Source organism: Pseudomonas sp. 3296 (assembly GCF_031456615.1).
In the GTDB taxonomy this organism is placed as follows: domain Bacteria; phylum Pseudomonadota; class Gammaproteobacteria; order Pseudomonadales; family Pseudomonadaceae; genus Aquipseudomonas; species Aquipseudomonas mucoides.
In genome coordinates this window covers 57,672-173,014 of sequence record NZ_JAVDUY010000004.1, presented here as the reverse complement: position 1 = coordinate 173,014, position 115,343 = coordinate 57,672, and the positions used below count along the sequence as shown (strand labels likewise).

At 57.9% G+C, this 115,343-nt stretch carries 95 protein-coding genes and 1 pseudogene (2 of these 96 cut by a window edge); 44 read left to right on the top strand and 52 right to left on the bottom strand.

Annotation, left to right across the window (positions count from 1 at the left end; translation table 11 throughout):
- The 9 genes from J2X66_RS12120 to J2X66_RS12080 form a co-directional block, all read right to left on the bottom strand.
- On the bottom strand, positions 1 to 26 hold the start of the coding sequence (locus J2X66_RS12120; protein WP_310264480.1) for a hypothetical protein. Its footprint begins 1,288 nt before the window's first position; 26 of the gene's 1,314 nt are visible here — the first part of the coding sequence; the start codon lies at positions 24 to 26; the stop codon falls past the left edge of the window.
- A 45-nt stretch (positions 27 to 71) separates the two neighbouring features.
- Complete coding sequence (locus tag J2X66_RS12115; protein WP_310264478.1) at positions 72 to 815, bottom strand: hypothetical protein; 744 nt, start codon at positions 813 to 815, stop codon at positions 72 to 74.
- Between the two features lie 44 nt (positions 816 to 859).
- Positions 860 to 1,540: a C39 family peptidase gene (locus J2X66_RS12110; protein WP_310264475.1), complete on the bottom strand. Its 681-nt coding sequence runs from the start codon at positions 1,538 to 1,540 to the stop codon at positions 860 to 862.
- Positions 1,541 to 1,603: 63 nt separating this feature from the next.
- Complete coding sequence (locus tag J2X66_RS12105) at positions 1,604 to 2,626, bottom strand: heme utilization protein (RefSeq protein ID WP_310264472.1); 1,023 nt, start codon at positions 2,624 to 2,626, stop codon at positions 1,604 to 1,606.
- Between the two features lie 63 nt (positions 2,627 to 2,689).
- Positions 2,690 to 3,268, bottom strand: a complete 579-nt coding sequence (locus J2X66_RS12100; RefSeq protein ID WP_310264470.1) for an adhesin — start codon at positions 3,266 to 3,268, stop codon at positions 2,690 to 2,692.
- 1 nt (position 3,269) lies between these two features.
- The gene (locus tag J2X66_RS12095) at positions 3,270 to 3,725 is read right to left on the bottom strand and encodes a hypothetical protein (RefSeq protein ID WP_310264468.1); all 456 of its coding nucleotides are present in this window, start codon (positions 3,723 to 3,725) and stop codon (positions 3,270 to 3,272) included.
- Between the two features lie 356 nt (positions 3,726 to 4,081).
- Complete coding sequence (locus J2X66_RS12090) at positions 4,082 to 4,606, bottom strand: AAA family ATPase (RefSeq protein WP_310265257.1); 525 nt, start codon at positions 4,604 to 4,606, stop codon at positions 4,082 to 4,084.
- The gene (gene pnuC, locus J2X66_RS12085) at positions 4,603 to 5,166 is read right to left on the bottom strand and encodes a nicotinamide riboside transporter PnuC (RefSeq protein WP_310264465.1); all 564 of its coding nucleotides are present in this window, start codon (positions 5,164 to 5,166) and stop codon (positions 4,603 to 4,605) included. The genes J2X66_RS12090 and pnuC overlap by 4 nt, the downstream gene beginning before the upstream one ends.
- 247 nt (positions 5,167 to 5,413) lie before the next feature.
- On the bottom strand, positions 5,414 to 7,048 hold the full coding sequence (locus tag J2X66_RS12080; RefSeq protein WP_310264463.1) for a methyl-accepting chemotaxis protein: 1,635 nt from the start codon (positions 7,046 to 7,048) through the stop codon (positions 5,414 to 5,416).
- Between the two features lie 293 nt (positions 7,049 to 7,341).
- Between J2X66_RS12080 and J2X66_RS12075 the strand changes: the two genes are divergently transcribed.
- Together J2X66_RS12075 and J2X66_RS12070 are read left to right on the top strand one after the other, a co-directional pair.
- Entirely contained in the window at positions 7,342 to 8,172 is an 831-nt protein-coding gene (locus J2X66_RS12075) for an undecaprenyl-diphosphate phosphatase (RefSeq protein WP_310264460.1), read from the top strand.
- A complete protein-coding gene (locus J2X66_RS12070) occupies positions 8,169 to 8,600 on the top strand; it encodes a DUF1294 domain-containing protein (RefSeq protein WP_310264457.1) in 432 nt (143 codons plus the stop codon). Before J2X66_RS12075 ends, J2X66_RS12070 begins: the two co-directional genes overlap by 4 nt.
- Here the strand turns inward: J2X66_RS12070 and J2X66_RS12065 are convergent.
- Both J2X66_RS12065 and J2X66_RS12060 read right to left on the bottom strand, forming a co-directional pair.
- Positions 8,597 to 8,956, bottom strand: coding sequence for an MmcQ/YjbR family DNA-binding protein (locus tag J2X66_RS12065; protein ID WP_310264455.1), 360 nt, complete (start codon positions 8,954 to 8,956; stop codon positions 8,597 to 8,599). The two genes, J2X66_RS12070 and J2X66_RS12065, sit on opposite strands and share 4 nt — an antisense overlap.
- Positions 8,953 to 9,861: a LysR substrate-binding domain-containing protein gene (locus tag J2X66_RS12060; protein WP_310264452.1), complete on the bottom strand. Its 909-nt coding sequence runs from the start codon at positions 9,859 to 9,861 to the stop codon at positions 8,953 to 8,955. Before J2X66_RS12060 ends, J2X66_RS12065 begins: the two co-directional genes overlap by 4 nt.
- Before the next feature lie 129 nt (positions 9,862 to 9,990).
- Between J2X66_RS12060 and J2X66_RS12055 the strand changes: the two genes are divergently transcribed.
- Together J2X66_RS12055 and J2X66_RS12050 are read left to right on the top strand one after the other, a co-directional pair.
- On the top strand, positions 9,991 to 10,602 hold the full coding sequence (locus J2X66_RS12055) for an FMN-dependent NADH-azoreductase (protein ID WP_007949372.1): 612 nt from the start codon (positions 9,991 to 9,993) through the stop codon (positions 10,600 to 10,602).
- A gap of 259 nt (positions 10,603 to 10,861) precedes the next feature.
- Positions 10,862 to 11,899 (top strand): dienelactone hydrolase, encoded by a 1,038-nt coding sequence (locus J2X66_RS12050; protein ID WP_310264444.1) that lies wholly within the window; start codon positions 10,862 to 10,864, stop codon positions 11,897 to 11,899.
- A gap of 56 nt (positions 11,900 to 11,955) precedes the next feature.
- Here the strand turns inward: J2X66_RS12050 and J2X66_RS12045 are convergent, their stop codons facing one another.
- Both J2X66_RS12045 and J2X66_RS12040 read right to left on the bottom strand, forming a co-directional pair.
- Positions 11,956 to 13,143, bottom strand: coding sequence for an MFS transporter (locus J2X66_RS12045; protein WP_310264441.1), 1,188 nt, complete (start codon positions 13,141 to 13,143; stop codon positions 11,956 to 11,958).
- 202 nt (positions 13,144 to 13,345) lie between these two features.
- Positions 13,346 to 14,935, bottom strand: coding sequence for an ABC-F family ATPase (locus J2X66_RS12040; RefSeq protein ID WP_310264438.1), 1,590 nt, complete (start codon positions 14,933 to 14,935; stop codon positions 13,346 to 13,348).
- A 494-nt stretch (positions 14,936 to 15,429) separates the two neighbouring features.
- Between J2X66_RS12040 and lpxO the strand changes: the two genes are divergently transcribed.
- Entirely contained in the window at positions 15,430 to 16,329 is a 900-nt protein-coding gene (gene lpxO, locus J2X66_RS12035) for a lipid A hydroxylase LpxO (RefSeq protein WP_310264436.1), read from the top strand.
- Positions 16,330 to 16,395: 66 nt separating this feature from the next.
- Here lpxO and J2X66_RS12030 read toward each other — a convergent pair whose 3' ends face one another.
- Positions 16,396 to 17,244 (bottom strand): Ku protein, encoded by an 849-nt coding sequence (locus J2X66_RS12030; protein WP_140668720.1) that lies wholly within the window; start codon positions 17,242 to 17,244, stop codon positions 16,396 to 16,398.
- Positions 17,245 to 17,433: 189 nt separating this feature from the next.
- Here J2X66_RS12030 and J2X66_RS12025 point away from each other — a divergent pair, with 189 nt between their 5' ends.
- Together J2X66_RS12025 and J2X66_RS12020 are read left to right on the top strand one after the other, a co-directional pair.
- Positions 17,434 to 17,784, top strand: a complete 351-nt coding sequence (locus J2X66_RS12025) for a hypothetical protein (RefSeq protein WP_310264435.1) — start codon at positions 17,434 to 17,436, stop codon at positions 17,782 to 17,784.
- Between the two features lie 25 nt (positions 17,785 to 17,809).
- Entirely contained in the window at positions 17,810 to 18,961 is a 1,152-nt protein-coding gene (locus J2X66_RS12020) for a PQQ-dependent sugar dehydrogenase (RefSeq protein WP_310264433.1), read from the top strand.
- Positions 18,962 to 19,004: 43 nt separating this feature from the next.
- On the opposite strand, the gene rimI is transcribed toward J2X66_RS12020, so the two are convergent.
- Positions 19,005 to 20,105, bottom strand: a complete 1,101-nt coding sequence (rimI, locus tag J2X66_RS12015) for a ribosomal protein S18-alanine N-acetyltransferase (RefSeq protein ID WP_310264431.1) — start codon at positions 20,103 to 20,105, stop codon at positions 19,005 to 19,007.
- A 92-nt stretch (positions 20,106 to 20,197) separates the two neighbouring features.
- On the opposite strand from rimI, the gene J2X66_RS12010 reads away from it, so the two are divergent.
- From J2X66_RS12010 to ilvA, 3 genes are all read left to right on the top strand, one after another.
- On the top strand, positions 20,198 to 21,772 hold the full coding sequence (locus J2X66_RS12010) for a RimK family protein (protein WP_310264429.1): 1,575 nt from the start codon (positions 20,198 to 20,200) through the stop codon (positions 21,770 to 21,772).
- Positions 21,773 to 21,779: 7 nt separating this feature from the next.
- Positions 21,780 to 22,703 carry a magnesium transporter CorA family protein gene (locus tag J2X66_RS12005; protein ID WP_310264426.1) on the top strand — a complete coding sequence of 308 codons (924 nt, stop codon included), beginning with the start codon at positions 21,780 to 21,782 and terminating at the stop codon, positions 22,701 to 22,703.
- Between the two features lie 330 nt (positions 22,704 to 23,033).
- A complete protein-coding gene (gene ilvA / locus J2X66_RS12000; protein ID WP_310264424.1) occupies positions 23,034 to 24,047 on the top strand; it encodes a threonine ammonia-lyase, biosynthetic in 1,014 nt (337 codons plus the stop codon).
- A 12-nt stretch (positions 24,048 to 24,059) separates the two neighbouring features.
- Here the strand turns inward: ilvA and eco are convergent, their stop codons facing one another.
- Positions 24,060 to 24,542, bottom strand: coding sequence for a serine protease inhibitor ecotin (eco, locus tag J2X66_RS11995; protein WP_310264422.1), 483 nt, complete (start codon positions 24,540 to 24,542; stop codon positions 24,060 to 24,062).
- A gap of 284 nt (positions 24,543 to 24,826) precedes the next feature.
- On the opposite strand from eco, the gene J2X66_RS11990 reads away from it, so the two are divergent.
- Positions 24,827 to 25,090, top strand: a complete 264-nt coding sequence (locus J2X66_RS11990; RefSeq protein WP_310264420.1) for a DUF1652 domain-containing protein — start codon at positions 24,827 to 24,829, stop codon at positions 25,088 to 25,090.
- Here the strand turns inward: J2X66_RS11990 and J2X66_RS11985 are convergent.
- Positions 25,087 to 25,482: a hypothetical protein gene (locus J2X66_RS11985; protein ID WP_310264418.1), complete on the bottom strand. Its 396-nt coding sequence runs from the start codon at positions 25,480 to 25,482 to the stop codon at positions 25,087 to 25,089. The two genes, J2X66_RS11990 and J2X66_RS11985, sit on opposite strands and share 4 nt — an antisense overlap.
- A gap of 90 nt (positions 25,483 to 25,572) precedes the next feature.
- Positions 25,573 to 25,839, bottom strand: coding sequence for a DUF2790 domain-containing protein (locus J2X66_RS11980; protein ID WP_310264415.1), 267 nt, complete (start codon positions 25,837 to 25,839; stop codon positions 25,573 to 25,575).
- 510 nt (positions 25,840 to 26,349) lie between these two features.
- Between J2X66_RS11980 and J2X66_RS11975 the strand changes: the two are divergent.
- Positions 26,350 to 26,646, top strand: a pseudogene (locus J2X66_RS11975) (hypothetical protein).
- A 55-nt stretch (positions 26,647 to 26,701) separates the two neighbouring features.
- Here J2X66_RS11975 and J2X66_RS11970 read toward each other — a convergent pair.
- The 18 genes from J2X66_RS11970 to J2X66_RS11885 form a co-directional block, all read right to left on the bottom strand.
- Complete coding sequence (locus tag J2X66_RS11970; RefSeq protein ID WP_310264413.1) at positions 26,702 to 27,259, bottom strand: hypothetical protein; 558 nt, start codon at positions 27,257 to 27,259, stop codon at positions 26,702 to 26,704.
- A 77-nt stretch (positions 27,260 to 27,336) separates the two neighbouring features.
- Positions 27,337 to 28,149: a hypothetical protein gene (locus J2X66_RS11965; protein ID WP_310264411.1), complete on the bottom strand. Its 813-nt coding sequence runs from the start codon at positions 28,147 to 28,149 to the stop codon at positions 27,337 to 27,339.
- A 62-nt stretch (positions 28,150 to 28,211) separates the two neighbouring features.
- A complete protein-coding gene (locus J2X66_RS11960; RefSeq protein ID WP_310264410.1) occupies positions 28,212 to 29,207 on the bottom strand; it encodes a DUF2515 family protein in 996 nt (331 codons plus the stop codon).
- Complete coding sequence (locus tag J2X66_RS11955) at positions 29,204 to 31,414, bottom strand: type VI secretion system tip protein VgrG (protein ID WP_310264407.1); 2,211 nt, start codon at positions 31,412 to 31,414, stop codon at positions 29,204 to 29,206. Before J2X66_RS11955 ends, J2X66_RS11960 begins: the two co-directional genes overlap by 4 nt.
- 433 nt (positions 31,415 to 31,847) lie before the next feature.
- Positions 31,848 to 33,077 (bottom strand): hypothetical protein, encoded by a 1,230-nt coding sequence (locus J2X66_RS11950; protein WP_310264404.1) that lies wholly within the window; start codon positions 33,075 to 33,077, stop codon positions 31,848 to 31,850.
- 169 nt (positions 33,078 to 33,246) lie between these two features.
- A complete protein-coding gene (locus J2X66_RS11945) occupies positions 33,247 to 34,428 on the bottom strand; it encodes a hypothetical protein (RefSeq protein WP_310264402.1) in 1,182 nt (393 codons plus the stop codon).
- Between the two features lie 229 nt (positions 34,429 to 34,657).
- Positions 34,658 to 35,596 carry a carbohydrate kinase gene (locus J2X66_RS11940; protein ID WP_310264399.1) on the bottom strand — a complete coding sequence of 313 codons (939 nt, stop codon included), beginning with the start codon at positions 35,594 to 35,596 and terminating at the stop codon, positions 34,658 to 34,660.
- Positions 35,597 to 35,609: 13 nt separating this feature from the next.
- Positions 35,610 to 37,106 carry a xylulokinase gene (gene xylB, locus J2X66_RS11935; protein ID WP_310264397.1) on the bottom strand — a complete coding sequence of 499 codons (1,497 nt, stop codon included), beginning with the start codon at positions 37,104 to 37,106 and terminating at the stop codon, positions 35,610 to 35,612.
- Positions 37,107 to 37,232: 126 nt separating this feature from the next.
- Entirely contained in the window at positions 37,233 to 38,708 is a 1,476-nt protein-coding gene (locus J2X66_RS11930; protein WP_310264394.1) for a mannitol dehydrogenase family protein, read from the bottom strand.
- A gap of 15 nt (positions 38,709 to 38,723) precedes the next feature.
- Positions 38,724 to 39,827 carry a sn-glycerol-3-phosphate ABC transporter ATP-binding protein UgpC gene (locus J2X66_RS11925; RefSeq protein ID WP_310264392.1) on the bottom strand — a complete coding sequence of 368 codons (1,104 nt, stop codon included), beginning with the start codon at positions 39,825 to 39,827 and terminating at the stop codon, positions 38,724 to 38,726.
- Between the two features lie 33 nt (positions 39,828 to 39,860).
- Positions 39,861 to 40,691 carry a carbohydrate ABC transporter permease gene (locus J2X66_RS11920; RefSeq protein WP_123431547.1) on the bottom strand — a complete coding sequence of 277 codons (831 nt, stop codon included), beginning with the start codon at positions 40,689 to 40,691 and terminating at the stop codon, positions 39,861 to 39,863.
- Positions 40,692 to 40,701: 10 nt separating this feature from the next.
- Entirely contained in the window at positions 40,702 to 41,628 is a 927-nt protein-coding gene (locus tag J2X66_RS11915; protein WP_405046769.1) for a carbohydrate ABC transporter permease, read from the bottom strand.
- A 154-nt stretch (positions 41,629 to 41,782) separates the two neighbouring features.
- Entirely contained in the window at positions 41,783 to 43,093 is a 1,311-nt protein-coding gene (locus J2X66_RS11910; RefSeq protein ID WP_310264389.1) for a sugar ABC transporter substrate-binding protein, read from the bottom strand.
- Between the two features lie 246 nt (positions 43,094 to 43,339).
- Entirely contained in the window at positions 43,340 to 44,245 is a 906-nt protein-coding gene (locus J2X66_RS11905) for an AraC family transcriptional regulator (protein ID WP_310264387.1), read from the bottom strand.
- Between the two features lie 79 nt (positions 44,246 to 44,324).
- Positions 44,325 to 45,206, bottom strand: a complete 882-nt coding sequence (locus tag J2X66_RS11900) for a phospholipase (RefSeq protein ID WP_310264384.1) — start codon at positions 45,204 to 45,206, stop codon at positions 44,325 to 44,327.
- A gap of 126 nt (positions 45,207 to 45,332) precedes the next feature.
- Positions 45,333 to 46,199 (bottom strand): phospholipase, encoded by an 867-nt coding sequence (locus tag J2X66_RS11895; protein WP_310264382.1) that lies wholly within the window; start codon positions 46,197 to 46,199, stop codon positions 45,333 to 45,335.
- A gap of 144 nt (positions 46,200 to 46,343) precedes the next feature.
- Positions 46,344 to 47,639 carry a glycosyltransferase gene (locus J2X66_RS11890; protein WP_310264378.1) on the bottom strand — a complete coding sequence of 432 codons (1,296 nt, stop codon included), beginning with the start codon at positions 47,637 to 47,639 and terminating at the stop codon, positions 46,344 to 46,346.
- Between the two features lie 62 nt (positions 47,640 to 47,701).
- The gene (locus J2X66_RS11885; protein ID WP_310264377.1) at positions 47,702 to 48,061 is read right to left on the bottom strand and encodes a response regulator; all 360 of its coding nucleotides are present in this window, start codon (positions 48,059 to 48,061) and stop codon (positions 47,702 to 47,704) included.
- Between the two features lie 260 nt (positions 48,062 to 48,321).
- Between J2X66_RS11885 and J2X66_RS11880 the strand changes: the two genes are divergently transcribed.
- From J2X66_RS11880 to J2X66_RS11860, 5 genes are all read left to right on the top strand, one after another.
- Positions 48,322 to 51,813, top strand: a complete 3,492-nt coding sequence (locus J2X66_RS11880; RefSeq protein ID WP_310264375.1) for a response regulator — start codon at positions 48,322 to 48,324, stop codon at positions 51,811 to 51,813.
- Positions 51,813 to 52,646 carry a protein-glutamate O-methyltransferase CheR gene (locus tag J2X66_RS11875; RefSeq protein ID WP_310264372.1) on the top strand — a complete coding sequence of 278 codons (834 nt, stop codon included), beginning with the start codon at positions 51,813 to 51,815 and terminating at the stop codon, positions 52,644 to 52,646. The genes J2X66_RS11880 and J2X66_RS11875 overlap by 1 nt, the downstream gene beginning before the upstream one ends.
- On the top strand, positions 52,643 to 53,236 hold the full coding sequence (locus tag J2X66_RS11870) for a chemotaxis protein CheB (RefSeq protein ID WP_310264370.1): 594 nt from the start codon (positions 52,643 to 52,645) through the stop codon (positions 53,234 to 53,236). The genes J2X66_RS11875 and J2X66_RS11870 overlap by 4 nt, the downstream gene beginning before the upstream one ends.
- Entirely contained in the window at positions 53,230 to 54,411 is a 1,182-nt protein-coding gene (locus J2X66_RS11865) for a hybrid sensor histidine kinase/response regulator (RefSeq protein ID WP_310264369.1), read from the top strand. The genes J2X66_RS11870 and J2X66_RS11865 overlap by 7 nt, the downstream gene beginning before the upstream one ends.
- Positions 54,412 to 54,488: 77 nt before the next feature.
- Complete coding sequence (locus J2X66_RS11860) at positions 54,489 to 54,866, top strand: response regulator (protein ID WP_310264366.1); 378 nt, start codon at positions 54,489 to 54,491, stop codon at positions 54,864 to 54,866.
- 28 nt (positions 54,867 to 54,894) lie between these two features.
- On the opposite strand, the gene J2X66_RS11855 is transcribed toward J2X66_RS11860, so the two are convergent.
- The 3 genes from J2X66_RS11855 to J2X66_RS11845 all read right to left on the bottom strand — a co-directional run bounded on the left by J2X66_RS11855 (position 54,895) and on the right by J2X66_RS11845 (position 59,277).
- Positions 54,895 to 56,550 carry an ATP-binding protein gene (locus J2X66_RS11855; protein ID WP_405046777.1) on the bottom strand — a complete coding sequence of 552 codons (1,656 nt, stop codon included), beginning with the start codon at positions 56,548 to 56,550 and terminating at the stop codon, positions 54,895 to 54,897.
- Between the two features lie 14 nt (positions 56,551 to 56,564).
- On the bottom strand, positions 56,565 to 58,067 hold the full coding sequence (locus J2X66_RS11850) for an ATPase domain-containing protein (RefSeq protein WP_310264363.1): 1,503 nt from the start codon (positions 58,065 to 58,067) through the stop codon (positions 56,565 to 56,567).
- 154 nt (positions 58,068 to 58,221) lie between these two features.
- Entirely contained in the window at positions 58,222 to 59,277 is a 1,056-nt protein-coding gene (locus J2X66_RS11845) for a tetratricopeptide repeat protein (protein ID WP_310264360.1), read from the bottom strand.
- A gap of 184 nt (positions 59,278 to 59,461) precedes the next feature.
- Between J2X66_RS11845 and J2X66_RS11840 the strand changes: the two genes are divergently transcribed.
- The 3 genes from J2X66_RS11840 to J2X66_RS11830 are packed head-to-tail and all read left to right on the top strand — an operon-like array spanning position 59,462 to position 62,757.
- A complete protein-coding gene (locus J2X66_RS11840; protein ID WP_310264358.1) occupies positions 59,462 to 61,597 on the top strand; it encodes an FUSC family protein in 2,136 nt (711 codons plus the stop codon).
- On the top strand, positions 61,587 to 61,787 hold the full coding sequence (locus J2X66_RS11835; RefSeq protein WP_007949274.1) for a DUF1656 domain-containing protein: 201 nt from the start codon (positions 61,587 to 61,589) through the stop codon (positions 61,785 to 61,787). The genes J2X66_RS11840 and J2X66_RS11835 overlap by 11 nt, the downstream gene beginning before the upstream one ends.
- Before the next feature lie 4 nt (positions 61,788 to 61,791).
- Positions 61,792 to 62,757: an HlyD family secretion protein gene (locus tag J2X66_RS11830; RefSeq protein ID WP_310264355.1), complete on the top strand. Its 966-nt coding sequence runs from the start codon at positions 61,792 to 61,794 to the stop codon at positions 62,755 to 62,757.
- A 109-nt stretch (positions 62,758 to 62,866) separates the two neighbouring features.
- On the opposite strand, the gene J2X66_RS11825 is transcribed toward J2X66_RS11830, so the two are convergent.
- The 4 genes from J2X66_RS11825 to J2X66_RS11810 form a co-directional block, all read right to left on the bottom strand.
- Positions 62,867 to 64,288 carry a TolC family protein gene (locus J2X66_RS11825; RefSeq protein ID WP_310264354.1) on the bottom strand — a complete coding sequence of 474 codons (1,422 nt, stop codon included), beginning with the start codon at positions 64,286 to 64,288 and terminating at the stop codon, positions 62,867 to 62,869.
- Positions 64,285 to 67,479 carry an efflux RND transporter permease subunit gene (locus tag J2X66_RS11820; RefSeq protein WP_310264352.1) on the bottom strand — a complete coding sequence of 1,065 codons (3,195 nt, stop codon included), beginning with the start codon at positions 67,477 to 67,479 and terminating at the stop codon, positions 64,285 to 64,287. The genes J2X66_RS11825 and J2X66_RS11820 overlap by 4 nt, the downstream gene beginning before the upstream one ends.
- Positions 67,480 to 67,494: 15 nt before the next feature.
- Complete coding sequence (mexE, locus tag J2X66_RS11815; protein WP_059182991.1) at positions 67,495 to 68,748, bottom strand: multidrug efflux RND transporter periplasmic adaptor subunit MexE; 1,254 nt, start codon at positions 68,746 to 68,748, stop codon at positions 67,495 to 67,497.
- Positions 68,749 to 69,055: 307 nt separating this feature from the next.
- Entirely contained in the window at positions 69,056 to 69,973 is a 918-nt protein-coding gene (locus J2X66_RS11810) for a LysR family transcriptional regulator (protein ID WP_059182990.1), read from the bottom strand.
- A gap of 268 nt (positions 69,974 to 70,241) precedes the next feature.
- Here J2X66_RS11810 and J2X66_RS11805 point away from each other — a divergent pair, with 268 nt between their 5' ends.
- The 4 genes from J2X66_RS11805 to pgm all read left to right on the top strand — a co-directional run bounded on the left by J2X66_RS11805 (position 70,242) and on the right by pgm (position 76,497).
- Complete coding sequence (locus J2X66_RS11805) at positions 70,242 to 71,264, top strand: zinc-dependent alcohol dehydrogenase family protein (RefSeq protein WP_310264348.1); 1,023 nt, start codon at positions 70,242 to 70,244, stop codon at positions 71,262 to 71,264.
- 559 nt (positions 71,265 to 71,823) lie between these two features.
- Positions 71,824 to 73,272, top strand: a complete 1,449-nt coding sequence (locus tag J2X66_RS11800; RefSeq protein WP_310264346.1) for a hypothetical protein — start codon at positions 71,824 to 71,826, stop codon at positions 73,270 to 73,272.
- A 67-nt stretch (positions 73,273 to 73,339) separates the two neighbouring features.
- A complete protein-coding gene (locus tag J2X66_RS11795; protein WP_310264343.1) occupies positions 73,340 to 74,740 on the top strand; it encodes a PLP-dependent aminotransferase family protein in 1,401 nt (466 codons plus the stop codon).
- Positions 74,741 to 74,850: 110 nt separating this feature from the next.
- Positions 74,851 to 76,497 carry a phosphoglucomutase (alpha-D-glucose-1,6-bisphosphate-dependent) gene (gene pgm, locus J2X66_RS11790; protein ID WP_310264341.1) on the top strand — a complete coding sequence of 549 codons (1,647 nt, stop codon included), beginning with the start codon at positions 74,851 to 74,853 and terminating at the stop codon, positions 76,495 to 76,497.
- Positions 76,498 to 76,560: 63 nt separating this feature from the next.
- On the opposite strand, the gene J2X66_RS11785 is transcribed toward pgm, so the two are convergent.
- The gene (locus J2X66_RS11785; protein WP_027923221.1) at positions 76,561 to 77,256 is read right to left on the bottom strand and encodes a pirin family protein; all 696 of its coding nucleotides are present in this window, start codon (positions 77,254 to 77,256) and stop codon (positions 76,561 to 76,563) included.
- A 237-nt stretch (positions 77,257 to 77,493) separates the two neighbouring features.
- Here J2X66_RS11785 and J2X66_RS11780 point away from each other — a divergent pair, with 237 nt between their 5' ends.
- Positions 77,494 to 79,965 (top strand): UvrD-helicase domain-containing protein, encoded by a 2,472-nt coding sequence (locus J2X66_RS11780; RefSeq protein WP_310264339.1) that lies wholly within the window; start codon positions 77,494 to 77,496, stop codon positions 79,963 to 79,965.
- A gap of 62 nt (positions 79,966 to 80,027) precedes the next feature.
- Here the strand turns inward: J2X66_RS11780 and J2X66_RS11775 are convergent, their stop codons facing one another.
- Entirely contained in the window at positions 80,028 to 80,303 is a 276-nt protein-coding gene (locus J2X66_RS11775) for a DUF1652 domain-containing protein (RefSeq protein ID WP_027923219.1), read from the bottom strand.
- Between the two features lie 275 nt (positions 80,304 to 80,578).
- Between J2X66_RS11775 and J2X66_RS11770 the strand changes: the two genes are divergently transcribed.
- The 11 genes from J2X66_RS11770 to J2X66_RS11720 all read left to right on the top strand — a co-directional run bounded on the left by J2X66_RS11770 (position 80,579) and on the right by J2X66_RS11720 (position 96,813).
- Positions 80,579 to 81,394 (top strand): nuclear transport factor 2 family protein, encoded by an 816-nt coding sequence (locus tag J2X66_RS11770; RefSeq protein ID WP_310264335.1) that lies wholly within the window; start codon positions 80,579 to 80,581, stop codon positions 81,392 to 81,394.
- A 50-nt stretch (positions 81,395 to 81,444) separates the two neighbouring features.
- Positions 81,445 to 82,851, top strand: a complete 1,407-nt coding sequence (locus tag J2X66_RS11765) for an FAD-dependent oxidoreductase (protein WP_310264332.1) — start codon at positions 81,445 to 81,447, stop codon at positions 82,849 to 82,851.
- Between the two features lie 30 nt (positions 82,852 to 82,881).
- Positions 82,882 to 83,223 (top strand): cupin domain-containing protein, encoded by a 342-nt coding sequence (locus J2X66_RS11760; protein ID WP_310264329.1) that lies wholly within the window; start codon positions 82,882 to 82,884, stop codon positions 83,221 to 83,223.
- Positions 83,224 to 83,270: 47 nt separating this feature from the next.
- Positions 83,271 to 84,356 carry a polyamine ABC transporter substrate-binding protein gene (locus J2X66_RS11755; RefSeq protein ID WP_310264327.1) on the top strand — a complete coding sequence of 362 codons (1,086 nt, stop codon included), beginning with the start codon at positions 83,271 to 83,273 and terminating at the stop codon, positions 84,354 to 84,356.
- A gap of 666 nt (positions 84,357 to 85,022) precedes the next feature.
- On the top strand, positions 85,023 to 86,480 hold the full coding sequence (locus J2X66_RS11750; protein WP_310264325.1) for a serralysin family metalloprotease: 1,458 nt from the start codon (positions 85,023 to 85,025) through the stop codon (positions 86,478 to 86,480).
- Positions 86,481 to 86,578: 98 nt separating this feature from the next.
- Positions 86,579 to 87,010 (top strand): AprI/Inh family metalloprotease inhibitor, encoded by a 432-nt coding sequence (locus J2X66_RS11745; RefSeq protein WP_310264323.1) that lies wholly within the window; start codon positions 86,579 to 86,581, stop codon positions 87,008 to 87,010.
- 202 nt (positions 87,011 to 87,212) lie between these two features.
- Complete coding sequence (locus J2X66_RS11740) at positions 87,213 to 88,988, top strand: type I secretion system permease/ATPase (protein WP_310264322.1); 1,776 nt, start codon at positions 87,213 to 87,215, stop codon at positions 88,986 to 88,988.
- Positions 88,985 to 90,334, top strand: a complete 1,350-nt coding sequence (locus J2X66_RS11735; RefSeq protein WP_310264320.1) for an HlyD family type I secretion periplasmic adaptor subunit — start codon at positions 88,985 to 88,987, stop codon at positions 90,332 to 90,334. The genes J2X66_RS11740 and J2X66_RS11735 overlap by 4 nt, the downstream gene beginning before the upstream one ends.
- Before the next feature lie 2 nt (positions 90,335 to 90,336).
- Positions 90,337 to 91,701, top strand: coding sequence for a TolC family outer membrane protein (locus tag J2X66_RS11730; protein WP_310264318.1), 1,365 nt, complete (start codon positions 90,337 to 90,339; stop codon positions 91,699 to 91,701).
- 119 nt (positions 91,702 to 91,820) lie between these two features.
- Entirely contained in the window at positions 91,821 to 94,868 is a 3,048-nt protein-coding gene (locus tag J2X66_RS11725; protein WP_310264316.1) for an autotransporter domain-containing protein, read from the top strand.
- A gap of 91 nt (positions 94,869 to 94,959) precedes the next feature.
- Positions 94,960 to 96,813, top strand: a complete 1,854-nt coding sequence (locus tag J2X66_RS11720; protein ID WP_310264314.1) for a polyurethanase — start codon at positions 94,960 to 94,962, stop codon at positions 96,811 to 96,813.
- 115 nt (positions 96,814 to 96,928) lie between these two features.
- Here J2X66_RS11720 and J2X66_RS11715 read toward each other — a convergent pair whose 3' ends face one another.
- Entirely contained in the window at positions 96,929 to 97,153 is a 225-nt protein-coding gene (locus J2X66_RS11715; protein WP_310264312.1) for a YgdI/YgdR family lipoprotein, read from the bottom strand.
- Between the two features lie 171 nt (positions 97,154 to 97,324).
- Here J2X66_RS11715 and J2X66_RS11710 point away from each other — a divergent pair, with 171 nt between their 5' ends.
- From J2X66_RS11710 to J2X66_RS11700, 3 genes are all read left to right on the top strand, one after another.
- Positions 97,325 to 98,992: a VRR-NUC domain-containing protein gene (locus tag J2X66_RS11710; RefSeq protein WP_310264310.1), complete on the top strand. Its 1,668-nt coding sequence runs from the start codon at positions 97,325 to 97,327 to the stop codon at positions 98,990 to 98,992.
- A complete protein-coding gene (locus J2X66_RS11705) occupies positions 98,989 to 101,268 on the top strand; it encodes an ATP-dependent DNA helicase (RefSeq protein ID WP_310264308.1) in 2,280 nt (759 codons plus the stop codon). The genes J2X66_RS11710 and J2X66_RS11705 overlap by 4 nt, the downstream gene beginning before the upstream one ends.
- 128 nt (positions 101,269 to 101,396) lie before the next feature.
- Entirely contained in the window at positions 101,397 to 102,296 is a 900-nt protein-coding gene (locus J2X66_RS11700) for a zeta toxin family protein (RefSeq protein ID WP_310264306.1), read from the top strand.
- Here J2X66_RS11700 and J2X66_RS11695 read toward each other — a convergent pair.
- On the bottom strand, positions 102,277 to 103,029 hold the full coding sequence (locus J2X66_RS11695) for a DJ-1/PfpI family protein (RefSeq protein ID WP_310265248.1): 753 nt from the start codon (positions 103,027 to 103,029) through the stop codon (positions 102,277 to 102,279). The genes J2X66_RS11700 and J2X66_RS11695 overlap by 20 nt on opposite strands.
- A gap of 147 nt (positions 103,030 to 103,176) precedes the next feature.
- Here J2X66_RS11695 and J2X66_RS11690 point away from each other — a divergent pair, with 147 nt between their 5' ends.
- Positions 103,177 to 105,099, top strand: coding sequence for a PAS domain S-box protein (locus J2X66_RS11690; protein WP_310264304.1), 1,923 nt, complete (start codon positions 103,177 to 103,179; stop codon positions 105,097 to 105,099).
- 69 nt (positions 105,100 to 105,168) lie between these two features.
- On the opposite strand, the gene J2X66_RS11685 is transcribed toward J2X66_RS11690, so the two are convergent.
- From J2X66_RS11685 to J2X66_RS11665, 5 genes are all read right to left on the bottom strand, one after another.
- Positions 105,169 to 105,645, bottom strand: coding sequence for a hemerythrin domain-containing protein (locus J2X66_RS11685; RefSeq protein WP_310264302.1), 477 nt, complete (start codon positions 105,643 to 105,645; stop codon positions 105,169 to 105,171).
- 272 nt (positions 105,646 to 105,917) lie between these two features.
- A complete protein-coding gene (locus J2X66_RS11680) occupies positions 105,918 to 106,214 on the bottom strand; it encodes a hypothetical protein (RefSeq protein ID WP_310264300.1) in 297 nt (98 codons plus the stop codon).
- A 184-nt stretch (positions 106,215 to 106,398) separates the two neighbouring features.
- Positions 106,399 to 107,742, bottom strand: a complete 1,344-nt coding sequence (locus J2X66_RS11675) for a sodium:proton antiporter (RefSeq protein WP_310264298.1) — start codon at positions 107,740 to 107,742, stop codon at positions 106,399 to 106,401.
- A 179-nt stretch (positions 107,743 to 107,921) separates the two neighbouring features.
- Positions 107,922 to 108,779, bottom strand: a complete 858-nt coding sequence (locus J2X66_RS11670; protein ID WP_310264295.1) for an SDR family oxidoreductase — start codon at positions 108,777 to 108,779, stop codon at positions 107,922 to 107,924.
- A 130-nt stretch (positions 108,780 to 108,909) separates the two neighbouring features.
- A complete protein-coding gene (locus J2X66_RS11665) occupies positions 108,910 to 110,064 on the bottom strand; it encodes a PatB family C-S lyase (protein WP_310264292.1) in 1,155 nt (384 codons plus the stop codon).
- A 310-nt stretch (positions 110,065 to 110,374) separates the two neighbouring features.
- Between J2X66_RS11665 and fdnG the strand changes: the two genes are divergently transcribed.
- The 4 genes in view from fdnG to fdhE are tightly spaced (at most 4 nt apart) and all read left to right on the top strand, a layout consistent with a single transcriptional unit that may run on beyond the window.
- On the top strand, positions 110,375 to 113,440 hold the full coding sequence (gene fdnG, locus J2X66_RS11660) for a formate dehydrogenase-N subunit alpha (RefSeq protein ID WP_310264289.1): 3,066 nt from the start codon (positions 110,375 to 110,377) through the stop codon (positions 113,438 to 113,440).
- Positions 113,441 to 114,376 (top strand): formate dehydrogenase subunit beta, encoded by a 936-nt coding sequence (gene fdxH / locus J2X66_RS11655; protein ID WP_310264286.1) that lies wholly within the window; start codon positions 113,441 to 113,443, stop codon positions 114,374 to 114,376.
- Positions 114,373 to 115,026 (top strand): formate dehydrogenase subunit gamma, encoded by a 654-nt coding sequence (locus tag J2X66_RS11650; RefSeq protein WP_310264283.1) that lies wholly within the window; start codon positions 114,373 to 114,375, stop codon positions 115,024 to 115,026. Before fdxH ends, J2X66_RS11650 begins: the two co-directional genes overlap by 4 nt.
- Positions 115,027 to 115,030: 4 nt before the next feature.
- Positions 115,031 to 115,343: the 5' portion of a formate dehydrogenase accessory protein FdhE gene (gene fdhE / locus J2X66_RS11645; RefSeq protein ID WP_310264280.1), read on the top strand. 614 nt of this gene lie beyond the right edge of the window; the window shows 313 of its 927 coding nt (coding positions 1-313); it begins with the start codon at positions 115,031 to 115,033; the stop codon falls past the right edge of the window.

The following is a 115,343-nucleotide window of genomic DNA, read 5'->3' as shown; positions in this document are numbered from 1 at the left end:
GCACGCAGTGATACTGATCGATACATGAATTAGCCGTCCCTTAAAGCCCAATGATCGAGAGTCAGCGTAGTTCAATATCCTAAGGTGCGCAGGGCGTTAAGTTGGGTCAGGTTGCAGTCCAATGCGCCAGCACTCGGGCCATTATTATTGAGCACCACGTTGAGTTGTGTGAGGTTATTGACCATGTTGCTGTTGCCCAGCAATCGGGTGTTCTGCAGCAATCCGCCCTGAGCGACTTGTTGCAGTGCAGTGCCTTGGTTGCCGCTGGCCTGAATAGCCATTTGTATGCCACCCCCGGTGGCTGACACGGCGACACTGCCGGCGGCGTTGCTGCCGGTGATGGTTTGTCCGGCCATCAGGGCTTGTCCTTGACCCGGCACAAGCGCCGGAGCCTGGTTGGCTTCCTTCACGTCGATCGAGACGTTGTTGTAGGCGGTATTGCCGTCACCGGCGGCTCGAACGCTTTGGGTAACGCCTTGGCTGGTCGCCAGGCCTGCTCCACCAATCACACTGCCGGCGCCTTGGTCAGGCGTAGTGCCATTGCCGTCGATCTTGATGGTTGATACGTAGAATTCGGGTTTGATCGTTGCTGCCTGGATTTGCATGGACGTCGCGGCCCCGATGACGTCACCACTGGCATTGCGCCAGGTACTGCTCATGACCACGCCGAAGCTGATAATCCGGCCCGGCATCACATAGCGGCCGCGCAACTGCGCGAGTTCCTGATCCTTGATTTCGATGGGTTTGAATCCATTGGCATAGCCTGATGCGCTCGCTGCCAGACAGGCAACGGCCAGCCAGTATGAACTTTTCATCTGCTGCTCCCGGAGCATCCTGCCCCAATATCATCTTTTGGCGATTAAAAGAAGTCGCTCTGTATGAAACCAAAATCCATCAATTCAGCATCTTTGACAGGGTTGAAGGTATCCAGCTTGTTCTTGGCCGTCAGGGGTACCGGTGGACTGCGCAATGCATTGGTTTTGTCGTAACCGGGACCTACGATAGCGAAGACAATGCCGTTCCAGCCTTTGACAAAGTCGTCGTGGGAGTAGCGTTTGTGCCCAAGCACCGGGTCACCGATGTAAACCCATTGCTTGTCCGCACGCTGCAACACCACGAAGTGCTTGTAGCCGCGAATTTCCATCAGTACCACCACCGGAATCGTTACAGCATCCAGCTTTTCAGGTGGGATCTTGTAGCCCCTGGCGCGCATGCCGATGCTTTCTATGTAGCGCTTCATGTCCAGCATGGAGAAACCTTGAGTACGAACAAGGTTCTGGTCAGCGTTGACCAGCATGCCTTTGATGATGTGCTCTTCATCGACGTCGAGCCAATAAGCCTGGCGTAACACCGTCGCCAGTGCGGCTGCACCGCAACTGAAGTCGGTTTTCTGTTCGACGATGTCGGCAAACTTGCGCTCACGCAAACTCTGCACCTGCTTATAGACCAGCACGCCGCCAGGCAGGGCGGCAACCGGCATCTGTGCGGCCTGAGTCAGGCCAGACAGGCAGAGAAGGGCGAAAAGGGCAGTCTTACGCATGATCGATACGCCATATCGGACTGTGGAAAAGCCCCGTTGCCGGGGCTTTCATTTCGATCGCGATTACAGGCAGGCTTTGCAACCTGCAGCGATGGACAGCGAGTTGCTTTGTTGGTTGCCGTTACCGGCTGATACGTTGGCTCCGCCATTACCGGAGAAGTTGTTCATCGAGTTTTGCATAATGGCAGTGTTGGTTACAGGGTTTTTCCAGCCATCTGGAGTCATCACTTGTTGAGTGGTTACGCCAGCCAGACCGAAGACGCCAACTGCAACGAAGTCGGAATTGACTTTGCCATCATCATGGCCGCCGCCATGACCACCACCTCTGTTGTCGTTGCCATAGCCACCGTGGCCATGATCATCGTCAGCAGGGGTAGACACCGCTTTGCCCGCTGCTACAAACGCGCCACCAGCAGTGAAAGTGCCTCTGAGGGTGTCGGTTTTATAGGTCTGAGTGCCGTTGTTGGCCACTTGCAGGCCGGTGGAGGTTTGGTTAGCCTCTGCGGCTGCTACGGCTACACGACCACCCGATACAGCAATCGCCAGGTTGTTTTTCTGTTGGTTGAAGTTGCCCGAGGTCACGTTCATCCCGATATTGCCGGAACCATTGTTGCCTGCGTTGGTGAGCGTGGAGGTATTGGTGTTGGAGTAGTTGGCAACGGCGTTGTCGGTGTTGTTTTGAGTGGCACTGGAAGCCGCCACTGCGGAACCGAAAATGAAGCTTTCGTCAGCAGTAGCCAATGCTGCGGCGTTGTCTTGTTGGTTGCCGTCGCCGGCTGCCACGTTAGCGCCCATGTTGCCGTTGGAACCATTGAGTGAGTTGTCGATTGCAGCACCATTTTTGGTGCCTTGGTTCAGCACAGTGTTGCCACTGCTGTCTTGTTCGTCGATCACTGTCGCGCCGGCACCGGCGGTGATTGAGAGCATTTCTTCGAAAGTAGGGTGTTTAGGCTGATGGTTGTTATGCCCATTGCCGTGACCATTGCCATGACCGTGATCATCATCACGACCGCCTGCTTGTGCTGCGATTGCCATCACTGCTGCGAGAGCGAAAACCAGTGGTTTTAAGGCCATTGTAGGTTTCATGGTGTTTCTCCGTGCTTATTAGTTGGTTAAGTGTTGGTACTTTCTAATCGCACTGCGTTTGGGTCAGTCAGCGACCCGGATGCTCAGGGTGTTAGCCATTCGGTTCCCCACCCCGGCACTCTGGTTCACCTGGATAATCCCTCGGCTGCCGGTGAAGGCCTGGTCGCTGGTAACGACCTGGCGACTGCCGGTTTGGGACCCAGTTGCTCCTGAGTTTGGTAGCAACGCCACGTTCTGTTGAGAAAGGGCGCTATCGTCGACGCTCTGCGGTCCAGCACTGATGCTGATCCGCGCAGCGTTGGCCATCTGGTTGTTGGCCCCGGCGCTCTGGTTGACGCCCAGTACACCGTTGCCATTACTGAAAGAGGTGCCGCCGATGGTGGTCGTCGCGTTCATTGACGGATTGGCGGGCGTGTCGATTGACTGGTGGATCTTGGTGCTTGCTCCGGAATTGGTGCCGATAGCGATGGCTCGAACGTTGGCTTGCTGTTGCTGATCGCCGGCCGCCTGGTTGACATTGAAGTTGCCTTTGTATTGGACGCCGGCATCCTGGATGTTGGCGTTGTTCACGGTGGCGACACCGGAATCGGCCATGGCGCTGGTACTGGCAAGCAGGGCGAGAAAGATCAGGCTGCGAGTCATGTCATTGACCTCCGGCCATTCTGGTCAGTGGGGCCAGGCCGGAACTCATGGCCCGATTGATGGTTCCGGAAATCGCGGCACCGCTACCACCACCGTGACCGGCGCTCATCCCAGGCATGCCGTTGGGGTTGGTCACGACGTTGAGGCCTGGCATGCTGCCACCGTTGGTGTTCGGGTTGATGTTGCCGGTGATGGTCGAGCCGCTGGCAATGTTGGCGAAATCACCATCAGTCAACTCGGTGTTGCTCATGGTCGAGGTGATGCGCGCCGATGGGTTGGCATTAACAGTGGTCGGGTAGGGGTCTTTGCCACCAGTGCGGCCGATAGCGATGGGCTGTACATCGCGTTTCAACACAATTACGCCGTTGCCATCAGCCTGGGCATTGAAGCTGAGCACCGAGGTGGTGGCACATCCGATCAGCAGTAGGCAGGTCATGCCTTTATTGAAAGTCCCCACGGCAGCAATTCCTTCTTTTGTGGGCTGGCCCTAGTCAGCGTTGGGAAGGAGAGAGCGAAAGCTGTGCCGCTTTTGAATTATTGTTTCAAATCAAAAGGTTAGGATTTTTTGATAGGTGCGCTATACCTCAGCTGTTTCATCACTGAGACAGGCGCTTCAGGGTTGCGCTGAACAATCGCGACGCAAAGCTCTAGATCAAGGGTTTGCGAGGATGTGTTTCAAGCGCTTAACAAGAGTCATGACAAGATGGTGAAGGGCGCTGAAACGGCCTGTTTGCGGGTAGATGAGTGTTTCAAGAATGGACACTCTTGCCCCAAAACAGGGGAAAATGCTGGGGAAATCGACCCAAACCCGGCTCAGGAAACCAGCAGGCGGGTGACCGCGTCAAAGGCCTGCCCCCGGCGGTTTTCCCAGTTTCCCCGCAGGACCTGAAACGGTTGGCGGTGCTGTTCGAGCCACCTGTGAGTTGCCTTGAAAAATTCCAGGCGCTCACTCAGTTCGGGCTGACAGCGCTGGCCGTCATCGGTCCAGTCGACGTGCTCCGGCGATAGCAGCAGGTGAAAATCGTAATGGCGAGCCAATAATGCCGGCTCAAGCCATTCAGGGCAGTCGCCAAACAAGGTCTGGCTCCAGAGGATATTGCTCAGCAAGTGAGTGTCCAGAATCAACAGCCGGGGCTGCCGGGAGCGGGCTTCATCTTCCCATTGCAACTGGCCGCGGGCGATGTCGGAAATATCCCCCAGGCAGGTGTCGCGTGGGTTCTGCTCAATGAACCAGCGCACGTATTCATCAACCCGCACACCGCCGAAATGCCCTTGCAACTCGGCCGCCAGCCAGCTCTTGCCACTGGATTCGGGCCCCGTCAGCACCAGCACCTTCATGCGCGCAATGCCGGGTCGGCGCGCCATTCACGCCAGCCTTGCACGGCCAGCAGCAGGAACAGTGCATAGAGGGCAGAGGTGAGGTACATGCCTTTATAGATGAACAGTCCGACGAAAATCACATCGACGGCGATCCACAGCGGCCAACATTGCACGCGCTTTTGCGCCATCCACATTTGCGCGACCAGGCTGAACCCCGTGAGTGCGGCATCGAGCCATGGCTGGGCGGCATCGGTCCAGTGCGCCATGGCGGCGCCCAACAGCAGGCTGCCGAGCGCGCCGACCGCGAGGCCCGAAGCGACTGATTTCGAGTCAAGCCGGCTGATCTGCCGACCGGTATTCGCTTCGCCTGCACGGGTCCATTGCCACCAGCCATAGAGTTGCAGTGCGGCGTAGATCACTTGCAGGAGCATGTCCGAATACAGCTTCACCTCAAAAAAGATCCAGCTATACAGCAGCACCATGACCAGACCGATCGGCCAGCACCAGGGGTTCTGTTTGACCGTCAACCAGACGGCGATCACACCGAGGGCGGCGGCAAACAGTTCAAGCCCGGACATGGAGGTTCCTTGGGGAAAGCGAAGTGGGGGGAGGATTGTACCTAGGCAGTAGGGAAGGTCCATAGCGACACAGGACCAAAATCTGAAACGCAACTGTGGCGAGGGAGCTTGCTCCCGCTGGGCTGCGTAGCAGCCCCGAATAAGGCAACCGGGTTTCTACAGGAGAAATTCAGTCAGCTGATTTTGCGACTGCTAGGCAGCCGAGCGGGAGCAAGCTCCCTCGCCACAGGGTTTATCGTGTGTGCTGTTACACACGAAATTGCTTGAGCAAACCGTTCAACTGCTCGCTCAGGTCTTTCAACCGGACACTGGCCACACTCGATTGCTCCGCCGCCAGCGCAGTGCTGTGGGACAACCCTGCAGCCTGGGTGACGTTCTGATTGATGTCTTCCACCACATGGGCCTGCTGCAATGTCGCGCTGGCGATAGACGCGTTCAGCCCGTTGAGGTTGCGTAACGCCTGGCCAATCGCATTCAGGCTCGCACCGGCCAGGCCGGCCTGTTCGATGGTCAGTTGTGAGGCGCGGCTGCTGTCGCCGATGACCTTGACCGCTGCTTCCGAATGGCTTTGCAGGCGTTCGATCATCGACTGGATTTCCGCGGTGGACTTCTGTGTACGCTGGGCCAGCAGGCGCACTTCATCGGCCACCACCGCGAACCCTCGACCCTGCTCACCGGCCCGGGCCGCTTCGATGGCCGCGTTGAGGGCGAGCAGGTTGGTTTGCTCGGCGATGGAGCGGATCACCTCCAGGACGCTGCCGATCTGCGTGCTTTCCGTTGCCAATGTGCGAATCACCTCGACAGCCTGATCGATGGTGCCGGACAGTTTGTCGATCTGTTGCAAGCTGCCGTCAATGTTGACCTGTCCCTGTTGCGCCTGGGATTCGGCATCGCGCATTTCGCTGGCCGCATGCTCGGCGTTCTTGGCCACATCCTGCACGCCATAGGTCACTTCATTAATCGCCGTGGCCACCAGTTCCATCTGCTGGGACTGCTGCTGGCTGCGTTGCTGAGCCTGAGCGGCGTCATTGCCCAATTCTCTGGACGACTGACCCAAGGCACTGGCCGACACCTGTAGTTCGGTGATCACCAGGCGCAGTTTGCTCGTAAACGCGTTGAAGTGTCGCGCCAGTTGCGCCACCTCGTCCTGACCGTGGGTCTCGAGGCTGCGGGTCAGGTCACTTTCACCACTGGCGATGTTGGCCATGGCGTTCACGGTGTCCTGCAACGGACGCACAATGCTGCGCGCAATCAGGATCACCAACAGCGCCATCACCAGCGCGATGACCACGCCGAGGAAAGTGGCTTTCCATACCTGGCCGTTAAATTCGGCCTGCATGTCGTCGATGTACACGCCCGAGCCAATCACCCAGCCCCAAGGCTCGAAGAGTTTGACGTAAGAGGTTTTCTCCACCGGGGTGCTGGCACCCGGTTTCGGCCAGCGGTAGTTGACCATGCCGGCGCCCCTGGCCTTGGCCACGGCGACCATTTCGTTGAATACTGCAAAACCGTCCGGGTCGCGGATGGCCGAGAGGTTCTGGCCGTCCAGCTTGGGGTTGGCCGGGTGCATGATCATCACCGGCGTCAGATCGTTGATCCAGAAATAGTCATTCTGGTCATAGCGCAGGCCGCGAATCGCGGTCAGTGCCTGCTTCTGCGCGGCCTCGCGGGTCAGGGTGCCGGCCGTTTCGAGGTCATGGTAGTAATTCAAAATGCCGCTGGCAGTCTGCACCACGTGCTGGGTTTTCAGCGCCTTGGCCTGATAAAGGTCGTCGTGAATCTGCTTGAGCATCAACATGCCCAACGTCATCAGCATCACCACCGAAACGATCAAGATGAGCCACAAGCGTCGGCTGATCGACACACTGCGCAAGCTGTTCATAACGCGGTTACTCCAGTTTTCTTTTTATTGTCATAAACCATTGCTCGCATCCAACCACGCTTTGCCGCTCGGGCCTATGCGACCCAAGTCCTATTCCGCAGCAGCGTTTTAAAGGCTTGTCTGATAGGATTTCGGCCCCGCGCGCAAAAACCTGAATCACGCTCGATTTTTCACGGAATTTTTACGGTTTCGTCTGGATCCTATGCGCGCGGAACTTCAACTACGCTCAGCGCAATGAACGTTTAAACAAAACTAATGGGGCATGCCTGGGGGCATTGTTTCTTGGGGGATTGATGGATCTTTGGACCGCCTTTCAGGCATTGATACTTGGCGTAGTAGAAGGGCTGACAGAGTTTCTGCCCATTTCCAGTACCGGGCACCAGATCATCGTCGCCGACTTGCTCAACTTTGGTGGCGAACGGGCTATCGCGTTCAACATCATTATCCAGTTGGGTGCAATCCTGGCGGTGGTGTGGGAGTTTCGTCGCAAGATTCTCGATGTGGTCACCGGTTTGCCAACGCAACCGAGCGCGCGTCGCTTCACCGCCAACCTGCTGATCGCCTTCATGCCGGCAGTGGTACTGGGGGTGATTTTCTCCGACCTGATTCACCATTACCTGTTCAACCCGATTACCGTCGCGACGGCGTTGGTGGTGGGCGGTGTGATTATGTTGTGGGCCGAAAAACGCCAACATCAGGTGCATGCCGAAACGGTCGACGAGATTACCTGGCAAGATGCGCTGAAAGTCGGTTTCGCCCAATGCCTGGCCATGATTCCAGGGACATCGCGTTCCGGGTCGACCATCATTGGCGGGTTGCTGTTCGGCCTGTCGCGCAAGACCGCTACCGAATTCTCGTTCTTCCTGGCGATGCCGACCATGGTCGCGGCGGCGGTGTATTCGGGTTTCAAATACCGCCACCTGTTCGTGCCGGCTGATTTTCCGGTGTTCGCGATCGGTTTCGTGACCGCCTTCATCTTTGCGATGATCGCGGTCCGTGGCCTGCTCAAGTTCATCGCCAGCCACAGCTACGCAGCATTCGCCTGGTACCGCATTGCGTTCGGTCTGGTCATTCTGGCCACTTGGCAGTTCGGCTGGGTCGACTGGTCCGCGGCCAAGCCATGAGTGACGCCGGCAGGCGCCACAACCCCGGACGCGGGTCCGGGGGAGAGCGCATCCAGAATCTGCGGCTCAAACTGCTGGTTTTTGCAGTGCTGTGCGCGTTGCCGCTGTTTGGGGCGGTGTCGCTCTGGCTGCGTGGGGTGTCGCTGATTCCGCTGGCGGCATACGGGATCGTCAGTGTGCTGGCGTTTTTCCTGTACTGGAGCGACAAACGCAAGGCCCGCACCGACGCCTGGCGCACGCCGGAAAACGTCTTGCACGCGGTCGAACTGGCCGGTGGCTGGCCCGGCGCCTTGCTGGCCCAGCAGGTGTTTCGGCACAAGACCCGCAAAGTCTCCTATCAACTGCTGTTCTGGCTGATTGTGTTGCTGCACCAGGTGTTCTGGATCGACCAGATGTTTCTCGGCGCGAACCTGTTGGCTTTGTTTTAAAGCAGCAGTCCCACCTGGGTGCGCTTGGGTAGTTTACTCACCACCAATTGGTGGGACCGTTGCAATAAGCCTTGCAGCTCTTTGGCGCCCAGCGGGTAGGGCGTTTGCATGATGATCCACTGGGCTCTCGCCAGATAGGGAGCCGGGTGGATGCCCGGTCGGTCGCAATGCCCCAGGAACAGGTCCTTGTCGACTTTGAAGGCCAGGGAATCGCCGCGCAGGTTCTGCAACGCGAACATCTTGTTCCCGGCAATCGAAAACACCCGTACACCCCCCCATTTATAATCCTCCCGCGCACCCGGCAGCGCGAGACAGAACTGCGCGACATCCTCTTCGCTCATACGTCCAGCCTTCATATCAAACGGTCCCCACAGGCGTTGAATGTTTCGATCAAATGGTCGAGCCAGGCACGAACCGCCGGCATCACCCCGCGCCGGTGAGGGTAGACCGCTTGCAGCCAGCCGCCAGGCAACGACCAGTCGGGCAACAGTTGCACCAGCGAGCCGTCTTCCAGCTCCGGCTCGCAATACATCATGGGCAGCAAGGTAAAACCCTGGCCGGCGAGGGTGCAGGCCTTGCGCACGATAAAGTCATCAATGCCCAGCCGCGCCTCCATGCTGAGATCGACACTTTTGCCCTGTTGATCCAGCAGGCGGATATGCACCATGCGGTCGGCTTCAAGGGCGCCGAGCACGGGCAGGGTTTTCAGGTCTTCGGGGTGATTGATTTCACGTCCGTGCAAAAACGCCGGGGTGGCGACCATGGCCATTTGTGCCTGGCGCAGGCGTCGGGTCACCAGCAGCGGATCCTCGTCGCCCAGTTCACGCACGCGCAAGGCGACATCGACGCCTTCAGTCACCAGGTCGACCCGGCGATTGAGCAGCATCACTTCCAGTTGCACCTGCGGATACTTCTCAAGAAATCGGGCGATGACCGTCGGCAACATTTCATGCGCGAGGCCGACGGGGCAGGACACTCGCAAGCGCCCACGTGGTTCGCTGGACATGCTGGCCACCGCTTCATCGGCCATTTCCGCTTCCAGCAGCATCGCCTGACAGTGCCGCAGGTAACGCTCGCCCACGGCGGTCAGCTTGAGTTGCCGGGTAGTGCGTTGCAGCAAGCGCGCGCCGAGGCGTTCTTCCAGTTCGGCGATTCGCCGCGACAGGCGCGACTTTGGAATCCCGAGCAAACGCCCGGCAGCCGCGAAACCGCCGGCTTCCACCACCTTGGCGAAATAGTAGAGATCATTGAGGTCTTGCATGACGGCAGTCCGATTGTTCTATCAGTGGGACGAACTATCGCATTGTTGCGGTCTAATCAGCCATTGGTTTCGTCTGTAGGATTCACTCCATCAGATCGCCCCGTGGCGGTCCTCACCTGGAGATCCCACATGAAACTGTTGCATATCGATTCGAGCATTCTTGGTGACAACTCGGCTTCCCGCCTGCTGAGCAGCGAAGTCGTCAAAGCCTGGCAAACCGCTGAACCCAACGCCGTGGTGACCTACCGCGATCTGGCCGCCGATGCCATCAGCCATTTCTCCGCCACGACCCTGGTTGCCGCTGGCACTACCGCCGAACTGCGCAACGCTGCCCAGCAGCACGAAGCCGAGCTGAGTGCCACCACCCTGGCCGAATTCCTCGCCGCCGATGCCGTGGTGATTGCCGCACCGATGTACAACTTCACCATCCCGACCCAACTCAAGGCCTGGATCGATCGTATCGCCGTTGCCGGTCAGACCTTCCGTTACACCGAAGCCGGCCCTGAAGGCCTGTGCGGCGGCAAGAAAGTCGTGATCGTCTCGACTTCCGGTGGCCTGCATGCCGGTCAAGCCACGGGTGTGGCTCACGAAGAGTACTTGAAAGTACTGTTCGGCTTCATCGGCATCACCGACATTGAATTCGTCCGTGCCCATGGCCTGGCTTACGGTGATGAAGTGCGCACCAAAGCCATGAGCGACGCTCAAGCGCAAATCAGCGAGCAATTGTTCGCCGCCGCGTAAGGCTTGCGTAAAAACGCAAAACAGCTCAGGCAACACCCAAAAAAACTCTGTATTCTGGTCACGCAAGTGCCAGATACGGAGTTTTTTGTTTCTGGCTGTTTCTGGCTGTTTCAGGTTGTGGCCCAGGTTATGCAACAGGGGGTTAACGCTCCCGTTCTGCAACGACCTTGGTGGCTGCGATTGCTGGTACAAGGCCGCTGCCTCGATCATCCGAGGAGAACGGGCTTTCCGGTCAAGTAACAAATGGTGGGGCATCCTTATGGTGCGTCTTTGTGCAACGTTACTGTTTTGCCTGCTCAGCAGCCTGAATTCAGTGCACGCCGCGCCTGCGCCGCATCCTCACTGGAGCGTCGGCTTCCATGAGATGAGTTTTCTCGACCCTCTCGATTTGCAACCGATGCACGCCATCGCGTTCTATCCCTCCAGCGAGCGCGAACACACCAGTAAAATCGAGGGCTACACGGTCGAAGCCGGTGAAGATATCCCGGTGGCTATCGGCCGTTTCCCGATGCTGATGCTGTCCCATGGCAACACCGGAACTCCGCTGGCCCTGCATGACCTCGCCACCTCGCTGGCGCGTAAAGGTTTTGTAGTGGTGGCGGTGATCCATCCCGGCGATAACTCCAAAGACCACAGCCGTCTGGGTACGTTGAGCAATCTTTACGGACGCCCGATCCAGATTTCCGAAGCCATTACCGCCACCCTGGGCGATCGCATGCTTGCGCCGTTCGTCAATGCCAATCAGGTCGGGGTAATCGGCTATTCGGCGGGCGGTGAGACGGCGTTGATCCTGTCGGGTGCCACGCCTGATCTGGATCGTCTTCGTCGTTATTGCGAGGAACGCCCGGACGACCGCGATGCTTGCAACACCAAGGGTGAATTGATTGTGGATCGTGACGACCTGCAACCGGTGGCCGACCCGCGTGTGCGTGCCTTGCTGTTGATGGCACCGTTGAGCTTGAAGTTCGGCCGTCACACCCTGTCAGAGGTGCATGTGCCGGTGCTGCTTTATAGTGGCGACGGCGACAAACTGGTCGCATTCGACAAGAACGCCGCTGCGCTCGCGCGTAAGTTGCCAATTGCCCCTGATTTCAAATTGTTGGCGGGAGCCGGGCATTTCGTGTTCATGGCGCCGTGCAACGAAGAGCAGATCGCCGCCATGCCGGCGCTGTGTACCGACGCCGACGGTGTCGACCGCGAAGGCATCCATCGCGACATGATTTCCGAGGCTGGGCGATTCTTCTCTCGCACCCTGGGCATCGCCACCCGCGCAGGCCTGCAAACCGCGGATCAGTGAACACCGCAACCCTTGTAGGAACTGGCGTAGCCTGCTGCTAAAGGATTGCGTGTGGGCTAGGCCATTGCGCGACGTTTGAGTAGCAGGGTCAACGCCAATCCGGTCACCGACAATAGCGCCGCGCTAAAGAAAATCCACGTGTACCCCAGGTTCAACGCCACCGCGCCCATCAGCGGCCCGGCGATGGCCAGTGCCAGATCAAAAAACACCGCATAAGCACTCAAACCCGCGCCGCGACTGGAATTGGGCACCTGTTTGATCGCTTCAACCCCAAGCGCCGGATAGACCAGCGACAAGCCAAAACCGGTCAGGCCCGCGCCGATCAGTGCATAACCCGTCGAAGGCGCCAGCCACAGCAGCACCAGGCCCACGGTTTCAATGCTCATGCAGGCAATGGCCGAGGTGAATCCGCCAAATCGGCTGATGCTGGAGATGAACAACAGTCGCGCCAAAATGAAGCAGACACCGAACACAGTGAGGCAATACGCGGCACCGACCCAACCACGGCTGACGTAGTACAGGGTAATAAAGGTGGTCAACGTGCCATACCCGATGGACGCCAGGCTCAGGCTCGCCCCAAACGGTGCGATGCGCCCAAACACCGCCCAAAAGGGCAGCCGCTCGCCACGAATCACCGGCACTGAGGGTTTGTTGCGGATCAGCAGCAGCGCGGTAAGCGCCAACAGCGACAGCGCGATACCCAGACTGGCGAAACCATACTCGGCGACCATCACTACCCCCAATGGCGCGCCGATGGCGATGGCACCGTAAGAGGCGATGCCGTTCCAGGAGATGGAACGGGCGGTGTGCTCTGCGCCGACCTGGCCCATGCACCAACTGATGGTGCCGACGCCGATCAGTCCCTGGGCGATCCCGAGCAGCAAGCGACCGGCGATCAGGATCAATAGACTCAGCAACGGCATGCTCTGCAGCAACGTCGACATCAGCGTCAACACGCCGCTCAGCACAATCCCCGACAACCCGTAGACAATCGCCCGCTTGGTGCCAATGCTGTCCGACATGCGACCGGCCATCGGCCGGCTGAGCAGGGTGGCCAGGTATTGCGAACCAATGGTCAGCCCCGCGATGATTGCACTGAAGCCCAGTTGCTCATGAACATAGCCTGGCAACACCGCAATCGGCAGGCCGATGCAGAGGAAGGCAATAAAGGTATAAAAAACGATGGAGACGATCTGCAGGGTGATCGCCAGGGAGCTTTGTGGGGGCTGTTGCTGCGCAGACATGTCGGCTCGTTCGCTCGCGGCGGTAGGAGAACTGCATCATGGCGTGGGCTGGGAGTAAAAGGAAGCAGGCTAACTATATTCTCCACGCCGATCATTCCCACGCTCTGCGTGGCGATCACCAGTTGGTCATGAAATGCAAAAAGCCCCGTCACCAGGACAGGGCTTTTACTTGCAGCTTGCAGCTTGAAACCAACCGCTGCTCTTAAAACACAACACCCTGACTGCGCAGGTAATCATCATAAGTACCGCTGAAGTCGATCACGCCATTAGGGCTCAACTCGATGATGCGGGTCGCCAACGATGAGACGAACTCACGGTCGTGGCTGACGAAGATCAGCGTGCCCGGGTAGTTTTCCAGTGCCAGGTTCAGCGCCTCGATGGATTCCATGTCCAAGTGGTTGGTCGGTTCGTCCATGATCAGCACGTTCGGCTTTTGCAGGATCAGCTTGCCGAACAGCATGCGACCTTGCTCACCACCGGAGATGACCTTGACCGACTTGAGGATCTCGTCGTTGGAGAACAGCATGCGACCGAGGGTGCCGCGAACGATTTGCTCGCCGCCCTGAGTCCACTGGCCCATCCAGTCGAACAGGTTGCAATCGTCTTCGAAGTCGTGGGCATGGTCCTGAGCGTAGTAGCCCAGTTCCGCAGCGTCGGTCCACTTCACCGTACCGGCATCCGGGGTCAGTTCGTTGACCAAGGTGCGCAGCAGGGTGGTTTTACCGATCCCGTTCGGGCCGATGATCGCCACGCGCTCGCCAGCTTCAACCTGGAAGCTGAAGTCCTTGAACAGGGTCTTGCCGTCGAAGCCTTTGGCCATGCGCTCGACGATGACCGCCTGACGGTGCAGCTTCTTGGTTTGTTCGAAACGGATGAACGGGCTCACACGGCTCGAAGGCTTGACCTCGGCCAATTGGATCTTGTCGATCGCCTTGGCACGGGAGGTCGCTTGCTTGGCTTTCGAGGCGTTGGCCGAGAAGCGACTGACGAACGATTGCAGCTCGGAAATCTGCGCCTTCTTCTTGGCGTTGTCCGACAGCAGTTGCTCGCGGGACTGGGTCGCCACGGTCATGTACTCGTCGTAGTTGCCCGGGAACAGACGCAGTTCGCCGTAATCCAGGTCAGCCATGTGGGTGCACACGCTGTTCAGGAAGTGACGGTCGTGAGAGATGATGATCATCAGGCTGGAGCGCTGGGTCAGAATGTTTTCCAGCCAGCGGATGGTGTTGATGTCCAGGTGGTTGGTCGGTTCGTCGAGCAACAGCACTTCAGGATCGGAGAACAGCGCCTGCGCCAGCAATACGCGCAGTTTCCAGCCTGGGGAAACCTCGCTCATCGGGCCAAAGTGCTGCTCGATGCCGATACCCAGGCCCAGCAACAATTCACCGGCACGGGATTCGGCGGTGTAGCCGTCCATTTCGGCGAATTCGGTTTCCAGCTCGGCCACGGCCATGCCGTCTTCTTCGGTCATTTCCGGCAGCGAGTAGATGCGATCGCGCTCGGCCTTGACCTTCCACAGCTCTTCGTGACCCATGATCACAGTATCGATCACGGTGAATTCTTCGTAGGCGAACTGGTCCTGGCGCAATTTACCCAGACGCACGTTCGGCTCGAGCATGACCTGGCCGCCGGATGGCTCGAGGTCGCCACCCAGGATTTTCATGAAAGTCGACTTGCCGCAACCGTTGGCGCCGATCAGGCCGTAGCGGTTGCCCGCGCCGAACTTGACCGAAACGTTTTCGAATAGCGGCTTGGCGCCGAACTGCATCGTGATGTTAGCTGTAGAGATCAAAGGTTTTTCCTGCGAAGCATTCAGAGTAGCTAGGGTTGCGGCAGTACCGATTCAGTACCCGTTTCCGGTATTCAAACCACGGGAAATGCATCCCGGTCAGAAGCGGAAGGTCCATCTGGCAATAAGTGGACAGCAGCATATGGAGCGCTTGGCCCGAGTCGAAGTGCGCTGAGACGGGGTTCATTCCCGTCATCAACCAAGGGGGGCGCGTAATGTTTGGCGGCGATTGTACTGGTCTGGCTCTCTAAACGATAGGGCGTTGAGACCGCTTGGGCGCATTGACAGTACCAGCGGACAGATTTTCACAATTGCAAGCTAACTATTTGTTACAGAGAGTGGCTAAAATGCGATTTTTCACCCGATGCCGACAGTCGGCGCAGGCTCAAGGACGCGCTACCGGGTTCGCTGTTTGGTTTTCAGACGCTGCACAAGACCCTTGGCCAATGGGTTGGCCGGGAAGGCAGTTTGTTCACTTCAGACGTGTGACGATTTCTGTGAAACTGATCATCGCTCTTGTTTACATAGTTTCCATTGCGTACGTCCACCTGCGCGGTCGCGTGCGCCACAAACTGGGGCGTCAGTTGAGTGATCACTCTTCGTTTCTGGCACCGCTCAATTGCTTCCTTTATCTGTTCTCGAAAATCCCGCGCAAGCCCTATCTCAATCCCGCGGATTTCCCTGACCTGAGCCCGTTGCAGGCGCAATGGCAAGAAATTCGTGCTGAAGGCCAAAACCTGCTGAAGGCGGGGGAGATCAAGCGCTCCGATCAATACAACGACGTTGGCTTCAACTCGTTCTTCAAGACCGGGTGGAAGCGGTTCTACCTGAAGTGGTACGGCGACAGCCATCCTTCGGCAATGAAACTCTGCCCGCGTACCACGGAGCTGGTCCAGGGCATCGGCTCGATCAAGGCCGCGATGTTCGCTGAACTGCCGCCGGGTTCGAAACTGGTCCGTCACCGTGACCCTTATGCCGGTTCTTACCGTTATCACCTGGGGCTGGAGACGCCGAACGATGCCGGCTGCTACCTCAATGTCGACGGGGAGAAGTACCACTGGCGCGACGGCGAAGCGGTGATGTTCGACGAAACATTCATTCATTACGCCGAAAACACCACGCAGCAGAACCGGATCATTCTGTTCTGTGATGTGGAACGTCCGATGAAGTACCGCTGGGCGGCGGCGTTTAACGGGTGGTTCAGCCGTAACGTGATGTCGGCGGCCGGGGCGCCGAATGACGAGGGTGACAGGACGGGAGGGATTAACCGTTTGTTCACCAAGGTCTACAAGATTCGCTTGCGGGGTAAAGCGCTGAAAAAGCGTAATCGCACGCTTTACTATGCTCAGAAGTGGGCGATCTTTGGCGGGTTGCTGGCGGTGTTCGTACTGATCTGAATGATGTGTAGTGGCGGGTTAAGCCTGCTCGCGATAGGGCCATAACAAACACCACAACATTCGACATTATCCACGCGACGTCTTCGTGGCTTTTTTCTGCGCCGCAGGCTTGGCCTTCCCGGCACCTTTACTTCCCAAGCTCCGTTTAAGCAACTCAGTCAAATCAATCACATCCGCCGTTTTGCGTTCCTCTTCACCCGTCGCCGTCTCGACATCCTCAATCTTGCCTTCATTGGCCTTTTTCTCGACCAGCGCCATGATCTTGTCTTCAAAACTGTCGCGGTAGTCTTCAGGTTTCCAGTCCGCGCTCATGTCCTGCACCAAACGTTTGGCCATATCCAGTTCACCCTTGGCCAGTTCGGGCTTGGTCACTTCGCTGCCCAGTTCAAGGGTATCGAGGCTGCGCACTTCCGCAGGCCAACGCAACATCACCAACACCATCGCCGACTCCAGCGGCATCAACGCCGCCAGGTGTTGGCGCGTGTGTAAAACCACATGCGCGAGCGCGACTTTGTTGGTTTTGCTTAACGTTTCGCGCAATAACGCGTACACCTTGCCGCCGCGTTTATCCGGGGCGAGGTAGTAGGGCGTATCGATGTTTTGCAAGGGGATCTGTTCACTGTCGACAAAGGAAAAGATGTCGATGGTTTGCGTGGACAGCGGGTGCGCCGACTTGATTTCCTCTTCACTGAGGACCACGTACCGGCCCTTTTCATACTGCACACCTTTGACAATGTGCTCCTTGGTGACTTCCTTGCCGGTGACCTTGTTCACGCGTTTGTACCCGACTGGTTCCATGCTGCGGCTGTCCAGCCAGTCGAAATCCACCCCTTGGGAAGACGTCGCCGAGACCAGCGCCACAGGGATATGCACCAGCCCGAAACTGATTGCGCCTTTCCAGATTGCCCGTGCCATGGTCGTCTTCTCACAAGTGATGATCAGGTGACCCGTGGCCTGAGGTAAAAGTTTCAGCCGCTTGAGGAGCCCGGCCGGGCGGCGTGGTTGTCTCGTGTTACATCTTGTGAAGGAGGTTTTAGTTAACAAAACCGAACCCCGGGCGTAGCGTGCTATCGAAGACCCTATCCACGTCGAGAGGCTCATCCCATGAACAGATATGTTCTCGGCTGCTGCACCGTGCTGGCGCTGAGTGGTTTGCTGACCAGCATGGCCCAGGCTTCGCCACCCTCAACATTACTGCTGGCCCAAAGCCCGACCGGGGTTTCAAGCAACCCTTACAACAGCCCGATTCGCCGCGCCAACCCGAACAGCATGCAAGGCTCTCAATCCAGCGCCCCGGCCATTCGCGGGCCCAACACCATGCCGGTTCCACGCCCACCGACGCTGGACAATGGCGGCATCGGCAACCGCTATCCGCAAAGCCAGCCGGCCCCCGCCAGCCCACCGAAATTCATTCCCAATCCACCTCAGCGAGATACAGGCACTAGCAACCGTTGAGCCGGAACGACAAAAGGAAGCGTGCATGTTGCGTAAAACCCTCCTGGCCACCCTGTGTGCCAGCGCATTGATCACCGCTGCTGCGCCCGTTTTCGCGGCATCGACTCAGGAACTGGACAGCGAACAGGGCACCCTCGAAGTCACCACGATCACCAAGGGACTTGAACATCCCTGGTCGGTCGCCTTCCTGCCTGATCACAAGGGCATGCTGGTCACCGAACGGCCCGGCAACCTGCGCGTTGTCAGCGTCGATGGCAAACTCTCCGGCCCGATCGATGGGGTGCCCAAGGTCTGGGCCAAGGGGCAGGGCGGCTTGCTGGATGTGGTGCTGTCCCCCGACTTCCGGCAGGACCGCACGGTTTATCTGTCGTATGCCGAAGGGGGCGGCGCGGGTGACAAGGCCGGCACGGCGGTCGGTCGCGGGCAATTGTCCGAAGACCTGAAAACCCTCAAGGACTTCAAAGTGATCTTCCGCCAGGAGCCGAAGCTCTCTGTCGGCAACCATTTCGGCTCGCGCCTGGTGTTCGATCGTGACGGGTATCTGTTCATCACTCTCGGCGAAAACAATGACCGGCCAACCGCTCAGGACCTGGACAAGCTGCAAGGCAAAGTCGTACGGATCTACCCGGACGGTAAGGTGCCAGACGACAACCCCTTTGTCGGTCAGGCCGGCGTACGCCCGGAAATCTGGTCCTATGGCCAACGAAACCCGCAAGGCGCGGCGCTCAATCCGTGGACCGGGGTTCTCTGGGAGAACGAACACGGGCCACAAGGCGGTGATGAACTGAACATCATCGAACGCGGCAAGAATTACGGCTGGCCACTGGCAACCCACGGCATCAACTATTCCGGTGATCCGATCCCGGAAGCCAAGGGCAAGACCGCCGAAGGCACCGTGGCGCCGCACCATGTCTGGGAAAAGTCCCCGGGACTGAGCGGGATGGCGTTCTACGACGGGGATCGCTTCAAGGCCTGGCAGCACAATGTGTTTATCGGGGCGCTGGTGAGCAAGGAGTTGATTCGCTTGCAGTTCGATGGCGATAAAGTGGTTCACGAAGAGCGCTTGCTCGGGGCACTCAAGGCGCGGATTCGCGATGTGCGGCAAGGCCCGGACGGGTACTTGTATGTATTGACCGATGAAGACGACGGCGCGCTGTACAAGGTTGGGCTGAAATAACCCCGCCACCCCTGATCGTTCCCACGCAGGAGCGTGGGAACGATCACTCTGACGGGGCATAGAGAATTACCGCCGCCCGCAACTTGCCCCGGCCAAAACTGCTCATCTTCTCGAACTCCCCATGGCTCACCGGCAGATGCTGGCAGTCCATGGGCTGTCGATGCTGGCTGTGGTCGACATCCGGATCATGCAGATAGACAAACTCCTCATCGCAATCAGTGACGATGATCCAGTGTGGGGATTTGGAGCGGGTCAGCCGATAGCTGCTGATCAACACCAGCGGCTGGCCACCGTCATTCAACAAGCGTGGCAAGTCCAGCGGTTTGCCAATGACCTGCTCGACATCAGTGGCCTGCAACTGGGCAGTGAACGCTTCGTGCACCAGGCGCATGACGTCTTTTTTATGCTCGTTACGCACCCCATCGAGAAACAATGGCCCCGTCATGCTCAGTTGCAAACGCACGCCAAATCCACGATTCCAGGCGGCCAACGCCAGGCCTTGCGGGCTGCAACCGCCGTGACCTGACGTCATGAACACCGTCGTCGCCTCGCGCCAGATCTGCAGCTCTTCGCGGCGCTCCAGTCTCCGGTCTTTTTGCAGCGCGCCCATGGCCATCATCAAACAGGCCGGGCCGCAGGTGAAATCGGTGGTCTGCGGGTAATACGGCACTTTGATGTTTCTTGAATCTCGGTGCTGGAGAATGCGTTTCTCCAGACGCAACGCATCGGCGTGGTCCTGGTAATAGTCATGAATCAGCGCGAAACGTCGGTAACCGTTGCGCTCGTAAAGGGCAATCGCCGCCGGATTGTCCATGCGCACCTCCAACCGAACGTAGGCACAGTCGTGTTCCAGCGCACAGGATTCGATGCGTTGCAGCAGCTGCTTGCCCAATCCGCTGCCACGCACTTCGCCGGCAATCGCAATCGAATAGAGACGGGCCAGCGACGTGCCCCGATGAAACAACACCACCGCGTAGCCGACCAACTGCTCATCACGCTCAGCCACCAGCAACTGCCCATGGGCCCGAGTGATCATCCATTGAAAGCTGCGACTGGTGAGCCGGTCCGTGGTGAAACATTGTTGTTCAAGTGCCAATAACGCAGGTAAGTCTTCAACTACCGCCAAGCGAAAGACAATATTCATATGACCGCCGTAAAAGTTGCGTAACGAAACGGGACTTTCGAAAAAGTTCGTGCTTAATAGGAAAGGTCTTGTTCTCCAACGGATCAATCACTATGTCAGCGGTACAAGGTCATTGGCGCGAAGTATCCGAGCAAACTTCGCCGGCGGCAACTTTTTTAAATACAGCAGTCAGCACTTCAAGCCAGTTGATTATCATCGTCGAACGCAAGGAAGACTGGGCCTCCTACTTTCCCAGTGAAGACATCGTCACCGCCCAGGAATACCTCGAAAAGACCCACGACAACGGGCAAGGCAAACGGGTCCAGGTGATTAACTTGTGCCGCAGCTACAAATACCTGGGGCACGGCTACTACTGCTCGCTGCTGGCGGAAGCGCGGGGGCACAAGGTCATTCCGTCGGTGCGGACCATCAGCGAACTGACCAAAAAATCCTTGTATGGGCTGTCGCTGGATGATTTGGAAAAACCGCTGGAAAAAGCCCTTACGCATCATCTTTACAGCGACACCGAAGGCTTTACCCTGACCCTGTATTTTGGCAAGACCAATATCGAACCCTTGCAGGACTTGGCGCGGCAGTTATTCGAAGTATTTCCATGTCCAATCTTGTTGGTTGAGTTTCGTCGAACTAACGGTTGGCACATTGAAGGCATCAAGTCCGGCGCACTGCATAAGTTGCGAGAAGATCAGGAAGATCAATTCGCCCACTCACTGGACAGTTTCAGTCGCAAGATCTGGCGAATGCCACGCTCGCGACGTCTGGCCCGTTATGACCTGGCCATCCTCCACGATCCGTTGGAAGCATTGCCACCGTCCAACCCCAAGGCACTTGAAAACTTCGTACGCGTCGGCAAGACCTTGGGCATCGATGTGGAACTGATCGAGCGCAAGGACTACGCGCGCATTGCCGAGTACGACGGCCTGCTGATCCGCGAGACCACCAGCGTCGATAACCACACCTACCGCTTTGCCAAGAAGGCCGAGAGCGAGGGGCTGGTCGTGATGGACGATCCAGCGTCGATCCTTCGCTGCACCAACAAGGTCTACCTGACCGACCTGCTCAAGAGCCATCAGCTCGGCATGCCGGCCACCGAAATTCTCTACAAGGAGCGACCGGAAGACTTCGAACGGGTCGGCGAGCGCCTGGGCTTTCCATTGGTACTGAAAATCCCCGACGGTTGTTTCTCTCGGGGCGTGATCAAGGTTGAAAGCCAACAGGCCTTGATGGAAGCGACCGCCGAACTGTTCGAACACTCGGTGCTGTTGCTGGCCCAGGAATTCTTCTACACCGAATACGACTGGCGCATCGGCGTACTGAATCGCAAACCGATCTTTGCCTGCCAATACTTCATGTCCAAGGGCCACTGGCAAATCTACAACCACAAGGCCAAGGGACAGGACATCAACGGCGAATGCCGCACGCTGGCGGTCCACGAAGCACCGCGTGCCGTGGTGGAACTGGCGGTAAAAACCGCCAATCTGATCGGCGACGGCCTCTACGGTGTGGACCTCAAGCAGTCCGGAGAAAAGGTGGTGGTGATCGAAGTCAACGACAACCCGAACATGGACGCCGGCATCGAAGATGCGTACTTGCAGGACGATTTGTATTCGCTGGTACTGGAAGAGTTCGTCCGTCGCCTGGAACTGAAACGTCGCGGCCAGGCCTGGTGAAGGGCCGATGATCAGAAGCTTTCAACTGGCTGGTGGCGCGCTGCAATCGGTGGAACGTCTGGATGCCGAGGTCATGCTGTTCAGCAACCCCGATGCCGCCGAGCGAGATTTGTTGCACAGCCACTTCAAGCTCGATGAGCACGCGCTGGCCTCGGCGCTCGACCCTGATGAGGTGTCGCGCATCGAGTTCCACCCCGACAACCTGTTTCTGATCTGGAAGCGCCCGGAGAATTACTCCGGCGCCGGCAGCCTGGCCTTTGAAGTGTCGTCCTGTGGGTTGTTGTTTTCTGCGCAGCGCTTGCTGGTGATCGCCACCGACGATGCGCCGCTGCACGGGCTCGGCACCCGGCAGCGGTTGAACACGCCGCTGGATGTCTTGCTTGACCTGCTGTTCAACAACATCCATCACTATTTGGGTCACCTGAAGGTGATCAAGCTGGTTGCCCGGGAGTTGCAGCAGAAATTCAACGCCTCGATGCAGAACCAGCACCTGATCCAGATGTTCAACCTCAGCGAGAGCCTCATCTATTACATCAACGCGATTCACAGCAACGGCGCGGTCCTGACGCGGCTGCGCAATCACGCGGCCAAGGAACACTTCAGCGCCGAAGCCGTCAGCCTGATCGACGACCTGATCATCGAAAACAACCAGTGCTACAAACAGGCGGAAATTTACTCCACGGTGTTTTCCGGGCTGATCGACGCCCGGGGCAACCTGATGAACAACAGCATGAACAACCTGCTGCGCAAACTGACGCTGATCAACGTGGTGTTCCTGCCGTTGAACTTGATCGCCAGCATTGGCGGCATGTCCGAGTTCAGCATGATGACCGCGGGCACGCCGTGGTGGGTGTCGTATCCGTTGTTTCTGACCGCGATGATGCTGGGGGCGGGGGTGATGGTGTTGGGGCTCAGGCGGTTGGCTAAATGAATAGGTTGGCAGATCAACCGCTATCGCGAGCAGGTTCGCTCCTGCACTGGATCTTCATCTGGCACAGATTGTGTGTATGACAAGAATCATCTGTAGGAGTGAGCCTGCTCGCGATAGCTATCTTCAAACTGATGACAGTTGACCATTGACTTGCCACCCCCCCAAGGCTAATTTCCAGCCATGACTTCCACCGTATTGCGCTGCCAGCCAAGCATTATTACCGCCATTCCTTATCTGGCGGGCTAGCTCACGACTGCAGCACCCAACCCGCCCTAGAGGCGGGTTTTTACTTTCTGTCTCCAGGGCCCCGAACACAGCCAGGAGACGACCATGACCAGCACGCTCGCCCAGCAGACCTTGCTTGAGCATTACGTAAAAAAGATCCTCGCCGCGCCGGTGTATGAACTCGCGGTGCGCACGCCGTTGCAAGCGGCTCCGGCGCTCTCCGAGGCGTTGGGTAATCAGGTGCTGCTCAAGCGCGAGGACCTGCAACCGACCTTTTCCTTCAAGATTCGCGGTGCCTACAACAAGTTGGTGCAGCTTAGTGATGAGCAAAAGGCACGCGGCGTGATCACCGCGTCAGCAGGCAATCATGCCCAAGGCGTGGCGCTGGCGGCGAAAACCTTGGGGATTGTCGCGACCATCGTCATGCCACTGACCACGCCGGAACTGAAAGTGCTCGGGGTTCGAAGTCGCGGGGCGGAGGCGGTGCTGTACGGCGAGAGTTTTCCGTTCGCCCTCGACTATGCGCTGAACCTGGCCGAACAAACCGGTCGCACCTTTGTATCTCCCTTCGACGACCCGGACGTGATTGCCGGGCAGGGCACCGTGGCGATGGAGATCCTGCGTCAGCATCAAGGCCCGATCGACGCGATCTTTGTGCCGGTAGGCGGTGGAGGTTTGATTGCCGGTATCGCCGCATACGTCAAATACCTGCGACCTGAAGTGCGCATCATCGGCGTCGAGTCGGAACATTCGGCGTGTTTGGCGGCAGCGCTGCAGGCGCACGAACGGGTTGTGCTGCCGAGCGTTGGCACTTTCGCCGATGGCGTGGCGGTGGCGCAGATCGGCGCTTATGGCTTCGAAGTGTGCCGGTTTTGCGTCGATGACGTGTTGACGGTCAGCAACGACGAACTGTGCGCCGCGATCAAGAACATCTACGACGATACCCGCTCGATCACCGAACCATCGGGCGCGTTGGCTGTGGCCGGAATCAAAAAGTACGTCGCGCAAACCGGTGCCCGTGACCAGACACTGGTGGCCATCGACTCGGGGGCCAACATCAACTTCGACAGTTTGCGCCACGTGGCCGAGCGCGCCGCCATCAGCGGCGTCCCAGCGTGAGGCAGGAAGGGGTTACTCCTGAACGGCTTTCTCGACCTTGCTCGACGCCGACCAGATCCGGTAGCGCACTTCGATGTCTTTTGGCACGTACAGCACGATCGGCAGCTTGCTGTTGTAACGCAGCAAGAAGCCGTCGCCGACCACCGGTACGAAGTCTTTTTTACTCTTGCCATCCGGGCAGGCCATCAGCGTGCTCATCGGGCCGATGACTTTATCCAGTCGGTAGAACGGGTAGCCCCAACCCTCGAGGTTTTTCTCCTCAAGCATCCCACCCAGACGCTGGCGATTGCAGTCCACGGTCAGGGTTTTACCGGCGAGGATTTCGACTTGAAAGTCGTCTTCTTTCGTTTGCGGGGCAAGATGAATGACCTGGCGGGTAAAACCGCTTTCAGGCTTGGGGAAGGGGGCGACGGTTTCGAGCGTTGCAGCATTGGCGATGGTCGACAGCCCTGCAACCATTAGTCCGACAGTCGTAGTAAAGGTCAAAGAACCCATGATGCCTCCTTGCGTGTATTCAATTCGTGGCGCCATTCTTACTGTGCTCAGGCCCCAATGCAAACCCGGCGCTGTCAGACCGTAATTTGCAACGCCTTTCACGTCTCTTCATGCAAATTGCACGGTGGTTTCATTAAGTCTTGCGGCTAAATCATTGATTTGCCGATGAACTGCACGGCGAAATTCAAGGCATGTTTTATGCTTCAGTTGTTCTTAATCTGGCCGGGACTCCACACGAGCCAGCGTCGATTGTTGATTGGCTGTCTCACAAAGGAGGGGTCGCCATGTTTCTTTCTGCCTTGGAACTTCGCAACATCATCGAAAACAGCTTTTTGCCCAAGCGTTGCCAATGCACGCTGTCCCCGGAATTATTGATGACGATAAAAGTGTACGCGGACGATCAGACCGATCGGCTGGACCTGCACGTGACCGGGATTGATGCCTCGTCGTTGAATGGTTGTCGGGAAATCAACGAATTGATCGCCGGGCTGCGTACAAAGCAGCATCCCGTGATCACTTCGCAGCCTCGGGTAAGCAGGGCGCTTTAACGCACCGTTCCGAGTTCCATCGACAGGCGCCGGGTCTGAAGAAAACCCAGGCCTAGCGCCATCTCCACCAATACCGCCAGCAAAATGCCCGGCCCGGTATGGCCGTTGAGCCATTCGCCGAAACCCAGTGCCGCCAGACCGAAACAGCCGACCATAAAACCACTGCTTAATGCGCTGCGGATCACCGAGGGTGGTTCGTTGCGAACCCAATAAAAGATCAACCCCAACGCCGCGAACACCACCGCGATGCGCCGTGAAACAACGCCTGTCGCCGAGGAGTATTCAATACCCCAAATCGCCAGCAACCAATCCGGCATCAAACCCCACACGATAGCCAGTACCAGACACAGGGCGGCGGTGAACATCGATAACGTACGAAACGACAACTGCATAGCGAATCCTTGCGGCAGTGAGGGAGGCGCTCAAGCATAACGCCAGAACCCTCACAGTAAAACTGCCAGGTTTCGAATCAGACCTTTCCGTCAGTTTTGCAAACTACACGCGTCGGAAAGTTTCCTATAGCTGATTTCTTCAGGCTTGCCGGACGTATCGATGTACTTCATGTCGGCGGTAATCACCTTGCATTCATTGGTCGCCGGCTCTGTCAGGGCCACGACTTTGCCGACATTGAGTGCCATGCCGTAGTGATAGGGCGTGGCGTTGGACGTGGACGTGTCATTGGCCTGGGCAAGCCCGGCAAACGCGGTGCAGGAGAGGGCGGAGGCAAGGAGCAGCATGCGAGTGTTCATGTGACGATCTCCAGTGCGGACGGAAAATCAGTTCGACGATCAGCGTCAAACCTGCCGCACTGGGCATCAGAGGAGTCTGAGGGCGTGCGGTCCAGTGAAGTTTTGGACCGCGGGGTTAAGCAATGGTTAACCCACCTGAACGCCGCCTGTCGCGAGGGGCGGTGTCTGACGGATGTTTCGTTAGGAAAGTGGTTACGGAGTCTTCGGTTGGGTCCTACAGCGCCAGACGCCTTATCGACTTTCGCCTGTGTGGGGGAGCGATTACTGTTTGGGCTCGCTGCAAAATCAGCGGACAGGTTTGGTCACCTGTAAGAACAGTGCACATATGTGTGCCATGATTCGCCTTACGGACATCTATGTCTTCGTGGCGCATTGTCGTGGCGGCTGTGTGCAGGACGCCTTCGGGCGAGCTGAGTTACTGTTCTCGGTTGACCAAGCCTGTATACAGTCCGCCTCCCATCGTTTGGTCACGGTGGTGGCGGTTACTTCAAAACAGATGAGTAACTTACTATGACAACGCTAAACCCGTTTCCCGATCGCTACCGTTCAATCAACAGCAGCGTTACCGACTCAAGTCCCTTGGTGATCGACACAGAAGCCAATCCCCAAGACATTCTCGAAGCCGCCTTACAGCGGGTCCGGGCCGCCAGCTAGCTACTTGAAACCCTACATTGCCAATGCTTCAAGCACGGCGATGTTCAGGATATTCCGCACATTACTCATGCGGTTTACCTTCTGACTCAGGATGGCTGCGACCTATTGCAGGTTGCCCAACAGCGGATGATGGGGTGGAAGGCGCCGGTCTAAAGCCTGATCTATATAGAAAAATCCAGCGCTCGTTGGCGCTGGATTTTTTATGGCATCAAGGATTGGAAGTGTCGAGCTCTATCAACTTCTCACCGTCTGCAATCGAGGTCACTGGAAACTCGTCCAGTTCCAGAAAGGTTTCGTTCTTTCCGTAGCTCAAATACTTGTGTGAGCTTTCATGACCAGTGTTCTCAAAAATCACTTGAGCACCCTGGGCAGAAATTCTTACCCACCGAGGACGATTTCTTTCGGCGAAATCGATTCGTCCGATCTGCCCATCCCCAGAGTCGAAGTAAAACAAAGCACCTTGCAGAAAGTTAGAGGTGAACTCGCCGGAAACCAGCAACACGTTCACATTATGATGATCGGAAGCACATTGCCATTGCACTCTACCTCCACGCGACGCATCTGTATCCTCATACAGAAATCTGATGTCTTGGGTAATGCGAACCTCATAGATATAGGTGCCGACTATTGGCGATCCACGCAGCAGCGAAATCGTGTTTTCCGGGCCTGCCAATTCGCAATCGATCACACTGCTTGATCGTGAATCAGAAGCACATACCTGAATGCAAACGGTTAAAACTCCGAAACCAAACAAAAAAATTTTCATCTGACTCTGTCGCATTGTCCGTATTGGACGATGAGGGTGAGCAAACGAGTAAAATCCTGTTTGCTAGTCATCAAGGCTCAATTGTTAAGCGCTTGAATCAGCGGGTCCTGATAAGATTCATCGATTTCGATCCCGACAGCGCGGGCTTTTTTCTCGATAGTCGACCTTGTTTCATGAAGATTGCTTAATTTTTCCGGCAACAGTTCTTCCCATCGATTCCTTTCATTTTCAGGGATGCTGGACTTCCAGTATTCTCTTTCTGACTGGAATTCCAAACTGATCAGGTATGTACCCGTTTTAGTTGGAGTATCTTTGGAATCATGTCGCCACGCCTTTAGATGCAAATAGACTCCATCATTGTAAAAGAACCAGTTATAGAAAGAGCCGATTTTTAACCAGCGATCAATGTCAATCTTATAGTTAGGGTCCAGCCACGGATGACTTGATACATAATGGCCAAGTACGTGATCGGGGGAATCTATTTTTTCTGCCTGTGAGCCCGGAATTCGCGGGTCTTCAACAAAGTAATAATGCTTCCAACCCGACGATTTTATATTTTCGATGAGTTCATAGATGAAGATTTTGTTTTGTTCGTGGGAGCTGTTGTCGGGAAGGCCTCGAAGCGTAATGTTGAGGTTCTCTACCTTGTCGCTGACTCTCTCGTCTGTGACAATGGTTATATTGGTTAGTTGTGAGAGGCTCAGTGAATTAGAGCCGTTTTTGACCAGGACGTCCGGAAGATTTTTATCGTTTGCTGATTTATCTATTTTGTACCAGCACAGGCCGAGGTCTTTCATGCATTGTTGAGAGAATTCATTATTGCTGAGGTCGACAATACCTTTTGTCGGAGAGTGAATAGCTATTTCAATAGGCGCTGTTTTGTTGGTCATATTTGATCCGCTGTCATTGCAGGCAGAAAGAAAAACACAGGTCGCGATAAACCAATAAACTCTCATTGGGCGTTGGCCCAAGTGGAGATTGTGCGTATTTCCCGCTCCATGTACGATTCTTGTGCGCCCATCAGATAGTGATATTGTTGAGCAATGGAACTAATAAATTTCATTCGGTCATTTTCATCATATAAATCACCCTCTGACATTTGAACCCTATGCTCAGGCTCTTTGACGTCGCAGGCAGTACTGAATGCAGCCACTCTCACGGGTACAAAAGGAGCCCATTCGAAACCTGCTTGCATTTTAAGCGTCGCCCGAAATGGTACATCTTTGTAAATTAGAGGCTGAAGAATTTTTCTTTGCTCGTGATCAGCTATCGCCATTAATGAATCAAATTGTTTGCGTCTTCTTGCTTCTCCAATTGGGAGTGTTTCCGATTCTTTAATGGCCTTGAATCCTGATTTTATTTCGTCGGTAACATGTAGATTACCAAGTATGCTCAGTGCATCATCTGCCCAAGGTAAACTGTCTATGTTGGTCTTAATCTGACCTTCGCAACTACGCGCATTGCGCTCCGGCGCGCACTCATCAAATTGGTCCTTGTATTTGCTGTAAAACCAATGCCAGACAAAAATATCCTGAAATAACCAAAAATTGCCTTTGCCTAGTGCATTTTTACCAATGCGCAACGGTGGTTGAACGATGGGAGGAGTCAGTGCCAGATACGGATCATTCGGAATAAAATCCAACCCGCATTTGACCTGCTTGCTGGCAAAAGCCGCGAGCCCCATCCAATAGAAGCGACCCTTGAGTTCCGGTTTTCCATCTTCACTTTGTTCAAGATAGAAACTGGCATAAGCAGCGGCAATTCTTGCGGCGCGAGCGCCAAAGTCGGAGATTAGTTCATATTTGCTAGAGGCGGAGGAGCGTTTTTTGCTCAAGCGTCGTATGGCTTCTTCCTGGCCCATGGCCCACAACTTGTCGCAGCCGAGAACAACCTCGTGGACGGAGCATTCTTTGGCATTTGTTTTAAAGGTTGTGATTGGCGCACTCATTTCTTTCTGCTCGCTTCATAGTCGTCCGCACCGGAAGGCACGACCAGTTCATCCCATACAAGGTGGGCTTTCACCGGTTCTTCGGCATCTGTCTGGACCCGCGGGTGGAGGCCGGCGGCATCGCTCCTCGATATTTGGGGAGCGGTTTCCGATGGCACGATCAGTGCTGCTTTGACTGATTTAATCGGCTGTCCACGACGCGTGACAAACTTGAGTTGTTCATCGTATCGCTCGCTGATTTTCTTAGAGTTCAGCAAGCTTCCTGCCCGTGCTTGATCTGCAATGACAGGAACAAGCGGTGCAAGTATGCCAATGCCAGTACCCACCCCAGGCGAACCTCCGGTATTCACCTTCACCTCAGCCCCACTAATCGTCACACCCCCCGCATCAACCTTGACGAAACTCCCGCCAGCCTTGGCCGTCAGTTCCATCCCACCTTCAACCACCACCTTCTGCCCAGCGTGGTAATGAATCTCCTGACCTGCCTCGACAAACTGCGCCGTCCCCACTTTCACATGCTGGGTCACCGCCACGGTCAGGTGATCATCCGCCCGCGCTTCAGTCTTGCGGTCCAGATGGGTGATGCGGTGTTCTTCAACCTTGAACTCGCTGAAGACATTGGCCTCGACCGTGTCGTGCCGCTCGTTGCCGATGCGGATTTTCTGGTCGTGTTCGATGTTTTCATCCCAGTCGCGCTGGGCATGCAGGTAGATTTGTTCGGCGCCTTTCTTGTCTTCGATGCGGAACTCGTTGTAACCCTTGCCGCCCGGGGAACTGAGGGTCTTGAAGGTGCTGCGGGTCTTGTTCGCCGGCAGGTCGTAGGGGACGACGTTTTCCTTGTGGAACAGGCAGCCGGTGACCAGCGGTTGGTCGGGGTCGCCTTCGAGGAAGGTGACGAGGACTTCCATGCCGACGCGCGGGATGGCGATGCCGCCGTAGGCACTGCCGGCCCAGCCGGTGGCGACGCGCAGCCAGCAACTGGTGTTGTCGTTGGCCTGGCCGTCGCGGTCCCAGTGGAATTGCACTTTGACGCGGCCGTATTCGTCGCAGTGGATTTCTTCGCCGGGCGGGCCGGTGACGATGGCGGTCTGGCTGCCCAGGACTGTCGGTTTCGGGTGTTCGAGGGCAGGGCGGAAGTGCGCGTCCCACGGGGTGGCAAGGAAGGTGTTGCGGTAGCCCTGATGGAAATCGTCTTTATTGTGGGTGACGTCGCTGGTGACGTTTTTGCCGAGCACTTGCGGCTGCTTGCCTTCGTGCACGACTTCGAGCAACAGCCAGAGGTCGTTCCACTCGGCGCGCGGGTGCTCGCTCAGGGTCATGAAGTGGCCGCTCACCAGGGTGGGCTCGTCGCCTTTGCCTTCGGCGAGCTGGTAATCGCTGCGATGGCGTTCCAGCGCACGGGTTGCCAGTTGTTTGCCGCGTTCGCGGGTCACGAAGCGGCCGGGGTAGTCGTAGTCTTCGAGGTCCGGGGCGAAGGTGCTCTTGGCGGCGCCTTCGGGCAGGATGCTCGGTTTCTCGAAGTCGTAATCGCGGCGGCTGACGCGGGAAGTCCGGGTTTCCAGGCGCAGGTTGAAGCGCTTGATCACCGGTTTCGTGGCGGCCATGCCGGAGTCTTGTTGGTAGGCCACGGGTGCGAGTTTGCGGAACACCGTCTGGTCATCGCCGAACACCAGTTTGTGGCCGCTTGCGCTGTGCTGGAAGTGGAAGTGAATGCCTTCCTCTTCACACAGGCGCTGGATGAAGTGCAGGTCGGACTCGTCGTACTGCACGCAGTAATCGCGCTCGGGGTAGATCGCGCCGAGCTGGAAACTGTAGGCGTCGGCCAGGATGCCGCGTGCTTCCAGGACCTGGGCAATGATCTTCGGCACACTTAAATGCTGGAAAATCTGCTGGTCATGGTTGTGGCGCAGGTAAGCGAGTTGCGGAACCAGGCTGATGCTGTAGCGCGTCAGGCTTTTGCCGGAGTCGCCTTGCTCGATGCGATAGACCAGACCGTGGATGATGCCCTTGCCGGTGGCGCCGAAGGTCAGGCAGCCAGGCTTGTGCAGCAGCTCTTCGAGTTTCAGGTCGGGACGGGCGCTGACCAGTTCGATGTCGAAACAGAACGGTTGGTTGAGGGTTTCGCGACCGACGAAGCTGAGCACTTGCAGGTCAACGGAAACGCCTTCCAGCGTCAGGGAAATATGGGGTGCGTTCGCGTCCAGCATGCCTTTAATTCCGTCCTTTGAATAAGCTGGTGCGGATGGTGCAGCATTAAACCGCCTCGTTCAAGGCGCAAATGGCGTAGACACCTAGGCCGAATGCCATGGGGGAAACCCTTAGTTACATGCTTTCGACCAATAAATACGGAAAATTTCATTGTCGGCGTGAATGCAGGTGGTTTCCAGCATAAGTTCGTTTGGCTAGAAACCGCAGGCCATTTCAGAACCCAATAAACCTGCACCTCTCAATTCTTCGGCTAACCAGGAGTTCAGTCTTGGGTTTTAGCGCATCCAGGCAGAGACGGAGACGTTAACGAGTAAAGCGCATCCGGGAACTCAGCAAGTGGCGCAGAATGGACGATTGAACCTTAACGTGCGCAGGGTATTGCAAATACAGGACGAACGAAAAGCGTTCGTCCTGGCTAAGACTCAGTTCCAGCTAATGAGGTATGGAAAAACCAATAGCATATCTTTTGCCATCTGCACCTATCGCGGAGCCTACACCGAAGGTGCCTTCTGGGTTGATCCCTTGCAAATGACTGGCATTGCCTCCCTTATAGAATCCAATCCCCACCGTTTTCAGCGAATCCGACAAGTAAGCACCCTGGTTGACTTTTTCGGCACTGCGGGTATTGATCAATACGGTGGTGTTTTTATCCGCGATACCTGCAGTGCTTACGATAGACGTACTGGGCAAAGGCTCGATTTCAATGACCTTTCCTTGGTGGATGTCCCACAAGGCATCATGTTCATGCCCAGCGTTATCTATATAGACAATCAGCTTTATACCTTCAGCATTAATGTACGCCGACACGCTTTTATCGTCGGGTTCCTTCTTCATTACGCTAGGTTCTCCGTCGGGAGTCGGCCAGTAGGTTGCTCGGGATATCCCACCTGAAAAGTTACATGTTCCCAGTACTCGTCCATACTCGCTGGCGTTGCCTAGCGTGCAACGAGTACTGTTCTCTGGCATTTTTAATGCTGTTATTACATACGTCGAATTCCCTGGCTTTTTTGTAGCGATTTTTGCTTTAAGGTTACCAGTTGTGTCGGGGCAGTTGAGAGTGATCCAGTTATAGTTTGTAGGCGACTCCATGATTGAAGTGGGGACGCAGCCGTCCCATGAGCCGGTTATCGGCACTGCCACATCACTATTAACGCGCCAGTAAACTGCCATCGATTCCCCTTTAAGATTAGGCTCCTTGAAGCTTTGACCTACCGTGACGGTCTGGCCAACACTTTTGACTGTGGCGCTTTTGTCAGGCGATGTACCAACCATTGCAGGCTTCAACACGATGGGCGGGATGCTTGGTTGGTCTCCATCCCAAGCCACCGGTACCTTGGTACCATCAGTGGAGCTGCATGTTCCATATACCTGATTCCGCTCTGTAATCCGCAGTGCTTCGCAAGGCATGCCTGGCACCATCGGAAGCAAGGTGTACGTAGTATTACCAGACTTGTACCTGAACCAGGCCACTTTTTTGGTGCTGTCTTTTTCATCAGTGCATTGCCCGACTGCGTTATGCCGGTCGTTGGCTGCAATCGCAACGCAGTTTCCGAAGTTGTGAAGTCCGATATCCACAAGAATGGGAGGGCTCTCTTGACTTATAGCGAAAGGTATAAACAAAATTGAAAGCATGAAGAGCAAAAGTGCATATAGGATTTTCATGTTGGCTCCTGCCTGGGTTTAGCGTATTTGTTCGCGAGTAGAGCGTTGTATTTTTTTTGTGTCGCTGTTGGTGTTAGTGTGAGTTGCAATGTCCCCGTCTTGTGAGAAGTGGAAGTGCCGTACTCATGCTCGGAATATTTTATCGGTGGAGGCTTTTCTCTAAACTTTCTCAGTACTTTATTTCTGCCATGAATTCTCCATTGGGAGAAATAGCCGTCACTCCACCGAACTCACCACCTCCCACCATAGTGAACTCTGGCGGCTCCGAACCCACGACATCGCCAACCACTTTTTGTCCGTCGTTTTCTTTTCGCAGCAGCAGGACGTTATTGTCGCTAATGCGTTTGATCCGGCCATAGGTCTGACCTTTTGGTGCAGTGACAATATTGATGGCGATGTCTTGTGGGTGCCAATACCCGGGGTTTGGTGTGCCGCCCAGATCTCGGTAATCGAGTGCAATGTTTCCAATGTTATTAACGGCAACGCCAACAACGCTAGACGTGAAATTATGCAAGTCGAGTACATGGGGCTCCGGGTTCGACCAATCCCAGTAAGTCGCCATGGTCTTTTTGTTCGCCGAGACACACCCACCTACATACCTGCCTGCATTGCTGACGGCTCTAATTTGGCATGACGTGTAAGTCGGAGGGGCGTTTACCTTGACGGCGATGAAACCAGAAAGATCTCTGTAGGCAATTCTCGCGATGCCTTGTCCGGCATCGTCACTGCAGTTGAGCGCGACACGAGGCACGTCGGGCGCCATCTGATCGTTGATCGCAACGGCCTGGCAGTTATCTCTGGGGGTTGACACTGTCATCGGGTTTTTAGCGTCAATGGAGGTCCACATTGATGCTGTGGCGCGGCCATTTTTGTCGAGGCTTTGTCCCACGACAAACCCGCTGTTGTTGTATGCAACCGCTTGTGAACTGACATCGTCCGGGTTTTTCTGGTCTTGGAGGATGCTGCGAAGCGGCTCCAGTTTAGTGGCAACGGTATAGGGAGGTTTCCAGATCGTCCCGAACTCCAGGCCGTTTTTTTCTTTGCAGTTGCCTGAAATGGTTCCGTCGATACCAATTCCCAGAACTTTGCAGTCTTGTCCTTGTTCAAGGCTCGGGAGGATGACCGAACCAATGTCATCCGAGCGCCAAACGATCACCGCGCCATTAGAGGCGGTGCAGTTTCCAACAGCGCGTTGATAGTTGTTGATATCGATCACTTCACACGATGAAACGTCTTTGGCCATATGTATTTGCAGAGTTTTGGCCGCGATGGCGTCAGTGCCGTATGCCAAAACGAATGTAGCGAGGATCAGGTTCAGCGAAGTTAGATTTTCAGTTGTATTCTGTTTCATTTTTTCTGCTCCATCTTGTCGGCATACCCGCTTGAACCCGATCGTTGTTCGAGTCCGTTGCAGCAACATCACAAGAGGAGTGAATATCAAAAAATGAAGCTCGACTACTGTCAGATCTAACAGTAGACGGAAGCTGTTAGTGCGCATTGACTGGGCGGTTGAAGTCGTCGTTTTGCTATTCGTGAAATATTCGCCCCCGACAGTTTCAGTTCACCGCGGGGACGATTCATCAGATGAGTTGGTGCCGATACGGCAAATCCGGCCCGGTCTTGCTGCACGTCAGCGCCGCCGCCTGCACCGCGAACTTCAGCATCCCGTCGATTTGCCCGCGCTCAAGGGATTGCACACCTTCAACCGAATCCAGCTGCTGCTCGGTCAACCAGGTAATCAATGCCGCCTGGAACGTATCACCCGCGCCCACGGTATCAGCGATTTTCACTGCGCTCGCCGGCACCGACCACGAACCATGCGCACGGCTGAACACCGTTGCACCCTCGCCACCGCGGGTCAGGAATACCAACTGACAGCGATGCTGCAGCCAACCCTCAATCACCCGCTGCGGATCTTGCTCGGGGTACAACAGGCTCAAGTCTTCATCGCTGACTTTGATCAAGTCGGCTAACTCAACCAGCGTCGCCATCCGCGAGCGCCACAGGTCGATGTTCGGCTCAGGATTGAGTCGCACATTCGGATCAAGGCTGATCAGGCGTTTGCCGCTTTCACGCTGCACCAACGCCAGCAAGGTGTCGGCAATCGGTTGCACCACCAGTGAAAACGAGCCGATGTGCAAACCGCGCACTTGCGGGCCCAGTTCAGGCAAATGCTCAGTTTTGAGCTGCCGGTCTGCGCAACCTTCACCACGAAAGCTGTAGTGGGGCGAGCCATTGGCGCCGACGGCGACCATGGCCAGCGTGGTCGGTGCGGCGAAATCCACCAGGTAATCCGGGCGCACACCTTCATCTTGCAGCACTTGCTGCAAACGTCGACCGAGGTAGTCGGTGGACAACCCGGCAAACAGCGCCGCCTCGACACCCAACCGACGCAAACCAACCGCCACATTGAACGGCGAACCGCCGGCAATTGCCTTGAAGTTCACTTTTGAAGCCAGGCCACTGGCGTCTTCTTCACTGAAGAAATCGAACAGCGCTTCGCCACACACCAGATACATAGTTGTTCGCTCTTTAAAGGGTTGCGACATGTTGTTGATAGCGTTCATAGGCCTGCTGACAGGCCGCCACATTGTCAGCAATCGGCAAGGTTTCACTGGCCGGATCGAGCTTCACGCAACGCTCGCACAGGTCCGCCAGACTGTCCTCGTGGCCGTTTGCCCAGGACTTGCACCACGCCGCCTGAATCGCTGCGCCCAGGGCTGCCGCTTCGCTCTGCTCGGTACAGATCACCGGGGTGTTCATGATGTCGGCGACGATCTGCCGCCACACCGGGCTTTTCGAGCCGCCGCCGATCAGGCAAATGCTGCGGCTTTGTAAGCCATTCTGGCGCAGCAGGTCCAGTCCGTAACGCAAACCGAAGGTCGTGCCTTCGACAACTGCGCGGCACAGGTTGGCCTGGGTCAGGTTGGTCATGGTCAAGCCCAGCAGGCTGCCGGTGGCATGGGGCAGGGCGGGGACGCGTTCGCCATTGAGGAACGGCAGCATGCACACGCCGTCGGCACCGATGGGCGCCTGCTCGACCAATTCGTTGAAGCGTTCGATATCAAGGTCGAACAGCTCGCGGATGACCCCCGTGGCGTTGGTCAGGTTCATGGTGCAGATCAGCGGCAGCCAGCCGCCGCTGGACGAGCAGAACGTGGCGACCGATGCATCCGGGCTGACTTTCGGCTGGTCGGCATAGGCGTACACCGTCCCCGAAGAGCCGAGGCTCATGGTGATCGCGCCGGGTTTGATATTGCCGGTGCCGATCGCGCCCATCATGTTGTCGCCGCCCCCGCTGGACACCAGCGCTTGCGGGTTGATGCCGAGATGTTCGGCGATGCTCGGCAGGATCGTGCCGACCGCTTGATGCGCGTCGATCAACTCCGGCAACGCGGCTTGCAGGCGTCCGGTCGGGTCGATGTCACGCAGCAACTGCAAATCCCACTGGCGGGTCCGCACGTTGAAATACCCGGTGCCTGAGGCGTCGCCGTACTCGCTGCAACTGCGGCCGGTGAGCCAGTGGTTCAGGTAGTCGTGGGGCAGGAGGATGCGGGCGATCCGGGCGAAAATGTCCGGGTGCTGTTCTTTGGTCCACAGCAATTTGGAAACGGTGTACCCCGGCGCAATGACCACGCCGAGGCGCTCCAGTGAGCCTTTTTCGCCGCCGAGGTGAACCAGCAACCGGTCGTTTTCCGGGGTGGACTCGGTGTCGCACCAGAGCTTGGCCGGACGCAGCACTTGGCCCTGGTCGTCGAGCAGCACCAGGCCGTGCTGCTGACCGGAGACGCCGATGCCGAGGATGTCCTGGCCGTCGACGTGCGCCGCGAGTAACGCGCGGCGGGTCGCCAGGGCGAACGCTTCCAGCCACTGACGGGTGTCTTGCTCGCGACGACCGTTGGCGCCGCTGATCAAGCTATGCACGGCGGCGCCCTGGCCCAGGACCTGGCCACTGTGGGCGTCGAGGATCACGGCTTTGGTGCCTTGGGTGCCGCAGTCGATGCCGAGGAAGAGGTGTTGATTTGTCATGTGTACCCCGTACAGATCGTTCCCACGCTCTGCGTGGGAATACCGCAATGGACGCTCTGCATCCGCTTCTGAATGGGACGCCGAGCGTCCCGGGGTGCATTCCCACGCAGAGCGTGGGAACGATCATCACGCGGCGAGGATTTTTTCCAACGTCCGCGTCACACCCACCTCCCGCAAGCTGTCACAGCACCATTCAAACGCCGCTACAAACTCCGGCGAACGGGGAATCGCCGTACCAAAGATCTCCTCAACCTCCAGCAACCGCTGGGTGATCAACGCATCATCGGCCACCAAGGCCTGGCAGAACGTCGCCCGCGGATCGGGTATCGAATAAGTATCCCCATTCTCATCCACGCCTTTCAAATATAACGCCCAGGCCGCCACCACCAACGCGGCACGCTTGGTCTCCTGGCCATCGGCAATCAGGCGATTAATCGTCGGAACGGTGAACTTGGGAAACTTTGACGAGCCGTCCGAACACACACGCTCCAACTGATCGGCAATCGCCTGATTGGAGAAACGCGCCACCAGCGTGTTCTTGTACTCCGTCAGATCAATCCCCGGCACGGGCGACAGTTGCGGTGTGACGTCCAGATCCATGTAGGCACGCATGTACTGCACAAACAGCGGGTCGTTCATGGTCTCGTGTACGAAGCGATAACCCTTCAGGAACCCCAGATACGTCAGGGCCAGATGACTGCCGTTGAGCAGTTTGATCTTCATCTCTTCATACGGCGTGACGTCGTCGGTGAATTGCACGCCGACCTTTTCCCAGGCCGGACGGCCGTTGACGAACTTGTCTTCCAGCACCCACTGCACAAACGGTTCGCAGACCACCGGCCAGGCATCGTCGACGGCATGTTTGTCGTGAAGTTGCAGCTTGTGTTCAGTGCTGGTCATTGGCGTGATGCGGTCGACCATCGCGTTGGGAAAGCTCACGCTGGTGGCGATCCAGTCACGCAGATCGGCATCGCGCAACGCGGCGAAGGCCAACAAGGCTTTGCGGGTGACGGCGCCGTTGTGCGGCAGGTTATCGCAGGACATCAAGGTGAAGGCCGGCGTGCCGGCGGCGCGACGTTTGGCCAGCGCAGCGCAGAGGAAGCCGAACACGGTTTTCGGTGCGTTCGGGTTGGCCAGGTCGTGCTGGATTTGCGGCAGGTGCGCCATGAACTCGCCGTTGCTGTCGTCGATGCAATAACCGCCTTCGGTGATGGTCAGCGAGACGATGCGGATCTCTGGGCTGGCGAGTTTGTCGATCAACACCTGCGCGCCGTCTTCGGCCAACAGCATGTCGCGAATCGCGCCGATGACCCGGATCTCGGTGTCGTCGGTGTCGCCCAGTTCGAACAGGGTGAAGAGGTAATCCTGCTCTTGGAGATCGTCCCGGGCGCGGCGGTCTTCGGCGCGCAGGCCGACCCCGCAAATCGCCCAGTCCAGGCCTTCTCCGGTATTCATCAAGGCGTCGGTGTAATACGCCTGATGGGCACGGTGAAAACCTCCGACGCCGATGTGGGCGATGCCTTGGCGCGTATCGCTCAGGGCGTAGGCGGGCAGGGCCACTTCGGGGGCGAGGCGGTTGAGGTTCTGTTGGTTGAGTTTCATCACGGGCTCTCTAAATCAGGCCGCTGCACGCAGCGGGCGGGTCAGCGCCACGCCGTCGGCATCGAATAAATGGCAGTGTTCGGCGTCCAGGTGCAGGCTCAGCGACTCGCCGTAACGGCTGGCGAGGTCGCCACGAACGCGCATGGTCAACGCTTCGCCGGAAGCGGTCACGACGTGGCAGAAGGTGTCGCTGCCCAGGCGTTCGCTGACGTCGGCGGTGACCTGCAAGGTGCAGTCGCCGGTTTGTGCGAGGTTTAGATGCTCGGGACGAATGCCCAGGGTCACCGCGCCGCCGACGTTCAGTTGGGCACCGCTCAGCGGCAGGGTAATGCGGGTGCCGGCATCCAGCAGGACTTCACAGCTTTGGCTCTCGACTCGGGTGACTTTGCCCTTGAGGAAACCCATTTTCGGCGTGCCGAGGAACCCGGCGACAAACAGGTTGGCTGGCTGGTGGTACAAGTCCAGCGGCGAGCCGACTTGCTCGATTTTGCCGCCGTTGAGGACGACGACTTTGTCGGCCATGGTCATCGCTTCGACCTGATCGTGGGTCACGTAAATCATCGTCGCTTGCAGGTCTTTGTGCAGGCGCAACAGTTCCAGGCGCATCTGCACGCGCAGCGCGGCGTCGAGGTTGGACAGCGGTTCGTCGAACAGGAAGATTTTCGGGTTGCGCACGATGGCGCGGCCGATTGCGACGCGTTGACGCTGGCCGCCGGAGAGTTGCTTGGGCTTGCGCTCAAGCATTGGTCCCAGCTCCAGGATGCGCGCCGCTTCGCCGACTTTCTTCTCGACTTCAGCCTTTGGTACGCCGGCCAGATCCAGGGCGAACGACATGTTCTTTTTCACGGTCATGTGCGGGTACAGGGCGTAGGTCTGGAACACCATCGCCAGGTCGCGCTTGGCCGGGCTGACTTCGGTGATGTCGCGGCCGTCGAGCTCGATGGTGCCGCCGCTGACTTCTTCCAGGCCGGCGATCAGGCGCAGCAGGGTCGATTTGCCGCAACCCGACGGGCCGACGAACACCACGAATTCCTTGTCGTTCACTTCCAGGTCGATGCCTTTGATGATGGAAAAGCCTTCGAAGCCTTTTTGCAGATTCTTGATTTTCAGGTTGGCCATGGTGGCGCTCCTTTTGTGCTTATTCTTTGAGGGCTATTTCACGGCACCGAACGACAGGCCGCGGACCAATTGTTTCTGGCTGATCCAGCCGAAGATCAGGATCGGCGCGCAAGCCAGGGTCGACACCGCCGACAACTTGGCCCAGAACAAGCCTTCAGGGCTTGAGTAAGAGGCAATCAACGCGGTCAGCGGCGCGGCTTTGGATGAGGTCAGGTTCAAGGACCAGAACGCCTCGTTCCAGCACAGGATCAGCGACAGCAAAACGGTTGAAGCCAGGCCGCCCTTGGCGATCGGCAGCAGCACCCGGACCATTTCCTGCCACAGCGTGGCGCCGTCGAGGCGCGCGGCTTCGAGGATGTCTTTGGGGATGTCTTTGAAGTAGGTGTAAATCATCCAGACCACAATCGGCAGGTTGATCAGCGTGTAAATCACGATCAGCGCGATGCGCGTGTCGAGCAGGCCGAAGGTCTTGGCCAGCAGGTAAATCGGCATCAATACGCCCACCGGCGGCAGCATCTTGGTGGAGAGCATCCACAGCAGCGTGCCTTTGGTGCGTTGGGTTTCGTAGAACGCCATGGAGTAGGCCGCCGGCACGGCGATCAGCAGGCACAACGCCGTGGCGCTGAAGGAGATCACCACCGAGTTCCAGGCGAAGCTGAAGTAATCGCTGCGCTCGTTGATGTGCAGGTAGTTCTCCAGGGTCGGCGTGAAGATGAACTGCGGTGGCGTGGCGAAGGCGTCGATTTCGGTTTTGAAGCTGGTCAGCACCATCCAGAAGATCGGGAAGAAAATCAGGATGGCGATGGCCCAGGCCAGCGTGCCGAGCAACAGGCTTTGCAGGCGACGGGATTGTTGAAGGGTCATGGCGCAGGCCTCAGGCTTTGTCTGTCAGGTTTTTGCCGATCATGCGCACCAGCACGATGGCCGCGATGTTGGCAATCACCACCGCGATCAAGCCGCCGGCGGATGCCATGCCGACGTCGAACTGCACCAGCGCCTGGTTGTAGATCAGGTAGGCGAGGTTGGTCGAGGCGTAGCCGGGGCCGCCGTTGGTGGTGGTGAAGATTTCGGCGAACACCGAGAGCAGGAAGATGGTTTCGATCATCACCACCACGGCAATCGGCCGCGCCAGGTGCGGCAAGGTCAGGTGCCAGAAGATGGCGACGGGCCCGGCGCCGTCGAGGCGTGCGGCTTCTTTCTGTTCCTGGTCGAGGGACTGCATGGCCGTCATCAGGATCAGGATCGCGAAGGGCAGCCATTGCCAGGACACAATGATAATGATCGACAGCAACGGGTAGTGCGCCAGCCAGTCCACCGGTTGCGCGCCGAACAGTTTCCAGACGTAGGCGAGAATCCCTGACACCGGATGGAAAATCAGATTCTTCCAGATCAACGCACCGACGGTGGGCATGATGAAGAACGGCGAGATCAGCATGACCCGCACGATCCCGCGGCCCATGAACTCACTGGCTTCAAGCAGTGCACTGATCAGCACGCCGAACACCACGCTGATCAGCAGCACGCTGCCCACCAGCAACAAGGTGTTGCTGGCACCGGGCAGGAAGCCCGAATCCGTCAGGAAGTAAGTGAAGTTCTCCAGCCCGACGAACTCGTTTTCACCCGGATTGAGCAGGTTGTAGCGAATGGTCGAGAAGTAGACGGTCATGCCCAGCGGCACGATCATCCACAGCAGCAACAGGGCGACCGAAGGACTGACCAGAAACCAGCCGGGGTTGGCCAACCGGCTTTTACGCACCGGTTGGGGAATGTCCATGTGAGCTTTGGCAGTTGAAATATTCATGGTGATCACAACCGAGTCATACAGACCTATAGATATCTAATGTAGGAGTGAGCCTGCTCGCGATAGCGGTGTTTCAGTCACTCATTGTTTTGAATGAGAGACCGTCATCGCGAGCAGGCTCACTCCTACAGAAGTCAGGAGCAAAAGGAGTGGGTTACTTGGGATAACCGGCGCGCTTCATCTCACGCTCGGTGGTTTGCTGCGCCGCGTTCAGCGCTTGATCGACCGTGGTTTGCCCAATCAGCGCCGCCGAGAACGACTTGCCGACCTGGGTGCCAATGCCCTGAAATTCAGGAATGGTCACCAACTGAATACCGATATACGGCACGGGCTTGAGCGTCGGCTTGCTCGGGTCCGCTGCTTTGAGCGACTCCAGCGTGACCTTGGCGAACGGCGCGGCATTCATGTAGGCCTCGCTGTAGGTCGAAGCACGAGTGCCGGGCGGCACGTTGGCGATGCCGTCTTTCTCCGCGACCAGCGCGCCGTATTCCTTGGAAGTGGCCCAGGCACTGAATGTTTTGGCGGCGTCCTTGGCCTTGGAACTGGTCGGGATCGCCAGCGCCCAGGAATAGAGCCACGCCGAGCCCTTGTCGGTGATTTCGTGCGGGGCATAGGTGAAGCCAACCTGGTCGGCCACCTTGCTTTGGGTTTTGTCGGTGACGAACGAGCCGGCAACGCTGGCATCGACCCAGATTGCGCATTTGCCGCTGTTGAACAGTGCCAGGTTTTCATTGAAACCGTTGCTGGAAGCGCCCGGTGGGCCGGACTGCTTCATGGTGTCGACGTAGAAGTTCAGGGCGTTTTTCCACTCTGGACCGGTGAATTGCGGCTGCCATTTCTCATCGAACCAACGTGCGCCATAGGCGTTGGCGATGGTGGTGATCAGTGCCATGTTTTCGCCCCAGCCGGCTTTACCGCGCAGGCAAATACCGTACTGTTCTTTATCCTTGTTGGTCAGTTTGCCGGCGAATTCACCGATCTGGGTCCAGGTCGGGCGCTCGGGCATCGTCAGCCCCGCATCCTTGAACAGGTCGGTGCGGTAATACGTGATCGAGCTTTCGGCGTAGAACGGCAGGGCGTACAGGGAACCCTTGACTGAGAGGCCCTCACGCACCGACGGGAAGACGTCGTCGAGGGCATAAGACGCCGGCAAATCCTTCATCGGCTCCAGCCAACCCTTGGCACCCCACAGTGCGGCTTCGTACATGCCGATGGTTAGCACATCGAACTGTCCGCCCTGAGTGGCGATGTCAGTGGTCAGGCGTTGGCGCAGGACGTTTTCTTCCAGTACCACCCAGTTGAGCTTGATGTCCGGGTGCTCGGCCTCGAAGGTTTTCGAGAGCTTTTGCATGCGGATCATGTCGCTGTTGTTGACGGTGGCGATGGTCAGCGTCTGCGCGCCGAGGCTGACGCTGCTGAGGGTCATGCAGGTGAGGGCAAGCAGAGCTTTTACAGAAGGTTGCATCGTGCACTCCTTTTCTGCGACCCAAGGGTTACAGAAGGACAGTTATTGTTTTTGTGTCTTCCTGCGGCAGGAAGAATGTGCGCTGATTACAGCCCTCAATTGAAGATGTGACAAATCATCCATCGCACTTGGATCGATACTATTTTGCACTGGGGTTTAAAGCGGTAGACACAGGGAAGGGCTTTTCAGCGCGGAGGCGCTATCGATTCCGTACAGGTTCCAGGCTGAAATACAGCCCCCTGTGGGTTAGCCGAGATTTTGCTCAGTGAGGCGCTGCACCGCCAGCCGCCGGTAGTGCGACGGCGTCATGCCCTTGAGTTGCTGAAAACGCCGGTTGAAGTTGGAAATATTGTTGAAACCCGACTCGAAGCACACGTCGGTCACCGGTTTGTCGCCATCGGCCAGCAACTCACAGGATTTGCTGATGCGCAGACGATTGACGAATTCGATGAAGCAGCGCCCGGTGGCTTGCTTGAAGACGCGACTGAAGTAAGTCGGCTTCATGCCCAAATGCTCGGCGACTTCCTCGAGCGACAGCTCCCGGGCGTAGTGGGCGAAGATGTAATCCACGGCTCGGTTGGTGCGATCGATATTGTGCTCATCAGCCAATTGCGGCGTCGTTGCCCCTGACAGCAATTGAAAATCGTCGGAGGCTGCCAGCAGCTCCAGCAGAATAAAAAAATGCCCGAGGCGGGTCACGCCTTGGGTGTCGGCGATCCGTTGCATCAGTGTCATGGCCTGGCGGATGGTGCGCTTGCAGCGAAACTCGATGCCGTACTGCGCGCGCTCCAGCAGTGGGGCCAAGCTCTTGAGTTCGGCGAACACCTGATGGCCGCTTTCGAACAACTCGTCAGTGAAGTTGACCAGCATGTCGCGCTTGGGCACCACTTCGTCTTCCTCGACCTGGCTGATCCAGTTGTGCGGCAGGTTGGGGCCAGTGAGGAAGAGTGTCTCCGGATAGAAGTTGCCGATGTAATCGCCAATGAACACTTTGCCGGAGCTGGCGACGATCAGGTGCAGTTCGTATTCCTTATGAAAATGCCAGCGCACCAAAGGGCAGGGGAACCCGTGCTGGCGGTAAATGATGGACAACCCGTTATGGTCATCCATCAGTTCATAGGAGGGGTCTGTCACGCGGGCTGTTCGGGTCATGTCAGGATGCTTTTCTTGTTATCGCTACCGGATCATGCCCCTTTTGGCACCTGCGATGCCAGCCTGCAACGACTATCTCTTATGCCGGCTCATGCAATCGGTGTCCGTATACCGCCTTCATGCTGGTGGCACTCCAGCAATAGCGGACAATGTCCGCTTCATCAAAGAAGTCGGTGCTGATAATGCTGCACCGTGTGACCCAATCGCGAGAGCTGTGGAACCAATCGTTGATTTGATTTTTTAAGTGTTGCGGGCCACCCAGCAGCGAATAGCAGGTCGCTGGCAACGACCAGAGGAAGGTCTCGTAAGGTGCTCCTGCGAGGGTGGTCTCGATGTGCGATTTCAGATCGATGGCATCGATGAATGAGTTGCCGTTCCACTTATGAGGAATCTGCGGCCAGAAATATTCATTGTCCAGTCCGGGTTTCGCGCGCGCCGCCAAGACGATGCGGCGCCGCGAACTGGCACGTTTGAGTTGTTCCACGGTGCTGAATGCATCCGAATAGGGAATCAAGCGCGAACCCAGGCGGCGCATCAGCAAGTCATTGAATTGCCGGTAGTCAAAAATCTTTGACCCATCTCCCAACTGATGGAAGTCGAGGACGATGAATTCGTCCGGATTTTGAGTCAGGAATGTCGCTACCGCTTCGATCAGCTCATCAAGAATGCGGTGGGACTGAAAGCCGTTGTGATGAAAATAATAGACCGGTACTTCCGGGCCGGCGGTACAGCCGAGTCGGATATCGAATGCCCGTGCGCCGTTGGCCAGTTGCCAGGCAAATGAATCGTTCTGGCACGTCGTCCAATTGCCGACCACGACCTCGTAGTTGGGGGCCTTTTTGTCCATCCCGGCGTTGTGCGTGCCGGGCCAGACAATATCGGTCAGCTTCAACCGGTCGATGTCCAGTACGTTGCTCATCCATTTTTGTTTGTCGAGTGCAGTTGCAGTGTTATAGGTCATGACGTTTCCTTGTCGGTGATTTGCCCCATCCGTGGGGGAGACTTCATGACCCAGCATAGAAGTGCCTCTCAGCATTGCCAGTCACAGAAATACTTGCACAAAAATAGCGATTTGGTGGCACGGCAACTAAACATTGCGCCAGCCGGCTTTTTTCAGGTTGACGGTCTTGCAATAAGAAACCAGTTGGGATTCTTCAATGAAGTCGACATTGATAATGTTGCACTTCTCGGCCCAATTACTGATCTTTGGGTCAAACCAGGAGTCAAGTTTTTCGTGTATATCCACCGGGCCGCCGAGCGCGCTGTAGCTGGTAGCGGAAAGTGACCAGGGTGCCCACGTTCCTGGCGGGTTTCTCAACACGTCAGCAATGTGCTTCTCTAATTCCTTAGCGTTGGTGATGCCGCTGCCGGACCATTGGTGTTCGATTTGCCGGATAAACAAATTTTCATCAAGTGCGGGATGCCATGGGGCTGCGACCAACACCCTTTGTACGGGGCTGGTTTTTTTGAGTTGATGCAGACTCAAGGATTGGTTTTTTCTGGGGATCAGGCAATGGCCGAGAAATTGCTTGATCATATTATTGAAGTAAGCGTAATCAAACGGGTCACCCTTCAAATCATGGAAGTCCAGAATGATGAACTCATCGGGATTCGCCCGAAGAAAGTGTTGCACATCGGTGACAAGAGTCCCCAAGGTACGGTTATTGCGGTAGCCATTGTGGTGAATGCGAAATTTCGCTGGATCGGGTGCACCCGCGTCGTACATCAGTCGAATGTCGAGTGCTCGAGCGCCATGGTTCAGTTGCGCGAAAAAGGATTGATGCTGGCAGGCCAGCCAATGAGCACCTGGAATAAATGGCCAGGACGCTTTCCAGTCGCTGCCAGCGTTGTGAGTGCCCGGCAGTGTTAATTCAGTGAGCGACAATGTATCAATTGCCGGATGGGCGGACATCCAGTTGTTGAGCGCGTCATTATTTTGAACAGCGTTATTCATGTGATGCATCCCTGCATTGAAAGATTAAATAAAAAGACTGTGCCGAACGGGACTGAAAGTTTGCACGTTCGGCTGGGTATTAAGAAGGGGGATGCCGGGCGGGGTCAATAATACGGCTGATGCAAAATGTTTATTGTTAAAGCGTTATAGCGGAGTTCTGTTTTTTGCTTCAATCCATTGGGCCATATACTGCGTACTTTTATGGTGGTGATGACGCAGCATGCTGCCTGTAAAGTTATCGCTTCTAAGTTGCGACAGATGTTGCTGGCAGTACAACAATTTATCGATCAATGCTGGACCATGTTCAGACGCTTGATAGCGATCGGCCAACAACGTCCGCCCCAGAGATTGGGCTTCTATCCAAAGTGTTTCATCCTTGTACAGTCGAACCGCGCTATCGGCGAACGCCTGAGCTGTCTGGGTCACTGCGCCGGGCCAGAGATGTTCGCCATGCATCGCTTCGGCGCCGATAGGCGTTGTGACTGTAGGCGTGCCACACAACATCGCGTCGACGATCTTGCCTTTGATACCAGCACCGAATCGCAGCGGTGCCAGACACACCCGTGCCGCCGACATGACTTGCAAGGCATCTTCAGCCCAGTTCATGACATGAAAGCCCTGCGCCGGGTTGTGCAAGGCCGTGGCCTTGGGTGGTGTGTAAGCGCCGTAGATATGCAACTGCGCCTTGGGCAATTGTTCGCGGATCAATGGCCAGATGGCCGTTTTCATCCAGAGCACCGCATCCCAGTTCGGCGCATGGCGAAAGTTACCGATACTCAAAAAGTGCGCCCGGTCTGCAAACGGCAACGGTGGCGCACTGGGCGAATCGACCATCAGGGGGCACCAGTGCAACAGGTTGCGCGGCAACTTGAATTGTTCGACCAGCAACTCGATTTCCACCTCGGAAATCATCAGGTTCACGTCGCAACGATACAGCGCGGCAATTTCGCGTTTGGCCAGGTCCGTATCCGCCATCAACTCGAACTCTTCGCGCAATGCCGGGGCAAACAACTCGCTGAAGTCGTTGGCGTCATCACGGTCTTTCAATCGGTCTTTGAGTCGTTGATGCCGGGCATGACGCAGACTTTGCAAATCGGAGGTCTCGAGGACACGCAGCGCGTCGGGGCAATGTTTTTCAACGCGCCAGCCGAATTGTTCTTCCATCATGAACTGATCGAACAGCACGATATCCGGCGCCAGCTCGGTGATGAACGCGTCAAAGCTGCTGTTGTTCAACTCGATGGCGACTTCACGAATACCCAGCGCCGTCAGGTCCGCCCGGTGTTCACCGGTGCCGGCCGGACTGCTGAAGGTGACGTCCCAGCCTTGCTGCAAGAACGTATCGAGGATTTGCATGACATGCCCGCTGGCCGCTGAAGAGCGGGGCTCGGGCCAAACGTAACCAATAACCAGAACTTTGGTTGCGCGGGGCTGACTCATTAACGGGAATTCCTTGGTGCGGGTAATGGAGAGGGGCCGTACTGAGAAGTCGTACTGATAGGTCAGGCAAGCATGGACTTGACCTTGTCCCGCAGCTGATCAATCGAAAACGGTTTGCCGATCACCTGCATGCCGGCAGGCACATCAATGCTTTCGGCATAACCGCTGGCGAACAGGATGGGCAACTCAGGGCGCAGCATTCGCGCCTGGATAGCCAGTTCCCGGCCGTCCATCACGGGCAAGCCGACGTCGGTCATCATCAAGTGGATGTACTGGTCTTCATCGTTGAGAAATTCCAGTGCCTGCTCGCTGCCATCGGCCTCAAGGACTTTGAACTCCAGCTCCTCCAGCACGTCAACGATCAGCATGCGCACAATGGCATCGTCTTCGACTACTAAAATGATGAAGGCGTCGGTGGACATAGTGGTTACTCACAAAGATTGAATTCAGGGGTGCCGGTCGATGGAAGTCACCGGGCTCTTGCATGAGTAAGTGGCGGATCCCGACAAGTTCCCAGCGTTGTGCAAAAAAGAACAGCTGTACAAGATGGCAAGGATAACCGCTCCCTTCGCGCTCGCGCAGCTAAATGCGGGATTTACCCTGTTACAAGGCAGAAAATTGGATCAGCGTGCTTCTTTTGGGGCAAACTCCGTGCTTTTGAACAGTTCGACAAGGCCTCCCCATGACCACTGCGTCTTCGGTTGATGAGCAACGATTCCGCAAACTCCTGAGCCGCAACGTCAGCCTGCCATTGGGCGTCGGTGTCATCAGCGCGGTATTTTTTGTTTCGCTGATCACTTATCTGTTGTCGGTAATCCAATGGGTCGAGCACACCGACCGGGTGATCAATAACGCCAATGAAGCGGCCAAGTTGACCATCGACCTGGAAACCGGCATGCGCGGTTACCTGCTGACCGGTGACGAGCACTTTCTTGACCCCTACGAAACGGCCAAGCCGAGAATAGCGGTGGCCCTTGATACCTTGCTTGAGCTCACCGCGGACAACCCGGCGCAAACCGATCGCTTGCGTCGTCTGCAAGCGTTGCAGACCGAGTGGGCGAGCTATGCGCAATCGATGATCGATTTGCAGCGCACCAGCGGTGACTATCGCGGTGCGGTCAAGGCCGGGCGCGGCAAGCGCCTGACCGATGAAATCCGCAAGCAGTTCGAAGACGTGGTCGACATGGAGCAGCAGCTGCGCGCCACGCGCAGCGACGAAGTGCGCCGTACCACGCTTTGGAGCATCGGCCTGTACCTGCTGTTCGTCGCCGGTGTCAGCGCCATGCTCGCCTTCATTGGTCGACGCGACTTGCTCAATCTCTCGCAAATCTACAGTGCCAACCTCGCTGCGCAGCAATCCAGCGCCTTGCGCCTGGAGCAACAAGCCTGGCTGCGTAACGGCCAGACCGAGCTGGCCGAACAAGTATTGGGCCAGCTGAGCCTCAATCTGTTGGGGCGCAACATTCTGCAGTTTTGCGCGCAGTACCTGGGCACCGCCGTCGCCGCCATTTATGTTCGCGAAGACCACGGTGGCCTCAAGCGTATTGCTTCCTACGGTTTCTCTCGCGAGCAGGAAGAGCGAAATCAGCAGATCTACAGCGATGAAGGCATTGTCGGCCAGGTCGCGAACCAGGCCCGCCTGATTCGTCTGGATGATGTGCCGAGCAATTACTTCAAGGTCAGTTCGGGCCTGGGCGAAGGCCTGCCGCAGAGCGTGCTCGTGGTGCCGACCAGTGACGACGACCGGGTCAACGGTGTGATCGAACTGGGCTTCCTGCGTCCGCTGTCTGATCGTGACATCGAGTTGCTGGAGTTGATTGCCGGCAACATCGGCACTTCCATCGAGGCGGCACGCTATCGCCAGCGTTTGCAGGAAGTGTTGGCTGAAACCCAGCAGCTCAACGAAGCGCTGCAAGTGCAGCAGGAAGAGCTCAAGACCGCCAACGAAGAACTCGAAGAACAGTCGCGGATTCTCAAGGAGTCCCAGGCGCACCTGGAAACCCAGCAGGTGGAACTCGAGCAGACCAACGAGCAGCTCGCCGAGCAGGCACAGATCCTCGCAGACCAGCGCGATGCCATGGATCAGAAGAACACCGAGCTCAACCTGGCCCAAGTGCAACTTGAGGACCGCGCCCTGGAGTTGCAGCGCTCCAGTAAATACAAGTCCGAGTTCCTCGCCAACATGTCGCACGAACTGCGCACGCCGCTGAACAGTTCGTTGATCCTGGCCAAATTGCTCGCCGAAAACCCTCAGGAAAACCTCAGCGCCGAACAGGTGAAATTCGCCGAGTCGATTTATTCCGCCGGTAATGACTTGCTCAACCTGATCAACGACATTCTCGATATTTCCAAAGTCGAGGCCGGCAAGCTGGAGATGCGTCCGGAGAACGTCAGCGTCGAGCGTCTGGTTGACGGCTTGCGCGGGATGTTCGAGCCGATGGCGGCTGACAAGCACCTCGCGTTTCACGTTGAACTGCAACCCGGTGCGCCGAAGATGCTTTTCACCGACCGCCAGCGTCTGGAACAGGTGATCAAAAACCTGCTGTCGAACGCGGTGAAATTCACCGAGAAGGGTTCGGTCAGCTTTACCGTGGCCTCGCAACCGAATGAGGGCGTGGCCTTCATCATCCGCGACTCGGGCATCGGTATCGCCGAAGACCAGCAGGACAGCATTTTCGAAGCGTTCCGTCAGGCGGATGGCACCACTAATCGCCGGTACGGCGGCACCGGCCTGGGCTTGTCGATTTCCCGGGACCTGGCCGCGTTGCTCGGTGGTGCGATCAGCGTCAGCAGCGAGCCGGGGCAGGGCAGTGTGTTCACGCTGGTGTTGCCTGAGCAATACGTCGAGCCGGGCGACGAGCCTGTCGAGCCGATGCAGACTTCACCCGTCGCAATCACCCCCCGCTCGGCACCGGCGGAGTTGGCTCCACTGGTTGCCCCGGTTGATATTCCTCGTTTCAACGACGACCGCGGCCAGGCGCCGTTCAAGACGCGGTGCATTCTGATCGTGGAGGATGAGCCGAACTTTGCGAACATTCTTTTCGACCTTGCGCACGAACTGGGCTATCAGTGCCTGGTTGCTCACGGGGCCGACGAAGGGTATGACCTGGCCAAAGAGTTCATTCCCGACGCCATTCTGCTGGACATGCGCCTGCCGGATCATTCCGGGCTCACCGTGTTGCAGCGCCTGAAAGAGCACGCCGAAACCCGGCACATTCCGGTTCACGTGATATCGGTTGAAGACCGGGTCGAGGCCGCCATGCACATGGGCGCCATCGGTTACGCGGTCAAGCCGACGACTCGCGAAGAACTCAAGGATGTGTTCGCCCGCCTCGAAGCCAAGCTGACCCAGAAGGTCAAGCGCGTGTTGCTGGTGGAAGACGATGATCTGCAGCGCGACAGCATTGCCCGGCTGATCGGTGACGAGGACATCGAAATCACGGCGGTAGGCCTGGCCCAGGACGCGCTGGACCTGCTGCGCACGACGATTTTCGATTGCATGATCATCGACTTGAAATTGCCGGACATGCTCGGTAACGACTTGCTCAAGCGCATGTCCACGGAAGACATCTGCTCGTTCCCGCCGGTGATTGTCTACACCGGGCGCAACCTGACCCGCGATGAAGAGACCGAACTGCGCAAGTATTCGCGCTCGATCATCATCAAAGGCGCGCGTTCGCCTGAGCGTTTGCTGGACGAGGTCACACTCTTTCTGCACAAAGTCGAATCGAAGTTGTCCCATGAACGGCAAAGGATGCTCAAGACCGCGCGCAGCCGCGACAAGGTCTTCGAGGGTCGCAAGGTGCTGCTGGTGGACGACGATGTACGCAACATCTTCGCCCTCACCAGTGCACTGGAGCAAAAGGGCGCAGTCGTGGTCATTGGTCGAAACGGTCGTGAAGCGATTGAAAGGTTGAATGAAGTCGAGGACATCGATCTGGTGTTGATGGACGTGATGATGCCGGAGATGGATGGCTTCGAAGCCACTATCGAGATCCGCAAGGACCCGCGCTGGCGCAAGCTGCCGATCATTGCGGTGACGGCCAAGGCCATGAAGGACGATCAGGAGCGCTGCCTGCAGGCGGGTTCCAATGATTACCTGGCCAAGCCCATCGACCTGGATCGCCTGTTCTCGCTGATTCGCGTGTGGTTACCGAAGATGGAACGCATTTAGTGGAAGGCATTTATTCAGTGGAGCGAAACAGCGACATCGAATTGCGCTTGTTGATCGAGGCGATTTACCTCAAGTACAGCTATGACTTTCGCGACTACTCCGGCGCTTCGATCAAGCGTCGGGTAAATCATGCGCTGGTTCAGTTCGAGTGCAATACCATCTCGGCGTTGCAGGAAAAGGTCCTGCATGACCCGACTGCGTTTATGCAGTTGTTGCAACTGCTGACGATCCCGGTCAGCGAGATGTTCCGCGACCCGTCGCACTTCCTCGCGATCCGCAAGGAAGTGGTGCCGCTGCTCAAGACCTATCCCTCGATCAAGATCTGGATTGCCGGGTGCAGTACCGGTGAAGAGGTCTATTCGATGGCGATTCTGTTGCGTGAAGAAGGTTTGCTGGAACGCACCATCATTTATGCCACCGACATCAACCCGCGCTCGCTGGACAAGGCCCGGCAAGGGATTTTCTCCATGGAGAATGTCCGCGCCTACACTGCTAATTACCAGCAGGCCGGTGGCCAGTGCTCGTTCGCCGATTACTACACGGCGGCCTATGGCTACGCCATTTTTGACAAGAGCCTGTGCGAGAATGTGACCTTCGCCGACCACAGTCTGGCGACGGACAGTGTCTTTTCAGAGACTCAATTAATTTCGTGTCGTAACGTATTGATTTATTTTAATAAAAAACTTCAGGATCGTGCGTTCGGATTGTTTCATGAGTCGCTGTGTCATCGTGGATTCCTGGTGTTGGGCAGTAAGGAAACCCCGGATTTTTCGGCCTTCGGCAACCAGTTCGAGCCGCTGGTCAAACAAGAACGGATCTACCGCAAATCATGAACGACACTGAAGCTGTTCCTTCTATTGAAGCTATCGTGATCGGCGCTTCGGCCGGTGGCGTAGAGGCGTTGCTGACTATTCTCAGCCCGTTGCGCGAAGGCTTCGCACTGCCAATCATTGTTGTGTTGCACCTGCCTGAAGAGCGCCGCAGCCTGTTGGCTGAAGTATTTGCGCGCCGGGTTTTAATGCCTGTTCGGGAAGCGACCGATAAAACCCGGATTGAAGCCGGGACGTTGTATTTCGCCACGCCCGGTTATCACCTGTCGGTGGAACATGACCGCAGTTTCTCTTTGAGCCTGGAAGAGCGCGTCCACCATTCGCGACCCGCCATCGATTACCTGTTCGAGTCCGCTGGCGACACCTACGGTTCAGCACTGGCCGCCGTGTTGTTGACCGGGGCCAACCGTGACGGCGCTCGTGGTTTATCCCACGTCAAAAGTCGCGGTGGAATGACCATCGTGCAAGACCCGAATGAGGCGCAGGTTGCAACCATGCCCCAGGCGGCGCTGGATGTTCATGAGCCGGACCATATTCTCCCTATCGGCGGCATCGGCCGTCTGCTTGTCGAGCTGGAACGAATAGCATGCTAAGTAACATCCAAGCCAAACTGCTGATCGTCGACGATCTGCCGGAGAACCTGCTGGCGCTCGAAGCGCTGATCAAGCGCGAAGACCGCATGGTCTACAAAGCCTTGTCCGCCGATGAAGCCTTGTCGCTGCTGTTACAGCACGAATTCGCCATGGCGATTCTCGATGTACAGATGCCCGGCATGAACGGCTTCGAGTTGGCCGAATTGATGCGCGGCACGGAAAAAACCAAAAACATCCCGATTGTGTTCGTCAGCGCTGCCGGCCGGGAGTTGAACTACGCGTTCAAAGGCTACGAAAGCGGTGCGGTGGATTTCCTGCACAAGCCGTTGGACATTCACGCGGTCAAGAGCAAGGTCAACGTGTTCGTCGACCTGTATCGCCAGAGCAAAGCGATGAAGCAGCAGGTTGAAGCGCTGGAGCAGAGCCGCCGCGAGCAGGAAGCGTTGCTTCAGCAATTGCAGAATACTCAACTGGAACTGGAGCAAGCAGTGCGCATGCGCGATGACTTCATGTCGATTGTCGCCCACGAAGTGCGCACGCCACTCAATGGCCTGATCCTTGAAACCCAGCTGCGCAAGATGCACCTGGCCCGGGATAATGCGTCGGCGTTCACCCTGGACAAGATGCACGCCATGGTCGACCGCGACGAACGGCAGATCAAAAGCTTGATCCGGTTGATCGAAGATATGCTGGATGTGTCGCGCATTCGCACCGGCAAGCTGTCGATCCGTCCCACAAAGTTCGATCTGGTGCAATTGGTCGGCAATCTGTTGGATAACTTCAAGCCGCAAGTCGAGGCCGCCGAGTGTTCCACGCGCTTTACTGCCGAGCAGCCAGTGGTCGGCCACTGGGATGAGTTTCGCATCGAGCAAGTCATTTCAAATCTGCTCACCAACGCCTTGCGTTATGGTGGCAAAAGCCAGATTGATGTGCGGGTGTACGTACAGGACGGTCAGGCGCGGGTCGAGGTGCAGGATCAAGGGATCGGCATCAGTGAAGAAAACCAGAAGCGTATTTTTCAACAGTTCGAGCGTGTTTCCGCCAAGACCGTGGTCGCGGGGCTGGGTCTTGGACTGTTTATTTCCGAGCAGATTATCGCCGCCCATGGCGGTTCCATCGCCGTCGAGAGCAAAATCAACGAAGGCGCTCTATTTCGCGTTTGTCTGCCGCTTTAGGAAATGAGCCAGATAAACGCAACCTCTGAGCGACCCCACGGTCGTATCAGCAGCTATTGACCGAACAAAGGCTTCCCATGAGTGAAGATGCACAAGATGTAGTACTCGTCGTCGAGGATGACCCCTCGATTCTGATGGTGCTGTCCGCGTACTTGTCGGGTGAAGGTTACCGGGTGCTGCAAGCCGAAAATGGCGAGCAGGCCTTTGAAATTCTGGCGAGCAAGCCGCACCTGGACATGATGATCACTGACTTCCGCTTGCCCGGCGGGATTTCCGGCGTGCAGATCGCTGAGCCCGCAGTGAGACTGCGACCGGAACTCAAAGTGATTTTTATCAGCGGTTATCCGCAGGAAATCCGCGAGACAGACAGCCCGATCACCAAGACCGCGCCGATCCTGGCCAAGCCGTTCGACCTGGATGAACTGCAAGAGCTCATGCAGCAACTGCTGTCCTGAGCTCTTTGCCATAGGCCCTCGGGGCGCATCAGATACTGATCATCTCCCGCACCTTGGCCGTCAGCAGGTCAAAGGTGAAGGGTTTGGTGATCATCTGCATGCCGGGGTCCAGAAAACCACCCCGCACAGCCGCGTGTTCGGCATAACCGGTGATGAACAGCACTTTCAGGTCAGGCCGATATTGCCGACCGATTTCCGCCAGTTGTCGGCCGTTCATGCCCGGCAGTCCGACATCGCTGATCAATAGATCAATCCGCTGCGCGGAATCAAGAATCGGCACCGCGCTGTCAGCGTCACCGGCTTCCACGAAGGCATAACCCAACTCACTCAACACGGCACTGACCAGCACGCGAACCGCCGGGTCGTCCTCGACGATCAGCACGGTTTCACCATCCTGAGCATAAGGCGCCTGCTGGATGTCCATCAGGTTTTCCTCGGCCAGCTCCCCGCCTCTGTAGCGCGGCAAAAACACACTCACTGATGTGCCGCGACCGACTTCGCTGTCGATCGTGACGTGACCGTTCGACTGCTTGCTGAACCCGTAAATCATCGACAACCCCAAACCGGTGCCCTGACCAATCGGCTTGGTCGTAAAGAAGGGGTCAAAGGCGCGGGTGATCGTGCTTTCGGGCATGCCACAACCGGTGTCGGAAACGCGCAGCACCACATAATCACCGGGCTGTAGATTGCCGTGGGCCGCAACGAATCCCGAATCGAGCGTTTGATTGGACGTATTGACCGCCAGCGTGCCGCCTTCGGGCATGGCATCGCGGGCGTTGAGCACGAGGTTGAGCAGGGCGCTCTCGAGTTGATTGGGATCGGCCTCGGCCACCCATAAGTCATCGCTCAACTGCATGTCCAGATGAATACTTTCATTGATGCTGCGTTGCAGCAGTTCGCCCATGGACACCACGAGGGTGTTCATTTCCACGGGTTTGGAGTCCAGTGATTGACGGCGCGAGAACGCCAGCAGGCGATGAGTCAGGCCGGCGGCTCGGTTGGCAGAGGTCACGCCAAGGTCGATCAAGCCGTCGAGGTCCTCGGTGCGTCCTCTGGCGAGACGCCGGCGCAGCAACTCAAGGCTGCCGATGATGCCGGTCAGCATATTATTGAAGTCATGGGCAATGCCGCCGGTAAGCTGGCCAACCGCTTCCATCTTTTGGGATTGTCTGAGGGCTTCTTCGTTGTGGCGCAACTGTGCAGTGCGCTCCTCGACTTGTTGCTCGAGGGTTTCCAGGGTGTTTTGCAGGCGCAGTTCACTTTGGCTCAGATCGATCAACCGGTCCCTGGCCTCATACTGTCGTCGACGACCGCGCAACGCGGTGGTGACGAGACTGATCAAGGTCACCGGATGAAAAGGGCGCTCAAGAAAGGTGACGTTGCCTAATTGCGGGCCGAGTCGTGACGCAGGGTTCTGCTCCGGGCCACCGTGGTGTGTCAGTAATACAATCGGCAGATCGGACCAGGCCGGTTGCTGATCGATCAGCAACCGCAGAGGGTCAAGATCACTCCCTATCAGGGCTTCCGAAGAAATCAGCAGCAGGCCGGCACCTTTGACCAACTCCGCGCACAGCGCCACCAGATCCCGGGTCACAATGCCTTCGAATCCCGCCTCGTTGAGCATCATCAGCGCAATCTGGCTGTCACGTCCCAGTGGCGCGAGAATGATTGCGCGCTCGGACATCGCCTCGACAATACTCACCGGACATCGTCCTGGAGCAGTGGTTGGCTGGCGCCCAGATAGGTTGGTACGCCGCGTAATACGCCCTGGAACGCGTCCAATGGTTCACCGATGGTCATGCCCCGGCTGCCGATGCGGTATTCGCGAATGGTCGATTCGTGGCTGCCGGTGCGCTTCTTGATGATCGAGATCGCCCGGCGAACCTTGCCCAGTGCTTCGAAGTAGCGCAAGAGGATCACCGTGTCAGCCAGGTATGTGATGTCGACCGGCGCTTGCATGTCACCGACCAGTCCATGTTGAGCAACGGTCATGAACGTCGCAGCGCCTCGGCGATTGAGGTACAGCAGCAACTCGTGCATGTGCAGTACCAGCGCATTTTCCTCAGGCATCGCGGCCTGATAGCCATTGATGCTATCGATCACCACGGTTTTGATCTGACGTTCATCGACACAGCGGCGCACCCGGTGGGAGAACTCGCCGGGGGACAGTTCGGCGGCGTCGACTTGCTCTATCAGCAGGTTGCCGGTGTCCTGCAGGGCCTGCAGGTCGATGCCCATGTTTTTCATGCGCTCGAACAGTAACCCCAGCTCTTCATCGAAAATGAACAGCGCGGCTTTTTCGCCACGCGCCACGGCGGCAGCGGCGAAGATCATCGAGATCAGCGATTTTCCGGTACCGGCCGGCCCAAGGATCAGCGTGCTGGAACCAGTCTCGATACCGCCGCCGAGCAGGGCGTCCATTTCTTTGATGCCGCTGGTCAACTGTTGGCGGATGTAGCCACCTCGGTGTTCGGCCGCGACCAGGCGCGGGAATACGTGCACACCGTCGCCCATGATGGTGAAGTCGTGAAAGCCGCCGCGATACTTCTGGCCGCGGTACTTCACCACGCGGATACGTCGACGTTCGGCGCCATAGTTCGGTGTGAGTTCTTCGAGGCGAATCACGCCGTGCGCGACGCTGTGTACGGTTTTATCGAGGGATTCGGTGGTCAGGTCATCCAGCAACAACACGGTAGCGTCGTAACGCACAAAGTAGTGTTTGATTGCCAGAATCTGCCGCCGATAACGCAGTGAACTCTGGGCCAACAGGCGGATTTCGGACAGGCTGTCGAGCACCACGCGCGTCGGTTTGACCCGTTCGACCACTTCGAAAATCTGCTTGGTGGCTTCACCCAGTTCAAGGTCCGAGGAGTACAGCAGACTTTGCTGATGCTCGGCGTTGAGCAGGCTTTCCGGCGGGGTCAGTTCGAAGATGTGGATGTTCTCATCCAGCTCCCAGCCGTGGGACAGGGCGCCTTGACGCAGCTCACGCTCGGTTTCTGACAAGGTGATGTACAACGAGCGTTCGCCGGCTCGGGCGCCGGCCAACAGGAAATGCAAAGCAACGGTGGTTTTGCCGGTACCGGGTTCACCCTCCAGCAAAAATACATGTCCACGAGACAAGCCCCCGGCCAGGATGTCATCCAGACCTTCGATGCCGGTGGCGGCTTTTGCACTGAACAGCTCGGTTGATGTAGACAAGAAAAACCCTCTCATGACCAGGGGAAGCGAGGCAGCAGGCTTGAGGTGCCTGTTTGGACTGCCTTTTCTCTTGACCTTTGGTCGTGACGACGGTTCAACCTTTTTGCGGAACTGACCTGTAGCAGCCTTCGGCAGCTGCTACGGAGGGGGGCTGCTACAAGCCTTGCTGCAACGCGGGGTCATCCGGGTTGAGCTGCTCCAGCTGAGCCAACAGGATCTGCACGTTCTGCAACTGCCCGCTTTCTTTCCAGTAATTGATCAGCAGCACACGCGCCTTACGGTCGGCCGGGTGGCGCTGGACGATCTCTTGCAACTGCTTCTGCGCGGCTTCCAGCTCTTGCTCAAGGTGCAAGGTAGTCGCCAGGTCATAGCGATAATCCTTGTTGTCGGGCTCCAGCTCCACAGCTTTGGAAAGGCCGAGCACCGCAAACTCACTTTGCCCGTGATTCAGCAGCCAGAGCCCCAGGGCATGTTGCAGGTAGGCCGAGTCGGGCTGCGTTTTGAGCTGTTTCGCCAGCAATTGGCGTGCGGCATCGCTTTGGCCCTGGCGGTCGAGCACATCGATCTGCATCACCAGCGCCGGCAGATTGCCGGGGTCCAATTGCAAAGTACGTTCAAGTGCCGCCTGCGCTTCTTTCAGTTCGGCGTTGTGCAGGTGCAGGCGCGCCAATTGATATTGGTTTTGCGCGCTGGGTGGCTGACTGTTAAGGGCCAGTTCCCAGGCATCGATGGCTTGCTCCAGTGGCGCGAAATATAACCCCAGGTCATCCGGCGACAGTCCCAACAGTGCATTGACGGCGGCAAATCGCACGTTTTCTACGCTGTCATCGAGCAATGGGCCGATCAACAGGCTGCGTTGCCCGGAAGACACCAGGCCGCTGATGCTCTTTATGGCGGCGATCCGTACGTTTTCATCCGGATGCTGCAAGTCCGCATCCGCCAGTTTCAAGGCCTGCGGGCTTGGGTAGTTGGGGAGTTCGGCGAGCAACCAGATGCGCCGCTTGGGCGATAAATCAGGACGCCCCAGTTGCTGATATAACACCCGTGCGGCGCCCGGCTGACCGGAACGGGCCTGGGTCAACGCTTCGCTGTAACCGCGTTTGATCGCTTCGGGCACCTCAGGCGTTGTGCTGCGCAGGAAAAACCAGGCCATAACAATGGCAAACAGCACACAGAGACTGATGAGCAAGTAGCGGCGGGACTGGGGCATGCAGGAATCCGGGAGCTGGCAAGCTTGTGCAAAGGCCGTCAGCTTCGGTCAGGTGGGGCTGTGAGTCAAACCCCGAGGTGGCTCAATGTCGAGGATTTTGCCTACAGCTTGCGTCGACATCGAAACCTGTCGAGGCCTTGAAGCACTGACTACGCTTGCTGAAGGTGAATCGAAGAGTGCTCCCATGCAACCGCTGCTTCAATACTTCAAGGTAATCCTCAACCCCGGGCCCGGTGTGCTGCTGTTTGCCTTGAGAACTATCGCAGCGGGGCTACTAACCCTGTACCTCGCGTTCCTGTTCGACCTCGATCAGCCCAAATGGTCGATCATGGCGGTGGTCATCGTCAGCCAGCCATTGGGCGGCATGGCGCTGGCCCGCAGTCTCGGGCAGGTCATCGGCACCACCTTGGGCGCTGTCGCGGCAGTCGTGATCATGGCGATCTTCCCCCAGGCGCCGTTGCCTTTCATCATTACCCTGGCACTGTGGCTGGCACTGTGCACCGCTGGTGGCACCTTATTGCGCTACACCAGTTCCCAAGCCTTTGTGCTCAGTGGTTACACGGCGGTGGTGGTGGCGCTGTTGGCCGTGCCTGATCAGGACGGCACCTTCCTTTTGGCGGTGACGCGCTTGACCGAGACGCTGCTGGCGGTGGCGTGTGTCTGCGTCGTCAGCCTGCTGACCGCACGACCCGAGACCGTGGCCCGGAGCTACTTCGCCAAAATCGATCAGGTGATCAAGTTGTTGGCGACTCACGCCGCAGCGGTCATTCGAACCGAAGAAAGCGAAGCCGATTTTCATCGCAGGCAAATGCAGCTGTTAGGCGAAATCAGCGTTTTGGAAGGATTGCGCCGGCACCTTTATTACGATGCCCCACGATTACGCCGCGCCGATGAGTTGGTGCAACTGCTGGGAAACCAACTGGTTTTACTGACGTCCCGGCTGATGGCGCTGCGCCACCAGCGTGAGCTGCTGACCGAGCGCTGGGAGGGGGATTTGCCCCTGGAAATACAGCATTTACGCGCCGAGGAACTGGCGTTTCTCGATGAGCTGGCCCAAAAGGGCCGCTCGCTGTCGGCCGATGCACGTCATCATTTTTCGGCATTGCAGCAGCGTTTCGACGATCAGGCCTACAAGGCAGAACAACTGACCGAAACAATGCCGGCCACATTGCGTTCGCTGGCGTGGGCCCTGCGCTGGGAGCAAGCGCGGTTGCTACAGCAACTGGAACAGATTCTGGAGCTCAGTGACGCCATTCAGGAGGAACGCCAGGCCAGTTGCGTCTACCGGGGACAGGCGAATCCGCTGCATCTGGATTTCACCCTGGCGGGGATGAACGCCATTCGAGCCTTTATTGCATTGCTGGTGGCCGGACTGATCTGGATCGAGACCGGCTGGGACGGCGCGCGGGGCGGCATGGTGCTGGTCGGGATTCTTTGTTCGCTGATGGCAACCTTCCCCAGACCGCTGCTGGCGGCGCAGAGCTATGCAAGGGGGCTGTTCCTGGCGCTGATTGTGTCGGCGCTTTATCAATTCATGCTGGTGCCCATGATCAGTGATTTCGAGCTAATGGCCTTGTTGTTGGCGCCGTTGCTGTATGCGGTCGCGGTAGGTCTCTCCACGCCGGCAACCACCGGGACGGGCATCGGTCTTGGGTTATCGACCTTTCTCTTGCTGGGGCCGCAAAATGTGGGGATCGGCCAGAACAGTGCGATTCAGTGGTTCGAGTTTGCCGGAGCCTATGTCAGCGCAACGGTCCTGGCATTGAGCGTCTTCGCCTTGATCTTCCCGTTCCGGCCTGTTCTGCGGATTCGCCGGCTGTTCAAGGAAAACGCGGAGCAGGTCTACGCCTTGATGAAAACGACGGCCACCGATGAACAGCAATTTGCCTTCGAAAGCCGCATGGTCGATCGACTGACCATGATGCTGGGGGTGTTGCCGGCGACCAGCGACAAGCAGTCCGGCGAGTTATTTCAGGTCAGCCTCGGGTGCATGGCTCTGGGCGTTGCGTTGAACCAGCTCAGGCAACAGGGGCAGGGCAATACCTTGTTGAGTTCGCAGCAACAGCAACGGTTGTTGGCTGCAGTCCGCGATTGCGCAAGATGGGTGGCCGGGCGGTCCGGGACAGACTCCGATCGGCTGCTGGGGGAACTGCGCCTCCTGGGCAACGAATTAGACGATCTACACCTCATGGTTCACGAGCACCTGTGGTCGGTGTTCCGAATGCGCGTGGCGCTGCTGATCGTGGAGTCGTTCGTGCGGCGATATCGCGAATACTTTCAACCGGTAGTTGCAACAGGAGTGCCGGCCCTTGCCCATTGATTTTGAACTGGGTGGCGTGTACTTGCCGCCCATCGCCCAAGCGCTGCTATTGGCGCTGCCGATTTTTCTGGCGCTGGACTGGGGGTTGCGCCGCCTCGGTGTGCTGCGTTTCGTCTGGCATGAAGCTTTGTTCGAGGGCGCGTTGTATGCCTGCGTGTGCGCGACGCTGATTCTGGTAATGGGAGCCTGATGCCTTGAAGAAATTTCTTCCCCGACTCGCCACATTGGTCGTTGTATTGCTGGCTTTCATTCTGGGCTGGTTTGCCTGGGAGCATTACACCCGGGCCCCGTGGACCCGGGATGCACGGGTTCGCGCTGACGTGGTGACGTTGTCTGCCGATGTCTCGGGGCGCATCGTCAAACTGGGTGTACAAGACAACCAGCACGTTGAAAAAGGCCAGCTGCTGCTGGAAATCGATCCGGCTCGCTACACCCTGGCCGTGGAACGTTCCAAACGCTCGGTGGAAGTGGCGAAAGCTTCACTGGGGCAGTCACAGGCGGCGATCGTTGCCAGCGAAGCACTGCTCAAACAGCGGCAGAGCGAGGAGCAACGCCGGCGTACGTTGAAGGAACGCTCGGCCGTCTCTGGTGAAGAGTGGGAAAAAGCCAGCACGGAGGTGGCTGTGGCTCAGGCCGATCTGCTGCGTAACCAGGCTATCCTGGTGTTGGCCCAGGCCAACGTGCAATTGGCCATCGCGGCATTGACCCAGTCCGAACTGGACTTGCAACGCACTCGCGTCGAATCGCCTGTCACCGGTTTTGTCACCAACCTCCTGACCCGTCAAGGCGACTACGCCACCGCTGGCGGCCCGTTATTGGCACTGGTGGACAGCGATTCGTTTTATGTCAGCGGTTACTTCGAAGAGACCAAGTTGCCGCGAATCGCAGAGGGTGACAGGGTCGACGTCGAATTGATGAGCGGCGAAACCTTTGGCGGCACCGTGCAAAGCATCGCTTTCGCCATCGCCGACCGGGAAAACCTGCCCGGTGGACGCTTGTTGGCCAACATCAACCCCAGCTACACCTGGGTCAAACTGGCGCAACGGGTGCCGGTACGGATAAAGATTGACGATGACTATGCGGGCAAAAACCTCCTGCGCGCCGGTACAACAGCGACCGTAACCGTCCGCGAAAACCGCAACCCCCAAGATCACCACTGATCCCCTGTGGGATCAAGAATCAGCAAACCAAAAAAAGCCCCGCGACCGAATGAGACGCGGGGCTAAAAAATCGGTTGGCTGCGGCCAACCAAAGGAGCTCTTTAATAACTTACTTGCTGGCGACGGTCTCCGGTTGCCAGCCACCGCCAAGGGCTTTGTAAATCGCGACAATCCCGCGATACAGTTCGGTTTCGGCCGATGCCTGAGTGTCTTCCGCCGCCAGTCGCTCGCGTTGCGCGTCCAGCAGGACGAGGAAGTCCGCCGTGCCTTCGCGGTAGCGAATTTCGGCCAGGTTGGCGGCGGCGCGGCTCGACTCACTCTGACGAATCAGAGAGATCAAACGTTGCTGACGCTTGCCGTAATCGCTGAACGCGTTTTCCGACTCTTCCAGTGCCAACAGCACTTGCTGCTCATAACTGGCCAGCGCGCCTTCGGCATCTGCATCCGCACCGCGAATACGGGCCTTCACACTGCCCAGGTCAAACGCAGCCCAGGTAATGCTTGGGCCCAGTGCCCAGGCGTTGGCTGCCGAGGAGCCGATTTGCGAGCCGCGTCCTGCCGTAAAGCCAAGGAAGCCGCTGAGGCTGACCTGTGGGAACAAATCAGCCGTGGCCACGCCGATACGGGCCGTGGCAGACGCCAGTTTGCGCTCGGCGCTGAGGATGTCCGGACGACGTTGCAGCAGTTGCCCCGGATCGCCAATCGGCAGCGCTTTGGCGATGGCCGGCAGGTTCTTGGGACTCAGGTCGACCGTCAGCTTGTCCGGCCGCTCACCCAGCAGGGTGGCGATACGGTTTTTTTGCCGAACCTGTTCGGCCTGCAATTGCGGAACGCTGGCTTCGACGGACGCCAGGCGTGCATCGGCGCGCTCCACGTCCAACTGATCACCGACGCCGGCATCACGCAGGCTGATGGTGATCTTGCGTGACTCCTGTTGGTTCTCCAGGTTCGCCAAAGCGATCTTTTCGCGCAATTGTGCACCACGCAATTGACCGTAGGAATCCACCAGTTCGGCAATCATGGTGACTTGCAGTTGGTACAGATCGGCCTCGATGGCTTGCTGTTCGGCGTTGGCCGATTCCAGGTTGCGCTGGATACGGCCAAACAGGTCGATCTCCCACGCCATGTCCAGGCCCAGGTCATAGCGTTCGCTGTTGACCCGTTTGGTGGTCTGGCCAGGGATCTGCCCTTTGCCCAGATCGCTGCTGGCCCGGCTGGTAATGGTCGGCATGGCGTCATTGCTGATGTCATCGCGAATTGCCCGGGCCGCTTTCCAGCGGGCGAAGGCCACGCGCAAATCACGGTTGCCTTGCAGGGATTGCGTCACCAACTGATTAAGGGTCGGGTCCTCGAACTGCTGCCACCAGATGCCTTCGAAGTGCGAGCGGTCGAAGTTTTTCTGGCCGGCAGCACCGTCGGTAGCCATGGTGATATGGGCCGGTTCAGTCGCAGGGGTCTTGTAGTCCGGGCCAACGGCACAGGCACTCAGGGCCAGGACCAGCAGGCTCGGAAGAAAGGCTTTCAAACTCATTGTTGCGACTCCAGTTGCGTTTGAAGATTCAGCGCCTTGGCCGCCTTGCGCTTTTCACCGCGCTCCACAAAGTTGCGAATCAATACGTAGAACACCGGCGTCAGCAACAGACCGAAGAAGGTCACCCCGAGCATCCCGGAGAACACCGCCACACCCATGGCGTGACGCATTTCGGCACCGGCACCGCTGGAGAAGACCAGAGGCACAACACCCATGATGAACGCGAAGGAGGTCATCAGGATCGGCCGCAGACGCAGGCGGCAGGCTTCCAGTACCGCGGCGAGCGGGCTGAGGCCTTCGTCCTGCTGTTTGTCCTTGGCGAACTCGACGATCAGGATCGCGTTCTTACACGCAAGCCCAACCAGTACGATCAGACCGATCTGGGTGAAGATGTTGTTGTCGCCGCCCGAAGCAATCACACCGGTAATAGCCGACAGCAAGGTCATCGGTACGATCAGGATCACCGCCAGTGGCAGGCTCCAGCTTTCGTATTGAGCCGCGAGTACCAGGAACGCCAGCAGTACGCAGAGCGGGAACACGAACAGTGCGGTGTTACCGGACAGAATCTGCTGGTAGGTCAGGTCGGTCCACTCGTAGGTCATGCCGTTCGGAAGTTCTTCCTTGAGCAGTTTCTCGATGGCTTTTTCGGCCTGGCCAGAGCTGTAGCCCGGGGCGGCGGCGCCGTTGATTTCAGCGGTGATGAAGCCGTTGTAGTGCATCACGCGGTCCGGCCCCGAGGTGTCGCTGACCTTGATGAAGGTCGCCAGCGGGATCATTTCGCCTTTGTTGTTGCGCACTTTCAGTTGACCGATCTGGTCCGGTTCAAGACGGAACTGTTGTTCGGCCTGAACGTTGACCTGGTAGGTACGACCGAAGCGGTTGAAGTCGTTGGCATACAGCGAACCCAGATAGATCTGCAGGGTGTCGAAGATGTCACTGACGGCCACGCCGTGAGTCTTGGCTTTTTCCCGGTCGATGGCGGCATCGACCTGCGGCACGTTCACGGTGTAGCTGGTGAACAGGGCGGCCAACTCCGGCACGCTGTGGCTTTTGTTGATGATGTTCATGGTTTCTTTGTACAGCTCGTCGTAGCCGAGGTTGCCCTTGTCTTCGATCTGCAGGCGGAAACCACCGATGGTGCCCAGCCCCTGTACTGGCGGCGGCGGGAAGATCGCCATGTAGGCTTCTTGAATCCCGGCGAACTGGCCGTTCAAGGCACCGGCAATGGCACCGGCGGACATGCTCGGGTCTTTACGCTCGTCGAACGGCTTCAAGGTCACGAACACGATGCCGGCGTTAGGACTGTTGGTGAAGCCGTTGATCGACAGGCCGGGGAAGGCCACTGCGCTTTCCACACCAGGCTGTTTCAGGGCCAGGTCGGACATGCGTTTGATCACGTCTTCGGTGCGGTCCAGGCTCGAAGCGTCCGGCAGTTGCGCGAAGGCCACCAGGTATTGTTTGTCCTGGCCGGGTACGAAACCGGTCGGGGTGTGGGCGAAACCGAAGAAGGTCAGCACCATCAGGCCTGCGTACAACAGCAGGGCAATACCGCTGCTGCGGATAACCCGGGCTACGGTGCCGACATAGCCATGGCTGGCGCGTTCGAAGAACCGGTTGAACGGACGGAACAGCCAGCCGCCCAACAGTTTATCAAGCACTTTGGTAAAGCGATCTTTCGGCGCATCGTGGCTCTTGAGCAGCACGGCGGCCAGGGCAGGGGACAGCGTCAGCGAGTTGAACGCCGAGATTACGGTCGAGATGGCAATGGTCAGGGCAAACTGTTTGTAGAACTGGCCGGTGAGTCCGGAAATGAACGCTGCCGGGATAAATACCGCACACAGCACCAGCGCCGTCGCGATGATCGGCCCGGTCACCTCTCGCATGGCTTTCTTGGTGGCTTCTACGGGCGTTTCTCCCAGCTCGATGTGCCTCTCCACGTTCTCCACCACCACAATGGCGTCGTCCACCACGATACCGATCGCCAGTACCAACCCGAACAGCGACAGGGCGTTCAACGAGAAGCCGAACAAGTGCATCACCGCGAACGTGCCGATCAGCGACACCGGTACGGCTACCAATGGAATGATCGAGGCGCGCCAGGTTTGCAGGAACAGAATCACCACCAACACAACGAGAATCAGTGCTTCGAAGAGGGTGTGAACAACGGCTTCGATGGAGCCGCGAACGAAGATCGTCGGGTCATAGACGATGCTGAAGTCCATCCCTTCCGGGAAGTTCTTCTTCAGCTCGGCCATCTTGTCGCGCACTTCGTTGGAGATTTCGATCGCATTGGAACCAGGGCGCTGGAAGATCGGGATCGCCACCGCCGGTTGGTTGTTCAGCAACGAGCGCAGGGCGTATTGGCTGGAGCCCAGTTCAACGCGGGCAATGTCTTTCAGGCGAGTGATTTCACCGTTATCGCCGGAGCGAATGATGATGTTCTCGAACTCTTCTTCAGAAACCAGACGACCTTGCGTGTTGACCGACAGCTGGAAAGCGGTGGCATTTGGCGCAGGAGGAGCGCCCAGTGCACCGGCGGCCACTTGACGGTTCTGCTCACGAATCGCGGTCACCACATCGGTGGCGGTCAGGTTACGCGAAGCGGTCTTGTTCGGATCGAGCCAGACGCGCAGCGAGTAATCGCCCATGCCGAACAATTGCACATCACCGACACCGCCCAGACGCGCCAGCTCATCCTTGATGTTGAGCAAGGCGTAGTTGGACAGGTAGAGCATGTCGTAGCGTTTGTCCGGCGACGTCAAGTGCACAACCATGGTCAGGTCGGGCGAAGCCTTGTCGACGGTGATACCGATGCGCGTCACTTCTTCTGGAAGTTTCGGCTCGGTCCGGGTGACCCGGTTCTGTACCTGCACCTGAGCGTTGTCCAGGTCAGTGCCCAGCGCGAAGGTGATGGTCAGGGTGATTTTGCCGTCAGCGGTGGACTGCGAGGACATGTACAACATGTTCTCGACGCCGGTGATGGCTTGCTCCAAAGGAGCGGCCACGGTTTCACCGATGACTTTAGGGTTGGCTCCCGGGAAGTTGGCGCGGACCACAACGGTCGGCGGCACCACTTCCGGGTATTCACTGATCGGCAACTGGAACAGCGAGATGGCGCCGGCGATCAGGATCAGCAGCGACAGCACCGCTGCGAAGATCGGCCGTGAAATGAAGAATTGGGAAAAATTCATCGGAGTCGTTGTCCCTTAACCGCGTGGAGTCGCAGCAGCCAGTTTCACAACCTCACCCGGCGCGACCTTGGCAGGTGCGACTTGGGGCAGGTTGCTGGCTTCCAGCGCTTGTCGTTGTTGAGCCAAGGCCGCGAGGGTTTGTTCGCTGGCCATCGGGATCACTTCAGGAGTGACCGGCGAGCCAGGGCGAACCCGTTGCAGCCCCTTGACGATGACGGTGTCATCCTTGTTCAGGCCGTTGCGCACGATGCGCAAACCTTCGATCTTGGGACCCAGTTCAACGGCGCGGTACGCCGTTTTGTTGTCGGCATCCATTACCAACACGAATTTTTTACCCAGATCGGTACCGACCGCTTCGTCGTTGATCAGCACGGCGGAGTAGGTGCCGCTGCCGACCAGTTTCAGGCGCGCATAAAGGCCTGGGGTGTAGCTGCCGTCTGCGTTGTCGAAGACTGCGCGACCGCGGATGGTGCCGGTTTTCGGGTTGACCTGGTTGTCGACGAAGTTCATCACGCCCTGGTGCGGGTTGCCGTCTTCGTTGGACAGGCCCATGTAAACCGGGGTGGTGGCGCCGCGTTTACCCTGGCGAGCGAGTTGGGTGTACTTGAGGAATACACGTTCGTCAGCGTCGAAGTAGGCGTAGACCTTATCGGTGGAAACAACGCTGGTCAGCGGCGTGGTGTCCGCAGTCACCAAGTTACCGGCGGTGATCTCCGCACGGCTGACACGACCACTGATGGGCGCGGTGACGCGGGTAAAGCTCAGGTTCAGTTTGGCCAGATCCAGTTGCGCCTGCAGGGCACCGACAGCGGCGCGCGCTTCTTGAGCGGCACTGGTACGCGAATCGGCCAGTTCGGCGGAGATCGCGTTGCTGGTGCGCAGACGCTCGCCGCGCTGGGCTTCGTTTTCACTGCGGGTGGCGTTGGCGCGGGACTGGGCAACCAGGGCTTCGAGACGGCGAACCTCGGCCTGGAATGGACGCGGGTCGATCTGGAACAGCAAGTCGCCTTTCTTGACCAGTGCGCCTTCAGTGAAGGCCACGTCATCAATCTGTCCGGAGACCCGTGGACGAATTTCTACGGTTTCCGGCGCTTCAAGGCGCCCGGTGAATTCGTCCCACTCGTTGATCGGTTGTTCCAGCACCTTGGCGACGCTGACCTTCGCCGCAGGCATGGTCGCGGCAGACTCAGGCGCCTTGCCGCAGGCGCTCATCACCAGTACGGCCAACATGGCCAACGGGAAGCGCAAATGTTTGAGTGACTGTTCCATGGATGCATCCGCCAATGTATTGAGAATGGACGGATGATGAGCGGCGAGGGTGTATCTCACGAATCGAATGAAGCGAAGGTAACTATCATTCGGAATGATATGAGGCTCGGGCGAGCTCTCTAGCATGCACCTTTGGTTAATCCGTGATCAATTGAATTGATGACAATTCAGTGTTGCAGAGAATGCAAAGGACCGACTTGGAACCGAGTCGTGGCCATCGCGGGCAAGCCATGCTCCCACAGGGAAATGCATTCCAATGTGTGGGCTTGCTCGCGAAGAGGGCAGAAGCCTCAACCCAGACTCAAGATCAGGCCAAGCTATCCGGATCCCCAAAGAACATCTGAATCCGCGACCGTAACCAACGTTCACCGGGATCATTATCCTGCGACCCACGCCAGGCCATGTGCAATTCAAAACTGCGCACCGGCAGCGGTGGGTCTTCAGCCCGGACACCGCCTGCCGCTGTCAACGCTTCGGCGGTGTAGTCGGGCACGGTCGCCACAATGTCGGTGCCACTGATGAGTGTGCTCAGCCCGTTGAACTGCGGCACCGCCAGCACGACATGCCGTTTGCGCCCAAGCTTTTCCAGTTCGTCATCTATAAAGCCGCTCAGGTCACCGGCGAACGACACCAATGCATGCGGTCTGGCGCAGAAGTCATCCAGGCTCAACGGGCCTGGCACGGTGTCGGCGCGCAATAGCTTCGGCATGCTGCGGCGTAGCACTTTGCGCTTGGCGTTGGCCGGCAGGTCGGCGGTATAGCTGACGCCGATGGAAATCTCGCCAGAGGCCAGCAGGCTCGGCATCAGGATGTAGTTGGCCCGCCGCACCACCAGCACGATCCCGGGGGATTCGGCACGCAAACGCTTGAGCAGCATCGGCAGCAGAGCGAACTCGACATCATCTGACAGCCCAATGCGGAACACCGCGGTGCTGGTGGCCGGATCAAACTCCGCAGCACGGCTGACGGCCGTGGAAATCGAGTCCAGAGCGGGCGAGAGCAAGGCGAAGATTTCTATCGCCCGGGCAGACGGTTCCATGCTGCGACCTGTGCGCACGAACAACGGATCATCGAACAGCCCGCGCAGGCGTGAAAGCGCCGCACTGATGGCCGGCTGGCCGAGAAACAGCTTTTCTGCAGCGCGGGTCACGCTGCGTTCGTGCATCAGTGTTTCGAAAACGATTAACAGGTTCAGGTCGACACGACGCAGGTCATTACGATTCATCTGGAGTCCTGGCAGAGTCATCAAGCTTGACGAGAGCGGCCATATGAGAACAATGGCCGGCATGAATCTTACGGGGAAAGGCTGCTACTCTGCACCGTGTAATTCAGTTTTTCCTGAAGGGCCGCTTCGATTTTCACGACATTTGATGATGTCGCCGGTGCTGCGGAATCAATGACAGGCATGTCGACTATTAATAGCCACTGATAGTCTTGGGTAGAAAGCCCAGATAGAGTTCATGGCATTAGAGGTTACTTTGACGAGGTTTGCGATGTCCCGCACGATCCGTTTTCACAAGTTTGGTCCAGCCGAGGTGCTCAAATGCGAAGAGCATGCGGCGGCACTTCCTGCTCCGGGCGAAGTGCAGGTGCGTGTCGAGGCGATCGGCATCAGCTGGTATGACACGCTTTGGCGCCAGAACCTGGCGTCGTCTCACGCTCGTCTGCCTTCCGGCCTCGGCCAGGAAATGTCAGGTGTCGTGACGGCGCTCGGCGAGGGTGTCGATGACCTGGCAGTCGGTGACAAAGTCGCCAGCTTCCCGTCTCAAAGCCCGAACGACTACCCCGTGTACGGCGAGCAGATTGTTCTGCCGCGCTCGGCCCTGACCCGGTATCCGGATGTGCTGAATCCGATCGAAGCGGCCGTGCATTACACGCCGTTGCTGATCGCTTACTTTGCTTATGTCGATCTGGCACGGATCAAACCCGGGCAGTTCGTGCTGGTGACTGACGCCAGCCATTGTGCCGGACCATCGTTCGTACAGCTGGGCAAAGCCTTGGGTGTACGTGTGATTGCCGCCACCAAAACGGCGGAGGAGCGCGAAAACCTGTTGGCTCTGGGTGCCGAGAAAGTCATCGTCACCGAAGAAGAAGATCTGCTGATGCGGATCAACAAAATCACCGATAACCGCGGTGTGGATGTGGTGTTCGACGGATTGGGCGGGCCGCAGATGTCGTTGCTGGGCGATGTACTCGCGCCGCGTGGCAGCCTGGTGTTGTATGGCCTTCAAGGCGGCAACCAGACGCCGTTCCCGGCCTGCGCAGCGTTCCAGAAGAACATACAGTTCTTTGTGCACTGTATCGGCAACTTCACCGGCAAGCCGGAACTGGGCATCATCCAGGACGAGGTCGCACTGCAACGTGCGTTGCGTGACATCAATCAGATGACGGCTGACCGTGTGCTGCTGCCGCTCAAGACTCGGGTCTTTCCGTTTTCCGAGTTTGTCGAGGCACACCGCTATATGGACGAATGCCCATGCCGTGAGCGGGTTGCCCTTCAGGTCGAACCTGCGTAACACGCCCCAATAAAAGTCCGTGCTTGCACGGACTTTTTCGTTCTCCCTCCGAAAACATGAGGCTCCCGTCAACTCATGACGGGTCAGTTCAGCAACTGAACTGGTTTTTGCCCTCAATCTGTATCTTCTAATCATCATATAAGCCCCGATAATTGAATGATTACTTTCATCTCAAGGAATGAGCTATGGCCAGGTATCGGGCAGATACTTTTCAATGCGCTCCGGCAATACAAACTCAACTATTAATGAGTTATCGGTCGGTTGCCGAAAAAACACAGGTGACTTCTTTCTTTATTTGTCGTGCTACTTGTCTGTGGGACGTTGTCGGATATTTCCTAGGATGTCTCCGGTTGTTGCCCGATGCCCGGCCTGTGGGGCTTGGAGGTGCGTGGTTATCAGGACGGTTAACGGTCGGCTGCAATCATTTCAAATAATGACTAAAAACTAAGTGTTAGCATTTGATATCAGGCGCAACACTCTAATCATGACAGGCAATCCATTGCGCAATGCAGGGCATTGTTTGCGTGACATCGAACCTATGAGTAACAGGTAAACAATAATGACCAATACCCATGATCAGGCAATGAACTATGTTTATCAGCAAGTACTGCAGCGATTACTGAGTTTCTTTTCCCGGGCCGAGCGCACTGCATTGCAGCTGATGATACAGCGCGTGGTGGTCGCCGCCGGTGGCATGGAACGTATTGGCGAGTTCAAGGTGCTGACGATCCAGTCTGGGAGCCGTGACAGTTGTTACACCCTGGCGTTGCTGCGTGCCGCGCAATTGAGCATCGCCGGGCGCGCACCGGCGACCTTCCAGCTGCGTGTGGCGACCTTGCGCTCGAACAGCATCGCTTCGACGGCGCTTGAAAACATCTATCGCAGCTGCAGCGCCTTGTTTCTCTACGATGATCCACGGGTTGAAGTGTTGATGGTCGATAACCGCGAGGTCCTGCCGTTTAATCACGCCGTGGCGATCTCCGAAGGCGGTCGCGAATCAAATCGCCTCAATATGTTGATGGTCGGTCACCGTCGAACCTGGCACGACCCCCTTGACCTGTGGGATGACGGGTACCTGGCAACCGGTGAGTTCTATGGGCAAATTGCCCGTTGGGACCGCGGTGTCGATGCCTTGGTCAGTAGCGATTCACCTCGCCAGCAAAAGCAGTTCATGGATGGATTGAACCGTGCTGCGGCGAAGGCGGGGTTTGCGATGTCGGCTCAGCCAGAGATCAGCTATGAGCAACTCTTCGCACGGCTCGATGCGCTGGGCAGCGACTGCTATCGCGAGTTTTACCTCGGCCACGATCAACCGGCATGGCGTCCAGCAGAGCATTTTGAGGCGTGTCGCCGCGCAACGTTCATCGACATCCACGACATGCTGGTCAGCAATCTGGACGAGCGCTGGCCGCTGCTCACAGAGTTCCTCAAGTTTCAACCTGACGAGCTGACGGCTCAGTCGGGGGATAACGAATACGTGAGCTTTTCGATTTCTGCGCATCTGCGTGGGCTACAAGCCTGTTTCGTGCAGGGTCGGACCTATGAAGCCGGCATTGTTGACTATGTTCGGCGGCAATTGGTCATGATGCGTCGCAAGCAACTTCCGGAGCATGCATACGAGCAGGTATTGCAGGCATATGGCAATCCAGATCAGCGTGAACTGGCGGCGGCCGAGGCCCAAAGATGCCTCGGTCTGAACGAAGCTCAATTGGTTTGTTTACTGTTCGCACCCTTTGTCGAGAAAGGCGCGTCGCTTGAGCATTTTCTGCGTCAATGCCATCCCGGCATGCTCGTGGCGCTCCCCGAACTGCATCGCGCGATGCAGGGCAAGCCTGCGCCCGAGCAGGTGTTGCAATGGATGGTCGATGTCAGCGGGCTGCCCGTCAGCCTGATCGGTACGCTGTATCGCATGGGGCCGGTGGCCAGCGGCGGGACTGCGGACAAGGGGCTGCAAGCCGATATGAGGGTGATTGACGCCGTGACGGGCGAACGGTCAACGGGGCGTTGAAAGTGCCTCGCTTGATAACGCCCGTCCGGTTCCATCGAGCTGCGCCCATCGTGTGCGGTCATCGCTCATGAAAGGCCCCCGAGAAACCGACTTCGCTTATCAGGCGGTGTATCGCTACCTGACTCATCTGATCAGCGAACCGGTCAGCGACACACGTGTGCGGCTTCCATCATTACGACAGCTGGCGGAGCGTCTGAGCGTGTCGATATCGACCATTCAGTACGCCTATTCGCTGCTGGAAAAGGAAGGGCGCGTCTATTCGGTGGCCAAATCCGGTTATTACGCACTTCCGGTGTCGTTCATCCGGCCACCGTGCAGCGGCAATGACCTGCTCGAGACGGTTTATGTGAATGCCAGGCGACCGGGAATGCTGGTATTGAGCGCTGATGAACCCGCATTGCTGCAGCCACTGGACAGCCCGCTATTGCTGCTGGAGAGAGAGCTGTTGCGCCAATATCCGCGCCAGCCGCAACCGACGTCTCAACCCTGTGGCGAGCGTGAGCTGCGTGCAGCGCTGGCGGCACGATATACCTCCTCTCCGACACGTTGCTGGCACGCCGACGATGTCTACATCGGTGCTGATCTGCGGGGTGTACTGGAAATATTGATCGCCGTGCTTTGCCTCAAGGACGCCACGGTTGTGGTGGAGTCTCCGTGCGACTGGTCGATTTTGCGGTTGTTGCAGGACTTCGACGTCAAGGTCATTGAGGTGTCGTTACAAGCGGATGGCTGCCTGGACCTTGATCATTTGCAAATGCTGCTGGAGACCGAACCCGTTCGACTGATGATGTTGTCATCCGGCCTGAACATGCCGCGCGGCAGCGTGGTCGATGAAAGCAACAGGCTATCAACCGTGCAGTTGCTGGCGCGGCACGGCAGTTGGGTGCTGGAGAACGACTGTTACGGCGATCTTGAGTTTGAACCCGCTGGCCCACGGTTCCGCGATTTGCTGGACCCTGACCGATTGATCGTGTTCTCCACATTCGAGAAGGTTATCGGAGCTGAAGCGCCTTACGGCTATGTGCTTTCGCGGCAACTGCGAGGTGAGCTGCAGCGACACTTTCTGCTGCGCTCGTTCCGGTTGTCGCCGATCCGTCAGAAAGCCATTGCGCGCCTGTACAACAATGGTCGCATCGATCAGCACTTGGTGGTGCTGCGCCGACTACTCAAGGAGCGCAAAGTACAGATGACCCAATTGCTGGAGGAACGACTGGCAGATGCGTTGCACTTCGTCGACCCCCAGGGCGGCGCGACGATCTGGGTGCGCTCGTTACGTCAGGTTGATGTGCGTGGCGTGTTCCACCGCCTGCTCAAACAGCAGGTAGTGGTAGCCCCAGGGGAATTATTCAGCTTGCGCGGGCTGCATGCGCAAAATTTGCGGCTGAGCCATACCTTTGGGGGTGAGCATGACCTTGGCTTAGCGTTGGGTTTGCTGGGGGATGCCTTGCGTCTGGAAGCGATCGATTGAGCGACGCGGGATAACATCCACGAGCCTCATGGATCTATAACATCGCGTTGCGGTCGAACTGCCAGTAAACTGCCTTCCATTCCTGAACCACTCAATTTCAGAGGTTTTGCATGACACTCAGTCCTTTTGCGGGCAAACCGGCACCGGCAGAATTGTTGGTCGATATCCCGCGACTGGTAACGGCCTATTACACAGGCCAGCCTGACGCAGCCATCTCAACCCAGCGCGTGGCCTTCGGCACCTCCGGACACCGGGGCAGCTCGTTCGACCTGAGTTTCAACGAGTGGCACGTCTTGGCGATCAGCCAAGCGATCTGCCTGTACCGCCAAGCCCAAGGCATTGACGGACCGCTGTTCGTCGGGATCGACACTCACGCATTGTCTACGCCAGCGGGGGCCAGCGCCCTGGAAGTGCTCGCTGCCAACGGTGTCACGGTGATGATTGCCGAAGGGGACGAATACACACCGACCCCGGCCATTTCCCACGCGATCCTTTGCTACAACCGTGGCCGTACTTCGGGTCTGGCGGACGGTATCGTCATCACGCCGTCGCACAACCCGCCGCAAAGCGGTGGCTACAAATACAACCCTACCAACGGTGGTCCGGCCGATACCCACATTACCAAGTGGATCGAAGCCAAGGCCAACGAACTGCTGGCGGCCAAACTCGCTGGCGTCAAACGCATCAGCTACGAGCAGGCGCTGAAAGCCGGCACAACCCATCGCCACGATTACCTCAACACTTATGTAGCCGATCTGATCAACGTGATCGACTTCGACGCCATCCGTGACGCCAAGCTGCGTCTGGGCGTTGATCCATTGGGCGGAGCAGGGGTGCGTTACTGGTCGGCGATTGCCGAGCATTACCGTCTGGACCTCGACGTGGTCAATACACAGGTCGATCCGACGTTCCGCTTCATGACCGTCGACTGGGATGGTCAGATCCGCATGGACCCATCGTCCACCCACGCGATGCAAGGCTTGATCGGTCTGAAAGATCGCTATGACGTCGCGTTTGGCTGCGACCCGGATCACGACCGTCACGGCATTGTTACGCCGTCCGGTGGTTTGTTGGCACCGAACAACTACCTCGCGGTATCGATTGACTACCTGTTCCAGAATCGTCCTCATTGGCGCGCCGACGCTGCCGTGGGCAAAACCGTGGTCAGCAGCGGCTTGATTGATCGCGTGGCCAAGCGTCTGGGCCGTCGTCTGTATGAAGTGCCGGTGGGCTTCAAATGGTTTGCCGACGGCTTGTTCGACGGTTCCCTGGGCTTTGGCGGTGAAGAAAGTGCTGGCGCCTCGTTCCTGCGCAAGGACGGCGGCGTCTGGAGTACCGACAAGGACGGCCTGATCCCGGCATTGCTGGCCGCAGAAATGACCGCTCGCACCGGTCGCGACCCAAGCCAGGCCTATCGCGCGTTGACCGACGAGCTCGGCGAACCGTTCTCGGTGCGCGTGGATGCCAAGGCCAACCCTGAACAGAAAGCCTTGCTGAGCAAGCTGTCGCCAGATCAGGTCACCTCGACTCAACTGGCGGGCGAAGCGATCCAGAGCATCCTCAGCCATGCACCTGGCAATGACCAGGCGATTGGCGGCCTGAAGGTCATGACCGAAAATGGCTGGTTCGCGGCTCGTCCGTCGGGCACTGAAGACATCTACAAGATCTACGCTGAAAGCTTTGTGAGCGATGACCACCTCAAGCAGTTGGTGGCAGAGGCTCAAACGCTGGTGGATGGCGCCATCGCAGCCAAGTAATCACAGGCAGAAAAAAGGGGCGACCATCACGGTCGCCCCTTTTTTTACCCGGCGTTTACTGAATCACGCGAGATCTACCAGGACAATTTCGCTGTCCTCAATCGCCGTCACTCGCAACACCTGCTCATCGGCCACCGCAACCCCGTCTCGAGCTTGCGCACGTAAGCCATTGACTTCAATCACACCCGTGGCCGGAACCAGGTAAGCGCGCCGCCCATTGTCCAGATGATACTCGGCCGATTCCCCAGCCTTCAGGTTCGCTGCCACCAGCCGCGCATCAGCACGGATGCGCAGGCTCTGATCATCGCCGGACTTGCCGCTGGCCAGCGTCACGAAGCCTTCACGATCACCTTTGGGGAATGGCTTGGCTCCCCAGGACGGAGCAAGCCCGGATTCGTTGGGGATGATCCAGATCTGGAAGATCTTGGTGGGTGTCGCTTCCAGGTTGTACTCGCTGTGAGCGATGCCGGTGCCGGCACTCATGACCTGAACGTCGCCGGCTTCGGTGCGGCCCTTGTTGCCCAGGTTGTCTTCGTGAGTAATCGCACCTTCACGGACGTAGGTAATGATTTCCATGTCACGGTGCGGGTGTTTTGGAAACCCGGTGCCGGAAGCAATCACGTCATCGTTCCAGACCCGCAAATTGCCCCAGTTCATGCGCTTGGGGTCATGGTACTCGGCGAACGAAAAGTGGTGATGAGCATCCAACCAGCCATGATGGGCACCGCCCAGGGAGTTGAAGGGTCTGAGTTCGAGCATGATCGTCTCCTGAAAGGGGGGTTGATGGCGAGCATCATCTATCAGGCACTCATCGATAAAAAGCGTAAAAAATGCTGCATCACCATCGAATTGGCTGATATGAAAGAACCTCGAAAGTTTCTCATCCAGCCTTCACTTCATCGCCTAAGCCAATGACCTGTAAGCATTTCACTAGAACTCGGCGGAAAATGCAGACACCATAGCCTGCAACAGCCTCACACCCTGGAGTCAGCCCGCGTGCCGCCACACACCCCCGATCTTCCGCCCGAACTTCGTCCCTTGGCCGAGATGCCGTTGCTCAAGCGCCTGGCCGCCCGGTTCTTCGGTCATGGCTTGACCCGACTGCGTGCGCAACACCGCGCTTCCTGGCTACACGGGCAAGCCGACGGTTTTCGCAGCGGTCACAGCGCGGGGTTTGATTACGGCTTCCAGGAAGGCAAGGACGAAGGGCTGGAGCAAGGCCGGCAAGTGCTGCTGATCCGCGATTCGCGCTCAACCGAGCATCGGCCGCCCAATGTCGATGACAATCTGTTTGACGACTGGCGCCTGCCATTAAGTGCGGAGTTGAAGAAGCGCATGAAGGCCGATGTGGTCCGGCTGCTGCCAGCCCATGCCCAGCCGAGCGTTGCGCAGTGGAAGATGATCTTCAGCGACACGCCGTCGACGTCCGTGATTGCCGGGGCGGGCGCCGGCAAGTCGACCACGCTGGTGCTGCGTATCCTGTTGCTGACCCACTATCTGGGCTTCGAACTGGATTCGATGACCGTCGTGACCTTTACCCGCGAATCGCGCAAAGACTTCATTAATAAGCTGATCGAGCTGTTTGCGCTGTGGGGCCGGCCACTGAGTCTCAAAGAGGCGCGTGATCTCGTGCGCACCTTCCATTCGCGCATTCTTCCGATGGTTCGCAGCCTGCCGGGGTTCGAGCGCCTGCAAGCCTTCGAAAACCTCAGCAACCGCACGCAAAACGCCGACGAAGACGTCGACAGCAATCCGTTCGACCTGCGAATCAATGACGCTCAGCGACAGCAGCTCAATGCCTGCTATCACCAGTTGCATACCCGTGATGAGCGCTTTCGCGAGTTGATCAAGCCATTGTCGCGCCATGCCTTACAGCTCAAGGAGCTGGAACGCGACCATCCCGACGTGCAAAAACGCGTGGCCGTGACCGAACTGGCGGCCAAGCGCGATGAAGAACTGTGCGACGCCATTGAAGACTTGTGGTTTCGCGCGGGTGCCTGGCCAATCAAGGGTATCGAACCCAAGCGGCAATCCTTCGATATCAACGGCGCGACGTTCCATTGTCATGGTTACATCCCAAGCCTCGATGCGTGGGTCGTACTGGGGTTTGATCGGCGGGAAAATCCGCAGGTCTGCCGCCCGAATGCCAAGTTGACTGTCCGTGCAGAATGGGCAGTAAAACGTACGCTGTTTCAAGCTTTCTGTCGTAAGCCATTGATATGGCTGGATAGTTATGAGTCTTCAAGGCGCGTGTTGGCCTCGCTGGCAAGTGATGCAAGCGCAGGTCCGGGCTTTGATTACAAGGTCAAAGGTGAGCTGGCTTCGGCTCCGTTACTCGACTGTTTTGTCGCGGCTGCCGGTTTTATAGAAAACCTCGGCCTGGATGTTCCGAACGCTGTTGGCCAGATGAGTTTCGCCAAGGACGACCCTGACCGATTCTTCTTCGAGGCCTTGAGTTTGTTCTGGCGAGCGCTGGAAGATCATCTGCTCGATCAGAAGCCACCGGTAATGACCTACAACCGGATGTTTGCCTTGTTCAGCGAGCACTCACCGGAAAACCTGAAGTTGTTGAGCGATGAACTGCTGCGGCCACTGTCACACCTGATGATCGACGAATTTCAGGACGTATCGCCACAAATCGTCTCCTGGATTCGCGCCAGCCTGAACGAGATCCGCAGTCGAGGCCCGGCAATGCACGTTGGGCGCGGTGCGCAACGCTCATCTCTGCTTTGTGTGGGGGATGACTGGCAGTCCATTTATGGCTGGCGCGGCAGTTCGCCGACGTACTTCATGGAGTTCAACAAAGAGTTCCGGTCGCCCAGCACCACCAAAGTCATGCTCAGCGACAACTATCGCAGCCATCAACATATCATCGACGCCGCCGAGCATATCGTTCGCGCGGCACCGGCCATCGCGGGCAAGAAAGCCAAAGCCAGCGGCGAGCCTAAAGCGCTATTGCCGGTAAACGTCCTGGACCGGGACGATCAAGGCATGGCCCAGCGCTTGATGGAGCATTACCGAAAGGGTGATTCAATCTTGATGCTTTATCGAAAAAGCAGCGATAAGATATTGATTGAACAGCATATTCAGCCTGTAGTTAATGTGGATTCGAGCTTGCCTTATGAGTCGCGCCGACTAAAACAACTGACGTATCACAGTGCCAAAGGCTTGCAGGCCGACGCGGTGTTCTTGCTCGGCGATTGCCAGCATCTGACCAGCTCACCGTACAAGAATCAGGTGTACAGGATGGCGGGACTCGGCAAGTCCGGGGACAGCGAGCCCTATGACAGCGCGCAAAGGGACGAAATCCTGCGACTGGCTTACGTCGGCATCACCCGTGCCGTCAGTCATTGCTACTGGTATGTCGAGGGGCAGGACACGGCGGCGAATATGCCCAAGGCATCAGACCGGATCGGCAGCGGCAAAGCGTTTTTCGCCGATCATCGGGTCGGCCAGAAACGGGCGTGATCCTGAGTCGTCTCCCACTAAAAAGCCCACATGACGTGGGCTTTTTGTTAAGTGTTCAGCCTTCAGGCATAGCTTCTGAGGGCCACAGGTGGAATGAATGCTTCAAGTTCATCCTCGACGGCTTCAATGATTCGCTCGACATCGGCTGCATTCATGACCGTTGCGCAAGGGATACCGGCAATGGCAATCATGGTCTCGCCACTGGCACGATCAAACAGCCGGGCGATCATGCTGCCCGGTGCGTCCATGCTCGCCTCAAATCCCATGGGATGAAAATGCCAGCGCATCAGCTGGCAGGCGTTTGGAAACGTGACTTTGCTGAAAGATCCTTTATTCATATGTTGCCCGCCTTCTTCATCGAGCGCTTCCTTTAGCTCATGTTAGGAGGGAAGAGCCTTCAATGGCTCAACCGGTGACTGCCTTTAAAAGTAGCATCGGTATGTGAAAACCATGTGATTTTTTTCGGGCCGTTGGGCAGTTAATGGGATTTTCATGATCGAGGTCATGTCCCGGCACGCATTGGCTCGGCGACGGGGCTTGCCGGCTGGTATTTTCAGCGATTGAACCCGGTGGAGAACTTCGGCAAGCTCGGCGTTTTACCGTCGAGACCTTTATGCACGCCGATGATGATGGGCCGCAACACACCCGGGCCACGGGCGAGACGGTCATGCGCTACCACTTGGGCTGGAAGCACCGCGATCTGGACGGCGTCATGGCGCTTTATCACCCAGGCATCCAGTACCACGATTTTTTCCAGAACCGCGTGATGGGGCTCGACGAACTGCGCGAGTACGTGCGCGTCAGCATGCCGCGCAATCCGGGCGAAGCGCTGGAGCACTCGGACCGGATTCGCCTGGACGGTAATACCGCGTTTATCCAGTACCGAATGACGTTGCGTGGCGGTGAGGGGCTGGTGTCCTTCCGCACCAGCGAAGCAATCACGGTCCGCGACGGGTTGATCTGGCGGGTCAACGAATACGCCACGCTGGTCCACGAACAGCCGTCCAGCACGACGACTAAAACGCTGCGTCCGGCGGTCAGTCGACTCGGGCTGTCCCCGCGCCAATTGAGTTTCATGGCCGACGACTTGCAACAGTATTTCCAGCGCCAGCAGCCGTATCTGGACCCCGAGCTCGATCTGCAACGGGTGGCGAAGGAGTGCGGCTACAGTCGCAATCAGATTTCCTACCTGTTGAATCAAGTGTTGGGCCAGAGTTTCTATCGCTACGTGAACCAGGCGCGCCTGCACCATCTGCTTGGCACGCTGGACACCGCGACGCCACCGCTGCGTATTGACGAACTCGCGTTTGCTGCGGGATTCAATTCGCTGTCGGCGTTTTACAAGTGTTTCCGTCAGCACACCGGCCTGTCGCCCAAGGCCTATGCCAAACAAATTTCCTTGCGTGCCCGCGCGCAAGACAGCCCCTGAGTTCACGCACTAGGATCGACGCCATCGAAGTTTGAGTGGCGGAGTCCTGCATGTCGGCGTGGCGCACTATCAGTTTATGGATGGATCAACTCGACGAGCCGTTAGCGGCGCGTGCGGCGCTGGAACACGATCTGGATGTCGACGTGGCCATCATCGGCGCCGGTTACACCGGGCTCTGGACCGCGTATTACCTCAAGCGCCAGGCACCGGGCCTGAACATTGCCATTGTCGAAGCGCAAACCGCCGGTTTTGGTGCCTCGGGGCGTAACGGTGGCTGGTTGATGGGCAATATCCTCGGTGAAGACCGGCTGCTGGCCGGCCTGTCTCCCGACCATCGCCGCGCTTCATTTGACCTGCTGCACAGCATCCCTGATGAAGTAGAACTTGTTGTCGAACGTGAAGGTATCGCCTGCGATTATCGCAAAGGCGGGGTGCTTTACTGCGCCGCACGCTACCCCGAGCAAGAAACCAGCCTTCGGCGTTATCTGGACGATCTCTACCGCCAAGGCCTGACCGAAAGTGACTACCGCTGGCTCAGCCCCGAACAACTGGCGCAACAGATCAGAGTTGCGAAGCCTTATGGCGGTATCTATGCACCGCACGTCGCGACCATTCACCCGGCAAAGTTGGTGCGAGGTTTGGCACGCACGGTGGAGAACATGGGGGTCAAGATCTATGAAAACAGCCCGGTCACGCAGTGGCAGTCGGGGAGTCTGCGCACGGCCAAGGCCTCGGTTCGCAGTCGCTGGATAGTCCCGGCGGTAGAAGGCTATGCGACGACGTTACCGCCGCTGGGTCGCTATCAATTGCCGGTGCAAAGCCTGATCGTTGCCACCGAGCCTCTGTCCGCCGCGACTTGGGACGATATCGGCCTGGATCGCGGCCAGGCCTTCAGCGAAAGTAGCCGTCAGGTGACGTACGGCCAGCGCACCGCCGACAACCGTTTGGTATTCGGGGCACGGGGCGGCTACCAGTTTGCCGGCAAGCTGCGCCATGACTTCGACCTGACCACTAATGAAGTGGAGCTACGGCGCTATCTGTTCGGCGAGCTCTTCCCGCAACTCAAGAATGTACGGATTACCCACGCCTGGGGCGGCAACCTGGGCATGTCGCGGCGCTTCAAGCCGCACATGCTCTGTGATCACGCCAGCGGCATCGCCTTGTCCGGCGGTTATGGCGGGGAGGGTGTCGGGGCCAGCAACCTGGGTGGTAGAACCCTCGCCGATCTGATTCTTGGACGCGATACCGAACGGGTCCACCAGCCCTGGGTCATGCCCCAGGGCGGGCTCGACACGCTCAAGGCCTGGGAGCCGGAACCCTGCCGCTGGCTCGGTTACAACGCGATCATTCGCAGCTTCGTCCACGAAGACCAGACCCTGGCCAACCCGACCACCGCACCCTGGCGCCGAAAACTGGCCAGCGGGGTTGCGGGGTTCATGGAAGGCTTCATGCACTGAACAGCGCTTTATCCATCGACAGGTACGCCCATGAGCATCACGCAATTCAAGAATACCGCCACCCTGAAGCTCGAAGAGTCCAACCCGGTTGTCGTGCCACTGGGAACACCGGTGGCCGTGGCGTCAACCACCAGCGTCGAACGCGACGATGGCGTCGAAACGGGTGTCTGGGAATGCACGCCCGGACGCTGGCGTCGGCAGATCGTCGCCCAGGAATTCTGTCACTTCATCCAGGGGCGCTGCACCTTCACCCCGGACAATGGCGAAACCCTTTTCATAGAAGCCGGCGATGCACTGATGTTGCCGGCCAACAGTCTCGGCATCTGGGATATCCAGGAAACCGTGCGCAAGACCTACGTTTTGATTTTTTGATCTTCTGATTGCCTGCCAATAACAAAAGCCCTTACAGGAATCGACTCATGATCCGAAAGACACTGACACTGGCGCCCCTTGCACTCGTCGCGACACTCGGCCACGCGGCCGAGACGGTCAAAATCTACAACTGGTCGGACTACATCGCCCCGGACACCACCAAGAACTTCCAGACAGAAACCGGCATCGCCTTTACCTATGACGTCTACGACAGCAACGAAACCCTCGACGGCAAGTTGATGACCGGTAAATCCGGATACGACGTGGTATTCCCGTCCAACCATTTCATGGCGCGACAGATTGAAGGGGGCGCGCTGAAGAAGCTCGACAAGGCTCAATTGCCGAACTGGAAGAACCTCAATCCGGTGTTGCTCACGACGTTGCAGACCAACGATCCGGGTAACGAGCATGGCTTTCCGTACCTGTGGGGCAGCACCGGCATCGGCTACAACATCGCCAAGGTAAAGGCCGTACTGGGTGACAACGCCCCCGTGGATTCCTGGGACCTGATCTTCAAACCCGAGAACATGCAAAAGCTGCAGAAGTGCGGTGTGGCCATCCTCGACAACGGCCCGGAACTGTTGCCTGCCGCCCTGAATTACCTGGGGCTGCCGCACCACAGCAAAAATCCGGAAGACTATAAAAAGGCCGAAGCGCTGCTGCTGAAAGTCCGGCCGTATATCAGCTATTTCCATTCATCCAAGTACACCAGCGACCTGGCTAACGGCGACATCTGCGTGGCGGTCGGCTTCTCCGGTGACATCCTGCAAGCCGAGAACCGCGCCAAGGAAGCCAACAATGGTATCGACATCGGCTACTCGATTCCCAAGGAAGGCGCCGCCATCTGGTTCGATATGGTTGCCATGCCCGCCGACGCACCGGACGAAAAGGCCGGCTACGCCTTCATGAACTACCTGCTGCGCCCGGACGTCATGGCCAGTGTCAGCAACTACGTGCACTACGCCAACGGCAACCAACAGGCCGACAGCCTGATCGACCCGACGATCAAAAACGACACCAAGGTTTATCCGAGCCCAGAGATGATGGGCAAACTGTTCGCGCTCGAGGCGATGCCATTGAACATTGACCGGGTGCGTACGCGGGTGTGGAACAAGATTCGGACGGGGAGTTGAGGGTTCATATTTTGTAGTGATTGGTGGCACACCGACTGATTGTCGAAACTGTAGATTCCAGGCCTCTCTCGATGGAAAAGGAGGCAATGGAATGCCAGTCAACTCGAAAGCGGGTCACCTGCGTATCGGTCGTTTTTCCGAGCACGGGCGGATCTATATTATCCGCTGTGGGATGCGTGTTGGTTGTGAGTTTTTGACGACTGCTTCGCAGCCGAACGCAGGCTGCGGCAGCTGCTACAAGGATTGCGGCGTACGAAAATCCTGTAGCAGCTGCCGAAGGCTGCGTTCGGCTGCGCAGCAGTCGTAAATAATCAAATTCAACACACATTTAACTGATATCAATCCGCTGGCACTCCTATTAATAAGTCCAACAAAAGTGAGACCTCTTAGACAACAAACAAACTTACCCCTATTTAATATTTAAATATCAAATCGTCAGACAATTTGCGCAAACGCACATACCTCAAAACAAACATTCGACACCTCAGGCATTGTTTACGGGCACTTGCTGGAACAACACAATTTGACGTCAAAAAAAATGTAGACGTTTGATTTCGAATTGTGTCAGTTTTCTTTCGCCTGCATTGGGCGAGTGATAGGACGATCTCGCCAGAGATTGTCGCTATCTGAAAAAACTGTTCCATAGCCAAACAAGGAAGTGTGTTTATGTCGAAAGTAAAAAACAACGCTATTGATCTTGCTGAACTGGCCTTTGCCCCCTCGCATGCATTGGCAGCACCGAGTTCTGCTTTCAGCCAGATCGACAGCTTCAGCCATCAGTATGACCGCGGCGGCAATCTCACGGTCAATGGCAAACCCTCCTATTCCGTTGACCAGGCAGCGACCCAATTGCTGCGCGACGGTGCTGCCTACCAGGACAAGGATGGCAGCGGCAAAATCGAACTGACCTATACGTTCCTGACCTCGGCGTCGTCGAGCACCATGAACAAGCACGGGATTACCGGTTTCAGTCAGTTCAGTGCTCAGCAAAAAGCCCAGGCGGTGCTCGCCATGCAATCCTGGGCCGATGTCGCCAACGTCACCTTCGCCGAGAAGGCCACGGGCGGCGACGGTCACATGACCTTCGGCAACTACAGCGGTGGCCAGGACGGCGCTGCGGCATTTGCTTATCTGCCGGGCACGGGCGCGGGTTACGACGGGACCTCCTGGTACCTGACCAACAGCAGCTATACGCCGAACAAGACGCCGGACCTGAACAACTATGGTCGTCAAACCCTGACCCACGAAATCGGTCACACCCTGGGCCTGGCCCACCCTGGCGACTACAACGCCGGTGAAGGCGCGCCGACTTACAACGACGCCACCTACGGGCAAGACACCCGCGGTTACAGCGTCATGAGCTACTGGAGCGAAAGCAATACCAACCAGAACTTCAGCAAGGGCGGTGTCGAAGCGTATTCGTCCGGCCCGCTGATGGACGACATTGCTGCCATTCAGAAACTCTACGGGGCCAACACGACCACTCGTACTGGCGACACTACCTACGGCTTCAACTCCAACGCCGGTCGCGACTTCCTGAGCGCATCTTCGTCGTCGGACAAGGTCGTGTTTTCGGTGTGGGACGCGGGCGGCAAGGACACTCTGGATTTCTCCGGCTTCACCCAAAACCAGAAAATCAACCTCAATGAGGCCTCGTTCTCCGACGTTGGCGGCCTGGTGGGCAATGTCTCCATTGCCAAGGGCGCCATCATCGAGAACGCAATCGGCGGTTCAGGGAACGACCTGTTGATCGGTAATGGCGTATCCAACGAGCTGAAGGGCGGTGCCGGCAACGACATCCTCTATGGTGCCGGCGGTGCGGACAAACTGTGGGGTGGTGCCGGTTCGGACACGTTTGTGTTCGCCGCCAGCAGTGACTCCAAGCCAGGTGTTGCCGATCAGATCCTCGACTTTGTCAGTGGCCTGGACAAGATCGACCTGACCGGTATTACCAAGGGCGCGGGCCTGCACTTCGTAAGTTCGTTCACGGGGGCGATCGGTGATGCCGTGCTGACTAACTCGGGTGGTAACAGCCTGCTGTCGGTGGACTTCTCAGGGCATGGTGTGGCGGACTTCCTCGTCAGCACCGTAGGCCAGGCGGCGTTCTCGGACATCGTGGCCTGATTCAAGGCTGAAAAGGAGCGCGGTGCACGTTGCGCCGCGCTCTGTCCTTGCATCGATGCGCGCACTGCGTAAGGCTACGCGCCGGAGTGACAGAACCTATGGCCCCTGACGCCTTTACCTACAGAATGACCGCGTGGCTATTGGCGACGCTGATGATGTTTCTTGGAGATGTAGCCATGGCAAGCAGCCTGAAATTAGCCGACCCCTCTGAACTCGCCGGACATTGGCGAGCCACCTTGATGACCAAAGAGGATGCGTCCGAGTCCCGCACTGTGCAGGACAAACCGTCGAACGTTTGCCTGATTGACCTTCAACCCAACCAGACCCTGGCCGAGGGCGCCGAGTGCCTTGGGGCCTGGCTGCAAGAGTCGGCCATCGGCTGGTTCACAGAACCGGACGGGATTGCGATCACCGGCAAGGAAGGCTCAAGAATTTTCTTTTTCAGCCGACAGCATGATGGGCTTTATCAAGGCAATTTGAAGTCCGGTCTGATCATTACGCTTGAGCGCGCTGCGCGTAAGAGCAATTAGTGGGCGGACCGTGCAAATTTAAATAGAGAGCCCGCTGTTGTAGTTATAAGTAGCAAAACAATACGCCAACTCTTTATCGAGCATGGAAGTGGGTTGTTAATTTGTAAGCGATTACCGACAAAAAATGTCTCGAACCGCGCACACACACAGTTAATTAAACCTCGTCAGATCAGGACGGGGAATTTCACCTCGGGAAAAATCAATGAAGATGGCGAAGGCCCCAGCCACCGCTCCGTTATTCAAGGCACTGGGCGACTATAAAAGCATCTTGATCAGCGTCGGTTGTTTTACCGCATTGATCAACGTACTGATGCTGGTCCCGTCGATTTATATGCTGCAAGTCTATGACCGTGTGTTGTCTTCGCAGAACGAAACGACCTTGGCCATGTTGTCGCTGATGGTGGTCGGCTTCTTTGCCTTCATCGGCCTGCTTGAGATCGTGCGCAGCTTCATTGTGATCCGCATCGGCAGCCAACTGGAACGACGCTTCAACCTGCGGGTGTATCAAGCCGCGTTCGAGCGCAACCTGTTCAAGGGCGAGGGCAATGCCGGGCAATCCCTGGGGGACCTGACGCACATCCGCCAATTCGTCACCGGCCCCGCGCTGTTTGCCTTCTTCGACGCGCCGTGGTTTCCGGTCTATCTGTTCGTGATCTACCTGTTCAATGTCTGGCTGGGTGTTTTCGCGACGGTGGGTGCTGTGGTCCTGATCGGCCTCGCTTTCCTCAACGAAACGATGACCAAAAAGCCTTTGGGCGAAGCCGCCGGTTTTTCCCAGAAGTCCAGCCAGTTGGCCACCAGCCACTTGCACAATGCCGAGACCATCCAGGCGATGGGCATGCTCGGCGTGTTGCGCAAACGCTGGTTTCAAGTGCACTCGCGCTTTCTCAGTTTGCAGAATCAGGCCAGTGACACCGGCGCGGTCATCAGTTCCCTGAGCAAAACCTTGCGTCTGTGCTTGCAATCCCTGGTACTGGGGCTGGGTGCGTTGCTGGTGATCAAGGGCGAGATGACTGCCGGGATGATGATCGCCGGTTCGATCCTGATGGGCCGCGTCCTGAGTCCCATCGATCAGTTGATTGCGGTCTGGAAACAGTGGAGTGGCGCGAAGCTGGCCTACCGTCGCCTGGATGCGTTGCTGCAAGCCTTTCCACCGTCTGACGAAGCCATGGCGCTGCCGGCACCGAAAGGGCAGATCACTTTCGAACAGGTCAGCGCCGGCCCTCCGGGGCAACGTGCGGCGACACTGCACATGGTCAACTTCAACCTCGGTGCCGGGGAGGTGATGGGCGTGCTCGGTGCTTCTGGCTCAGGCAAGTCGACACTGGCCCGGGTACTGGTCGGCGTCTGGCCAACCCTCGGCGGCACGGTTCGGCTCGACGGAGCGGACATTCATCGCTGGAACCGCGACGACCTCGGGCCCTACATCGGCTACTTGCCACAAGACATCGAATTGTTCAGCGGCAGCATTGCCGAAAACATCGCCCGGTTTCGCGAAACGGATCCGCAGAAAGTCGTCGAGGCTGCGCAACAGGCCGGCGTTCATGAATTGATCCTGCGCTTGCCGCAAGGCTACGACACGCTGCTCGGCGAAGACGGCAGCGGCTTGTCCGGTGGCCAGAAACAACGCGTGGCATTGGCCCGTGCGTTGTACGGCAACCCGAGCCTGGTGGTGCTGGACGAACCCAACTCCAACCTCGACACCGTGGGCGAAGCTGCGTTGGCCAGCGCTATCGCACACCTGAAAACCCGGGGCACCAGCGTGATTCTGGTGACCCATCGGTCCTCTGCCTTGGCCCAGGCCGACAAATTGCTGGTGCTCAACGAAGGGCGCTTGCAGGCCTTCGGCCCGAGCCAGGACGTGCTCAAGGCATTGTCCGGCGCTCAGGAACAACACCGTGAAAAAGCCGCGCAGGCACCGGGCGGGGTCAGCATGAGTCGACAGTATCAGCCCACGACAAGGAATTCGGGTGTATGAGCAGCGCACGCGTGAACACTGAAAGCGAAGCCCTGATGGAACACGATTACATCGCCGAACGGCCCGAGCGCGATGCGCGATTCTTCGCGCGCATGGGCTGGATACTGGCCATCGTCGGCGCTGGCAGCTTCTTCACTTGGGCCAGCCTCGCGCCGCTCGATCAAGGTATACCGGTGCAGGGCACGGTCGTGGTGTCGGGCAAACGCAAAGCCGTGCAATCGATGAGCCCCGGCGTGGTCAGCCGGATTCTGGTGCGCGAGGGTCAAGTGGTGAAGTTGGGGCAGCCGCTGTTCCAGCTCGACCAGACCCAGGTCGCGGCCGACGTCGATTCGCTGCAGGCGCAGTACCGCATGGCCTGGGCCAGCGTTGCGCGCTGGGAAAGTGAACGGGATAACCTCAAGCAAGTGAATTTTCCGGCCGAGCTGAGCAAGGATGTCGACCCGCGACTGGCGCTGGTGCTCGAAGGCCAGCGGCAATTGTTCAGCAGCCGCCGCGAGGCGTTTTTCCGCGAGCAGGGGGCGTTGCGCGCCAACATGGAAGGCGCCAGCGCGCAATTGGCAGGCATGCGTCGTGCGCGCACCGACCTGACGGCCCAGGCCAATTCACTGCAACAACAACTGAGTAACCTTCAGCCCTTGGCGGACAACGGCTACATTCCGCGCAACCGCTTGATGGAATACCAGCGTCAGCTGTCGCAAGTGCAGCAGCAACTGGCCGAGAACACCGGCGAAAGCGGTCGGGTGGAGCAGGGTATCCTCGAAGCGAAGCTCAAGTTGCAACAGCACATCGAGGAATATCAGAAAGAAGTCCGCACCCAACTGGCTGACGCGCAACTCAAGAGCGTGACCCTCAAGGAGCAACTGACCTCCGCCGGGTTCAACCTGCAACACAGCGAGATCGTCGCTACGGCTGATGGTATCGCGGTCAACCTTGGGGTGCACACCGAAGGCGCCGTGGTGCGTCAAGGCGATACCTTGCTGGAAATCGTCCCGCAGGGCACTCGGCTGGAAGTCGAAGGGCACCTGCCGATCAACCTGATCGACAAAGTCGGCACCCATTTGCCCGTGGATATCCTGTTCACCGCGTTCAACCAGAGCCGCACGCCGCGAGTGCCCGGTGAAGTCAGCCTGATCTCCGCCGACCAGATGGTCGACGAGAAAACCGGCGCGCCGTACTACGTGCTGCGCAGCAGCGTCAGCGATCAGGCGATGGAAAAGCTCAACGGCCTGGTGATCAAGCCCGGCATGCCGGCGGAAATGTTCGTGCGTACCGGTGAACGTTCACTCCTCAACTATCTGTTCAAACCGCTGCTCGACCGGGCAGGCTCCGCGTTGACCGAGGAATAAGGATGTTCGGCTGTATGAATAAGCTTTCCCTGCTCGCAGCGCCCCTGGCGTTGCTGATGTGCAACAGTGTGATGGCCATGGGGCCGTTCGACATTTACGAGCAAGCGTTGCGCAATGATCCGGTGTTCCTCGGCGCGCTCAAGGAACGCGATGCCGGCCTTGAAAACCGCCTCATTGGCCGTGGCGGTTTGCTGCCGAAGCTGGGTTACAACTACAACAAGGGACGTAACTCATCCAAGGCCACTTACCTCAATGACCGCGGGCAAAACCAGACCGATGACCGCAACTACAGCAGTTACGGCTCGACCTTGACTCTGCAACAGCCTCTGATCGATTACGAAGCCTACGCGGCGTACCGCAAAGGCGTGGCACAGTCGTTGTTTGCCGATGAAGCCTTTCGCGGCAAGAGCCAGGAGTTGTTGGTGCGGGTGCTGGAGAACTACACCAAGGCGCTGTTCGCTCAGGATCAGATCGATATTGCCCTGGCGAAGAAGAAAGCCTTCGAGCAGCAGTTCCAGCAGAACGAGCAGATGTTCCGACAAGGCGAGGGCACGCGCACCGATACACTTGAGTCCGAGTCTCGTTACGAACTGGCGACCGCCGAGGAAATCGAGGCCCGCAACGAGCAGGACGCGTCCTTGCGTGAACTGGGCGCGCTGATCGGCGTACCGACGATCGACATTGCCGACCTGGCGCCGCTGGACCAGAATTTCCAGACCTTCAGCCTGCAACCGGCCAATTACGACACCTGGCACGAAATGGCCGTGGCCAATAACCCGAACCTGGCCTCTCAGCGCCATGCAGTGGACGTCGCGCGTTACGAAGTTGAACGCAACCGCGCCGGGCATCTGCCGAAAGTCAGTGCCTACGCCTCGGTGCGCCAGAACGAATCGGAAAGCGGCAACACCTATAACCAGCGTTATGACACCAACACCATCGGCATCGAAGTCAACGTGCCGCTGTATGCCGGTGGCGGGGTGTCGGCGTCCACCCGTCAGGCCAGCCGCACCATGGAACAGGCCGAGTACGAACTGGACGGCAAGACCCGCGAAACCATGATCGAGCTGCGCCGACAGTTCAGCGCCTGCCTGTCGGGCGTGAACAAATTGCGCGCCTATCAAAAAGCCCTGGTGTCTGCCGAAGCGCTGGTGGTCTCGACCAAGCAAAGCATTCTGGGCGGTGAACGCGTCAACCTGGATGCTTTGAATGCAGAACAACAACTATTTACCACCCGCCGCGATCTGGCGCAGGCACGCTATGACTACTTGATGGCCTGGACCAAGTTGCACTACTACGCCGGAACCTTAAGCGAGCAGGACCTTGCCAAGGTAGACGAAGCGTTTGGCCAGGGCCCAAAGACTCAATGATGGACCTGTAGCAGCTGCCGAACGCAGCCTTCGGCAGCGGCTACACAGGACGTGTGAATTTGCAGGTGCCTTTCGAGGCAAAAAGGGATTTTGGCAACACAACTAAGGACGGTAGCTGGATGAATAACAAGCACAACACACTGGCCGTGCTCTACGCACTGGCCGCACTCGGTCAGGCGCACGCCGCGCCTTACGTGGAAAGCGGACGCGCTGGCGACCCCAACAGCTGGCGCAGCGCCGAATTCAACGCCGATTGGGGCGTAGGCGCGATCAACGCACAGGATGCCTACGCCGCCGGTTACAGCGGCAAAGGCGTGAAACTGGGGATCTTCGACCAACCGGTCTACGCCCAGCACCCGGAGTTCTCCGGCGCCAATAAAGTCGTCACCCTGATCACCAGCGGCATCCGTGAATACACCGATCCGTACATCCCGGTCAAAGCCGGGGATGCGTTTCGCTATGACGGCGCTCCCACGGTGGGCTACGACGGCAAGCTCGGTTCCCACGGCACCCACGTCGGCGGGATCGCTGCCGGCAGCCGCGATGGCGGGCCGATGCACGGCGTGGCGTACAACGCGCAAATCATCAGTGCCGATAACGGCGACCCGGGCCCGGAGGACGGCATTATTCGTGGCAACGACGGTGCGGTGTACAAGGCGGGGTGGGATGCCCTGATCGCCAGCGGCGCGCGGATCATCAACAACAGCTGGGGCATCGGCATTACCGATCGTTTCGACCTCGGCGGACGCAACCCGGCGTACCCGCACTTCACCGTGCAGGATGCGCAATTGCAGTTCAACGAGATCCAGCCACTGCTCGGAACCAAACCGGGCGGTGCCTACGACGGTGCGATCGCCGCCGCCCGCAGCGGCATCGTCACGATCTTCGCCGCCGGCAACGACTACAACCTGAATAACCCGGACGCCATCGCCGGTCTCGGCTACTTCGTCCCGGAGATTGCGCCGAACTGGGTGACCGTCGCGGCGCTGCAGAAGAACCCGGACCTCACCAGCCCGGACCTCTACAACATCAGTACGTTTTCGTCGCGCTGCGGCTACACCGCCAGTTTTTGCGTGTCGGCGCCCGGCAGTAAAATCTACAGCTCGATCATCGGCGGCACCAACGCAGATAACCTCACCACCGGTTACGCCAATTACAACGGCACCTCGATGGCCGCGCCGCATGTTGCAGGCTCCATGGCGGTGCTGATGGAACGCTTCCCGTACATGACCGGTGCGCAGGTCGCCAGTGTTCTGCGCACCACGGCCACTGACCTCGGGGCACCGGGTGTCGACGCGTTGTACGGCTGGGGCATGATCAATCTGCGCAAAGGCATTGATGGCCCGGGGATGTTCGTCACCGAGCAGGACATTCCTGAGGAATTCCGCATTCAGGGCGCCTACGGCTCCAGCCAGTTTGTGGCCGATTTGCCGGGCATCGGCGCGATCATCGACGCCGGCAAACCGACCGAGCGTGTGTGCACGGACGTGCACTGCGGACTCGACGTCTGGCGTAACGACATTTCTGGCCATGGCGGCCTGACCAAGCAGGGCATCGGCACCCTGGTCCTGACCGGCGCCAATACCTTTGCTGGCCCGACGCTGGTCAATCAGGGCCGGTTGGCCATCAACGGTTCGCTGGCTTCGACGGTCACCGTCAATGACAGCGGCATTCTCGGCGGTAACGGTCGCATCGGCGGGTTGACCGCCAAAAGCGGCGGCACCGTGGCGCCGGGCAATTCTATCGGGACCTTGCAAGTGGCGGGCGACGTGACCTTCGAGCGCGGCTCGACGTACGCTGTGGAGTTGTCGCCGACGAGCAGTGACTCGATCGTCGCCAGCGGCAAAGCCGTCATCGACAACGCCACAGTCAGCCTGTCCCTGGAAAACAGCCCGACACTGCTGACCACCAGCGAAGTAAAATCCCTGCTCGGCCATCAATACAACATTCTGCAAGCGGCTGGCGGGATCGAAGGGCGTTTCGGTGCGGTGGTGCCGAACTACCTGTTCCTGGGGGGCACCCTTGATTACTCGGCCAATGGCATTCAACTGGCGGTAGAACGCAACACCACCTCGTTCAGCAGCGTCGGCCAGACGCCGAACCAACGTGCGGTCGCCGCGGCTGCCGAGCAACTCGGCGCCGGCAATGCGCTGTACGAAACCTTGCTGCTGTCGCCCACCGCCAATGTGGCTCAGCAAGCCTTCCAGCAATTGTCCGGCGAGATTCATCCGGCCATCGGCACGCTGCTGATCAACGACAGCCGTTACCTGCGCGATGCCGTCGGCGAACGCCTGCGTGAGCGTGACCTGTTCAACGCCGCCGCACCGACTGATGACCGCAGCAACGCCTGGCTCAAAGTCCTCGGCGCCTGGGGCAAGAGCGATGGCGGGCACGACAACGCCAGTTCCAACAGCTCCATCGGCGGTTTGCTGGCAGGGGTTGATGGTCTGATCGCTGACAACACGCGACTGGGCTTTGTCACCGGTTACAGCGACAGCTCGTTGAGCATGGGTGATGGCACGCATTCGTCGGCCTCCGTCGACAGCTATCACTTGGGCGCGTATCTGGGCCATGAAATCGACGCCCTGCGCTTGAGCGTTGGCGGTGCTTATAGCTGGCATCGCATTGACGTCAAACGTGACCTGCAATTCGGCGACGTCAGCGGCAAACAGAAATCCAAACGCGATGCGACCACGGCGCAATTGTTCACCGAAGCGGCCTATCGCCTCGACGTGCAACCGTTGGCGCTGGAGCCGTTCGCCAACCTGGCTTACGTGCACTTGAACAGCGACAGCTTCACCGAAAAAGGCGATGCCGCCGCCCTGAAGGGCGGTGAAGACAACCGTGATGCGGTGCTTTCAACCCTGGGCCTGCGGGCGAGCAAAGCGATTGCCCTGTCGGACAAACAACAGCTGGAACTGTCCGGCACCCTGGGCTGGCAGCACAACTTGAGCAGTACCCAGTCCGAAGATCACTTGGCGTTCGTCAATGGCAATACTGCGTTCAGCGTGCAAAGTGTGTCGCTGGACCGCAACGCCGCCGTGATCGGTGCCCGCGCCGGTTTGGCGGTGGCGCAGGATGTTCGCGTGAGCCTGGATTACAACGGGCTGATCGGTTCCAACGAGAAAGACCACGGTGTAGGCCTGACGCTGGACTGGCAGTTCTGATCATGCACTAAAGGCTCCGGGGCGCTTCGTGATCGAGGCGTCCTGGTTGTGAGCCATCTCTGACAATTCCAACAAAAGAGAGGCAATACCAATGGGTGTGTACGACTACAAAAACTTCAGTACTGCGGACTCCAAAGCGTTGTTTACTGACGCCATGGCAATCACGCTGTATTCCTATCACAACCTCGACAACGGCTTTGCCACCGGGTATCAGCACAACGGTTTTGGCCTGGGCTTGCCCGCGACATTGGTCACCGCGCTGCTCGGCGGCACCGATTCCCAGGGCGTCATACCCGGTATCCCCTGGAACCCCGATTCGGAAAAAGCCGCACTGGATGCCGTGCAAAAAGCCGGCTGGACACCCATCACCGCTTCGCAACTGGGCTATGACGGCAAGGTCGATGCGCGCGGAACGTTCTTCGGCGAGAAGGCCGGCTACACAACGGCGCAAGTCGAGATCCTCGGCAAGTACGATGCCCAAGGCCATCTGACCGAAATCGGCATCGCCTTTCGCGGCACCAGCGGCCCACGGGAAACCCTGATCGGCGACTCCATTGGCGACGTGATCAACGATCTGCTGGCAGCGTTGGGTCCCAAGGATTACGCGAAAAATTACGTCGGCGAAGCCTTCGGCAACCTGCTCGGCGACGTTGTGGCGTTTGCCCAGGCCAATGGCTTGTCGGGAAAAAACGTCCTGGTCAGCGGCCATAGCCTCGGCGGGTTGGCGGTCAACAGCCTGGCAGACTTGAGCACGGACACCTGGGGCGGGTTCTTCAAGGACTCCAACTACATCGCCTACGCATCACCCACCCAAAGCGCCACCGACAACGTGCTCAACGTCGGCTATGAAAACGATCCGGTGTTTCGTGCGCTCGACGGTTCATCGTTCAACCTGTCGTCGGTGGGGGTTCACGATGCGCCCAAAGAGTCGGCCTCCGATAACATCGTCAGCTTCAACGATCACTACGCGTCGACGGCGTGGAATGTACTGCCGTACTCCATCCTCAACATTCCGACCTGGATCTCACATCTGCCCACCGCTTACGGCGACGGCATGAACCGGGTAATTGAATCGAAGTTCTACGACCTCACCAGCAAGGACTCGACGATCATCGTGGCCAACCTGTCCGACCCGGCACGGGCCAACACTTGGGTGCAAGACCTCAATCGCAACGCTGAAACCCACAAGGGCAGCACGTTCATCATCGGCAGCGACGCCAACGACCTGATTCAGGGCGGCAAAGGCAATGACTACCTCGAAGGGCGCGACGGTAACGACACGTTCCGTGATGGCGGCGGCTACAATATCCTGTTGGGTGGCAAGGGCAACAATGTCCTGGACTTGCAGCAGTCGGTGAAAGCCGGCGAATTTGCCAATGACGGCGCCGGCACGCTGTACCTTCGCGACGCCAATGGCGGCATCAGCATTACCCGTGACATCGGCAGCATTGTCAGCAAGGAACCGGGATTTCTCTGGGGGCTGTTCAAGGATGACGTGACGCACAGCGTGACGGCCAATGGCCTGGCGGTCGGTAACCATTTGACCGCGTACGCCTCATCGGTGAAGGGCGGTGGCGGGGCAGATACGCTCAAGGCGCAGGCGACGGGCGACTGGTTGTTTGGCCTGGACGGTAACGATCATTTGATCGGCGGCAAAGGCAACGATGTGTTTGTTGGCGGGGCGGGGAATGACGTGATGGAGTCGGGCGGCGGGGTCGATACGTTCCTGTTCAGTGGTTCGTTTGGTCAGGATCGGGTCGTGGGTTATCAGGCGAACGACAAACTGGTATTTCTCGGGGTTCAGGGGGTGGTGGCCAATGATGACTTTCGAGCGCATGCCACGACGGTGGGGCATGACACGGTGCTGACGTTTGGTGGGGATTCAGTGACGTTGGTCGGGGTTGGGCTGGACAGTCTGGCCGGGGCAGGGATTGTGATGGCCTGATAGGTCTGGGGCGCCGGTAAGGGTTCCTTCGTGAGCAGGCTCGTTCCCACAGGGGGGGAACGACGCAAATCCAATGTGGGCGCGAGCCTGCTCGCGAAGAACGATAGCTCGCTCGTTAGTCTTCCTCGCGAACCGTGGCCACGTCCTTGGCATTGACCTTGATTTTCGCCCCGGAAATGTCCTCAAACTCGTAGAACCCGTCCTTGGTCTTGGTTTTCGGCATGTCCTTGGTCAAATACTGGGTGCCGTTCTGCAGGGTTACCACCGTTGGCGTCGAGCAACCGGCCAGCACCAACAACGCCGCTGCGGCCAGCGGCAAACCCAGGGTTTTGATGTTCATGTCCACCTCTCACAATGCTGAAAAAAACCTCTATGCCGGTTGGTGCCATCCATTGGCAGAAAGTTCGATGCCCGCCCGAAAATGACCGAATAACGCCGCCGCTTATCTTTTTCCGTTTGCACCGCACGGCAGGTAGCTGTTATCTGTACGCATAACCAGTACTCGCTTGCCATGGCGCTTTTCCTTGTGACTGCAAATCCCCTCGAAGACCCGTTCTATTACCTCAATAACTTCATGCAAGTGCTTGACTGGCTTGAACATCGTTATGCCGATGTATTAAGTGTAGAGGAACAAGCGTTCATCCGTGATTTCACCCGGCTTCCCAAGGAGTCGAGGGCGCTGCTGGTCAGAATGGTGATGCGCAAGGGCGTCCATTTCAGGGCCGGCAAACTGAGTTACGTCGAAATCGGTGACATCGTCAGCGCGGCCGAACCGTTGCTGGCGGCGGGCTGGACCTCTGATGTGTCGCCGTTGTACATCGAGGAACTGTTTGACGTGCTGCTCAAGGCCGAGATCGTTCATTGCTTCGGCGCTGCGATTGATCAGCCCAAAGGCAAGAAAAGCGATTGGCTGCCGCTGTTGAGCGAGCAGTTTCCAGAACCAAAAAGCTTTGCCCAATGGTGTCCGGCATTGAATGACCGGCTGTTCACGCTGACCATCATGGACCTGTGTGACCGGTTTCGACTGATGTTCTTCGGCAACCTTTATCAGGACTGGTCCGAGTTCGTGCTGGCCGATCTTGGCATCTTTACCTACGAAAAAGTCGAATTCAGCGCCGAATCCCGGGGTTTGCGCAGCCGTGAGGACGTGGACGCCTGTCTGTTCCTCCATCAGTGCCAGCAACATTTCGAAGCAGGCGAGCCGTTGGCAGTCATCGTCGAGCAGCTCAACGGGCTGACACTCGGTAATCCGTGGTTACAGCGTCGTCGTGGCAAGTTGCTGTTTCAGATCGGTCAGCACTGCGAGCGTATCGCCGATTTCTCCAGCGCGCTGACAATCTACCGCGATTGCGCCTATCCCGGCGCTCGGGTGCGGATGATTCGTGTGCTGGAGCGCTGCGGTGAGTACCAGCTCGCCCTGGATCTGGCCAACCACGCGCAGCAGTTGCCGGAAAGTGCCACCGAGCATCAGCATTTACTGCGTGTTCTGCCCAGACTGCGTCGCAAACTCGGCGGTCCGGCGCTCAAGCGAGCCGCCCCGCGGCCCATGCAACGGCTGGATCTGCAGTTGCCCAGAACCGATCTGGCGCTGTCGGTGGAATATTACGTACAGGCGCATCTGGAGGAAGAACAGGCCCCCGTGCATTACGTGGAGAACAGCCTGATCAATTCGCTGTTTGGGTTGTTGTGCTGGCCGGCCATTTTCGCGCCGCTGCCGGGGGCGTTCTTTCACCCGTTCCAGCGTGGGCCGGTTGATCTGTTGAATGAAGACTTTTGCGCGCGGCGTGCCGAGCTGTTCGAGGCATGCCTGGCCGAACTCGATGACGCTCGTTACCGGCAGACGATTCGCGAACGTTATGCCGCCAAGTGGGGCGTGCAGTCACCGTTCGTGTTTTGGGGCGTCCTGAACGAAACGCTGCTGGATCAGGCACTCGACTGTCTGCCGGCAGAACATCTGAAGCATTGGTTCAACCGCCTGCTGCTGGACATCAAGGCCAACCGCGCCGGCATGCCCGATCTGATCCAGTTCTGGCCGCAGGAAAAAACCTACCGCATGATCGAAGTCAAAGGCCCGGGCGACCGCCTGCAAGACAACCAATTGCGCTGGCTGGAATTCTGTCATGAGCATCAAATGCCCATCGCAGTCTGCTACGTGCAATGGGCGGAGCAGAGCGCTTGAGCTATAGCATCGCGGTCCGGGCCCTGTGTGAATTCACCGCCAAGGTCGGCGACCTGGACCTGCGCTTCACCCCGTCACCGACGGCGCTGGAAGGCATCGTCGGGCACCGCACGGTCGCGTCCCGGCGCAGCGACGGTTATCAAAGTGAAGTGGCCCTGGAAGGCGAGTACAAAACCCTGCGGGTCAAGGGCAGGGCGGATGGTTATGACCCCGAGCAAAACTGCCTGGAAGAGGTCAAAACCTATCGTGGCGACCTGAGCAAACAACCGGCCAACCACCGACAGCTGCACTGGGCGCAGGCGAAAATTTATGGCTGGTTGATGTGTCGCAAGCTGGACCTGGCGCAGATCAACCTGGCGCTGGTGTATTTTGACATCATCAGTGAAAAGGAAACCTGTCTGGTCGAGGCGTTCAGTGCGGCGCAACTGCAGCAGTTCTTTGAACACCATTGCACGCTGTTTCTGCACTGGGCCGAGCAGGAAATGGCCCATCGCGACGCCCGGAATCTGGCGGCACAGCAACTGGCGTTTCCCCATGCCGGTTTTCGTCCGGGGCAACGTCATCTCGCCGAATCAGTATTCAAGGCCGTCAGCACCGGGCGCTGCCTGATGGCGCAAGCGCCGACCGGTATCGGCAAGACCGTGGGCACGCTGTTCCCGATGCTCAAGGCCCTGGCGCCGCAACAACTCGACAAGGTGTTCTTTCTCACGGCCAAGACGCCGGGTCGAAAACTCGCGCTGGATGCGGCGCAGGTGATCCTGCAAAGCGCCGAGGCGCTGCCGCTTCGCGTGTTGGAGATGATCGCCCGGGACAAAGCTTGCGAGCATCCGGACAAAGCCTGTCACGGCGAATCCTGCCCGTTGGCTCGGGGTTTCTATGATCGGTTGCCAGCCGCTCGCGAGGCCGCCAGCAAACTGAGCCTGTTGAATCAGTACGCCTTGCGCGAGGTTGCACTTGAGCATGAGGTTTGCCCCTATTACCTGAGCCAGGAAATGGCCCGTTGGGCAGACGTGGTGGTCGCGGATTACAACTATTACCTCGATTTCAGTGCGCTGCTGTTCGGGCTCGCCCAGGCCAACAACTGGACGGTCGCGGTGCTGGTCGACGAGGCGCACAATCTGGTGGAGCGCGGCCGGCAGATGTACAGCGCCAGTCTCGATCAGTCGACCCTCAACGGCGTGCGCAAAACTGCGCCTGAAGTGTTGAAAAAATCCTTGCAGCGGGTCAACCGTGAATGGAACGCCCTGCATAACCAGCAACCGGGTGTGTATCAGGCGTACGACAAGGCACCGGAAAAACTGCTTCAGGCCTTGTTTTCGTGCAGCGCGAGTATCGGTGATTACTTGAACGACCACCCGCAGGGGCTGGATAGCACGCTGCAAAATTTCTACTTCGAGATGCTGCAATTCTGTCGGGTCGCCGAACTCTTTGATGAACAGTTCCTGTTTGACATCAGCAAGCGCGACCTCGACCGCCAGCGACCGCTGTCGCAGCTATGCTTGCGCAACGTAGTGCCGGCAGGTTTCATCCGCCCACGCCTGACCGCTGCGCGCAGCACCGTGCTGTTTTCGGCGACGCTGAGCCCGCGGCATTACTACGCGGACCTGCTGGGCACGCCTGCGAACACGGTGTGGATCGATGTGGAATCACCGTTTCACGCCGACCAGTTGCAGGTGCGCATCGTCAGCCAGATTTCGACACGCTTCGTCCACCGGCAGGCGTCGCTCGAACCCATCGTCGAACTGATCGCACGGCAATTCGCGGAGCGACCCGGTAACTACCTGGCGTTTTTCAGCAGCTTCGACTACTTGCAGCAAGTCTTGCAGTTACTTGCCGAGCGTCATCCACATATCACGCTGTGGTCGCAATCCCGGGGAATGGGCGAAGCGCAGCGCCAGGACTTTCTCGACCAGTTCACCGCGCACAGTCAGGGTGTCGGCTTTGCGGTGTTGGGCGGCGCATTTGGTGAGGGCATCGATTTGCCGGGCACACGGTTGATCGGCGCGTTCATCGCCACACTGGGCCTGGCGCAACTCAATCCGATCAACGAACAGATTAAACACCGCATGACCGCTATTTTTGGTGCCGGTTATGACTACACCTACCTGTTTCCAGGCGTACAAAAAGTGGTGCAGGCGGCTGGACGGGTGATCCGCACCCAACAGGATAAGGGGGTGGTGATGCTTATTGATGACCGGTTTGGCGAGAGCAAGGTCAAACAGCTGTTCCCACGTTGGTGGTCGGTTCAACCGACGCATTTTCGCGCTATCGAGTAGGAACATTCCTTTTAAAAAACAACGACATATCTTGAAAGAAACACCGATTTGAACAAACGCCCAATCAGCGCTTTATTCAAGGGGCAAGTCATCACTTCCAAGCGATTCTTTGATAAGGAAATCAAGGTATGTCACTAACGCCGCAATACGTTTACACCCAGGAGCAGGTCACTGCCGCCTTCAATGAGATCAAAGCGACGTTGTTTCGCGGCATCACTGCCCAAGCGACGCCCAAAGTCCTGATCGTTGCCGGTTTGCAAGGGTCGGGCAAAACCTATCTACTGGAAAAATACCTCCTGCCTTCAAAGCGCTATGAGCAGTTTGTTCGCCTTTATTTGCCCGAGTATCGAGAAAAACACCCCCAATACGCCGAGATGATCAAGCGTGGCGTTCTGCATGCGTATAAGCATACGGAAGCTTTTGTCCGGGAGGTAAGCGCCAAGATTTTCACTGAAGCCTTCACCCTCAAATACAACATCATCATGGAATGCGCGTTCGACAGCCTCGACTTCGCCGCTTTTCCTCCCTTGGCAACCGCCGCCTGTTATCAGTTCGAGACACATATCGTTGGATGCAATCAAGCGTTCGCTCACGTGTCGAGCATCAAAAGAGCCCTGAGCAGCCTGGAAAAAAAAGAACTGGAGAGGTTTGTCCCGCTCGCCTCGCTCGACGCCAGCATGAGTAATGCACAGGCGATCATCCTGGCTTTTGAAACCGCTTCAAAAGCGGTCAGCGGCTCACAAATCACGGTGTATGAACGCGGCCTCGGGGGGTTGAAAGAGCGGGTGTCGCGCTTCCAGAAGATTTATACCAAAGACGCGACCGAGGTAACCCCTCCAACGGCCCCGACCGCGTGCAGCACCTATGCCGACATCCTCAATAACCACGTCTACACCAAGAGGGAGCGTGACGAGATGCTGAAGGAATGCCACTTGGCATTACTCAAAACCCAGGCACACGCCACACTGGTGCCTGACTTCGTTTACAACGACCTGTATGCCTATATCGTCAAATACGTGTACCGATAAGCCGTAACCATTCGGCGGCAAAGCGATGACAGTCTCCCGGCCAGCGAGCGGTCAATAACTGGCCATCGCTCACGACAAAACCTCGTTGTGGCTGGTCCGCCGAATCACGTACGGCGAGAAAGGGGCCCCGCAGGAAATCTGCGGGGCGGGAAAGGGTGGCAGTGACTTGCGCCTCGACCGTCTGCGGGTAAGTTCGGTAATAACGACCAAGCCAGGGCGCGGTCATTGCCCAGGCAGGCAGTTCCATTGTGTTGGCTACCAGCGCGGTGACCTTGCGCCCCCGAAGTACAGATGATCCGGTTTCGGGGTAGAGCGTACGGGCCAGCAGCAGCACACCGTGACACACTGCGGCCACCGGTTTGTCTGCTTGAAAAAAGTGCAGGGCGATCCGCTGTGCCTGAACAGATTCCAGCAAGCTGCGCATGCCCTTGGCATGGCCACCAGGAATCAACAACCCGTCGAACTTGCTCGGGTCCACAGCGTCATAGGACAGCGGTTTACGAAATGATGCGTCTTCGGTCATTTGCCTGTAGCTGGCAAGGTCGGGCTTGCGTGTCATCAGCAACGGGTTGAGCGGACCAAAGCCAATCTCCACCAGGCGCGAATCGGCGTAGGCAGGCAAACCCTGCGGTGTGGCAAAACGCACCTCGATGCCGGCTCTGCGCATCGCTTGCCAGGGTACGCTGCTCTCGGTCGGGTCGTAGTCGCAGGTCGGCAATAACATCAGGATCATGGATGCGCCTTTTATCTGCCGGAAATGGCCGTTGGCGTCGAGCATAGGTGGTCTGCAGCCTGTACTCCACTGAACAAGCGAGTTGTGGCTTTCCAAACCCATGGTTTGCCGCATACTCCATAAAAACGATAGTCGCGAGTGTGATCGATGAGTGATGTGCCGTCCAAAACCAACTCCATCGAGGAGATGCGTTTTCGCCTGCTGATTGATGCTGTGGTGGACTACGCGATCTACATGATCGATCCCGATGGCATCATCACCAGCTGGAACTCCGGCGCCCGGCGTTTCAAAGGCTACGAGGAAGCGGAGATTCTCGGCCAGCACTTCTCGCGGTTCTACACCGATGGAGATCAACGTGCCGGGTTGCCCCAGCGCGCACTGGACACGGCCATTAATGAAGGCCGTTTCGAAGGCGAAGGCTGGCGGGTGCGCAAGGACGGTACGCATTTCTGGTCACACGTGGTGATCGACCCCATTCTCGACCCGACCGGCAAGTTGCTGGGGTTCGCCAAAATCACCCGGGATCTCACCGACCGTAAAATGGCCGAGGAAACCCTCAAGCAAAGCGAGCAACAGTTCCGGTTGCTGGTGCAAAGCGTCACCGATTACGCCATCTATATGCTCGCTCCGGATGGATGCCTGACCAACTGGAATCAGGGCGCCCAGCGCATCAAGGGCTACCGGCCCGAAGAAGTCATCGGTAAACACTTCTCGATGTTCTATACCCCTGAAGACCGAGAAGCCGGTGAACCGCAACGGGCATTGGAAACGGCCATACGAGAGGGACGATTCGAAAACAAGGCCTGGCGCGTGCGCAAGGACGGTACACGGTTTTACGCTCATGTCGTGGTGGACCCGATCTGGGGCGATACCGGCACGCTGCTGGGTTTTGCCAAGATTACCCGCGATATCACGGAGGCGACCCTTGCCCAACAAGACCTTGAGCGAACCCGCGAGGCGTTGTTCCAGGCGCAGAAAATGCAGGCCATCGGCCAACTCAGCGGCGGGATTGCCCACGACTTCAACAACTTGTTGACAGTGATCCTTGGCAATCTTGAGATCGTGCGCAAGCGCGTCGCTGATGATCCGAAGGTCATGCGGCTGATCGACAACGCCACCCAGGGCGCCTTGCGTGGTGTTTCCCTGACCCAGCGCATGCTGGCGTTCGCCAGACGTCAGGAACTCAAATCCGAATCACTCGAAATACCCGGATTGATCGAGGGAATCAGCGGTCTGTTGCGCAGCGCTCTAGGCCCGTCAGTGCAACTCGAGACCCGCTTTTCACCAGGACTGGTGCCGGTCATGGCGGACAATAATCAGCTGGAATTGGCCGTGCTCAACCTTGCCACCAATGCCCGCGATGCCATGCCCAATGGCGGCAAAATCGTCATCGGCGCCCAGACCGAAGAGGTTAACGATCATTCCAGGTTAGCGCTGGCGCCGGGCCAGTATGTTTGCATGAGCATCACCGATACTGGCGACGGCATGGATACCGTTACCCTGGCGTCAGCAATGGACCCATTCTTCACCACCAAAGGCGTGGGCAAAGGCACCGGCCTCGGGTTGTCGATGGTTCATGGATTTCTCGAACAATTGGGAGGGCGATTTATCCTCAAGAGCCAGGTGGGCAGTGGCACTCGAGCCGAATTGTGGATACCTGCCGCCACGACGACTTCAGTCATTCCCAAGGTTGCCGATGACGAGGCAGTGTCCCCCGAGTACAGGCTGTGCGTCCTGGTCGTGGACGACGATAGCCTGGTGCTGACCAGCACCTGCCTGTTGCTCGAAGACCTCGGCCACCGGGTCATCAGTGCGACATCCGGCGCCCAAGCGCTGGAGCTGTTCGCGAGCACGCCGGGTATCGATCTGGTCATTACCGACATGGCCATGCCGCTGATGAATGGCGCACAACTGGCGCACGCGATCCGGATCATGCAGCCGGACCAGCCGATAGTCCTTGCCACGGGGTATGCCGAGCGGCTGGAAGGCTTTGCGGTCGAACTGCCGCGGTTGTCCAAACCGTTTACTCAGCTGCACCTTGTTGAAATCATTGCCCAGGCCATGAAGTGACAACGGGTAACTTGTGGCGAGGGAGTTTGCTCCCTCGCCACCGATACAGCGTCCAGTTTAAGTGAATCTTCAAGCGGCGAGATTGCGGTCGCTCAGTTCTTTTTTATACTGAACCTTCAGCATTTCCATCTGCGCGCCCAGTTCGTCCAGCGCCGCTTTGCCCAGCAGCTTTTTCGCCTGCGGGAACATCTCGGTTTCTTCCTCTTCGATGTGGTGTTCCAGCAGCTCCTTGACCACTTTGACTCGACCGGCAAACTCCGGCGTGGAAGGGTCGGTGGCTTTCAGGTCCGGTAGCACCAGCGAGTCCACGGTGCGGTGCTCTTCCTTGGCTTCGTAATACATCACGTCCTGCTCCTTGCCGCCGGCCTTTTTATAAGCCGGGTACAGGACTTCTTCCTCAAGTCGCGTATGGATGCTGATTTCCATCTCAAGCTTGGCCAGCAACTCCGTGCGTTTTTTAACGCCGCGTTCAGTGGATTCGCTCAGTTGGCTCAGGATGCCTTTTACACGTTCATGGTCAGCTTTCAAAAGATCGATGGCGTTCATGGTCAAGTCTCTCAAGTCGTCACGGGGATGAGCGCACACGGTCTCAGTGGCCGATAGTCGCTTGAGGGGATACAGCAGAAGTCGTGCCGACTTTTGAATGGAATAAATAGTTATATAAATCAATTAGATAAACAGCTGGTGAGCGACTTTGCCCGTGCAGGCTGCATGAGTCCGGCATTTGGCTCATGCAGTTCGCACTGCTGTGCGAGCAACCCGGACAACGCGCCATTTCAGAGACAAAAAACCCGGCAATCGCCGGGCTTCTTTCACGCTCAGGCTCGTTGTTCGAGTTGCTGGCGCAGAGGATGAGAATGATTGACGGACAGCGGAATCGGCGGGAAGTCCTCGTTGAGCAGGCGCAAATGCTCAATCGCTTCCTGAAACTTCAAATCGGCCTTGTGGCGCAATGTGCGATAGCGATCAAACAGTTCCACATCCAGATCGCCGCCATCAAGCATCTCGAACGCACATCGGCTCAGCTCCTGAGCCTCTTCGAACATCTGACGGTTACGCTCCAGGGCGAATGCCCGGCAGGCTTTGATTTCATCAGGGGAGGAACATTCGATCATGACCGGCACCTTTTTTTCCAGGGTTCCTTGAATAGGCGTCGTTGCCACAGTGGAACCGAACCTGTCGGATCCCGTGCGACACAAACACAGCGGGATTGAATATGTGACTGCCGGGAGAAAAAGGGATTTCAATTTTTTGCAGGCGAAAATTCGATAAATCCGCGGATGAAATGCAGAGAAAAAATCAAATAATCTGATTTTTCAAGCGTTCGTAACGGGCGAGGGTCGGCTGGGTGGTGATCCCGTGAATCAGGATACTCAGCGCGACCACCGATAAGGTCAGATCGGTGCACAGCGACGCAACCGACTGCCCGAGCCCGTGGTTCAACGCATAAAACAGATAATAAAGACTGCCGATGCCGCGTATGCCGAACCAGCCGATCAAGGCTCGCTGATGCCAGTCAAGCAAGCGGCCCCAAGGCATGACGGCCACACTCAGCGGTCTGATCAGGCAAAACAGCACGCCACCGATGGGCAGGGCCCGCCAATCCCAGTGGGCAATCAGCACCACGCCCAGCAGCGTCACCAGAAACACTTCCATGGCCCGCTCCACGAGGCCGCCGAAGGCGATCATGTCACTCATCATGATGCCCGCCGCCACCTGACCGTCCTCCAGATCGTCGGTGTTGCCACGCATCGCATGTTGCGGTTCGACATTCTGATGTCCCACCACGGGCTGGACCAGGTGCTCGGCGGGCTCCTGCGATTGGCCCGTGGTACTGACTTCGGCCTGACGCAAGCCGAGGCCGGCGGCGAACACCGAGAGAAATCCATAGGCATGAATAGATTCGGCCCCGACATAGGCCAGGGCAATCAATGCAAGGGCGAGGTAGTCATTCGGCGACAGCGTACTGTCATCATTCCGGATACGCAGCGTCAGCGTCACGCGCCCGATACCGCGCCCCATCCAGTAACCCGTGAGTAATCCGGCAGGGACGGCCCAGAGCAGACTGTTCAGCGCCCAGTGGCCCAGCCAGCCGGGATCGCCGTCGTGTTGCAACAACAGCAATCCTAGAATCACGAACGGAAACGCGATGCCATCGTTGAGCCCGGCCTCGCCCGACAGACCGAAGCGCACCCGGTCGTCATCCCGTGCATCGTTGACCTGTACGAGGGCAGCCAAAACCGGGTCGGTCGGCGCCAAAATCGAGCCGATCAGGACCGAGGCGCCCCACGATACGCCGAAGCCGTAGTGCAACAGCAGGCAGACGCCGCCAATGGTCAAAACCATGACCGGCCCGGCCAGCCCGACAGCGATTCGCCAGGTCTTGTCCTTGAGCGGAAGGCGCAATTTCAGCCCGCAGACGAACAACGAAAAGAGCACCGCGACTTCTGTCAGATGCTCCATCCAGTCAGCGGCGTCATTGGTGTTGAGCTTCAACAAACCCAGTGCACCCGGTCCGATGGCCGCGCCCAGCACCAGGCACACCGCCGAGGTGGTCACCGGCATCCATCGCAGGTACGACGACGTTAACGCCAGTGTCAACAACACGGCACCCAGCACCGCCACCCATAGAATGAAGCTCATGTCTTGACTCGCCAGGAAGGGGGTGCTGGACAGGAAATGAGGCGATCACCCAACCGTTGCGCGCAGGTATTCCGGCGACAGCAGGTTGAACCACACCAAAATCATTTCCATCAGAATAGTCACTTTTTCGGTTAAAACCGCCCCCTGCAGCAGCCTTCGGCAGCGGCTACAGGTCGGGTTCACAGGATTGGCTTGCCGCCTGTGATGCCGTAGCGTTGGCCGGTGATGTAACTGGCCTCATCCGAAGCGAGCAACACATAAATCGGCGCCACTTCCACCGGTTGCCCTGGCCGCCCGAGCGGGGTCTGCGAACCAAAATTCTGGACTTCGTCATCGGGCATGGTCGATACAATCAATGGCGTCCAGATCGGCCCCGGCGCCACGCTGTTCACCCGGATGTTTTTCGGCCCGAGCATCTGCGCCAGTCCACCGGTGAAATTGGCAATCGCGCCCTTGGTGGTGGCGTAGGCGAGGAGAGTGGGTTTGGGCAGGTCAGAGTTCACCGAACTGGTATTGATGATCGAACTGCCGGCCTTCATGTGTTTCAGCGCCGCCTTGCAGATCCTGAACATGGCGGTGATGTTCACATCGAAGGTCATCACCCATTCTTCGTCCGCGATGTCCTCGATGCTGTCATGGCTCATCTGGAACGCGGCGTTATTGACCAGAATATCGATGCGCCCGAACCGCTCGACCGTCTTGTCGACCAAGGCCTGGCACTGGGTTTTGTTCGCGATGTCGCCGGGCAGCAGCAGAGTTTGACGACCGGCCTGTTCGACCCAGTTCGCAGTTTCCTGCGCGTCTTCGTGTTCATTCAGGTAAGCAATGGCGACATCTGCGCCTTCACGGGCGAAGGCAATGGCCACCGCCCGGCCGATGCCGCTGTCGGCCCCTGTAATCAGTGCGATCTTGCCCTGCAACCGGCCCGAGCCTTTATAGGACTGCTCGCCACAGTCGGGGACGGGGTCCATTTTTCGCTGGGATCCGGGGACGGGCTGAGCCTGTTCGGGGAAGGGTGGTTTTGGAAAGTCAGTCATCTTCAATCTCCGGACTCAAGGCAATCGGGTCAAAGGGTTGACCCTGGGGGGTTGTCTTGAGTTCGGTTGGATTTCGGGTGCTTGTCCATTTCCTAAAACACACAAATCCCCTGTAGGAATGTGGGGTGTGTCAGGCCTTGCGATTGCGCAAGCTGCGCTCCATCCGCGAAATACCTTCTTCGAGCAACGCCCGTGGGCAACCGAAGTTCAGACGCACGAATTGCCCGGCGTCATCGCCGAAGTCCAGGCCCGGGCTCAAACCGACTTTGGCTTGCTCGAGGAAGAACTGCTGCGGGTTGTCCAGTCCCAGCGCCGAGCAATCGAGCCACGCCAGGTAGGTGCTTTGCGGCACGTTCATGGTGACGCCCGGGAGGCGGGTGCGAACGGCGTCGACCAGGTAATCGCGGTTGCTTTGCAGGTACGCGCTCAGTTCCGCCAGCCACGGTCCGGCTTCGCTGTAGGCGACGCGGGTGGCTTCCAGGCCCAGCGGGTTCACGCTGTCGACCATGCCGCAACGGGCGTGGTTGACCTTCTCGCGCAGGGCGCGGTCCTGAATGATCATGAACGAGGTTTTCAGGCCTGCGATGTTGTAGGCCTTGCTCGCTGACATCAGCGTGATCGTGCGCCGGGCGATGTCCGCGCTCAGGGTCGCCATCGGCACATGCTTGCGCCCGTCGAAACACAGCTCGGCGTGGATCTCGTCCGAGATGATCCAGGCACCCTGTTCCAGGCAGATGTCGGCAATCGCTTGCAGTTCTTCGCGCGGGAAGGCTTTGCCCAGCGGGTTGTGCGGGTTGCTCAGCAGCAACGCGCCGCCACCTTGCAGCGACTGGCTGAGGGTGGTGAGCGGCGTGGTGTAGGTGCCGTCGGCCTGCGCATCGAAGTTCAGCTCGACCTTGTTGAGGCCCCAATGCCCCGGCGCGTGACGCAGCGGCGGATAGTTGGGCACCTGCACCACGACGTTCTGTGGCGGCTGGACCAGCGCTTTCAGGGCCATATTGAAACCCGATTCGACCCCCGGCAGGAAGATCAGCTCTTGCGGCTCGACGCGCCAGGCGTATTTGTTCCAGAGGTCGGCGACGATGGCGTCGCGCAGGTCATCCGGGGCCACGCTGTAGCCGACCATCGGGTGTTCCAGGCGTTTTTGCAGGGCCTGGATGATCATCGGCGGCGCGGCAAAATCCATGTCGGCCACCCACATCGGCAGCACGTCGGCCGGGTAGCGGCTCCATTTGGTGCTACCGGTGTTATGGCGGTCGAACACCTGATCAAAATCGAAAGTCATGCGCGGTCTCGTAACTACGGGCTGGTAATGGTCGCCATGATAATCGCCAATCCCTGTGGGAGCGAGCTTGCTCGCGATGAGGCCGGTGCAGTCGGCATTGAGGGGGGCTGTTACGCCGCTATCGCGAGCAAGCTCGGCTCCTACAGGTTTTGTGGTTTGGCTGATATCCCGGCGTGCCCGACGGTCGGTTTTCACACCGGGCACGTCGGCGTTGTCTAGAGTTTCAAGTGTCGGCAGCCCGGCTGCCGCCACCGTGATGGATTGAAAAGTCCGGCAACGTCCCGGATTTCCACCTGATCAGGAGTGCACGATGGACCTCAGCCGTCGTCAGTTCTTCAAGGTCGCTGGTATCGGCCTTGCAGGCTCGAGCCTGGGCGCGTTGGGCATGGCCCCGACGCTGGCCTTCGCAGAGCAGGTGCGCCACTTCAAGCTTGCCGCCACCCATGAGACCCGCAACACCTGTCCGTATTGCTCGGTCGGTTGCGGCGTGATCATGTACAGCCAGGGCGATACGGCCAAGAATGTCGCGCAAAACATCATCCACATAGAAGGTGACGCCGACCACCCGGTCAACCGCGGCACCCTGTGCCCCAAAGGCGCGGGCCTGCTGGATTTCATTCACAGCCCCGGTCGCCTGCAATACCCACAGGTGCGCAAGCCCGGCAGCAGCGAGTGGACGCGCATCTCCTGGGATGAAGCGCTGGATCGCGTCGCCGACCTGATGAAGGCCGACCGCGACGCCAACTTCATCGAGAAGAATGCCCAAGGCCAAACGGTTAACCGCTGGCTGACCACCGGTTTCCTCGCGGCCTCGGCGGCGTCCAACGAAGCGGGCTACATCACCCACAAGGTCATTCGCAGTCTCGGCATGCTGGGGTTTGATAACCAGGCGCGTGTCTGACACGGCCCGACGGTGGCAAGTCTTGCCCCGACGTACGGCCGTGGTGCCATGACCAATACCTGGACCGATATCGCCAACGCGAATCTGGTTCTGGTGATGGGCGGCAACGCAGCAGAGGCGCACCCGTGCGGTTTCAAATGGGTGACGGAAGCCAAGGCGCACAACAAGGCGCGGCTGATCGTGGTCGACCCGCGATTCACCCGTACGGCCTCGGTGGCCGACTATTACGCGCCGATTCGAACCGGCACCGACATCGCCTTCATGGGCGGGCTGATCAATTACCTGCTGACCGAGGACAAGATCCAGCACGAGTACGTGCGCAACTACACCGACGTGTCGTTCATCGTCAAAGCCGGCTATGGCTTCGAGGACGGGATCTTCAGCGGTTACGACGTGGCCAAGCGCAGCTACACCGACAAGTCCGGCTGGGGTTATGAGCTCGGTGAGGACGGCTTTGCCAAGATCGACCCGACCCTGCAAGACCCACGCTGTGTCTATCAACTGATGAAGCAGCATTACAGCCGCTACAACATCGACCTGGCGAGCCAGATTTGCGGAATGCCGGTCGATGCCATGCAAAAAATCTGGGATGAAATCGCCACCTGCTCGGTACCGGGCAAGACCATGACCATCCTCTATGCGCTGGGTTGGACCCAGCATTCGATCGGCTCGCAGATCATCCGCAGCGCGGCAATGGTGCAATTGCTGCTGGGCAATGTCGGCATGCCGGGTGGGGGCGTGAACGCCTTGCGCGGGCACTCCAACATACAGGGCCTGACTGATCTTGGTTTGCTGTCCAACTCGCTGCCGGGTTACCTCACCTTGCCGACTGACGCCGAGCAGGAATACGCCGCCTACATCACCAAACGCACGCAAAAACCGTTGCGTCCGGGGCAACTGTCCTACTGGCAGAACTACAGCAAGTTCCACGTCAGCCTGATGAAAGCCTGGTACGGCGGCAATGCCACGGTCGAGAACAATTGGGCGTACGACTACCTGCCGAAACTGGATATTCCCAACTACGACATCCTTAAAGTGTTCGACTTGATGGGCCAGGGCAAGGTCAATGGCTATATGTGCCAGGGCTTCAATCCCATCGCGGCGTTGCCTGACAAAAACCGGGTGATGGCGGCGCTGGCCAAGTTGAAATGGCTGGTGGTGATGGACCCGCTGTCCACCGAGACCTCGGAGTTCTGGCGCAATGTCGGGCCGTACAACGATGTGAAAAGTGCCGACATCCAGACCGAAGTGATTCGCCTGCCCACCACCTGTTTTGCCGAGGAGGACGGCTCGCTGGTCAACAGCAGTCGCTGGCTGCAATGGCACTGGAAAGGTGCCGACGGGCCGGGTGAAGCACAAACCGACATCCGGATCATGGCCGAACTGTTCCTGCGCCTGCGTCAGCGTTATGAAGCGAAGGGCGGCGCCTATCCCGATCCGATCCTGAAACTGTCGTGGCAGTACAAGGTTCCCAACGAACCTTCACCGGAAGAACTGGCCAAGGAAATCAACGGCTACGCCACCACTGACTTCACCGATGCCACGGGCGCGGCGATCAAGGGCAACGCGCAACTGGCCGCGTTCAGCCAGCTCAAGGACGACGGCAGCACCGCGTCCGGTTGCTGGATTTTCTGTGGCAGCTGGACCGAAACCGGCAACCAGATGGCACGGCGCGACAACAGCGATCCGTATGGCATGCACCAACATCAAGGCTGGGCCTGGGCCTGGCCAGCGAATCGGCGGATTCTCTACAACCGCGCTTCGGCCGATCCACAAGGCAAGCCCTGGGACCCGAAAAAACGCCTGGTGTGGTGGAACGGCAAGGTCTGGGGCGGCACCGACGTGCCCGACTACAAGGCCGACGTGCCACCGGAAGCAGGGATGAATCCGTTCATCATGAACCCCGAAGGCGTGGCGCGGTTTTTCGCCGTCGACAAGATGAACGAAGGCCCGTTCCCCGAACACTACGAGCCGTTCGAAACGCCGATCGGCATCAACCCGCTGCACCCGACCAACAAAAAAGCCACCAGCAACCCGGCAGCGCGAATCTTCGATTCGGTGTGGGATTCCCTCGGCGTGGCCAAGGATTACCCGTACGCGGCCACCAGTTACCGCTTGACCGAGCATTTCCACTTCTGGAGCAAGCACTGCAAGCTCAACGCGATTGCCCAACCGGAGCAGTTTGTCGAAATCGGCGAAGTACTGGCCAAGGAAAAAGGCATCGTCGCCGGCGACCGTGTGCGGGTCAGCAGCAAGCGCGGGCACATTGAAGCGGTGGCGGTGGTGACCAAGCGGATTCGTCCGTTGCAGGTGAACGGCCAAGTGGTGCACCAGATCGGTATCCCGCTGCACTGGGGATTTACCGGGCTCACACGTCACGGTTACCTGACTAACACCCTGGTGCCGTTCCTCGGCGATGGCAACACCCAGACCCCGGAATCCAAGTCATTCCTGGTCAACGTGGAGAAAGTCTAAATGGCCAGCCAAGACATCATTGCCCGTTCGGCCACCACGACTGTCCCGCCTTCGGTGCGCAATCAGGAGGAAGTGGCCAAGCTGATCGACACCACCAAGTGCATTGGCTGCAAGGCGTGTCAGGTGGCTTGTTCTGAATGGAACGAACTGCGCGACGACGTCGGCCACAACCTCGGCACCTACGACAACCCGCAGGACCTCAGCGCAGAAACCTGGACCCTGATGCGCTTCACCGAGCACGAAACCGACGCCGGCAACCTCGAATGGCTGATTCGCAAGGACGGCTGCATGCACTGCGCCGAACCCGGTTGCCTGGCGGCGTGCCCCAGCCCCGGCGCGATCATCAAGCACGCCAACGGCATAGTCGATTTCGATCAGGACCACTGCATCGGCTGCGGCTATTGCATCACCGGTTGCCCGTTCAACATTCCACGGATCTCGCAAAAGGATCACAAGGCGTACAAATGCACCTTGTGCTCGGACCGGGTTGAAGTCGGACTGGAACCGGCCTGCGTCAAAACCTGTCCGACCGGCGCCATCGTCTTCGGCACCAAGGAAGACATGAAGGAACATGCGGCCGAACGGATCGTCGATCTGAAAAGCCGCGGTTTTGAAAACGCTGGCCTCTACGACCCGGCCGGTGTGGGGGGCACTCACGTGATGTACGTGCTGCACCACGCCGACACGCCGCAGCTGTACGCCGGGCTGGCGAAAGACCCGGCGATCAGCCCGTTGGTGGGGCTGTGGAAAGGCGTGAGCAAACCCTTGGGCTTACTCGCGATGGGCCTGGCGGTGCTGGCCGGGTTCTTCCATTACGTGCGCATCGGGCCGCAGGTGGTGGAAGAAGATGAGTTGCCGCCGCTCAAGGACAATGCGGTGCGCGAAGTCGATCCATCGGTGCATACCTTTGATCCGCGCGGGGAGGACAGACCATGATCCGCAAACAGATCCTGCGCTACACCGCTGGCCAGCGCACCAATCACTGGTTGGTGGCGATCCTGTTTTTCATGGCAGCACTGTCCGGGCTGGCGCTGTTTCATCCGGCGCTGTTCTGGCTCAGCAACCTGTTTGGCGGTGGCCCGTGGACACGCATTCTGCATCCCTTCATGGGCGTGGTGATGTTTGTGTTGTTCCTCGGCCTGGTGATCCGCTTCTGGCGGGCCAACTTCTTCATCCGCAATGACGGCTTGTGGCTCAAGCGGATCGACAAAGTGATTCAAAACGAGGAGGAGGGCGTGCCGGCCATTGGCAAGTACAACCCCGGACAGAAGCTGTTGTTCTGGACCTTGTTGGCCTGCATGCTCGCGTTGTTGTTGACCGGACTGGTGATCTGGCGCGCTTATTTCAGCGCTTATTTCGGCATCACTGCGATTCGCTGGGCCATGCTGCTGCATGCGTTGGCGGGGTTTGTGCTGGTGCTGAGCATCATCATCCACATCTACGCCGGTATCTGGATCAAGGGCTCGGTCAGCGCCATGGTGCACGGCTGGGTCAGCCGCGCCTGGGCAAAGAAACACCATGAACTCTGGTACCGCGAAGTAACGCGCGATGAACACCCCGACCCGCCGATCAGCAAAAAAGGATAAGCACTTGGCGACGATTCTTGAACCTGGAGAGATTGAAGCGGCGGCGAGTTCACCGCCGTTTCTGTACCTGCCGCCGCATGACCTGTTCACCCTGCGTGCCTTGCGGCTGGAACGATTGGCCGAAGGGCATCCGCTGGCCGATTACCTGCGTCTGGTGGCCGGTTTGTGTCATGTGCAGCAACGCCTGATGGACGATCCACCCGTTTCAACATTGCCTGATCCCGAACGCATCAAGGTCTGCCAGGCGCACGGCCTGCCACCGTTGGCCGCCGACACGCTGGTGCGCGAGGGCCATTGGTTGCCGTACCTCGACGCCT

Bases quoted from the DNA above. Each gene is read 5' to 3' on its own strand.
- J2X66_RS11710 (WP_310264310.1), top strand. From the start codon at position 97,325: ATGGCGCTTTTCCTTGTGACTGCAAATCCCCTCGAAGACCCGTTCTAT.
- J2X66_RS11825 (WP_310264354.1), bottom strand. From the start codon at position 64,288: ATGAGTTTGAAAGCCTTTCTTCCGAGCCTGCTGGTCCTGGCCCTGAGT.
- J2X66_RS11650 (WP_310264283.1), top strand. From the start codon at position 114,373: ATGATCCGCAAACAGATCCTGCGCTACACCGCTGGCCAGCGCACCAAT.
- J2X66_RS12070 (WP_310264457.1), top strand. From the start codon at position 8,169: ATGAGTGACGCCGGCAGGCGCCACAACCCCGGACGCGGGTCCGGGGGA.
- J2X66_RS11665 (WP_310264292.1), bottom strand. From the start codon at position 110,064: ATGACTTTCGATTTTGATCAGGTGTTCGACCGCCATAACACCGGTAGC.
- J2X66_RS12060 (WP_310264452.1), bottom strand. From the start codon at position 9,861: ATGCAAGACCTCAATGATCTCTACTATTTCGCCAAGGTGGTGGAAGCC.
- J2X66_RS11775 (WP_027923219.1), bottom strand. From the start codon at position 80,303: ATGAATAAAGGATCTTTCAGCAAAGTCACGTTTCCAAACGCCTGCCAG.
- J2X66_RS12090 (WP_310265257.1), bottom strand. From the start codon at position 4,606: ATGAAGGTGCTGGTGCTGACGGGGCCCGAATCCAGTGGCAAGAGCTGG.
- J2X66_RS11755 (WP_310264327.1), top strand. From the start codon at position 83,271: ATGATCCGAAAGACACTGACACTGGCGCCCCTTGCACTCGTCGCGACA.
- pgm (WP_310264341.1), top strand. From the start codon at position 74,851: ATGACACTCAGTCCTTTTGCGGGCAAACCGGCACCGGCAGAATTGTTG.
- J2X66_RS11805 (WP_310264348.1), top strand. From the start codon at position 70,242: ATGTCCCGCACGATCCGTTTTCACAAGTTTGGTCCAGCCGAGGTGCTC.
- J2X66_RS11700 (WP_310264306.1), top strand. From the start codon at position 101,397: ATGTCACTAACGCCGCAATACGTTTACACCCAGGAGCAGGTCACTGCC.
- J2X66_RS11670 (WP_310264295.1), bottom strand. From the start codon at position 108,779: ATGACTGACTTTCCAAAACCACCCTTCCCCGAACAGGCTCAGCCCGTC.
- J2X66_RS11735 (WP_310264320.1), top strand. From the start codon at position 88,985: ATGAGCAGCGCACGCGTGAACACTGAAAGCGAAGCCCTGATGGAACAC.
- J2X66_RS11925 (WP_310264392.1), bottom strand. From the start codon at position 39,827: ATGGCCAACCTGAAAATCAAGAATCTGCAAAAAGGCTTCGAAGGCTTT.
- xylB (WP_310264397.1), bottom strand. From the start codon at position 37,106: ATGACAAATCAACACCTCTTCCTCGGCATCGACTGCGGCACCCAAGGC.
- J2X66_RS11980 (WP_310264415.1), bottom strand. From the start codon at position 25,839: ATGAACACTCGCATGCTGCTCCTTGCCTCCGCCCTCTCCTGCACCGCG.
- eco (WP_310264422.1), bottom strand. From the start codon at position 24,542: ATGGGTTCTTTGACCTTTACTACGACTGTCGGACTAATGGTTGCAGGG.
- J2X66_RS11955 (WP_310264407.1), bottom strand. From the start codon at position 31,414: ATGCTGGACGCGAACGCACCCCATATTTCCCTGACGCTGGAAGGCGTT.
- J2X66_RS12105 (WP_310264472.1), bottom strand. From the start codon at position 2,626: ATGAAACCTACAATGGCCTTAAAACCACTGGTTTTCGCTCTCGCAGCA.
- J2X66_RS11865 (WP_310264369.1), top strand. From the start codon at position 53,230: ATGCTAAGTAACATCCAAGCCAAACTGCTGATCGTCGACGATCTGCCG.
- J2X66_RS12045 (WP_310264441.1), bottom strand. From the start codon at position 13,143: ATGTCTGCGCAGCAACAGCCCCCACAAAGCTCCCTGGCGATCACCCTG.
- J2X66_RS11940 (WP_310264399.1), bottom strand. From the start codon at position 35,596: ATGTATCTGGTGTGTGGCGAAGCGCTGTTCGATTTCTTCAGTGAAGAA.
- J2X66_RS11675 (WP_310264298.1), bottom strand. From the start codon at position 107,742: ATGAGCTTCATTCTATGGGTGGCGGTGCTGGGTGCCGTGTTGTTGACA.
- J2X66_RS11820 (WP_310264352.1), bottom strand. From the start codon at position 67,479: ATGAATTTTTCCCAATTCTTCATTTCACGGCCGATCTTCGCAGCGGTG.
- J2X66_RS12050 (WP_310264444.1), top strand. From the start codon at position 10,862: ATGGTGCGTCTTTGTGCAACGTTACTGTTTTGCCTGCTCAGCAGCCTG.
- J2X66_RS11880 (WP_310264375.1), top strand. From the start codon at position 48,322: ATGACCACTGCGTCTTCGGTTGATGAGCAACGATTCCGCAAACTCCTG.
- J2X66_RS11915 (WP_405046769.1), bottom strand. From the start codon at position 41,628: ATGAATATTTCAACTGCCAAAGCTCACATGGACATTCCCCAACCGGTG.
- J2X66_RS11870 (WP_310264370.1), top strand. From the start codon at position 52,643: ATGAACGACACTGAAGCTGTTCCTTCTATTGAAGCTATCGTGATCGGC.
- J2X66_RS11685 (WP_310264302.1), bottom strand. From the start codon at position 105,645: ATGAACGCCATCGATCTTTTGAAAGCTGACCATGAACGTGTAAAAGGC.
- J2X66_RS11900 (WP_310264384.1), bottom strand. From the start codon at position 45,206: ATGACCTATAACACTGCAACTGCACTCGACAAACAAAAATGGATGAGC.
- pnuC (WP_310264465.1), bottom strand. From the start codon at position 5,166: ATGTCCGGGCTTGAACTGTTTGCCGCCGCCCTCGGTGTGATCGCCGTC.
- J2X66_RS11985 (WP_310264418.1), bottom strand. From the start codon at position 25,482: ATGCAGTTGTCGTTTCGTACGTTATCGATGTTCACCGCCGCCCTGTGT.
- J2X66_RS11715 (WP_310264312.1), bottom strand. From the start codon at position 97,153: ATGAACATCAAAACCCTGGGTTTGCCGCTGGCCGCAGCGGCGTTGTTG.
- J2X66_RS11840 (WP_310264358.1), top strand. From the start codon at position 59,462: ATGCAACCGCTGCTTCAATACTTCAAGGTAATCCTCAACCCCGGGCCC.
- J2X66_RS11860 (WP_310264366.1), top strand. From the start codon at position 54,489: ATGAGTGAAGATGCACAAGATGTAGTACTCGTCGTCGAGGATGACCCC.
- J2X66_RS11990 (WP_310264420.1), top strand. From the start codon at position 24,827: ATGTTTCTTTCTGCCTTGGAACTTCGCAACATCATCGAAAACAGCTTT.
- J2X66_RS11730 (WP_310264318.1), top strand. From the start codon at position 90,337: ATGTTCGGCTGTATGAATAAGCTTTCCCTGCTCGCAGCGCCCCTGGCG.
- J2X66_RS12110 (WP_310264475.1), bottom strand. From the start codon at position 1,540: ATGCGTAAGACTGCCCTTTTCGCCCTTCTCTGCCTGTCTGGCCTGACT.
- J2X66_RS11800 (WP_310264346.1), top strand. From the start codon at position 71,824: ATGACCAATACCCATGATCAGGCAATGAACTATGTTTATCAGCAAGTA.
- J2X66_RS12005 (WP_310264426.1), top strand. From the start codon at position 21,780: ATGATCAGAAGCTTTCAACTGGCTGGTGGCGCGCTGCAATCGGTGGAA.
- J2X66_RS12010 (WP_310264429.1), top strand. From the start codon at position 20,198: ATGTCAGCGGTACAAGGTCATTGGCGCGAAGTATCCGAGCAAACTTCG.
- J2X66_RS11965 (WP_310264411.1), bottom strand. From the start codon at position 28,149: ATGACCAACAAAACAGCGCCTATTGAAATAGCTATTCACTCTCCGACA.
- J2X66_RS11760 (WP_310264329.1), top strand. From the start codon at position 82,882: ATGAGCATCACGCAATTCAAGAATACCGCCACCCTGAAGCTCGAAGAG.
- ilvA (WP_310264424.1), top strand. From the start codon at position 23,034: ATGACCAGCACGCTCGCCCAGCAGACCTTGCTTGAGCATTACGTAAAA.
- J2X66_RS12020 (WP_310264433.1), top strand. From the start codon at position 17,810: ATGTTGCGTAAAACCCTCCTGGCCACCCTGTGTGCCAGCGCATTGATC.
- J2X66_RS11765 (WP_310264332.1), top strand. From the start codon at position 81,445: ATGTCGGCGTGGCGCACTATCAGTTTATGGATGGATCAACTCGACGAG.
- mexE (WP_059182991.1), bottom strand. From the start codon at position 68,748: ATGGAACAGTCACTCAAACATTTGCGCTTCCCGTTGGCCATGTTGGCC.
- J2X66_RS12065 (WP_310264455.1), bottom strand. From the start codon at position 8,956: ATGAAGGCTGGACGTATGAGCGAAGAGGATGTCGCGCAGTTCTGTCTC.
- J2X66_RS11750 (WP_310264325.1), top strand. From the start codon at position 85,023: ATGTCGAAAGTAAAAAACAACGCTATTGATCTTGCTGAACTGGCCTTT.
- J2X66_RS11770 (WP_310264335.1), top strand. From the start codon at position 80,579: ATGCACGCCGATGATGATGGGCCGCAACACACCCGGGCCACGGGCGAG.
- J2X66_RS11745 (WP_310264323.1), top strand. From the start codon at position 86,579: ATGGCCCCTGACGCCTTTACCTACAGAATGACCGCGTGGCTATTGGCG.
- J2X66_RS11960 (WP_310264410.1), bottom strand. From the start codon at position 29,207: ATGAGTGCGCCAATCACAACCTTTAAAACAAATGCCAAAGAATGCTCC.
- J2X66_RS11740 (WP_310264322.1), top strand. From the start codon at position 87,213: ATGAAGATGGCGAAGGCCCCAGCCACCGCTCCGTTATTCAAGGCACTG.
- J2X66_RS12030 (WP_140668720.1), bottom strand. From the start codon at position 17,244: ATGGCACGGGCAATCTGGAAAGGCGCAATCAGTTTCGGGCTGGTGCAT.
- J2X66_RS12075 (WP_310264460.1), top strand. From the start codon at position 7,342: ATGGATCTTTGGACCGCCTTTCAGGCATTGATACTTGGCGTAGTAGAA.
- J2X66_RS11945 (WP_310264402.1), bottom strand. From the start codon at position 34,428: ATGAAACAGAATACAACTGAAAATCTAACTTCGCTGAACCTGATCCTC.
- J2X66_RS12080 (WP_310264463.1), bottom strand. From the start codon at position 7,048: ATGAACAGCTTGCGCAGTGTGTCGATCAGCCGACGCTTGTGGCTCATC.
- J2X66_RS12055 (WP_007949372.1), top strand. From the start codon at position 9,991: ATGAAACTGTTGCATATCGATTCGAGCATTCTTGGTGACAACTCGGCT.
- J2X66_RS12025 (WP_310264435.1), top strand. From the start codon at position 17,434: ATGAACAGATATGTTCTCGGCTGCTGCACCGTGCTGGCGCTGAGTGGT.
- J2X66_RS11920 (WP_123431547.1), bottom strand. From the start codon at position 40,691: ATGACCCTTCAACAATCCCGTCGCCTGCAAAGCCTGTTGCTCGGCACG.
- J2X66_RS11695 (WP_310265248.1), bottom strand. From the start codon at position 103,029: ATGATCCTGATGTTATTGCCGACCTGCGACTACGACCCGACCGAGAGC.
- J2X66_RS11910 (WP_310264389.1), bottom strand. From the start codon at position 43,093: ATGCAACCTTCTGTAAAAGCTCTGCTTGCCCTCACCTGCATGACCCTC.
- fdxH (WP_310264286.1), top strand. From the start codon at position 113,441: ATGGCCAGCCAAGACATCATTGCCCGTTCGGCCACCACGACTGTCCCG.
- J2X66_RS11680 (WP_310264300.1), bottom strand. From the start codon at position 106,214: ATGATCGAATGTTCCTCCCCTGATGAAATCAAAGCCTGCCGGGCATTC.
- J2X66_RS11845 (WP_310264360.1), bottom strand. From the start codon at position 59,277: ATGCCCCAGTCCCGCCGCTACTTGCTCATCAGTCTCTGTGTGCTGTTT.
- J2X66_RS12115 (WP_310264478.1), bottom strand. From the start codon at position 815: ATGAAAAGTTCATACTGGCTGGCCGTTGCCTGTCTGGCAGCGAGCGCA.
- J2X66_RS11905 (WP_310264387.1), bottom strand. From the start codon at position 44,245: ATGACCCGAACAGCCCGCGTGACAGACCCCTCCTATGAACTGATGGAT.
- J2X66_RS11795 (WP_310264343.1), top strand. From the start codon at position 73,340: ATGAAAGGCCCCCGAGAAACCGACTTCGCTTATCAGGCGGTGTATCGC.
- J2X66_RS11690 (WP_310264304.1), top strand. From the start codon at position 103,177: ATGAGTGATGTGCCGTCCAAAACCAACTCCATCGAGGAGATGCGTTTT.
- J2X66_RS11855 (WP_405046777.1), bottom strand. From the start codon at position 56,550: ATGTCCGAGCGCGCAATCATTCTCGCGCCACTGGGACGTGACAGCCAG.
- J2X66_RS12100 (WP_310264470.1), bottom strand. From the start codon at position 3,268: ATGACTCGCAGCCTGATCTTTCTCGCCCTGCTTGCCAGTACCAGCGCC.
- J2X66_RS11930 (WP_310264394.1), bottom strand. From the start codon at position 38,708: ATGAAACTCAACCAACAGAACCTCAACCGCCTCGCCCCCGAAGTGGCC.
- J2X66_RS11810 (WP_059182990.1), bottom strand. From the start codon at position 69,973: ATGAATCGTAATGACCTGCGTCGTGTCGACCTGAACCTGTTAATCGTT.
- J2X66_RS11890 (WP_310264378.1), bottom strand. From the start codon at position 47,639: ATGAGTCAGCCCCGCGCAACCAAAGTTCTGGTTATTGGTTACGTTTGG.
- J2X66_RS11885 (WP_310264377.1), bottom strand. From the start codon at position 48,061: ATGTCCACCGACGCCTTCATCATTTTAGTAGTCGAAGACGATGCCATT.
- J2X66_RS11785 (WP_027923221.1), bottom strand. From the start codon at position 77,256: ATGCTCGAACTCAGACCCTTCAACTCCCTGGGCGGTGCCCATCATGGC.
- J2X66_RS11895 (WP_310264382.1), bottom strand. From the start codon at position 46,199: ATGAATAACGCTGTTCAAAATAATGACGCGCTCAACAACTGGATGTCC.
- J2X66_RS11950 (WP_310264404.1), bottom strand. From the start codon at position 33,077: ATGAAAATCCTATATGCACTTTTGCTCTTCATGCTTTCAATTTTGTTT.
- rimI (WP_310264431.1), bottom strand. From the start codon at position 20,105: ATGAATATTGTCTTTCGCTTGGCGGTAGTTGAAGACTTACCTGCGTTA.
- J2X66_RS11970 (WP_310264413.1), bottom strand. From the start codon at position 27,259: ATGAAAATTTTTTTGTTTGGTTTCGGAGTTTTAACCGTTTGCATTCAG.
- J2X66_RS11720 (WP_310264314.1), top strand. From the start codon at position 94,960: ATGGGTGTGTACGACTACAAAAACTTCAGTACTGCGGACTCCAAAGCG.
- J2X66_RS11725 (WP_310264316.1), top strand. From the start codon at position 91,821: ATGAATAACAAGCACAACACACTGGCCGTGCTCTACGCACTGGCCGCA.